Source organism: Mycobacterium sp. IDUB_36, from assembly GCF_055419225.1.
Genome location: NZ_JBVAXH010000001.1, coordinates 3,366,266 through 3,477,830 on the forward strand (window position 1 = coordinate 3,366,266; position 111,565 = coordinate 3,477,830).

The window sequence follows — 111,565 nt, forward strand, 5'->3', positions numbered from 1 at the left end:
CGTCGCCACCAGTTACCTTGCGGTCATTGCTCTTTGGCGCATCACTGGGCCGAGCCACTACACCGCGGGCACGGCTGACGCCGGTGCCGACTGTCCCGGCCATGGCCCGGCCGGCCATCCCGGTCAGGGCCATTTCGCTCAAGGCGCTTCCCGATGCGCCGGACAGTGATTCGCCGGCGACGGTTGCGGCCGGCAAGGCCGGCAAGGTCACGGCGGTCGGTTTGACCGCAGGGGTGGCGACAGTCCAACTCGGAGGCACCGACAGGCCGCCGACGGTGTTCGCCTCGCCGAGACCGGCCGACAGCCGGGGCGACGGCACCGTGCCGGCCGGCAAATTGAGCAGGGGTGCCGGGAACGGCTGCACCGGAGCGGGTCCGACGCTGGGCCATGGCTCCTGCCCGTTCCAGCCGCTCACGATCCGGTCGGTGTGTTGACCGGTCAGCGCGCCGATGACGTCGAAGGGAAGTGCGACCACACTGAGGGTGCCCAGCGGTATGTCGGCGGTGAATGTCGCGATGTTGGCCGGCACGTCCAAGAAGATCGCGATCAGGTCGCTGAGCGTGCCCAGCGGGTCGCCTGCGGCGGCGGGCGCGGCGGCGGCGCTGGACAGGGCGCTGGGGACGGCGGAGAACGCCTGTTGAACGGCGCTCTGGGCGTTGCCGGCAGCGGTTCCGGTGGCCTGGCCGACGGCGGCCGCCTGGTTGGCCGCCCCGCCGGGGTTGGTGTTCTGCTGAGGCGGGTTGAACGGCGTGAGCTGGGTGGCCGATGCCGACGATGCCGCGTAGCCGTACATCGCCGCGGCGTCCTGCGCCCACATCTCGCTGTACTGCGCCTCGTTGGCGGCGATCGCCTGGGTGTTGCGGCCGAACAGATTGGTGGCGATGAGGGTGGTCAGCAGGCTGCGGTTGGCCGCCACCATCGGCGGGGGCACGGTCGCCGAAAATGCAGCCTGGTAGGCCGCGGCCGCGGACTTGGCCTGTGCACCGGTCTCCTCGACCTGCGCGGCGGTGGCCCGCAGCCACGCCGCGTACGACGCGGCCGCCGCACTCATCGACGCCGAGGCCGGACCCAGCCACTGGCCGGCAGTCAGTCCGGACACCACGGACTGATACGAGTTGGCCGCGGAATGAAGTTCGCTGGCCAGCGTGTCCCAGGCTGCGGCGGCGGCCAGCATCGGTCCCGCTCCCGCGCCGGCGTACATGCGGGCGGAGTTGACTTCCGGTGGGTAATTCGCGAAATCCATTGCTCGCCGACCCCTCTAATTCACCGCGGTCGAGCCGGCCCAGCACCCAGCTGTCACCGTCGGGTGAATGGTGGCACGTGCGGCGACCGTTGTCGCTTGCGTTCCCGGCGCGTCGTCAGCCGGCGTCGAAATTGTGGTGGCTCTCGAGGTGCATCCGTCCGCGCCGATGGCCGCGTCGCTGGACGCGGTCAGGCGCCGGCGACATTCCGGCTCAGCGCTCCCCGAAAGCATGGCCTTCCTTTCCGACAACGGTCGAGCCTTTCGGACAATGGTCGAGCAAACCGCGTGATATCTGGCGCCGAGTGGTGAACACCACATCCACCAGCGCGCTATCTTGGCCGGTAGACAAGTCATTATCGGATTTTGACCGGCGATACACAATTCGTCGTCGCCGCGTACCGACTAGGCGCGCCAGCAATCAACGATATCTATCAGGTTTATCCTTTGTATTTCTCAGGTTCACCGAGTTGTCGACGTCTGTTTTTGCGCTCCCACGTGCGCGCCAGGGCCTGATACTAAGCGGTCAGCGGCATAGTCTCGCGGCGGGAGCTGCCTCTCCAGCGAGTTGCCAGCTTTCCGTCAGGATGTTGTACGGAATGTTTGCTCGGGCGGGCGCTCAGCCGGTCCGGGCCCGACGGCCGGCGCTGATGTCCGCCGGGGTTTCGGGTGCTGCGGCGACGTCGTCGGTGGGCTCCTCGGCGGCCACCGCGTGCCGTGGCGGCAGTCCTTTGCGCAGAGTGGCCACCAGATCTCGGTAAGGGCCGACCAGGTAGACGGTGTCGCCGTCGCGCAGCTGGTTCTCGTGACGGGGGTGCAGGTCGATGGGGGAGTCCTGCCGGCAGATCGCGATCACCCGCGTCCTGGGTGACAGGTCGCCCATCGGCAGCCCGTCGAGCTCGCTGCCCTCGGCCACCAGCATCGCGCCGACCATGAACGAGCTCTGGCCGATCGAGAAGGTGCCCAGCACCTCCACGCCCATCGCGGCGCCGATGAACCACGGTGCGGCCAGCGCCACCGAGGAGCGGACGTTCTCGAAGCCGAACCGCTGCGCGACCGCCAAACCCAGGGCCCGGTCGTACACCCGCAGCACGACCGACACCTCCGCGCGCCGGTTGATCTCCGGCATCACCCGGGGGCCGAGCATTTCGGCCAGCACGATGCCGGTCTCGATGTTGATCATGTCGTCGCGGGTCAGCACCGCTACCGCTCGCGCCCTGTCGACTCGCGCCGCGTTCAACGTCTGGACCAGAGTCGCGTCGCCGAAAATCACCGGCACGTCCAGCGCCCGCGCCGCCGACAGGAACCGGTTGTCCTCGTTGATCTCGATCACCGCGACGTCGTGGCCCGCTTCGACCAGGTCGGCGATCACCCTCATCCCGAGGGCGCTGAGCCCGACGACGATGACGTGGTTGCGCAGGTGGCGCATCCGGGGTCGCGCCGAGGCGAAGACGAAACGACGGGACAGCAGCACGTCGGCGATGAACGCCACCAGCAGGGCGATGGTGGTGGCTCCGCCGAACATCAACATCGCGGCGAACATGCGCAGCCAGGTTTCCTGATGGGCGAAGCTGAAGTCCCCGTAGCCCGTCGTCGTGATCGTCTCGATGGTGAAGTACAGCGCGTCGACCCAGGACATCCGCGGGTGCTGATAGTTGAAGCGCAGCAACAACATCGAGATGACGACGAGGGTCAAGGCGGCCGCCAGAGCGGGGTAGAAGGCCGGGTTGAAGTCGTTAACGACGGTGCGGACGGCGTCAAGTGCCCGTCGCACTCCCAGCCGCTGTGACCGTGTCCGCACCGGACGTCGTATCTTGAGGCCGCGCTCGGCGGACTCGTCGGCCGTACCGATCATCACCGCGCGGTCGCCGGCAAGCACCCGCTGGTTGCGGGTCGGGCACACTTCGATCTCGCCCGGGGTCGACGAGTTCTCGCCGTGGATGATCGCAACTGGAGCCAGGTCCCCGTAGATCTCGCGCAGGGTGGCGGCCCGCGGCGCTTCGCTGCCCGAGACCAGGAACTGGGTCCCGGCCGCCTCGAACGGGTGGGTTCGGCGGGCCAGGCAGGCTTCGACGACCGATCCGGCGGTCAGTTCGGCGACGTCCAAGATTGCCCCTGGGCCGTTGTCGGCGGCCACAGCCGCCCGCAGCACGTCGTTCGCCAGCCTGGCCACAACGCGTACGGATGGGTTGGACCTCCTTGCCAGCAAGGCGATTTCGAGATTGGCCGCGTCGTCCTCACCCGCGCACACGACGGCGAGCGCATCGGCGATCTCGGCATTCTCCAGCTTTTCGCAGACCGGGGTGAGGTCGTCGTTGCCCAGCCGGACGACGGGCACGCCGGCGCTCTCCAGCTCCTCGATGATGGTGGTGGCCAGCGCATCGTCACCGCTGACGATGATGTGATGCTGCATGTTTTCGTCCGCCACTCTGCACGGGTGCATACCGGCTTTGCTATCGCCGTTCTTGAAACAGGTTACACCACGGGTTTACGTGTCCCGGCCACTACGCGGGATTTTGCTGGCATCGGCCCGGGTCGCCGGCTGACGGCGTAAGCCGCTCTGGTGCAACGGCTTTCAGACCTCGAAGCGATATCCCATTCCCGCCTCGGTCAGCAGGTGGGCCGGGTGTGAGGGGTCGTCTTCGAGCTTGCGGCGCAATTGCGCGAGAAACACACGGAGATAATGGGTTTCCGTCGCGTACTTGGGTCCCCACACCTCGCGGAGCAACTCTTCGCGGCCGACCAGCTTGCCGCGGTTACGCACCAGCATCTCCAGCATGCCCCACTCGGTGGGGGTGAGATGGACTTCGGCACCGTTCTTGATGACCTTCTTGGCCGAGAGGTCGACGAGAAACGACCTGGTCTCGACCACCGGATTGTCCGCCCCGGTGGCCACCGCCGCCCGCCGCACCGCGGCGCGCAGCCGGGCCAGCAGCTCGTCCATCCCGAACGGCTTGGTCATGTAGTCGTCGGCGCCGGCGTCGAGCGCCTCGACCTTGTCGGAAGAATCGGTGCGCGCCGACAGCACGATCACCGGGGCGCTCAGCCAGCCGCGCAGGCCGCCCAGCACCTCGATGCCCGACATGTCCGGCATACCCAGATCCAGGATCACCACCTGGGGCGGATGCTCGGCAGCGACGGTCAGTGCCCGCGATCCGGTCGGCGCGGTCAGCACCTCGTAGCCGCGGACCGACAGGTTGATCCGAAGCGCCCGCAGCAGCTGAGGATCGTCGTCCACCACCAGTACTCGCGTCATCAGGACTGCTGCCCCCGCAGCGGTGCGGCCAGATCCACCAGGATGGTCAGCCCCCCGCCCGGTGTGTCGCTGGCGGTGACGGTGCCGTCCATTGCCTCGACGAATCCCTTGGCCACCGACAGGCCGAGCCCGAGTCCGGTCGTGGTGTCGAAATCGCCGAGTCGCTGGAACGGCTGGAACATCTGCTCGGCGGCACCCTTGGACACCCCGGGACCGTCGTCGACGACGTTGATCAGCACCCGTGGTCCGACCTGACCGGCGTTGACCCGCACGATGCTGCCGGGCGCGTAGCGCAGCGCGTTGTCGATCACGTTGGACAGCACCCGTTCCAGCAGGCCGGCGTCACCCATCGCCACCGTCCCGCCGACCTCGACCTTGACCCGGTCGATGCTGGCGCGGCCGTAGATCGTGCTGCGCCCGCCGATGCCGACCAGTGCCCGCTGCACCACCTCCTCGAGGTAGACCTCGGTCAGCTCGGGTCGCACCACGCCGGCCGCCAGTCGGGACGAGTCGAGCAGGTTGGCCACCAGCAGGGTCAGCTGATCGACCGACTCCTCGACGGTGGCCAGCAATTCACCGGTGTCTTCCGGCGAGAACCAGACGTCCTCGGCGCGCAGACTGGACGCCGCCGCCTTGGCCGCGGTCAGCGGGGTCCGCAGGTCATGGCCGAGTGCCGACAGCAGCAGCCGGCGCAGCTCGTCGGCCTCGGCCAGCGACTTGACCTTTCCGGCCTCCTCGGCGAGCTCGCCCCGCTTGACCAGTCCGGCCGCCTGCGTCGCCACCACCGACAGCACCCGGCGGTCGCGGCCGGTCAGCCCCCGCCCGGTCATCAACATCCAGAACTCCTCGTCGCCGACCTTGACCGCGGTGTCGGCGGAATCGACCGTCACGCACGACTCGGTGCCGATTCCGGCGACCGGGACCAGCCGACCGTCCACCTCGCGGACCAGGCAGACCGATCGCTGCGAGTAGGCCTCGCGAACCCGCTCGAGCAGTGCGTTGAGGTCGGCCCCGCGCAGCACCGATGCCGCGAACAGCGACAGCAGCTCGGCCTCCTGGCTGGCGCGCCGGGCTTCCCGGGCGCGGCTGGCCGCGGCGTCCACCAGCACCGCGATCGCCATCGCGACCCCGAGGAGCAGGACAACGGTCAAAATATTGCTTTTGCTGGTGACCGCGAAGGAGTACCGCGGCTCGGTATGGAAGTAGTCCAGCAGTACGCCCGAAAGCACCCCGGCCAGCAGCGCGGGCGATACGCCGCCGAACAGCGCGACACCGACGATTCCGGCGAAGAACAGGGCGGACTTCCCGCCGATGTCCAGGGTCGGATCCAGCCGCGTGGTGACCGCCAGGATCGCCAGCGGCAGCACAATGGCCGCCAGCCAGGACATCACCTGGCGGGCGCGCGGCGAGATCGCCGACATCGCGAGACCGCGATTGGCCGCCTCGTGGCTGACCATGTGGACGTCGATCTTGCCGGAGTTCTTGATGGTGGTCGCGCCGATGCCCTCGCTGAACACGCTGGCCCACCGCGAACGTCGCGAGCTGCCCAGCACCAACTGGGTGGCGTTGGTCTCGCGGGCGAAATCGAGGAGCGCGCCGGAAACGTCGTCGCCGACAACGACGTGCACGGTGGCCCCGATGCTGCCGGCCAGCTCGCGCACCTTGCTCATCTCCCGTGGCGACACCGCCGACAGCCCGTCACCGCGGACGACGTGCACCACCATCAGTTGCGCGCTGGATTTGGACGCGATGCGAGATGCCCTGCGCACCAACGTTTCCGACTCGGGTCCGCCCGTCACCGCGACGACCACCCGCTCGCGGGCTTCCCAGGTGTCAGTGATCTTCTTGTCGGCGCGGTATTTCGCCAGCGCGGAGTCGACCTGGTCGGCCAGCCACAGCAGCGCGATCTCGCGCAGTGCGGTCAGGTTGCCGGCGCGGAAGTAATTGGTCAGCGCGGCGTCGATCCGCTCGGAAGGGTAGACGTTTCCGTGAGCCAGCCTGCGCCGCAATGCTTCCGGGGTGATGTCGACCAGCTCGATCTGGGCCGCTTTCCGGACGATCTCATCCGGCACGGTCTCCCGCTGCTCGACACCGGTGATTTGCGCGACGACGTCGTTGAGGCTCTCCAGGTGCTGGACGTTGAGGGTGGAGATCACCGTGATGCCCGCGTCCAGCAGCGCTTCGATGTCCTCCCAGCGCTTTTGGTGAGTGCTGCCCGGAATGTTGCTGTGGGCGTACTCATCGACGAGTGCGACTTCCGGTTTGCGGGCCAGCACGGCGTCGATGTCGAGCTCGGGAAAGGTGCTGCCACGGTAGGAGATGTAATGCGGCGGGATGACTTCGATGCCTTCGAGGAGTTCGCCGACCTTCTTCCGGCCGTGCGTCTCGACGACGGCGGCCACGACATCGGTCCCGCGTTCGAGCCGTCGGTGCGCCTCGCCGAGCATGGCGCACGTCTTGCCGACACCGGGCGCCGCGCCGAGGTAGATGCGCAGCTCACCGCGTCGCTGCGAATGCACACGGTGAGCCAGCGGATCGTCGTAGGTCACCGGCTCGTTGGTAGAGGTCACCTCGCCATCATCCCTCGGCAGGGTCAGGACCTCGCGGGTGACTGACGATCGAGTTCGAGGTTGACCGCCAGGACGTTGACCACCGGTTCGCCGACGAACCCGAGCAAACGGCCATGCTGGTTGTGCCGCACGGCGTCGCGCACCTGCCCGACACTCACGCCACGCGCCCGGGCCACCCGGGCCACCTGCAACTCGGCGTAGGCGGGGGAGATGTCGGGATCCAGTCCGCTGGCGCTTGCGGTGACCGCATCGGCCGGCACCTCCGGTTGTTCGGGTGCCGACCCGCGGATCGGGACGAGCCGGCCGGCTGAATAGTCGCGGCCGTTTTGCGCGCACTGAACCACGACGCCCCGGTAGAGACGCTGGAACACCGCGGTCGGCGGGCTCCCGGGCTTAGAGCACGGCTCGTTGACACTCACCACCGTGACGGGATGGACGACGTCTCCGGTTCGATCGCGCGGGCCGATCACCGAGAGCACCGCGCCGACTCCGCCACCGGTGCAGAACGGCCGTGCGCCATCGACCTTCTCGAGGTGGCCGATCGCCAGACTGCGCGAGCAGACCTGGGTCAGCAGGCTGGGCTTGAAGCCGGCGCCGGATGGGTCCGCCGGAGTGTCGACGATGCTCTCCGGGCCCAGATTGCTGCCGCCCGATGCGGTGGGGTCGTAGCCCGCGCCGGCAGCCGAGGGTCGGCTCTGGAAGTACCGGGGCAGCGGGTTGCCGTTCGCGTCGGTGAACGACTGCCCGATCAGCTTGCTACCCACGGCCTTTCCGTTGCTGGTGAGGATCGAGCCGTCCGCCTTGTGTTGCAGGCCGGGAAGCTGCGCGATGCCCCAGACGACCAGCGGGTAGGCGACGCCGGTGATCACTGTCAACGCCAACAGCGCGCGCAACGCCGCCCAGTGCTGCCGAAGCACGTTCGAGAGGTTCATGTCAGCCCATCCCTGGAATGAATTGCACGCCGAGGTCGATCAGTTTGATGCCGACGAATGGGGCGACCACGCCGCCGAGACCGTAGATGTAGAGGTTGCGGCTCAACAGTTTCGATGCGCTGCTCGGCGTGTACTGGACGCCGCGCAGCGCCAGCGGGATCAGCGCGACGATGATGATCGCGTTGAAGATCACCGCGGACAGAATCGCCGACTGCGGGCTGTGCAGCCGCATGATGTTGATCGAGGCCAGCCCGGGGAACAGTGAGACGAACAAAGCCGGGATGATCGCGAAGTACTTGGCGATGTCGTTGGCGATCGAGAACGTGCTCAAGGCGCCGCGGGTGATCAGCAATTGCTTGCCGATCTCGACAATCTCGATCAGTTTGGTGGGATCGGAGTCCAGATCGACCATGTTGCCGGCCTCTTTGGCCGCGCTGGTGCCGCTGTTCATCGCGACCCCGACATCGGCCTGCGCCAAGGCCGGCGCATCGTTCGTGCCGTCGCCGGTCATGGCGACCAGCCGGCCGCCTTGCTGCTCGCGCTTGATCAACGCCAACTTGTCTTCGGGGGTGGCCTCGGCGAGGAAGTCGTCGACCCCGGCCTCGTCGGCAATTGCCTTGGCCGTCAGCGGGTTGTCGCCGGTGATCATCACCGTCCGGATGCCCATTTTGCGCATCTCGTCGAAACGGGCGCGCATGCCGTGCTTGACGATGTCCTTGAGGTGGATGACGCCCAGTACCTGCGCCGACCTGCCGTCGGGGCCGTCGCCGACCACGCCCACCACCAACGGCGTACCGCCGGCCGCGGAGATTCCGTCGACCACATCGCCCAGAGCGGCCGGGATGTCGCCGCCCTGCTCGCGAATCCAGTTGACCACGGAATTGGCGGCGCCCTTGCGTAGCTGTCGGCCGTCGAGGTCAACGCCGGACATCCGGGTCGTCGCGGTGAACTCGATCCACTGCGCGTGGCTGAGTTCACCCGGCGGGCGTTCCCGCAACCCGTGAGCTTCCTTGGCGTACACCACGATCGAGCGGCCTTCCGGTGTTTCGTCGGCCAGGCTGGACAGCTGGGCGGCGTCCGCCAATTCCTCCGCGGTGACACCGCCGACCGGGATGAACTCCGAAGCCTCGCGGTTGCCGAGGGTGATCGTGCCGGTCTTGTCCAGTAGCAGGGTGTCCACGTCGCCGGCGGCCTCGACCGCGCGGCCCGACATCGCCAGCACGTTGCGCTGAATCAGCCGGTCCATGCCGGCGATGCCGATCGCGGACAGCAGGGCGCCGATCGTGGTCGGGATCAGGCACACCAGCAGCGCCACCAGCACGACCCCGTTGACGCCGTTGTTGGTCAGCGCGGCGGTGTCGGCCACCCCTGGATTGTTGGTCTTGGAGTAGATCGCCAGCGGCTGCAGGGTCACCACCGCGAAGAGGAAGATGATGGTGAGCGCGGCCAGCAGGATGTTCAACGCGATCTCGTTCGGCGTCTTCTGCCGGTTGGCGCCCTCGACGAGAGCGATCATCCGGTCGATGAAGCTCTTCCCCGGTTCCTGGGTGATCTTGACGACGATCCGGTCGGACAGCACAGTGGTTCCGCCGGTGACCGCGGACCGGTCGCCGCCGGACTCGCGGATCACCGGCGCCGACTCACCGGTGATCGCCGATTCGTTCACCGAGGCAATGCCTTCGACGATCTCGCCGTCGCCCGGGATGGTCTCACCGGTCTCGACGACCACGATGTCGCCGCGCTGTAGTTCCGGCGCGCGGACGTCCTCTTCGGTCCCGGGCTTGCCGGGTGCCCAGCCGGTGAGCCGCCGGGCGATGGTGTCGGCCTTCGATTTCCGCAACGTGTCGGCCTGGGCCTTGCCCCGACCTTCGGCGACCGCCTCGGCCAGGTTGCCGAAAAGCACTGTCAGCCAGAGCCAGAACACGATCAGCCAACCAAACCAAGACTGGTTGCGGATGGTCAGCACACTCGACCAGACGGCGCCGACCTCGACGATCAACATGACCGGGTTGCGCCACAACGTGCGCGGGTCGAATTTGCGTACCGCGTCCGGCAGGGCTTTGAACAACAAGCCGAGGTCGATCAGGCCGCCTCGGACCGGTGTCGAGCCGCTGTGCTGCGGGCGCGGCGCCCGGGTGGAGCTCGGCTTCAGGGCCGTTGAGCTGGTCATGTCAGTGGATTCCTTCGGCGAGGGGTCCGAGTGCCAGTGCCGGCAGGAAGGTCAAGGCGCACAGCACAACTGTCACCGCGGCGACCAGGCCGACGAACTGAGGCCGGTGGGTGGGTAGGGTGCCCGGCGATTCGGGGGTATGACCCTGACGGGCCAGCGAACCGGCCAGCGCCAAGACCAGAATCATCGGGAGGAATCTGGCCAGCAGCATCGCCAAACCGAGTGCGGTGTTGTACCAGGTGGTGTTGGCCGACAACCCGGCGAAGGCCGAGCCGTTGTTGTTGGACGCCGAGGTGAACGCATAAAGCACCTCCGAAAGACCGTGCGCGCCAGGGTTGTTCATGCCCGCCCGAGGCCCCGGAAGTGCCATCGCGATGCCGGTCCCGAACAGCACCAGCAACTCGGTCACCGGGAAATAGCTTGCTGCCAGCTTCATTTCGCGCGGACGAATCTTCTTGCCCAGGTATTCCGGGGTGCGGCCCACCATCAGGCCCGCGACGAACACGGTGAGGATGGCCATGATCAGCATCCCGTACAGGCCCGAACCGACACCGCCGGGTGCGACCTCGCCGATCTGCATGTTCAGTAACTGGATCAGGCCACCCAGGCTGGTGTACGAGTCGTGCGCGGAGTCGACGGCCCCGGTCGAGGTCAGCGTGGTCGCATCGGCGAACACGGCAGAATTCGCAACGCCGAACCGTTGCTCCACGCCCTCCATCGCCGTACCGACCGCGGTAGGCACCGTCCCGTGGTGGCTGAGCTGGAACAACTCGATCGAAGCCAGGCTGAAGGTCGCTAGCACACCCATGACCGCGACGATCGCGTAACCCTGCTTGGTGTTGTCCACCATCCGGCCGAAGGTGCGGGGGAGCGAAAAGCTGATCGCCAGCATCAGGAAGATCTCGACCCAGTTGCTGAACCTGGTCGGGTTCTCGAACGGGTGCGCGGAGTTCGCGTTGTAGAAGCCGCCGCCGTTGGTGCCGAGTTCCTTGATCGCTTCCTGGCTGGCCACCGGCCCCCCGGTGATGGTCTGCGGGGTGCCATTCAGCGTGGTGACTACTTGATCGTGCAGGTGGAAGTTCTGAATCGCGCCACCCGCGATCAGCACGATCGCGCCGATGAGCGCGATCGGCAGGAGGATGCGCACCGTTCCCCGGACCAGGTCGACCCAGAAGTTGCCGATCTCGGGCGTCCTGCTGCGGGCGAACCCACGTACCAGCGCGATCGCCACGGCGATTCCCGCTGCGGCAGAGACGAAGTTCTGCACGGCCAGTCCCGCCATCTGCACCAGATGACCCTGCGTGGACTCGCCCGAGTAGGCCTGCCAGTTGGTGTTGGTCACGAAGCTGACAGCGGTGTTCCAGGCCAGCGACGGCGTCATCGGGGTCGCCGCATCATGCAGGTGCAGTGGCAGCTTGCCCTGGATCAACTGGAAGAAGAACAGGAACAGCACGCTGACCGCTGAAAACGCCAACAAGCTCCGTGCGTAGGCATACCACGGTTGTTCGGCCTCCGGGTCGGCGCCGATGATGCGGTAGACCACCTTCTCGATGCGCCAGTCGCGGGTCGAGGTGTAGACGCGGTACATGTAGTCACCGAGTGGCACGTGCACCGCGACCAGTGCCAGCACCAGCAAGGCGATACCCGCGGTCGACGTGCTCACCTAGAACCTCTCCGGGAAGAACAACGCCACCACCATGTAAACGGTCAGCGCCGCAGCCAGGCCGAGACCGACGATGTTGTCGTAACTCATTGGCGCCACTCCTCAGCATCGCTGCGCTCTGCCTTGTCGCCGGCGCGACTCATCGGCGCCCGCTCCTCAGCCCTGGCGCCGCTCACGCGCGCCACGTCCTTGTCGTCGGCGCGACTCATAGCTTTTCGACCAGCTTCTGTGCCCAGCCGAGGATCGCGAACACAGCCAGCGTCAGCAAGACGTAGGCAACCACGGACATCGCTTCTCCGTTCGTACAAGCCGGTCGGGTCGATCGGTGATCGAGGCTTCGCCCTGGCATGCAAATTTAGTCCCGAGGATCAGGTCTGGAAAGAAGTTAAGCGCCATTGCTGGGTAAAGCGCCGTCGCTAACGCTTTCTTTACAGTGTGTCGCGCAATTTAGGTTTGCCGAAGGCGACGATTCATCGCCTGGGCAGCGCTGAGCGCGATATTCAGCTTTGCTGGGAGCGCTGTGATGCGCGCTACTTGGCGAGTGGCAGCCGCACCCGGAATGTGGTTCGGCCGCGGGCCGATTCGGCTTCGACCGACCCGTTGTGCGCTTTGACGATCGAGTCGACAATCGCCAGGCCGAGCCCGTTTCCGCCGCCTTCCTGCGGAGCATCCTTGGCGCGGACGAACCGATCGAACAGGTGGGGCAGCAACTCAGGGTCGATGTCGGGCCCGTCGTCGGCCACCGTCAACTCGGCGTACGAGCCGTCGGCGCCGTTGCGATGACACGTGATCGCCGCCGTCACGGTGACTCCGGCCGGTGTGTGCACCCAGCCGTTGGTCAGCAGATTGCTCACCAACTGATGCAGCCGGTCGGAGTCGCCGCTCACCCAGACCGGGTCGTCGGGCAGGTCCTTGGTCCAGTTGTGGTTTGGCGCTGCCACTGCCGCATCGTTGAACGCATCGAGCACGATGTCGGTCAGGTCGACGTCTTCGGTGCGCAGATCGTCGCCCTCACCCAGTCGCGACAGCAACAGCAGCTCGTCGACGAGCGACGTCATCCGCCGGGCCTCCGACTCGATCCGGGCCAGCGCGTACTCCGTGGTCGGAGGCAGCGCCGCGCTGTCCTGACGGGTGAGCTCCGAATAACCCTGGATCGCCGCCAACGGCGTCCGCAGTTCGTGGCTGGCGTCGGTGATGAATTGCCGCATGCGACGGTCGGATTCGGTGCGGTGGGCCAGCGCACTGTCGACGTTGTCCAGCAACCGGTTCAAGGTGTGCCCGACAATGCCCACCTCGTTGTTCGGGTCGGTGTCGTCCGGGGTGACTCTGGTGGTGATGCGGTGGTCGTCACCGGTCAAGGGCGCGACGGCGACCTCGGCCGCGGTGACCGCGACCCGGCGAAGTGGCCGCAATGCGTAGCCGACCATCAGCGCGGTCAACCCAGCGGTCACCAGCAGCGCTGCGACCGAAAGGATTGTGGCACTGATGATTCGACCGTTGATGGTCTTGTTCACCAGTTCCAGGGAAACGCCGACCACGAGGATTTCACCGGCGTCGGTCCTCTGACTGCTGACTCGGTAGGGTCCCAGCCCGCCGAGCTTGGCCGTGCGAATCTCACCGTCGTGCCAGGTCTGGCCTTTGATGGCTGCGACGACATCGGGTGCGGCCGGCCTCGGTTCGTCCTCGAAGAAGACCACCGACCCCAGCACATTTCCGTCGCGGATCACGGCGATGACGTTGCCGGGGTTCTGCTCGGTGAACCTGAGCATCGCGTGCTCGATGCCGCGGTGCTGGCTGATCTCACCGGAGCGGTATCGGCCGAACGAATGGCTCAGCGTGTCAAGCGATTCAGAGACCTCTGTGTCGTTCATCGCGTTGACGTAGGACCCCAGGCTGACGACCGAGATGACGCCGACCACCAACATCACGACGGTGACCACCGCCGAGACGCCCAGGACCAACTGTTGACGTAGCGTGCGCGGCCGCCACCACGGAGTCGTTGCGGCTCCGGTCATTTGGCTACTACCTCGGTGTTATGCCGGCGCGCGGAGCATGTACCCGACACCTCGAACGGTGTGGATCATCGGCTCTTTGCCGGCGTCGATCTTCTTCCTCAGGTAGGAAATGTACAGATCGACGATGCTGGTCCGACCGGCGAAGTCGTAGTTCCAGACGCGGTCCAGGATTTCGGTGCGGGTCAGCGCCCGGCGCGGGTTGCGCATCAGGAAACGCAGCAGCTCGAACTCGGTGGAGGAAAGCGAGATCGGAGTGCCCGCCCGGTGAACTTCGTGGCTCGCGCCATCGAGGGTGAGGTCACCGATCGTCAGGCTCTCCTCGGCGGGAGGAGCGAGGTGATTGGAACGTCGCAGCAGGCCCCGGAGCCGGGCAACCAGCTCCTCGAGACTGAACGGCTTGGTCATGTAGTCGTCGGCGCCCGCCGTCAGCCCGGTCACCCGGTCCATCACCGAATCCCGTGCCGTCAGGAACAGGGTGGGCGTGTAGGGACCGGTTTGGCGCACCCGCTGCAGGATCTCCAGCCCGTCGATATCGGGAAGCATGATGTCGAGGACCAGGACGTCGGGTTCAACGTCGTCGAACTTGCTGACGGCTTCGCGGCCGTTGTGGGCGACCTCGACTGTCCATCCCTCGTAATGCAAGGCCATCTTGACTAGATTGGTCAGCGCCGGCTCGTCGTCCACCAGGAGCACCCGGATCGGTGATCCGTCGTCACGGCTGATCCGGGGAAGCTGACCGAGGATTGCCTGACGTGGACGTTGTTCTCGCGTGGTGGTTGCCGACATGACTGCCATGCTTACTGATTCTCCCCGCCGCACACCCCGTTGTCACGAAGCTCATACGGATCTCAAATGTCCCCGAAACCGAGCTGACCTGCGCCGACGGCGATCTCCGCCGGGCCGATCCGGGTTGGACGGCGGTCGGGCCCGACACGATCGTCCGGGCCCGGTGGTGAAAATGGTTGTGGCCCGCACACCTTCGGTGTGCGGGCCACGGGGAACTGCTTTGCTGTCAGGCCCAGCTGCCGCCAACGGCGGCGTCGGTGCTCGACATGTTGTTGCCGGCTGTTTGCACCTTCTGGCCGTGGCTGTTGGCCTGCTCGTAGATCACCTGGAAGTTGCGACCCAACGAGGTGATGAACTCCTGGCAGGCCACCGAACCCGAGCCACCCCAGAAGTCACCGGCAGCCAGCACATCGCGAACGATGGCCTGGTGCTCGGCCTCCAGAGAAGCGGCCTGAGCGCGGATCAGCGCGCCGTGGGCATCCACGTCGCCGAACTGGTAATTGATCGACATAATTGTTCTCCCAAACCTTTTCGAGTGATGACCGGCTAGCTGGACAGGATCTGCTGAGAAGCCTGCTCTTGGCTCTCGTAGTTGTTGGCATCGCGGATCAGACCGTCACGCACCCCGTGCAGCATGTTCACGATGTTGCGGAAGGCCGTGTTCATCTGGCCCATGGTGTCGTAGGAGGTGGCCTGAGCCATACCGCTCCAGCTGGCCCCGGCGATGTTCTGGCTCGAGGCCCACATCTTGCGGGCTTCGTCCTCGACGGTCTGGGCGTGGACGTCGAAACGGCCTGCCATGGCGCGCATCTCGTGCGGGTCGGTCATAAAACGTGTGGGCATGATTTTCTCCTTTTGATCCGGAATATCTGGTACAAGGCGGCGGCGTCGCCGTCCTGCGGGTTCTTAGATGAGCACCTTCGGCATGACCTTGGGCTTGACGCCGTAGCGCGGTCCCATGCCCATTCCGCCCTTGCCGCCCGCGGATGCCATGCCGGGCATGATGCCCGGCGCTCCACCGGTGCCGGTCGCGCTCGCGTCGGCGGCCGCGGTCCAGCCGCTGCCGGACAGCACACTCTCGTTGGCGGCGAGGGTGACGGGCGCATTGCCGGCCCAGCTCGTCGGCACCGACATCCCGCCGACGGAGCCCGCCGTGCCCATTCCGGCCAGCGTTGCGCCGCCCAGTCCGGACGACGAACCTGCCAGCGTGGTGCCAAAGCCCAATCCAGCGCCCAGCGGGGTGACATCGCCGATCGTGACACCGAAGGGAGCACCGGCCATGAAGTGGTTCAAGGTACCCAGCGCTGTTCCCATCGTCGCGAGGCACCAGGAGTTCGTCACGTTGAAGGTGTTGAAGGTGTTGGCGAAGAACGGGATTCCCGCCGTGCCCTGGAGTGCGGTGATCAGGTCACCGATGGTCGCGGCAGGGGCGGCAGCGGCGGGGGTTGCTGCCGCAGAGGCGGCGTTCTGCAGACCGCTGAGCACACCGTTGGTCCCGGCGTTGGCCGTATTGCTGCCGACGGCGTTGCTCACCGCGGAGTCCTGAGCTGCCGAGCCGGCGAGATTGACGGACTGCGGCGGGTCGGTCAGCGGGGTCAGCTGAGAGGTGGTCGCCCCGGCGGCGGCATACCCGGCCATCGCCATGGCGTCCTGGGCCCAGAACTCGCCGTACATGGCCTCGTTGGCGGCGATCGCCGGCGTGTTCTGCCCGAGGATGTTGGTCGCCACCAGGATCGCGAGCTGCGCCCGGTTGGCGAAGACGACCGGGGGCGGGATCGATGCCGAGAAAGCCGCCTCGTAAGCCGCTGCTGACGCGTTGGCCTTCGCGGCGGCTTCCTGCAACTGCACCGACGTGGTCTGCAGCCACTCGATGTTCTGCTGCGCGGCGGCCGCCATCGCGGTGGACGACGGGCCCTGCCATTCCGAGCCGATGAGCTGCGAGATCACCGATTCGTAGGCGGTTGCGTTGGTGCTCAGCTCCGAGCTCAGGCCGGCGAAGGATGCGGCGGCGGCCATCAGCGGGCCCGCGCCGGCACCCGAGTAGATCAGCGTGGAGTTGACTTCCGGCGGTCGCGCTGCGAAATCAAAAGCCATTTCGTGGGTCCTGTCTATGAAGAGTTATGAGTGTGAAGGGTGTTGAGGCCGAACGACGTTGGCGGCAGCTGGTGGCTACGTGACGGTCGGCTTGGGGATCAGCGGCATGACCTTGGGTTTGACGCCGTAGCGCGGGGCGCCGAAGCTCGAGCCGCCGCGGCCTCCATTCGCGACCGCCGGCATGCCGGCGATTCCGGTCGGCGAGCCGCCCGCGGTGGGCGCCCCGGTGCCGAATGTCTGCGACGCCAGCGTGACAGGCGCACCGCTCGACGGGATGCCGGCGCCACCAGTCCAGCCCGGAGGCACCGAGAGACCGCTGATCGACGACCCTCCGCCGGCCGCGGCCAGCACCGGCGCCGCGCCCATGCCGCCCGCGCCGGCGATGCCGGCTGCGGGGGCAACGTCTCCGGCGAGCGCCGTACCCAAGCCGCCGATGTCGGCGCCCGCGGTTGCCGGGCCCGCCAGCGCGGTGAGAAGTCCACCACCGCCGAGGGAGATGAAGACCGACATGGCCGATGCGTAGTTACCGACGTTGATGTTGGCCAGGTTGGCGATGTTGCTGCTCAGCGTCCCGAAGAGTGGGTCGTTGAGCATGAAGCTGTTGAAGCTGTTGATCCCGTTGACCAGATCGTCGAACGCGTCAGCGGGCTGCGCGGCCGCAGACGTCGCGTTGCCCGCGCCGTTCGACAGCGCGTTGGCCGCCGCGCCGGCCTGGTTGGCCGACTCGGTTTCCTGATACGAACCCGACGTCTGACCCAGCAGCTGGTTGAACTGCTGCTGAATCGCCTGGGCCTGGGCGCTCACGGTCTGGTAGAGCTGACCGTAGGTCGAGAACACCCCTGCCTGCAGGATCGACACCTCGTCGGCGGCGGCGGGAAGGACGTCAGTGGTCGAGGTGGCCGCGCCGGTGCTCTCTGCGGCGAACGAGTTGAAGATCCCCTCAAGCTGCTGCGCGGCCGCTGAGATCGCGGCAGGCTGCGTATTCACGAAGGCCATGTATGTCTCCTGGTTTGAAAAGCCGACCCGGGAGTGGGTCGGCCACGGTGATCAAAGCGTGGGTGTAGGTCGGGCTTCGCTGGCGTCCACGGCACTACCTTGGCCGAGCCGCGCCCCCCTTGCCCAGCGGGTTAATGGCTTTTTAACAAGGAGGCTTAATTTTTAACAAGAACCAGACACCGTCCTGCGGCAACAGCCACGCGACGGAATCTGGCGTTAACACGCTAAATTCGTCGCTGGCCCCCATAGCCCAATTGGCAGAGGCAGCGGACTTAAAATCCGTCCAGTGTCGGTTCGAGTCCGACTGGGGGCACCGCCGAGCGCCCTGGGCGCGGACGCCCGTCTGCCTCGCTTCTGCGGTGTTCAGGTCTAATACATATGTGTCTCACAATAATTAGCTCGGCGGTAGCGCAAAGCCAAGAATTTTGACGAAATCTTTACGACGTCGGTGAACGATTCAGCGGAGCCATATAGTTCTGCGGTGGTCGATCCTCATCCCGCCGCCCAGCGCCACGAGTCCGGTGCAAATGCGCCCACGGTGTTCATTGCCACTCCGATGTACGGCGGCACCGCGACCGGAACGTACACCTGGTCGCTCGCGCAGACTCCGGTCATCTTCTTGCGCAGCGGGATCGGCTTGCTGTACCAGTATCGGACCCGGGACGCGCTGATCGCGAATTCGAGAAATCATCTGGCGACGCAGTTTCTCCAGACCGAGGCCACTCACCTGATGTGGATCGACGCCGACATCGGTTTCCACGGCCTCGACATCGTCAGCATGTTGCTGGCGGATCAGGACATCGTCTGCGGCTTGTATCCGAAGAAGGCCATCGACTGGAAGCGGGTGGCACGGGCCGTCCATGATGGCGTGCCGTCCGAAGAACTCCACCGGCACGTCGGCACCTTCGTGGTCAAACCGCTCAGTGGCGATCATGAAGACGCGGTGGCCAATGCCGACGGCTTGGTCGAAGTCATGGCCGGCGGAACGGGATTCATGCTGGTCAAGCGTGCGGTTTTCGAGGCGCTGCACGACCACGTGCCGTCCTACGAGATCGGCGGGGCGACTGTCCGCGAGTTCTACGCGACGGATATCGAGCCCGAAACCCGTCAACTGATCGGCGAGGACTATTACTTCTGCCTGCTGGCGCGCAGGCACGGTTTCAAGGTGTTCGCAGCGCCCTGGGTCCGGTTGACCCACACCGGACCCTACGAGTTCGACAGCGAACTACAACCGAACTGGCTGACCAACCCAGGCATATGAGAGCTACTGCGGGCCGATGATCTCGCGATGGCCGAAAATGTATGTCCCCGTATGGGTCAACCGGACCCAGGGCGCCGCATAGATTTTGAAGCCCCGGTTGCGGGCCAGTTTGCAGAAGTGGTAATCCTCTGAAAGCAGGCTGTTGCCCGAGTCGGAGTCGATACTGACGGCGTAGAACTCCTTCAACTGGATTCCCGGAGTCGAGCCGTCCACATAGGACGCCGTATCCTGGGCCAGGGCCTCGAACACCGCACGCTTGATCAGCATGAACCCTGTTCCGGCATTGGCGATTTCGACAAGCCCCTCCGCGGTCACCCGATCCGGCGACCGGTCGATCAAGTTCAGTACCAGTGATCGCTCGTGTTCACGCAGACGCTCCGGCGGCACACCTTCTCCCGCGGCCTTGGCCACCGCCCGCCAGTGAATCTCTTTCTTGGGGTAGATGCCGCACACGATGTCCTTGTCGGCCCGGACCATCTTGATGATGTCGAGTGGATCGAAGCCGATGTCGGCGTCGATCCACATCAGATGCGTCGCCGGTGAGTTGAGGAACTGGAAGGTCAGGTAGTTCCTCGCGCGCGTCACGAGGCTGTCGTTGCTCGCGCAGCTGAAGTCCAGGCCCACACCGTGTTTGAAGAAGACGGCCGGGGTGTGGACGAGCGACATGGTGTAGGTGGCCGCGGCCATCCCGCCGTACATCGGCGTGGCGATGAACACCCGCGGGCCGGCGGCGACGGGTCCGAGGTCGAGACCCTGAGGATCGTCAGATGTCACGTCGACACCTCCTGACGGTCGGGATCGAGCGCCATCGCGAAGAAGTCGACACGCCACAGCATCTGGAACAACCGAATCGCGAAGGCCTCGAATGCGTCTGCGTCGGATGCGTCGGCTGCGCCGTGCTGCGACCTGACGGCGCCGATGATCTCGCGGATCGAGCGACGGCCGTCGACGTGTTGCACGAACGGCAATTGGACCGGGTTGAGGCCGATTCGTGAACCCGGCCAGTAGATGTCGGTGCCGGCCAGTCCGCAGCGATATCGGAACACCGGAACGTAGTCCAGGGCGGCCGCCGTCGAAAAGTCGATCTGATAACCGGCTTTCGGCCGCTGTGCATGGCATGCCATGAAGAAGTGGCTGCCGTTCAATGTCTGAAGTCGCTCCATGACCGACCAGATCTTGTTCTCGGGCAACGCATTCAAGGTCGGGTAGTAGCTTGCGGGCTGCCCGGCCGCATCCTGGGGATAGTACGGCGTCTTGTGGTACCACCCCTGAAATACCAGTCCTGCGGCGTCGACCAGTTCGATGCATTCGTCGACCGTGTAGCTTCGCGCCCGGCCGTGCAGAAATGTGTCCACCAACCCGGCATCGTCGTGCACATCGCCCGCCCGCCTGAGGTAGCTGTTGACCGGATGGTCTTCGGGCAGCGCGGCGAGGGTGTCCTTGACGACCTGAAGCGAGGCTTCGTCCTGGCCGAGACCCATGTCGCGAAACACCGACTCCAACAGTTCGACGCCGATTCGGCCGTGCTTGCCGTACAGCATCAGCGCCATGACACCATCCGGACGCAGGCGTCCCGCAAGGGATTTCAGGCCGACCAGCGGATCAGCCATGTGATGCAAGACGCCGGTCGACACCACCAGGTCGAAATCTCGCCCCAGCGTCGACAACTCCTCGATCGGGAGCAGATGCAGTCGCAGATTGTGCAGCCCGTGCCGGTCCTTCAGGAACTGCTGGTGATCCAGCGACGGCTGGCTGATGTCGACCGCCACCACGGTCGCGCCGGGGTTGTTGAAGGCGAAGACCGCCGCCTGATTGGTGCCGCATCCGGCGATCAGGATGTCCAGGTCCGGGCGGTAGTCCCGGTCCGGCCACAGCACCCGGTGGGCGTGCGCAGGGTCGAACCACTCCCAGTTCGTGGTGGTCCAAGCGGCGAGGTCGGCGATGGGGGGCGGATAACGCCACCGCTCGTACTGGCGGCTGACCACGTCGTCGCGTGCGTCGCCCACCTGGGGATTATCGACCACCCCCGGCGTACGGGCAACGCGACCACCTGCGGGCGTGTCGAACGGCTGTGATGTAGGACTCTTCTGCAAGAAAGGCTAAGAAACGGGCGACGATCGTCCGCCGCGGTCCAAGGTTCGTATCAGCTTCGCGCAGAGCCGGAACTGCCTGGCGAAATGGGTTGCTGTGTTTGCTCTCCGAGGTCGGATGCGCCGGTTCGTGTGTATTGCTTAAGGACGCCCTGAGTTAACCGAGTGACGCGGGCGACAATCGGTGAATTCGCGGGAACCATTGGCAATTGCAGCCACTAGAGTGGGTCGGAACCTGCGCCTGAGGCGCTGACGAGCAGGGATCTGAGAGCGCTGCCCGCGGGAACATCGAGTCGCGATTTGCGTTACCCGCCCAGACGCCGAACGTCCGCCCCGCGGACCGACAAGTAAGGCTGGTAGCACTGTGAGCGATGCAGCTCCTGAGTTGAACGAGGCCAAGGGATTTGCGGCGATCGGCGCGACCAACGCCGGCCGCGGTGCGGTCAGCGGCATCGCCGTCAGCTCCGACGGTGAGCGGCTGACGGTCACCCACTACGGCGACGACAGCGTGTCGCTGGTGGACACCGCCGACGGCGTCGCGGCGCTGACGGTCACCGACGTCGACGAACCGACCACCGTTGCCATGTTCGGCCATCGCGCCTATGTGAGCAGCGTGTCCGCCTCCCACGACGAGATCGTGGCCTTCGACACGAACTCCGAGCGCATCGTCGCGACCTATTCGGTGGCGTTCGGGACGACCGACCTTGCGGTGAGCCCGAACGGGCGTTACATCTACGCCGCACGGATCGGCGCGGATGGCGCCGGCGTCGCCGTCCTCGACACCGCCGCCGGCACGCAGCGGTTCGTTGCGATCGCGGCCGCCACCGTCGACTGCGTGCGGGTCAGCGCGGACGGGCGGCGGCTCTATGTCGCGGCCAACAGCGCCGCCACCGCAGCGCTCGTCACGATCGACACCGGTCGCCTCCGGGTGGTCGGTGCCGTCGAAATCGGCTCGCCCATCCGGGATATCGCGCTCAGCCCGGACGGTTCCATCGCTTACGTGGGCAGCTGCGGTCCGGACTTCGGCACCGTGCTGGACGTGGTGGACGTCAGGGACCCACGCAACTCGGCGATCAACGCGACATACAAGATCGGCGACGCCGCGGGTGCACTCGCGCAGCTCAGGATCAGCCGCCAGGGTGAGCGGGCCTACCTGGTCGGCGATCAGCAGGTGACCGTCTGGTCGACCGTGACCCAGGACGTGCTCGGCAGTATCACCGTCGGCGACCAGCCGTCATGCGTGGTCGAGAGCCCGGACGGCACGCGGCTGTACGTCGCCGACTACGCCGGCACGGTCACCGAACTGACCATCGCCGCTACCGCGGCCGGAGCGCTGACGTCGGACGACGATGTCACTGCCGCGCACGGTTGGGCCTTCGCCGACCTGCTGATGCTCGAGCCGACACCGGTTTAGCCGCCGCATCGCCGCATGGCGATTCATCCGGCGTGCAATGATCGGCCACGAGGGCCGGTTGGTGGCGGGCCGACCCGGGTAGGTAGCCAAGCGGCGCAACCTGAGGCGGTCGATCGATGTACAGCACCATGCACAACTTTCCCCTGACGATCACCGCGATCCTGCGACACGCCACCAGCGTCCATGGGGCCCGCAAGGTATTCACCGCGACCGGTGACGGCTTCCGCGAGTGCAGCTATGCCGAGCTCGGTCAGCAGGCCGCCCAGTTGGCGAATGCGTTGCGGCACTTGGGTGTCGGCGGCGACGAGCGGGTGGCCACCTTCATGTGGAACAACGCCGAACACCTGACGGCCTACACGGCGGTGCCGTCGATGGGGGCGGTGCTGCACACCCTGAACATCCGGTTGTTCCCCGAGCAGATCGTCTACGTGGCCAACGAGGCCGAAGACCAGGTGGTGCTGGTCGACGTGTCGCTGGTCAAGCTGCTGGCGCCGATCCTCGGAGAGCTCGAGACGGTGCACACCGTGCTCGCGGTCGGCGAAGGCGACATCTCCGCGCTCGAAGGATCGGGCAAGACCGTGTTGCGCTACGCCGACGTCGTCGACAACCAGCCGACCGAATTCGACTGGCCGGACGTCGACGAAAACTCAGCGGCCGCAATGTGTTACACCAGCGGCACGACCGGCAACCCGAAAGGTGTCGTCTACAGCCACCGCTCGAGTTATCTGCACACGATGGCGATCTGCACCAGCAACGGCATCGGCGTCGGCTCCAGCGACTCAGTGCTGCCGATCGTGCCGATGTTCCACGCCAACGCGTGGGGCCTGCCCTACGGAGCGCTGATGGCCGGGGCCGACCTGGTGCTGCCCGACCGGCACCTGGACGCCAAGTCGCTGGTCGACATGATCGAGACGCGACGACCCACGATCGCCGGCGCCGTGCCGACCATCTGGAACGACGTCATGCACTACCTCGAGAAGAACCCCGATCGTGATGTGTCCTCGCTGCGCATCGTGCCCAGCGGCGGTTCGGCGGTGCCGGTGTCGATGATGCGTGCCTTCGAGGAGCGCCACGGCGTTCAAATCCGCCAGCTCTGGGGCATGACGGAGACGTCGCCGACAGCCACCATGGCCTGGCCGCCACCGGGCACCCCCGACGAGCAGCACTGGCAGTTTCGCGCGACCCAGGGCCAGCCGCTGTGCGGAGTGGAGGCCCGGATCGTCGACGACGACGGCCACGTGCTGCCCAACGACAACGAGGCGGTGGGCGAGGTGGAGGTCCGCGGCCCGTGGATCACCACCTCGTATTACAAAGGCCACGACGAGTCCAAGTTCGACAACGGCTGGCTGCGGACCGGCGATGTCGGGCGTCTCGACCAACACAGCTTCATCACCCTGACCGACCGCGCCAAAGACGTGATCAAGTCTGGTGGGGAATGGATTTCGTCGGTCGACCTGGAGAACGCGTTGGTCGGCCACCCCGATGTGGTCGAGGCGGCCGTGGTGGCGGTTCCCGACGAGCGTTGGCAGGAACGGCCGCTGGCCGTGATCGTCGCCGGTGAAGGTGCGGGCGTGAGCGCCGAGGACCTACGGAAGTTCCTGTCCGACAAGGTTGCTCGTTGGTGGCTGCCGGAGCGATGGACGTTCGTCGACGAGATTCCGCGCACCAGTGTCGGCAAGTACGACAAGAAGACGATCCGATCCCGCTATGCCGAGGACGTCTACCAGGTCAGCGAAGCGCGAGACTGAGGGGAGAGTCATGAGCCTGCGGGTCGTGCAATGGGCAACGGGGTCGGTTGGCGTCGCCGCGATCAGGGGCATTCTCGAACACCCCGACCTGGAGCTCGCCGGCTGCTGGGTTCACTCGGAAGCCAAGAGCGGCAAGGACGTCGGTGAGATCGTCGAATGGTCGCCGCTCGGGGTGACCGCGACCAACGACGTCGAGGAGATTCTCGCCCTGGATGCCGACGCGGTGATCTATGCGCCGCTGCTGCCCAACGTCGACGAGGTCGTGGCGTTGTTGCGGTCCGGCAAGAACGTCATCACCCCGGTCGGCTGGTTCTACCCGGGCGACAAGGAAGCCGCTGCGCTGGAGGAAGCCGCCACAGCCGGCAACGTCACCCTGCACGGCGCCGGCATCGGCCCGGGCGCGGCGACCGAGTTGTTCCCGCTCCTGCTCTCGGTGATGTCCACCGGCGTGAATTTCGTTCGCGCCGAGGAGTATTCCGACCTGCGAACCTACGCTGCGCCGGATGTGCTGCGCTACGTGATGGGCTTCGGTGGCGAACCGGACAAGGCGTTGACCGGGCCCATGCAGAAAATCCTCGACGGTGGGTTCTTCCAGTCGGTTCGGTTGTGCGTGGACAAGATCGGCTTCGCCGCCGACCCGCAGATCCGGACCTCGCAGGAGGTGGCGGTGGCGACCGGCCCGATCGACTCACCGATCGGCGTGATCGAGAAAGGTCAGGTGGCCGGCCGCCGTTTCCATTGGGAGGCGCTGGTCGGTGACACCGCCGTTGTGCGGATCACGGTCAACTGGTTGATGGGGGAGGAAAACCTGGACCCGCCCTGGTCTTTCGGGCCGGGTGGCGAGCGCTACGAAATCGAGGTCCGCGGACACCCGGACACCTTTGTCACGATCAAGGGCTGGCAGCCGGAGAGCGTGGCCGCGGGGCTGAAAAGCAATCCCGGGGTGGTCGCGACGGCGGCGCACTGCGTCAACGCCGTCCCGGCGACGTGCGCGGCCGCCCCCGGTATCCAGACGTTCTTCGACCTGCCCCTGATCACCGGTCGCGCGGCCCCCGGGCTGGCACGGTAACCTGCTCACCGATGTGTCGACTCTTCGGGCTCCACGCCGGGACCAACGTCGTGACCGCGACCTTCTGGCTGTTGGATGCCCCGGACAATCTTGCCGAGCAGAGCAGGCGCAACCCGGACGGCAGTGGGCTCGGGGTCTTCGACCGCCACGGCAGTCCGCAGGTGTACAAGCAGCCGATCGCGGCGTGGCAGGATGCCGAATTCGCCACTGAGGCACACGATCTGACCGGAACCACCTTCATCGCCCACGTCCGCTACGCGACCACCGGGTCACACGACGCGGTCAACACCCACCCGTTCCTGCAAGACGGCCGCATCTTTGCACACAACGGCATCCTGCAAGGTCTCGACGTACTCGACGCACGGCTGCGCGAAGTGGGCACCGCCGATCTGGTGAAGGGACAGACCGACTCCGAGCGGGTGTTCGCGTTGATCACCGCGTCGATCCGTGCGCGCGACGGCGACGTGACGGCCGGACTGGTCGACGCGATGCGCTGGCTGGCCGACAACGTGCCGATCTACGCGGTCAACATTCTGCTCAGCACCGCCACCGATCTGTGGGCGCTGCGCTACCCGGAGTCGCACGAGCTGTATGTCTCGGATCGTCGCACCCTGGCCGGCCAGCATCGATTCCATTTGCGCACCAACCGGATTCGGGCCGACTCCCACACTTTGCACCAGCGGCCCTCGGTGGTGTTCGCCACCGAGCCGATGGACGATGCCGGGCGCTGGCGCCTACTCGAACCGGGCGAGCTGGTCCACGTCGATTCCACCCTGCAGGTCACCAGAGATCTGGTGTTGCCGGAGCCGCCGCGACATCTGCTGAGCATCGAGGAGCTGAGTCCCGCGGCCCGGGCGTCACTGCACCCGGCGGCCCGATGACCACTCGAGCGCTGGTCTTGGGCGGCGGTGGAGTTGCCGGGATCGCTTGGGAGACCGGGATTCTGCTCGGTATCGCCGACGAACATCCGGCCGCCGCGCGGGCGCTGCTGGAATCGGCTGTGCTGTTGGGCACTTCGGCCGGCTCGGCGGTCGTCGCTCAGATCAGCAGCGGCGAGGACCTGACTGAACTGTTCGAGCGGCAGATCGGCGAGGCGTCGCCCGAACTCGATCCCGGTGTCGAGATCGACGATATCGCCGAGCTTTTCCTGGCCGTCGTATCGGATCCGGACGCCACTTTGATGGAGCGGCGGCGGCGGATCGGCGCGGTGGCGCTGGCCGCCAAGACGGTGGCCGAGCCGGTTCGGCGCGAGGTGATCGCGCAGCGGTTACCCCGCCACGACTGGCCCGAGCAGGGCTTGTGGATCACCGCCGTCGACATCGACACCGGTGAATTGGTGGTGTTCGATCGCGATTCCGGGGTGGACCTCGTCGATGCGGTCGCGGCCAGTTGCGCGGTGCCGGGCGCCTGGCCGCCGGTGACGATCGGCGACCGGCGCTTCATGGACGGCGGCATCGGCAGCACGATCAACCTGCACTTGGTCGAAGAGTGCTCCACAGCAGTCGTTCTGGTGCCGGCAGGTGTGTCCACACCGTCGGCGTTCGGCGCCGGGGCGGCCTCCGAGCTCGTCGAATTTCGCGGCGAGGTGCTCGGCCTGTTCGCCGACGAGGAGTCGATTGCCGCGTTCGGGCCGAATCCGCTGGACCCGCGCTGCCGCCCGGCGTGCGCGCAGGCCGGCCGCGTCCAGGGCCGGCGCGAAGCGGCAGCGGTGGCGAAGTTTCTGGGGATCAGGTGACGCGGCGGTGCAGATCGACGGTGTCCAGCGCCGCCGACGCCAGCTCCTGTCCGACCTCGATCACCTCGGCGGCGCGGTGGAATTCGAGGCTCCGGCATGCCGAGCGCGGCACCTCGATCAGCAGATCCGGCGGGTAGGCCGCCAGCGTGTGGCGGGCCAACGCCGCTTGAGCGATGTCGATGGTCCGGTTCATCACCTCGAAGCTGCCCAGCTTGGGCACCTCGGGTTCGACGGAAAAGTCCGTGGTCGTCCCGTCGGCCTCGTCGGAGTCGTCCGGGCCGGAGGCGCCGAACCGGCTCAGCACCGATCGCGCGGTGGGCGAGTCGAACAGGGCTGAGGTGCTGCTCAGCACGCGGTTGAGCCATTCACCCGACGACCGCGGCTCGGGCTCGGGCTCGTCACCGGTCTCGCTGCCCGACAGGCTGACCGCAATGGTCAGATCGGCGTTGACGGCCGCGATCGGCGCCATCGGCAGCGGATCGAGGATCCCGCCGTCGGCCAGCAACCGCCCGCCGACGACGTACGGCGAGATGACTCCCGGAATCGCGATGGAAGCCCGGATCGCCTCGTCGACCGGCCCGCGCTGCAACCACACCGACTTGCCGGCCAATAGATCGGTGGCCACCGCGGTGTAGGGAATCGGCAACTCTTCGATCTTGACGGCGCCGAGGACGTCGCGAACCGCGTCGAGAATCTTCTCGGCACGCAGCACACCGGCCGCCGTCAGCGTCGGATCGAGCAGCCGAAGGATGGCGCGTTGCGTCAAAGACCTTGCCCAGTCGGCGAATTCGTCCAACTTGTCGGCCGCCTGCAACCCGCCGACGAGTGCGCCCATCGAGGAACCGGCCACCCCGACGATCTGGTAGCCACGTTCATGCAGCTCGTGGATCACCCCGATGTGGGCGTATCCGCGGGCCCCGCCGCTGCCGAGCGCGAGCGCGACCCGGGGTTGGGGCGCGTCGAGTAGCCCCGGTCCCGGCTCGGCCGTGATGTCTGGGTCGGTCATTGCTCCATCTTCGCCTGCCCGGCCCGGGTTTCATCAATCGTGATTCGAATTGCGGCGTGGGCCCGTGTGCGCCTCAGCCGCATTCGTTGTCGGCGGCTGCGCGGGCCGCGACGATCACCCCGGCCTGCCGTGCCAGCGGCAGTGCGGCCCAGGCGATGTTCCAGGTGCCCGGCCCGACCGTGCCGGGTGTCTGAACGGCCGCCAGGTACCGCTCGGCGAGTGTGCTGTGATCGCCCGGGTGGCCCTGCATCCACACCGTCGCCGCATGACACGCCTGGTAGTACTCCTCTTCGGTGGAGTGCGCGGGCACGTCGATCTTGGTCGTGACTCCCGCGGGATTGGTCGCGATGGCGCCAGGCGCGGCGGGTGGCCGCGCCGCGACGCTCGACGGAGTCGCGGCGCCCGGGGTGGGTTTCGGCTCGCTGGACGAGCATCCGCCGGCGGCCCACGCAACGCCCAGGAGTGCGGCCGCGCCCCACGTCAGGGGAACAGTTGGGCACCGCCGCATCAGCTCAATCTATGCAACACTGGCGGCCGTGACGCAGCGAACGCGGAATTGGGAGTGTTGTCGGCCCTCCTAGCCGCCGCCCCTCAATACGCCCGTTCGCTCTGGAGTCTTCCTGCATGCTTTCCGCACACGTCGCACCCGCGCCCGTCCTGCCCCGGCCATCGCGGCTGCGATCGGTCCCCGGCCCGACCCGGCTGCGCCTGGCCGACCTACTGCACCTCACCGATCGGACCGCTGACGACGTGCTCAGCGGCCGCTACGACCACGTTGTCCCGCCGGGCGGAGTGCCTACCGACGACCGCTGGTTCGCCCGACTGCACGGCGACGACGAGGTCGACGTCTGGCTGATCAGCTGGGTGCCGGGGCATCGCACCGAGCTGCACGACCACGGCGGATCGCTGGGCGCCGTCACCTTGCTGTCCGGATCACTGGACGAATTCCGTTGGGATGGAGAGCAATTGCGCTGCCGGCGACTCCAGGCCGGTGATCAGGCCGCCTTCCCGCTGGGCTGGGTGCACGACGTGGTGTGGGCGCCGACCGGTCCACGCGCCTCGGTGGCGGCCCTGTCCGGCCCGCAGGAACCCTCGTTGAGTGTGCACGCCTATTCACCGCCGCTGACCGTGATGTCCTACTACGAGGTGACCGACGAACATCGTTTGCGGCGCAAGCGAACCGAGTTGACCGATCAGCCGGAGAAGTCGTGAGCCGAATCGACCACGTGCTCGAGTCGGCGCGGACGCGGTTGCGCCGCCTGACCGCCGACGAGGTCCCCGCGGCGCTGCGGCGCGGCGCGCTGCTCGTCGACATCAGGCCGCAGGCTCAGCGCTCGCGTGAGGGTGAAGTGCCCGAGGGCCTGCATCCGCTGGTCATCGAGCGGAACGTGCTGGAGTGGCGCTGCGATCCCACCAGCGACGCCCGACTGCCCGAAGCCGTCGGCGACGACGTCGAGTGGGTGGTGTTGTGCTCGGAGGGATACACCTCGAGCCTGGCCGCCGCGGCGCTGCAGGAGCTCGGACTGCACCGCGCGACCGACGTGGTCGGCGGCTACCACGCGTTGGCCGCCGCCGGAGTGCTCGGTTCGGCTTGACCTCCCGGCTCAGCCGCCCCCTCCGCCGGCGTCACCGCTGACCCACCAGTCGTTCGAGTCGTTGGGGTTGTAGTACTCCCCGTGCGGTGGGGGCGGAGTCGGGTCGTTCGGTGGATCCGCCGGGGCCGGCTGCACGCTGTGCGTCACCCCAGGGGCGGCCGCCGCGCACGCGGGCAGGCTCACCGCGCAGACCGGCAGGGCGGTCAGCGCCCCAGCCGCCACGATCTTGGCAAATGTCCAGGTCATCGACCACTCCCTCCGCGGGATCCCGAGTAAGGGGGATACTGCCACCAGTCCGTCTAGCGGCGTAGCGGGTGGCGCAGACTCTCCGCACACTCACAGCGCCCGTTCACCCGGCGTTAGCCATCGCTGGCGTGCAAGAGCGGCCGCAGCCGCCTGGTTTTGTCCGGAGTCCATCCCGGCGGCTGCAATACCGCCGCCCACCCGTCCGCGACATCGCCGACGTAGTCGTGCCCGTGCCCGTCCGGAACATCCTGCGCGACCGCCATATCGGCCGAGATCTGCAGGAACGTCACCACCGGGATCCACGCGGTCTCGGGAAGGACGTCGTAGCCGCGCTTTTCGCGAAACCAGTCCGGCTCACTGAACAACAGGCCGGGGTGCCACCACGCAATCGGGTCGGACGCATGTTGCAGATACACCACTCGTGGCGTATCCCATTGCGGGGCAGGACGATTCAGGTCGCCGGGGCGTGCTACGAAGCGGACGTTGCGGCCGCGGTCGTAGATCGGCAACCATTCCGGGGAGCCACGGTCGCGCGTCGCGGTCAGGTCGGTCCAGATGGTGTTCTTGAACGTCGGCCCGGAGAACAGCGCGCCGTCGGTACGGGCCAGCACGTTGTTCAGGCTCAAAAACGGCGCCTCGCCGCCGAACGAGCCCAAGCTCTCGCCGAACACCACCAGCTTGGGCCGCTGCGCCTCCGGCAATCGGTGCACCAACCGGTCGACGGCCTCGAACAGCGCCTGCCCGGCGTGCCGGGCGTTCTCCTTGTCCACCAGGAACGACAGCCAACTCGGCAGGAAGGAGTACTGCATGCTGACGACCGCGCTGTTGCCGTTGTACATGTACTCCAGCGCGTCGGCTTCGGCCTCGTTGATCCAACCTGTGCCGGTGGTGGTACCGACCGCGATCACCGCTCGCTGTAAACCGCCCGCCCGCTGCAACTCTCGCGCGGCCAGCTCCGCCGCGGCGGTGATGCCGTCGGCGGAGTTCAGTCCCGCGTAGGCCCGGATCGGTTCGGTCGCGGGCGCGCGGTTGAAGGCCGTGAGCTGCTGCACGCTGGGACCGCCCCGGATGAAGATGCGGCCCTGGTGGCCCAGCGACTCCCAGGACACCAGCGACTGCGGGCCGCCGGACCGCAGTGGTGTCCGCGGCGCGGCGGTGTCGGGATCGAGCTCGTCGTTGACCGCGGCGAAGGTGTTGTTCATGGTCCGCATCGCAAACTTCACCACCACGCCGTTGAGCAGCGCGATGGTCAGCACGATCAGCAACGACACCACGATCACCGCCGAAACCCGCGGTGGCGCAAAGCGATCCAGCCGCAGGTCCAGGAAGTGGATCAGCCGGCGGATCAGCTGGCCGGCTTCGACGATGCCGAACAGCACGACCAACGACAACACCGTCGTCAACGGATAGTCCATCCGGGCGAGGTGTTTGACGCCCATCAGGTCGCGCACCCGGTCCTGCCAGACGTGGAACCACACCACCATCGCGACCATGCCGACTACGCCGACGGCGATCAGGACGCGCCAGGCGAGCCGCGGCGCGGGCGGGCTGCTGTCCCGCGACCGCATGAAGCGGACCAGCCACACCGCGAACACCCCGATCGCGTATCCGGTCGCACCGGCGATGCCACTGACCAGACTCTGGAACAGCGGTCCCCGCGGCAGCAGCGACGGCGTCATCGAGAACCAGACGAACGCCAGTCCGACCGCGGTACCGGTGAAGGTGTAGTGCCGCACCCACCAGGCGTCGCGGCGCGGCGGCCCCGACCCGCTCACCGACGTCCTCAGCGGTGGGTGAAGTTCGGCGACCGCTTCTCGATGAACGCGGCCATGCCCTCGGACTGGTCGTCGGTGGCGAACGCCGAATGGAACAGCCGCCGTTCGTAGAGCAGGCCCTCGGCGAGCGTGGACTCGAAGGCTCGGTTCACCGCTTCCTTGGCCATCCGCGAGGCCGACCGCGACATCTGCGAGACCGTGGTGGCGACGGCCTTGGCCTCGGTGAGCAGATCGGCCGCGGGCACCACCCGCGACACCAGGCCGCTGCGCTCGGCCTCCTCGGCGTTCATGTTGCGACCGGTCAGGATGAGGTCCATCGCCTTGGCCTTGCCAACGGCGCGGGTCAGCCGCTGCGAACCACCCATGCCGGGCAGCACACCCAGCTTGATCTCCGGCTGGCCGAACTTGGCGGTGTCGGCGGCGATCAAGACGTCACACATCATCGCGAGCTCACAGCCGCCTCCGAGGGCGTATCCGGCCACCGCGGCGATGGTCGGCGTGCGCACCGCGGCGAGCTTGGCCCACGGTGCGAAGAAGTCGGCGTCGAACACCTCCGAGAACGTCTTGCTCGACATCTCCTTGATGTCGGCGCCGGCGGCGAAAGCTTTCTCCGAGCCGGTGATGATGATCGCGCCGATGCCCGGGTCGCTGTCGAATTCTGCAGCCGCGGAGGTGACTTCGTCCATCACCTGGCTGTTCAGTGCGTTCAGCGCCTTCGGCCGGTTGAGGGTGATCGTGCCGACTCGGTCGTCCCGCTCGACCAGGATCGTCTCGTAGGTGGTCATCGCTGCCTTTCTAGAACGTCAGTTCGTCGTCGACGGGTGCGAAGTAAGCCTCCACGTCCGCCGCGGTCACGTCCGCCAGCGAGGCCGGCGACCATTTCGGATTACGGTCCTTGTCGACCAGCTGCGCGCGGATGCCCTCGACCAGGTCGTGAGAACGCAGCGACGCCGACGACACCCGATAGTCCTGAGCGAGAACAGCTTCCAGCGTGTCGAGTTTTTTCGCGCGCTGCACCGCCGCCAGTGTCACCGACAACGCGATGGGGGAGCGGGAGGCGATCAGGTCGGCGGCGTCGTTGGCCGCGGCGGCACTATGGCCGCGCAACGCGGCGACGATGTCGGCCACGGTCTCGCCGGTGAAGCATTCGTCGATCCAATCACGTTGTGCGACAAGATTACTGGGTGGCGGTTCGACAGCGTGGGTGGCGATCGCCTGCTCGACGCCGTCGTCGGCGATGGACTGGGTCAACGCGTCGAGTTTGTCGTGCGGCACGAAGTGGTCGGCGAAACCCAGCGCGATGGCGTCGGCTCCGGAGAACGGAGCGCCGGTCAGGGCGGCGTGCAGCCCCAGCGACCCGGGCGCGCGGGAAAGCAGATAGGCCCCACCGACGTCGGGGATGAAGCCGATGCCGACCTCGGGCATCGCCACCTTCGACGTGTCGGTCACCACCCGGGTGTTGGCGTGCGCGCCGACGCCGACGCCGCCACCCATCACGATCCCGTCCATCAGCGACACGTACGTCTTCGGGAAGCTGCCGATCTGTGCGTTGACCAGATACTCGTCGTGCCAAAACTTCCGCGCCTCGGCGCCGTCGGCGCGTGCGCTGTGATAGATCGCCACCACGTCGCCGCCGGCGCACAGCCCGCGCTCACCGGCCCCGGCGAGCACCACGGCGCTGACGTCGGAGTCCTGCGCCCACTGCGTCAGGGCCGCGCCCAACCCGTCCACCATGTTCTGGTTCAGCGAGTTGATCGCCTTGGGGCGGTTGAGCGTCAGAAAGCCGATGCCGTTGTCGACACGGCGCAGAATGTCGTCGGATTCGTCCTTCACGCGCGCAGTCTCCCTCGATGAATATTCTTTGAATCTCTGGTCGAGTCGCTGGTCGGGGCCTGACAGGCAATCTAGATCGTTACCCCGCCGGGGATGCCCGCGGGTAAGGTTTATTGCGAGTGGTCCCGCGGGGAACCTGGCAGGGCTACGGTTCGTTGATCGGATATTCGAACAGTTCTCAATCCACAGCTCACGAGAGGAACCGACGGTGCGGGAGACCAGTAACCCGGTATTTCGCTCGCTGCCCAAGCAGCGTGGCGGATACGCGCAGTTCGGGAGCGGCGTCGCGGGCGCCGCGACCCAGTCAGTTCACCAGGCTGACCCCTATGCTCCGTACGCCGACCAGCGGTCCGGTGTTTCGCGCCCGCTGACCATCGACGACGTTGTCACCAAGACCGGGATCACCCTGGCGGTGCTGTCGGCCGTCGCGGTTGTCTCGTACTTCATGGTCCAGGCCAACCAGGCGCTGGCCACCCCGTTCACCTTCGTCGGGGCCTTCGGCGGCCTGGCGATGGTGATGATCGCGACGTTCGCCCGCAAGCAGGACAACCCCGCGATCGTGCTGACCTACGCGGCGCTGGAGGGCCTGTTCCTCGGAGCGATCTCGTTCCTGCTGGCCAACTTCTCGGTGTCGAGCACCAGCGCCGGCGCCATGATCGGCCAGGCCATCATGGGCACGCTCGGTGTGTTCGTCGGCATGCTCGTGGTCTACAAGACCGGCGCCATCCGGGTGACACCCAAGTTCACCCGGATGATGGTGGCAGCCATGTTCGGTGTGCTGGCCCTGATGCTGGGCAACCTGGTGCTGGGCATGTTCGGCGTCGGCCACGGCGAAGGCCTGGGCCTGCGCAGCGGCGGCCCGCTGGCGATCATCTTCTCGCTGGTCTGCATCGGCCTCGCGGCGTTCAGCTTCCTGATCGACTTCGACGCCGCCGACCAGATGATCCGCGCCGGCGCGCCGGAGAAGGCCGCGTGGGGAATCGCGCTGGGCCTGACCGTCACGTTGGTCTGGCTCTACATCGAGATCCTGCGGCTGCTCAGCTACCTGCAGAACGATTAGCTGTAGACAGCAAAAAAGCCGGCACGCAAGCGTGCCGGCTTTTTTGATGGGCAGGTGCGCGCAGGGTCAGCGCGCCGACCTCAGTTGAGCCGCTCGATGATCAGCGCCATGCCCTGACCGCCGCCGACGCACATGGTTTCCAGGCCGTACGTCTTGTCGTAGGTCTGCAGGTTGTTCAGCAGCGTGGTGGTGATCCGGGCACCGGTCATGCCGAACGGGTGGCCCAGGGCGATGGCGCCACCGGACACGTTCAGCTTGTCCTCGTCGATGCCCAGTTCGCGCGCCGAGCCCAGCACCTGCACGGCGAAGGCCTCGTTGATCTCGAACAGGTCGATGTCCTTGACCGACAGGCCGGCCCGCTGCAGTGCCTGCTTGCTCGCCTCGATCGGACCCAGGCCCATGATCTCGGGCGACAGACCGCTGACGCCGGTGGCCACGATGCGGGCCAGCGGCGTGAGGCCGAGCTCCTTGGCCTTGGTGTCGCTGGTGATCACGACAGCTGCGGCGCCGTCGTTCAGCGGGCAGGCGTTGCCTGCGGTGACGGTGCCGTTGGGCCGGAACACCGGCTTGAGCTGGCTGATCTTCTCGTAGGTGGTGCCGGCGCGCGGCCCGTCATCAGCACTGACCGTGCTGCCATCGGGCAGCGTGACCGGGGTGATCTCGCGTTCGAAGAAGCCGCTCTTGATGGCCTCCTCGGCGCGGTTCTGGCTGCGCACGCCCCAGTGGTCCTGGTCTTCGCGGCTGACGCCGGTCAGCAGTGCGACGTTCTCCGCCGTCTGCCCCATCGCGATGTAGACGTCCGGGATGTTGCCGTCGCTGCGGGGGTCGTGCCATTCGTCGGCGCCGGCGGACGCGGCGACCGAACGCTCCTGCGCCTCGTCGAACAGTGCGTTCTTGGTGTCCGGCCACGAGTCGGCACTGCCCTTGACGAAGCGCGAGACGGTCTCCACACCCGCCGAGATGAACGCGTCGCCCTCGCCGGCCTTGATCGCGTGGAACGCCATCCGGGTGGTCTGCAGCGACGACGAGCAGTAGCGGTTGACCGTGGTGCCGGGCAGGAAGTCGTAGCCGAGCTCGACGGCGACCGCCCGGGCCAGGTTGTAACCGGCCTCACCGGCGGGCTGGCCGCAACCCAGGATCAGGTCGTCGATCTGGTGGGGGTTCAGGCCCGGCACCTTGTCCAGCGCGGCGCGCACCATCTGCGCCGCCAGGTCGTCGGGTCGCACGTTGACCAGCGACCCCTTCATCGCGCGACCGATCGGCGAGCGAGCAGTTGAGACAATGACGGCTTCCGGCATGAGGGCTCCATTTTCTGGGGTGTGGTCCGGCCCCGAATGGGGTGTGGTCTGGCCCCGAATTTAGTCCCACGACGATGCGGGCCGTTCAACGGCCTAGCCGGAGGTGGTCGCCACGATCGGCGCCGGCACCCCGGTGGTGGGCCGCCGCCACAGCCGGGAGAACAACCGCAGCATCGAGTAGCCCGGTCCGGCCTCGGTCGCCGTCGACGACGGCAACGCGGGCAACGGCTGGCCGGCGAAGTCACCGAGCGCATGGCACAACGCCGGCAGCAGCTGGCTGGCGGCCAACGCGTAACCGGCGGCCGACGGGTGGAACTGGTCGTCGGACAGCATCAGATGCGCGGAATGCTTGAACTCGTCGTTGATCAGCGACGCCAGCGGCACCGGCACGCCCCCGGCCGAACGCACCGCGCCGGATTGGGCGCGGGCGAGTCGTAGCCCGAGGGTGCGCACAGTCCAGCGCAGCGGCTGTGGAATCGCTTTGACCACACCGAAATCGGGGCAGGTCGCCACGACGACCTCGGCGCCGCTGGCACGCAGGCGTCGCACCGCCGCGCCGAGGCGTCGCGCGGAAGCACCGATGCCGTTCAACCGGGTGACGTCGTTGGCGCCGATCAGGATCACCGCGGCGTCCGGCGGCGGGCCGGCCACGAACATCGCGTCGACCTGTCCGGACAAGCCTTTGGACGTGGCACCGACAATCGCCTTGGTACTCAACCGGATTCGTTTGCCGCTCTGTTCGGCCAGCCCGCGGGCGATCAGCACCCCGGGCACCTCCTCGGCGGTGCGGCAGCCGTACCCGGTCGCGGTCGAGTCGCCGAAGATCATCAGGTGCAGGTCGAAGTCCATGCCGCGCTGCCAGCGCTGCACCGGACCACCGCCCGCGGTGTAGAGGCCGTCGGCGCGGGGCGGCACATCCCACGACTTCGGGATCAGGGTGCGCGCCTTCGCGGCCTGCCCGATCAGCAGGTTTCGCGCCCCCACATAGGCGGTGCCGGTCGATGCCAGCGCGCCCGCTGCGGCCAGCGCGACCATCGAACCCCGCGGTGCGCGTCGTACCACGCCGTCCAGTTTAAGTGCCCATCAACCGGCCGTCCGGCAGCCCTGCTCTTGCGCCATCACGGGTCGGGGCAATCTTGATATCGAATCAGACTCTTTGATTGTTCGAACTAATTAAAGTGTCAAGCTAAGTAATCGGGGTTGGCTCAGCGCCTGGATACCTCGTCGACATGCACTACAACGGCGTAGGAGTGTTGAGCATGACCGCACCGAGCAAGGTTTCAGGTTCGCCCCGGACCGCTCTTCGCGCCCGTGACGTGTTGCGGGCCCGCAGGTTTCCCGTCAAAGACGGCACGCCCGTCGAGGTCATCGAAAGCGGACCCAGCCTGCCCGGCATGGTGGCCGCGTTGGCCTGCCGGCTGACGATCCGCCCCGCTCTGGGCGTGGTCAGCTACATCCCGCACGTCCCGTTCCCGTTCGGCGTGCTCGACTTCGCCTGTCGGGCGCTTCTTCCCGGGCCGGGCACCGTGCGAACCACCGTCGACCTACCGCACTGCAACGCGCAGCTGGTGCGCGCGCCGGGCGTGCTGCCGGCCGACGGCAAGCGACGGGTGGTGCTGTACCTGCATGGCGGTGCCTTCCTGACGTGCGGGGTCAACTCGCACGGCCGAATCGTCAACGCGCTGTCCAAGTTCGCCGACGCCCCGGTGCTGGTGGTCAACTACCGGCTCATCCCGAAGCACTCCGTCGGCCAGGCGCTGGACGACTGCCACGACGCCTACCGCTGGCTGCGGCTGCGCGGCTTCGCACCGGACCAGATCGTGGTGGCCGGCGACTCCGCGGGCGGATACCTGGCGCTGGCCCTGGCGCAGCGCCTTCAGCAGGCCCACGAGGAGCCGGCCGCCCTGGTCGCGATCTCGCCGCTGCTGCAGCTGGCCAAGGAGCCCAAGCAGGCGCACCCGAACATCAAGACCGATGCGATGTTCCCCGCCAAGGCATTTGACGCGCTGTTCACCCTGGTCGCCAAAGCGGCCCGCAAGCGTGTCGTCGACGGTCAACCCGAGTCGCTCTACGAGCCGCTGGACCATGTCGAGTCGGGACTGCCCCGCACGCTGATCCACGTGTCGGGGTCGGAGGTGCTGCTGAACGACGCCCGACTCGCCGCCCAGGCGCTGGCGGCGGCCGGTGTCCCGACCGAGGTGCGGGTCTGGCCCGGGCAGATTCACGACTTCCAACTCGGCGCCCCGATCATTCCCGAGGCCACGCGCTCGCTGCGGCAGATCGGCGAGTACATCCGCGATGCCACCGGTTAGGTGAGGTCGTCCCGCACCTGAGACCATCTACCCATGCGTATCGCGCAACACATCAGCGAGCTGATCGGTAACACTCCGTTGGTTCAGCTGAACTCGGTCGTCTCGCCGGGGTCGGGCCGGGTGGTGGCCAAGGTGGAATACCTCAACCCCGGTCTGAGCAGTAAAGACCGCATCGCGGTGAAGATGATCGACGCCGCCGAGGCCAGTGGCGAACTCAAGCCGGGCGGCACCATCGTCGAGCCGACATCGGGAAACACCGGGGTCGGCCTGGCGCTCGTCGCCCAGAACCGGGGCTACCGTTGCGTTTTCGTCTGCCCCGACAAGGTCAGCGAGGACAAGCGGAACGCGCTGCGGGCCTACGGCGCCGAGGTGGTGGTGTGCCCGACCGCCGTTCCACCCGAGCACCCGGACAGCTACTACAACGTCTCCGACCGATTGGTCGACGAGATCGACGGCGCCTGGAAGCCCGATCAGTACTCCAACCCGCAGGGGCCGGCCAGCCACTACGAGACCACCGGGCCGGAGATCTGGGCCGACACCGACGGCCAGATCACCCATTTCGTCGCCGGGATCGGAACCGGCGGCACCATCACCGGAGCCGGCCGCTACCTCAAGGACGCCTCCGGCGGGAAGGTGCGCGTGATCGGCGCCGACCCGGAGGGCTCGGTGTACTCCGGCGGCACCGGACGGCCGTATCTGGTCGAGGGCGTCGGCGAGGACTTCTGGCCGAAGGCCTACGACCCCACCGTCGCCGACGAGATCATCGCGGTGTCGGATTTCGACTCGTTCAACATGACCAGGCGGCTGGCCCGCGAGGAGGCGCTGCTGGTCGGTGGCTCGTGCGGGATGGCCGTCGTGGCGGCGCTCAAGGTGGCCGAGCAGGCCGGACCCGACGCGCTGGTGGTCGTCCTGCTGCCGGACGGTGGCCGCGGCTACATGTCGAAGATCTTCAACGACGCCTGGATGTCGTCGTACGGATTCCTGCGGACCAGGCTGGACGGCTCGCTGGAGCCGACGGTCGGCGACGTACTGCGCGGCAAATCGGGTCACCTGCCCGATTTGGTGCACACCCATCCGTCGGAAACCGTGCGTGACGCGATCAGCATCCTGCGCGAGTACGGGGTGTCGCAGATGCCCGTCGTGGGCGCCGAACCGCCGGTGATGGCCGGCGAGGTGGCCGGCAGCGTCTCTGAGCGCGAACTGCTGTCGGCCGTCTTCGAGGGCCGGGCCAGTCTGGCCGACGCCGTCGGGTCGCACATGAGCCCACCGCTGCCGATCATCGGCGCCGGTGAACAGCTCAGCGCGCTGGCCGAGACACTGCGGGATCTGGACGCCGTCATGGTCGTCGAGGAAGGTAAGCCGGTCGGCGTCATCACCCGATACGACCTGCTGGGCTTCCTGTCCACCGGATCAGTACGCAAGTAGCCGAACCGCCTGCGGGCCAAGCACCCACTCGCACACAGAAAGCTGCCGATGACCGAACAAACACCGTCGTCCCCCCCGCCGCCCCCGCCGCCCCCGCCGCCGGGGGGAGGTAACTACCCGCCCCCGCCGCCGCCGTCGGGGGGATACGTACCACCGCCGCCCGGACCGGTCCTGCGGGGTCTGACGCGCGAGGAGTTCACCCCCTGGCTGACCCGGGTCGCGGCCTACGTCATCGACCACCTGCCACTGGCGCTGATCCTGGGCGTGGGCTGGCTGGTGCTGGAGAACTCCATCGACAGTGCGTGTCTGACCAACCTCACGATGACCTCGGTGGAGCAGATCTGCTCGGTCGGATACTCGACGGTTGGACTCACCGTGATGTGGATAGCAGTGCTGGCGGCGGTGGGCTACTTCGTCTGGAACCTCGGCTACCGGCAGGGCACCACCGGATCCAGCATCGGTAAGTCGCTGTTGGGATTCCGGGTCGTCAGCGAGAAGACCGGGGAGCCAATCGGGTTCGGCTTGTCGGTGCTGCGCGAGTTCGCCCATGCCGTCGACGCGGCCATCTTCTACGTCGGGTACCTGTTTCCGCTCTGGGATGCCAAGCGGCAGACGCTGGCCGACAAGATGTTGGCCACGGTGTGCCTGCCGCGCGACCGGACGGCCGATACGGCGGGGCCAGCTCACTAGGCTGGTCGTCGATGAGCGACCACGAACTCTTCGCAAAAGCGGGACAGGCCACCAGGGCCATCCACGCCGGTTACCGTCCCGACCCGGCGACCGGTGCGGTGAACGCGCCGATCTACGCCAGCAGCACGTTCGCCCAAGACGGCGTCGGCGGTCTGCGCGGCGGATTCGAGTACGCCCGCACCGGCAATCCGACCCGCAAGGCGCTGGAAACCGCGCTGGCCGCCGTCGAGGACGGCACCTTCGGCCGCGCGTTCAGCTCCGGGATGGCGGCCAGCGACTGCGTGTTGCGCGCGGTGCTGCGCCCCGGCGATCACGTGGTGATACCCGACGACGCGTACGGCGGGACGTTCCGGCTGATCGACAAGGTCTTCACGCAGTGGGGTGTGCACCACACCCCGGTCGCGCTGTCCGATCTCGACGCGGTGCGGGCGGCGGTCACACCGCAGACCCGGCTGATCTGGGTCGAGACGCCCACCAACCCGCTGCTGTCGATCGCCGATATCGCCGGGATCGCCCAGATCGGCGCCGATACCGGTGCAAAAGTGTTGGTGGACAACACTTTCGCCTCACCTGCGTTGCAGCAGCCGTTGACCCTCGGCGCTGACATCGTGTTGCACTCCACCACGAAATACATCGGCGGACACTCCGACGTGGTCGGCGGCGCGCTGGTCACCAGCGACGAGGAGCTGGACGCCGCGTTCGGATTCCTGCAGAACGGCGCCGGTGCGGTGCCGGGGCCGTTCGACGCCTACCTGACTCTGCGCGGCCTCAAGACGCTGGTGCTACGGATGCAGCGGCACAGTGAAAACGCCGCTGCGGTAGCGCATTTCCTCGCCGAGCACCCGTCGGTGGACGTGGTGCTGTACCCGGGGCTGCCGGATCATCCCGGACATCAGGTCGCCGCGCGGCAGATGCACGGGTTCGGCGGCATGGTGTCGGTGCGGATGCGCGGCGGGCGCGCCGCCGCCCAGACACTGTGCGCCAACACCCGGGTGTTCATCCTTGCCGAGTCGCTCGGCGGGGTGGAGTCGTTGATCGAGCACCCCGGGGCGATGACGCACGCGTCGACGGCCGGTTCGCAGTTGGAAGTTCCCGACGACCTGGTGCGGCTGTCGGTCGGCATCGAGGACATCGCCGACCTGATCGCCGACCTGGAGCAGGCGCTCGGCTAACGTCCCGCGGGCGCCGCTAGGAGTGGTACGGCTCCGCGCTGACCAGCGTCACCTTGACGGTGTTGCCGTTGGGCACGGTGTAGCTGCGGGTCTCGCCTTCTTTGGCGTCGATCAGCGCGCCGCCCAGCGGTGAGGCGGGCGAGTAGACCTCGAGCTTGCCGTCGTGCACGGCCTGCTCCCGGGTGCCGATCAGGAATGTCTCGGTGTCGGACTTGTCGCCGTCGTAGTACACCTTGACCACCGATCCGGGCAGTGCGACGCCCGACTGCTTCGGGGCTTCGCCGACCTTCGCGTTGTTCAGCAGGTCCTGCAGCTGGCGAATCCGCGCCTCCTGCTGGCCCTGCTCTTCGCGCGCGGCGTGGTAGCCGCCGTTCTCACGCAGGTCGCCTTCCTCGCGGCGGTCGTTGATCTCCGCTGCGATGACCGGACGGTTCGCGATCAACTGATCGAGCTCGGCCTTCAGTCGGTCGTGTGACTCCTGGGTCAACCAGGTCACCTGGGTGTCCGTCATCTCGTCGTGCTCCTTGTTGTGTCAAACGGGCGGATGTCCGCCTCTGCAGGCTGTCGGTCGTACTGCCGGGCGGTGGCACCGCGTGTACTGCCGACCCCAGTAGTCGGGTGTACCCCCTGCGCGGCGCATCTGGCCGCTAATGCAGCAATACACGGTCCCAGCCGGAACCGTGCATCGGACCAGCTTACCACCGTGACGGAGCCAGACGACGGCATTTCCGCAGTTCGGCCTTCGTCAGCGAGTTTGCCGGGGCGGCGATGTCTAGGGCGCGCGCAGGTAGCCGGGCACATCGGTGCCGCAGCCGTAGACGTCGCCGACGACGGCCGGCTTGCTGGACTTCAGCACCGTCGTCACCTGGACCGTTGCCCGAGGTGACGGCGGGACCAGCACCTCGCGCCGGCCGGTCTCGCTGCCGTCTTTCGCGCGGACCCGGACGATGCAATCGACCGGGCGGGACGGGTCTTTTCGCGTCACGCTGATCGTTACTGACACGGTCTGGCTGTCGATCAGCCGATAGCCGGCCAGCGTCCCCTCGACGTCGCTGCGGCCGAGCCGCAGATAGCCGATGGCGGCGACGACGACTCCGACCACCGCGACCACGATGGCGAGCTGGGAGGCACGACGCTGTGACGGGCGCAGCGAGCGGCCGCGGCCGTACCGGGTATGCGGTGTCGACGAGGAGGAGTCGGTCATGATGTGTGGCGGTCGGTGCCGGGGGCCCGGCCACGGGAGCGGGCTGGGGACCCGGAATCCGGGATGGAACTATTAGGCCTGGAACTATAGGCGCAGACGACAGCAGCACACAGTCAGGGAGCACGTGAGCGAACTGCGGTTGATGGCGGTTCACGCCCACCCGGACGACGAGTCCAGTAAGGGCGCAGCCACCCTTGCCCGCTACGCGGACGAGGGACACCGGGTGTTGGTGGTGACCCTGACCGGCGGAGAGCGCGGCGACATCCTCAACCCGGCGATGGACCTGCCGGAGGTGCACGGGCGAATCGCGGACGTCCGTCGCGACGAGATGGCCAAGGCCGCCGAGATCCTGGGCGTCGAGCACACCTGGCTGGGCTTCGTCGACTCCGGTCTGCCACAGGGAGATCCGCTGCCGCCGCTGCCGGCGGATTGCTTCGCGCTGGTCCCGCTGGAGGTGTCCACCGAGGCCCTGGTCCGGGTGGTGCGCGAGTTCCGCCCGCACGTGATGACCACCTACGACGAGAACGGCGGCTACCCGCACCCCGATCACATTCGCTGCCACCAGGTTTCGGTGGCCGCTTACGAGGCGGCCGGGGATTACCGCCGCTTCCCGGACGCCGGCCCGGTGTGGTCGGTCGCCAAGCTGTACTACAACCACGGGTTCCTCCGTCAGCGCATGCAGCGGCTACAGGACGAGTTCGCCAAGCGCGGGCAGACCGGGCCGTTCGAGAAGTGGCTCAAGCACTGGGATCCCGCGCACGACGTGCACGCCGACCGGGTGACCACGCGCGTCGAGTGCTCGGCGTACTTCTCGCAGCGCGACGACGCGCTGCGGGCGCACGCCACCCAGATCGATCCGCAGGGCGACTTCTTCGCCGCGCCGATCTCCTGGCAGCAGGAGCTGTGGCCGACCGAGGAGTTCGAGCTGGCCCGCTCGCGCGTGCCGGTGCGGCTGCCGGAGACAGACCTGTTCGCCGGAATCGAGGACGAGTTGTGACGCACCTCTACCTGGCCGGCTGGGCGTTGCTGGCTGATCAGGGCCCGCGCAACAGCGGGCCCGACTTCGGCAAGGCCAGCCCGTTCGGCCTGCTGCTCGTGGTGCTGCTGCTGATCGCGGTGGTGTTTCTGGTGCGCTCGATGAACCGCCACCTGAAGAAGCTGCCGGAATCGTTCGACCCACAGCATCCCGAGCCGGATCAGGCCGTCGACGACGGCACCATCGACCAGCCACCGCATGAGCCGCCGCACCATGAGTCCGGGGGCTAACCAGCTCGCCGGGGCAGCCAGTCCCTACCTTCGCCAGCACGCCGACAACCCGGTGCACTGGCAGCAGTGGTCGCCGGCCGCACTGGCCTGGGCGGCGGAGCGCGACGTGCCGATCCTGCTCTCGATCGGGTACGCCGCGTGCCATTGGTGCCACGTGATGGCCCACGAATCCTTCGACGACGCCGACGTGGCTGCCGCGATGAACGCCGGGTTCGTCTGCGTGAAAGTGGACCGCGAGGAGCGCCCCGACATCGACGCGGTCTACATGAACGCCACCGTGGCGCTGACCGGGCAGGGCGGGTGGCCGATGACCTGCTTCCTGACGCCCGACGGCCGGCCATTCTTCTGCGGCACCTACTACCCCAAAGCTGCTTTTCTGCAATTACTTTCAGCGGTGTCGACGACGTGGAAAGACCGTCGGGCCGATGTCGAGCAGACCTCCGATCAGATCGCGACCGAGCTGCGGTCGATGTCGGGTTCGTTCGGCGGCGGGCCGGCCGTCGAACCCGATCTGTGCGACCACGCGGTCGCCGCGGTGCTGCGCGACGAGGACACCGCGCGCGGTGGATTCGGTGGCGCACCGAAGTTCCCGCCGTCGGCGTTGCTGGAGGCGTTGCTGCGGCACTGGGAGCGCACCGGATCACCACCGGCGCTGGCTGCCGTTCAGCGCGCCGGGACCGCGATGGCCCGCGGCGGCATCTACGACCAGTTGGCCGGTGGTTTCGCCCGCTACAGCGTCGACAATGACTGGGTGGTACCGCATTTCGAAAAAATGCTGTACGACAACGCGTTGCTGTTGCGCGCCTACGCGCACTGGGCCCGTCGAACCGGTGACCCGCTGGCCCGTCGCGTCACCGCCGAGACCGCCCACTTCCTGCTCGACGAGTTGCGTGACGGCTCCCTGTTCACCTCGTCACTGGACGCCGACGCCGACGGCCGCGAGGGGTCGACCTACGTGTGGACGCCCAAGCAGCTTGCCGAAACCCTGGGCGAGCGCGACGGGCAGTGGGCCGCTTCGGTTTTCGCCGTGACGTCGACCGGCACCTTCGAAGACGGCGCATCGGTCCTGCAACGGCCGGCCGACGCGGCTGATCCGGCCCGCTTCGAGCGGGTGCGGTCGGCGTTGCTGGCCGCCCGGCGGGGTCGGCCGCAGCCGGGCCGCGACGACAAGATCGTCACCGGCTGGAACGGGCTGGCGGTCACCGCGCTGGCCGAGGCCAGTGTGGCGCTGGCCGCGCCCGAATTGGCCGACGCCGCAGCCGATTGCGCGTCGGCACTGACCGCGCTGCATCTGGTGGACGGACGGCTGCGTCGGGCCAGCCTGGGTGGCGTGGTGGGCGAGAGCGCCGCGATCCTGGAGGACCACGCGATGCTGGCCACCGGGCTGCTCGCGCTGTATCAGCTCAGCGGCCGGGTTCGATGGTTGTCCACCGCCACCGACCTACTCGATATTGCCTTGGCGCACTTCGCCGATCACGACAACCCGGGCCGCTGGTTCGACAGCGCCGACGACGGCGAGCGACTGCTGCTTCGACCCGCCGACCCGTACGACGGCGCCACACCGTCGGGCGCATCATCGATCGCCGAGGCCCTGCTGACCGCGGCCCACCTCAGCGATGCCGAGCGCTACCGCCAGGCGGTAACCGATGCGCTGCAGGCACATTCGCCGCTACTGGCCCGCGCGCCCCGTTCGGCCGGCCACTGGCTGGCGGTCGCCGAGGCAGCCGTTCGCGGGCCGCTGCAGATCGCGGTGGCCTGCGCCGGCCCGGACTCGCCGCTGCTGACCGATGCCCGCCGGCTGGCCCCCGGCGGTGCGATCGTCGTCGGCGGCGCAGTGGATTTTTCGGAGCTGCTCGCCGGCCGCGACCGGGTCGCCGGGGCCGATGCCGCTTACGTGTGCCGCGGCCAGGTCTGCGATCTACCGGTCACCAGCGCCGAAGCACTGGCTGCGTCGCTCGCCCGGTGACGATGCGGTCGGTGGTGTTCTGGTGCGCTCGATGAACCGGCACCTGAAGAAGCTGCGGAATCGTTTGACTCGCAGCACGAGTCCGGCTGAGCCGCGCTGACCACAGAGCCGTGTCGGAGCAGCTGCCTAAACTCGGCAGCGTGTCGCCGTTCCCCGCCTCCCGCTCGGAAATCCTCGATCGAATATCGCGCATCGACGCCGCCACCTATGCCCGGCAGCGCAACTTCACCGACGGCGGAACGGAGATCTCGCCCTTCCTTACGCGCGGGTTGGTCACGCTGCCCGAGGTGCGCGACCTGATCCTCTCCCGGCACTCACCTAGTGCGGCGTATAAGTTCGTCTTCGAGTTGGCCTGGCGCGAGTATTGGCAGCGGGAATGGACATTCCTCGGCGATTCCATCTTCAGCGACCTCAAGCGACCTCAGCACCCAGTCAGCTCGCGTCGCATCCCGCGGGCAGTGCTTGACGCCGACACCGGAATCGAGGCCCTCGATGACGCCGTGCGAAATCTCTACGCGACCGGGTACATGCACAACCACGAGCGCATGTGGTTGGCCGGTCTGATCTGCAACATCGGTCGTACGCACTGGTGGCAACCCAGTCGGTGGCTGTACTACCACCTGCTCGACGGTGATCCGGCGAGCAACATGCTGTCGTGGCAGTGGGTGGCCGGCACCAACAGCCACAAGAAGTATGTGCCCGCCCAGACGAACGTCAACAAGTACTCGCCGCGCAAGCAACACGGAACTTTCATCGACCACGGCTACGGCGCGCTGGCCGATATGGCCGTACCCGATCGGCTCGGTGAACGCGCCGACCTCGAACTGAGCTGGCTGCCGCCGGCATCCGGCGGCAGGCCGTCGATCGATCCGTCCAAGCCGACGCTGCTCTATCACCCGTTCTGGCTGAATGCGAGCTGGCGCGAACACGAAGATGCCAACCGCCTCGTCGTGTTCGAGCCCAGCTGGTTCGCACGGTTCCCCGTCGCCCCGCACGTGACGGAGTACCTCGTGCGCTGTGCGCGGGAAATCCCCGGCGCGCACATCGTCGTCGCCGATTTCGACGATCTGCAGCTCGGCGACCGCCTCGCATTCATGCGCCATCCCTCGGTCTCGCACTGGCGCGGAATCGGCGACGAGATGCCACGGATGTTCCCCCGGGTCCCGGAGAAGTCCTACAGCTCGTTCACAAGTTTCTGGAAACAGTGTCAAAAAACGCTCAGCCGGTAAGCCGGCCTCAGACCGGATGATGAGCCGGTGACACTACGGGCCATCGAATCCCGCCCGGTAACGTGCCTTCCATGCCAAGCGCGGAACAGATCACCGAAGTCGTCAACCGCTACATCAGCCTGGTCAACAGCGGCACCGCGGACGATCTTGTCGAGTTGTACGCCGACGACGCCACCGTCGAGGATCCGGTCGGCGGTGAGGTGCACATCGGGCGCCACGCCATCCACGGCTTCTACTCGGCGATGGAGGCGGTGCAGCGGCAGTGCGAGTTGGTCACGCTGCGGGTGGCCGGTCACGAGGCGGCATTCCATTTCAAGCTCACCATCACCGCGGGCGACAGCCGGATGGTGATCGAGCCGATCGACGTGATGGTGTTCGACGGCGAAGGCAAGATCGCGGCGATGAAGGCCTACTGGTCGCCGGAGAGCGTCACGCAGCTCTAGCGCGCCTCCGCTCTAGCGCGCCAGCGGTACGTCGACGTTGAACACCGCGAACCAGATCGCGATGTAGTGGCAGATCGCGGCCACCGCGGTGCAGGCGTGGAAGAACTCGTGATAGCCGAACGTGTGCGGCCACGGATCCGGCCAGTGCATCGCGTACATGATGCCGCCGATGCTGTAGAGCGCACCGCCGACGGCCAGCAACACCATCGCGGCCACTCCGGCGTTGTGCAGGATCACCGCGATGTAGAACGCCGAGACCCAGCCGAGGGCCAGGTAGAGCGGCACGCCAACCCACCTCGGCGCGGCCGGCCAGCACAGCTTGAGCAGCACCCCGGCCAGCGCGCCGCCCCAGACCATCCACAGCACCAGCTCGCCGGAGTCGTGCGGCATGGCCAGTAACGCGAACGGTGTGTAGGTGCCGGCGATCAGCACGAAGATCATCGAGTGGTCGAGCCGCTTCATCCACATGCGGGCCTGCGGCGACTTCCAGGTGACCCGGTGGTAGACCGCGCTGGTGGTGAACATGCCGACGACGGCGACGGTGTAGATGAACGTCGCCAGACCCGCCTTGAGGCCTTCCATCGGCCACGACACCGCGATCAGCGAGGCGCCGGCGAACAGCGCGATGACCGCCGACACCAAGTGAATCCAGCCCCGCGCCCGGGGCTTGACCAACGCCTGCGCGGTGTCCTTGACACCCTCGGCGATGTGTTCGGCGACGTCTCCCACGCCGTGCGGAGTGTCCGTGTCGTGAGCCGTGGTGGCCACGTCGGTCTCGCGACTCAATCGCCCTCCATGAGTTGCGGCAGATCGCCGATGAGCATTGTGGCCCACAGTAATCTGGTTCCCTGTGGAGATCATCCCGCCGCGCGTCAAGGAACCGTTGTATCGGCTCTACGAGCTGCGGCTGCGGCAGGGACTGGCGGCGTCGAAGTCGGCGCTGCCGCGTCACATCGCGGTGCTGTGCGACGGTAACCGGCGCTGGGCGCGCGACGCCGGCTACGAGGATGTCTCCTACGGCTACCGGATGGGCGCGGCCAAGATCGCCGAGATGCTGCGGTGGTGCCAGGATGCCGGCATCGAAATGGCCACGGTGTATCTGCTGTCCACCGAGAACCTGCGTCGTGACCCGGCCGAACTCGCCGCGCTGATCGAGATCATCACCGACGTGGTGGAGGAGATCTGCGCCCCGGTCAACGGCTGGAGCGTGCGGACGGTCGGCGACCTGGAGCTGATCGGCGAGGAGCCCGCCCGTCGGCTGCGCGACGCCGTCAACGGCACCGAGGGCACCGCCGCCACCGGCAACGCCAGCTTCCACGTCAACGTCGCGGTCGGATACGGCGGCCGACAGGAGATCGCCGAGGCGGTGCGCGGACTGCTCGGCAAGGCGCTGGCCGACGGTGCCAGCGGCGAGGAGCTCATCGAAGCCGTCACCGTCGATGCGATCTCCGAGAACCTGTACACCTCCGGCCAGCCCGATCCCGACCTGGTGATCCGAACCTCGGGGGAGCAGCGGTTGTCCGGCTTTCTGCTGTGGCAGAGCGCCTATTCGGAGATGTGGTTCGCCGAGGCGCACTGGCCCGCGTTCCGCCGGGTCGACTTCCTGCGCGCGCTGCGCGATTACAGCTTGCGACACCGCCGCTACGGCGCCTGAGGCATGTAAGACTGAGGGCATGGCTGCGCTCTCAGCTTTCGTGTTCTCGCTGAGTTGGTGGCTGGGGCTGTATCTGCTGGCCCGCAATCCGCGCAAGCCGGTACTGGTGTTCTCCGCGGTGGGACTGTGCAGCTTCGCGATGGCGGTGGCGCTGGATGCCGTGCGCCTGGTGACGCACTCCGCGTTTCTCGGCCACGTGGAGATCTATCTGGTCGCCGTGCCCGGGGTCGCCTGGTTCGCGGTTCTCGTCGAGTTGGCCCGCCCGGGGGACAGCGGCCGGGGACGCTCCGTCGAGGTGCTCGCGGTCGGTGTCGTCGCGGCCCTGACGCTGGCGGGAGCGGCGGTAGCCGGCACCGTCGCGGGTCCGCTGCGGGTCGGTCATGTGCTGATGTGCCTGGTGATTTCGGTGTCCACGCTGTACGCGATGGTCGCCGCCCTGGTGCGCCGCACGCAGACGATCCCGGTCGTCGGGCTGATCGTCACCGCGACGATGTTCTTCGCGTTGGCCAACGCGATCCTGATCATTCCGCTGGGTGTGGTGCCGAGTTGGCTGGCGCTGGCGTCGACGGGCTGTGACGTCTTCTGCCTGGGTGTGGCGGTGGCGCTGTGGGACGCCTTCGACGAGGGTCAGGCGCTGCGGGCGGACATGCTGCGCTCGTTCACCGGCACCGGCATGGTGGTCGCGCTGATCGGCGGCCAGATGCTGGTCGCGATCGAGTTGACCCGCGGACAGCGCGGCGCGCAGATCGCGCTGACCGTGCTGCTGTTCACCAGCCTGGCGATCGCGGCGTCGGTGCAGGTGCTCGCCGATCCACTAGCCGGCCTGCTCGACCGGATGGTGTTCTCGCGGGCCCCGTTGCTGCGGGCGGATCGAGAGACGTTGCGCCGCACCCAGTCCGCGTTGCCGTTGCGGCTGGCCGATCCGCTGGACGGCTTCGACGACGACAGCTTCGCGCGGCTGACCCGTCGAGCACTGGGGCACTACGGCGACCTGTCCAAGCTGGTGGCCAACCCGCTGACCGCGCTGCCCGCCATCGATGAGCGACTGGCCGCCCGCGGCGCCCCGGATCAGCCGCTGGAGCGCGCCATCGAACTCAAGGCGCTGCTGGCCGACCGGATCGCGGCGCTCAAGCCGCGCGACAGCGGTGACTTCGGCACCAGTGAGCAATGGCGCCACTACAACTCGTTGTATTTCCCGTACGTCGTCGGGGTGCGCGCCTACGCCCAGAACGCCACCGCGGCGGGCCTGGACCCGACCGCCCGGCAAGCGTGGCAGTGGCTCGTCACCGACGTGCCGCAACGCTCGCTGCACAACTGGCAGAACGCCGCCGCGAAGCTGATCGCCGCCGATCTTCGCGGCCGGGTGATGGTCCCCAGCGAGTAGCGGACCCGGGGTGGTCGCCCGCTCAACCCGGGGCGAGGCGCGCGATCCGGCCGCTCGGGTCTGCTTAGACCGGCTAGGCACGGAATACGTGGTCGGAATCACACCGTTGACCTGCGCATGGCAGTGCCTGGCAGTGCCACGTGTCGATCTGGCAGTCGCCGATCGGCAGGCTCAGAGGTGTTCGATCCCATAGCTGCAAGGAGTTCCGACATGACCGCTGTTACTCCACTGGCCGCCAGGCCATTCGACGACTCGACCGACTCCCTGTTGCGCTTCGGCATGCGGCTCGACGCGACTCTGAGCGGAGCGGTCGGCTTGTTCATCGCGCTGATGGCGGACTCGATTTCGTCGGTGACCGGTCTGACCTCGGTCGCCGAGTTCATCGGGGGCGCCCTGCTGGTGTTCTGCGGCCTCGCTGTGTACGGGCTCGCCGCGGTCCCCGACCTGCGTCGGGTCGGGATCGCCGTCATCGTCGGCAACATCGTCCTGACGGTCGCGGCGCTGGCCGTGCTCGCCACCGGCGTGCTGCCGCTGACCGAGACCGGCGTGGCCGCCACCGTGGTCGGCAGCGGTTACTTCGCGCTGATGGGCTACCTGCAATACCTCGGAGTGCGCCGCCTCCCAACGGCGTAGCTCCCGTCCCGCCGGTGCGGGGCGCCGCTGTCAGAGGTTGCGGCGAGCGTCCCCGCATCGGCCTGTTGGGATGAAGTCAGTCCGCGGCCAGTTTGACGATTCGGGCGTTCATCGAGTCGGCGACGTAGACGTTGCCGGCGGGATCGACCGCAACCCCGTCCGGCCAGGACAGCCCCGCCAACGGCAGCGCGACTTGGCTGGTCGATCCCGTGCGCAGGGCCAGCACCCGCCGGTTGTTGTGGTCGGCGACGTAGACGCTGCCGTCGTTGCCCACCGCGACACCGGTCGGCTGGTTCAACCCAGTGAACGGCAGGTCGGTCTGACTTCCACCGGCGAGCTTCACCACGCGGTCACCGTGGGTCTGGGTGTCGCTGACGAAGACGCTCCCGGCGCCGTCGACCGCCACGCCCTGGACGATGTCCACTCCGGTCAGCGGCAGCACGGTCTGGCTGGTCGATCCCGCAGCGAGTTCGACGACCTGATGCAGTCGGCGGTCGGCCACGTACACGTTGCCCGCGCCGTCCACCGTCAGGGCCCGCGGGTCGACCAGTCCGGTGAACGGCAGCTCGGTCTGGGCGGCGTCGGGCGCCAGCTTCAGAACTTTCCCGGCGCCGGGATAGCCGGAGGTGAAATAGCTGACGTAGACGCTGCCGGCGGTGTCGACGGCCACGCCGGTGAGGTTCTGCAGTCCGGTGAACGGCAGCTCGGTCTGGGTGCCCGATCCGGCGGCGAGCTTCAGCACCCGGCGGTGTCCGGCGTCGGTGACGTAGACGTCGCCGCTCGCGCTGACCGCGACGCCGTTCGGGTCCTTCAGGCCGCTGAACGGCAGGTCCAGCTGTCGGGTGGCCGAAGCGGATCCCGGCGGGCCGAGCGTGGCGAGCACCAGGGCCGCCACGGTCACTGCGATCTGGCGTGGCCTCACAACTTGCGCAGCCGCAGCCGGTTGATCGAATGGTCGGCGTCCTTGCGCAGCACCAGGGTGGCTCGCGGCCGGGTGGGCAGGATGTTCTCGATCAGGTTGGGCCGGTTGATCGATCGCCAGATGTCGCGCGCGGCGATGTCGGCCTGCTGGTCGGTGAGCCCCGCGTAGTGATGGAAGTGCGACGCCGGGTTGGCGAACGCCGTCGAACGCATGGCCAGGAACCGCGAGATGTACCAGCCTTCGATGTCCTCGATCCGCGCGTCGACGTAAAGCGAGAAGTCGAACAGATCCGAGACCATCAGCGTCGGCCCGGTCTGCAACACGTTGAGGCCTTCGAGTATCAGGATGTCGGGGTGGCGCACCACCTGCTTGGCGTCCGGCACCCGGTCGTAGTGCAGGTGCGAATACACCGGGGCGCACACGTAGTCCGATCCCGACTTCACCGACGTCACGAACCGCATCAACGCACGCCGGTCGTAGCTCTCCGGGAAGCCCTTGCGATGCATCAGGTTTCGGCGATTCAGCTCGGAGTTGGGATACAGGAATCCGTCGGTGGTGACCAGGTCGACCCGCGGATGGTGATCCCAGCGGGCCAGCAGCGCCTGCAGCACGCGGGCCGTGGTCGACTTGCCGACCGCGACGCTGCCGGCCACCCCGATGATGAACGGCACCGGCCGGTCCGGGTTCTGCTGCGGCTCGCCGAGGAACTCGGCGGTGGCCGAGAACAACCCCTGCCGGGCCGCGACCTGCAGATGCAGCAGTCGGGCGAGCGGCAGGTAGACCTCTTCGACCTCGCGCAGGTTGACCTGTTCGCCGATACCGCGCAGGCCGACGATTTCCTCTTCGGTCAGCGGCTGCGGCGTCGACATGCGGAGCGCGCGCCATTGACTTCGATCGAACTCCACATAGGGGCTCGGCTCGCTGGCCCGCGGCATGAGAGCCAGTCTTGCAGCCCCACGCGTGCCGTGGGCGGGTGGGGCGACCGGAAAGCCGAGACCGGTGGGCGCGCGCGACGACGTTGCCGCCGCGAAGCGGCGGAGCAGAAGTCAGGCAAATAGACTCGGCAGGCGTGGACCCTGACGCGCTGATCCGCGAGTACCTGCTCCTCGGTTTGCGTTTCGACCGGATCGAGCCGGGCTACGTCGACGCCTTCACCGGTGACCCGGCGCTGCGCCAGGCGGTGGCCGGCGAGCCTGCCCCCGACCCGGCCGAGCTGGCCCGTCAAGCCGCCCGGTTGATCGCGGCGTTACCGGATGTGCCGCGCCACAACGGATTCGACTCGCAACGCGCGGAGTACGTGGGCGCCCACCTGCGTGCGCTGGAATGCGCGGCCCGCAAGTTCGCCGGTGCCGACATCGGCTTCGTCGACGAAGTCCACGCCTACTTCGACGTCCGCATCGGCAAGGGCGATACCGAGTCCTACCGGCAGGCGCATGCCCGCCTCGACGAGGCGCTGGGCGGCACCGGCCCTTTGGCCGACCGAATGGAGGCACATCGCGTCGGCGAAGAGATCCCGCCGGACCGTTTGGCGGCAAGCATCGATGCGTTCTCCAGCGCGCTGCGCGACCGGGTTCGCGCCGAATATCCGCTGCCCGACACCGAAACCGTCGACTACCAGGTGGTCACCGACAAGCCGTGGTCAGGCTTCAACTACTACCTGGGCGACTACCGCTCGACGGTGGCCGTCAACGCCGACCTCAAACAGCTGATGTCCAACCTGCCGCGGCTGGTGGCCCACGAGTCCTACCCGGGCCACCACACCGAGCACTGCCGCAAAGAGGCGGGTCTGGTGCACCGCCGGGGCCAGGCCGAGCAGACCATCTTTCTGGTCAACACCCCGCAATGCCTGATGGCCGAGGGCCTGGCCGACCTGGCGTTGTACGCCGCGATCGGTCCGGGCTGGGGGAGTTGGGCGACCGAGATCTACGCCGACCTCGGTCTGCGTTTCGACGGCGAGCGTGCCGAAGCGGTGTCCGAGGCCTCCGCGGCCCTGGCCGGGGTACGTCAGGACGCGGCCCTGATGCTGCACGACGAGCATCGCGACGCCGACGAGGTCGCCGAGTTCCTGCGGCGCTGGCTGCTGGTCAACGACACCCGGGCCCGGCAGATGCTGCGCTTCCTGTCCTCGCCACTGTGGCGGGCGTACACCAGCACCTACGTCGAGGGGTACCGGCTGCTGCGCGGCTGGTTGGACGACCGGCCCGCCGACGCAAGCCTTGTCGAACGGTTCGGCCGCTTGCTCGACGAGCCGTTCGTGCCGTCGACGATGCCCGCTTAGACTGGCGGGCGTGACTGCCGCACCCGACGCCCGCACCGCCTCCGCCATCATGTCGGCCCCGTTGACCGAGGTCGATCCCGACATCGCCGAACTGCTCGGCAAAGAGCTCGGTCGCCAACGCGACACGCTCGAGATGATCGCCTCGGAGAACTTCGTGCCGCGCGCGGTGCTGCAGGCCCAGGGCAGCGTGCTGACCAACAAGTACGCCGAGGGTCTGCCCGGCCGCCGCTACTACGGCGGCTGCGAATTCGTCGACGAGGTGGAGAACATCGCCCGCGACCGGGCCAAGGCGCTGTTCGGCGCCGACTTCGCCAACGTCCAGCCGCACTCCGGTGCGCAGGCCAACGCCGCGGTGCTGCACGCGCTGATGAAGCCGGGCGAGCGGCTGCTGGGCCTCGACCTGGCCAACGGCGGTCACTTGACGCACGGCATGAAGCTGAACTTCTCCGGCAAGCTCTACGAGAACGCTTTCTACGGCGTGGACGACACCACGCATCTCATCGACATGGACAAGCTGCGCGCCCAGGCGCTGGAGTTCCGGCCGAAGGTGATCGTCGCGGGCTGGTCGGCCTACCCGCGCGTGCTGGACTTCGCCGCGTTCAGGTCGATCGCCGACGAGGTCGACGCCAAGTTGTGGGTGGACATGGCGCACTTCGCCGGTCTGGTCGCCGCCGGACTGCACCCCTCGCCGGTGCCCGACTCCGACATCGTGTCCAACACGGTGCACAAGACGCTGGGCGGCCCGCGGTCCGGAATGATCATGGGCAAGCAGGAATACGCCAAGTCGATCAACTCCGCGGTGTTCCCCGGCCAGCAGGGCGGACCGCTGATGCACGTGATCGCCGCCAAGGCCGTCGCGCTGAAGATCGCCGGCACCCCGGAGTTCGTCGAGCGTCAACAGCGAACGCTGACCGGCGCCCGGATCATCGCCGACCGGCTGCTGGAGCCCGACGTGGCCAAGGCCGGCGTCTCGGTGGTCAGCGGCGGCACCGACGTCCACCTGGTGCTGGTCGACCTGCGTGATTCGCCGCTGGACGGCCAGGCCGCCGAGGACCTGCTGCACGACGCCGGCATCACCGTCAACCGCAACGCGGTGCCCAACGACCCGCGGCCGCCGATGGTCACGTCCGGGCTCCGGATCGGCACGCCGGCCCTGGCTACCCGCGGCTTCGGCGACGCCGAGTTCACCGAGGTCGCCGACATCATCGCCACCGCCCTGGCCGCCGGCACCGCCGCCGACGTGCCGGGACTCCGTGATCGCGTCACCCGCTTGGCCAGGGCGTTTCCGCTGTACGACGGCCTCGAGGACTGGTCACTCGCCTGACCGGTTGACGGTGCAGCACGCCGCTGCGCGGCCCGAAGATCGGCGGCAATTCGCCCAGCGTGGCAGATTTCTTGATATCTGTGTACGCGGGTTATAGTTACTTTCATGGCAGTCAAACCTGTTGCTGATGCGTTGATGATCGAGCTCGAGCCGGTGGTCGGGGAGAACCTCGATCGTCATCTCGGTACCGAGAAAATCTGGTTCGCGCACGACTTCGTGCCGTTCGAGCAGGGCCAGAACTTCGCTTTCCTCGGCGGCCGGGACTGGGATGCCTCGCAGGTGACGCTGCCCAAACCCATCACCGACGCGTGCGAGATCCTGCTGATCGACAAAGACAACGTGGCCGGCTATCACCGCGAGTTCGTCGAGCACTTCATCCTCGAAGACATGTGGGGTCAGTGGATCGGCCGCTGGACCGCCGAGGAGCATCTGCACGCGATCGCGCTGCGCGAGTACTTCGTCGTGACCCGCGAGATCGATCCGGTCGCCAACGAGAACGTCCGCTTCGAGCACGTCTCGGTGAAGGGGTACCGCGCCGACCATTTCTCCAAGACCGAGACGCTGGTCTTCATGGCCTTCTTCGAGGGCGCGCGCGCGGTGTTCTGCAACAACCTGGCGGCGCAGATCGAGGAGCCGGTGCTCGCCGGTCTGATCACCCACATCGCCCGCGACGAAGTGCGGCACGAGGAGTTCTTCGGCAACCTCGTCGCGCACCTGCTGACCTACCGCCGCGACGAGACCATTGCCGCGATCGCTGCGCGCGCCGCTGAGATCGACGTCGTCGGCGCCGACATCGACGCCTACGCCGACAAGGTGCGAATCGTCGCCGAGGCAGGCATTTTCGGCCCGGACCAACTCCGCCGGCTCATCTCCGACCGCATCACCGACTGGGGTGTGGCCGACGAACCCGCACTGCGCCAGTTCGTCATCAGTTAGTCACATCGCTACGTCGGCGCGCCTCCGCGGCGCGGATGCGCAGACGCGGGTACCGTCGCTTTCGATGGCTAGCGACATGCTCTGCTATCCGGGCGGCGCCTCTCGACTCAACCTCGGAAGGACCGCCGGCCCCGGTCCTTGCGCCGCGGCCCCCGCCGAATCGTCCGTGCGGGCCGCACGGGCATCCAGCCCGGTGAGAAAGCCTCGTGCGCATGGGTGGCTGTGGGGCCACCACCTGCATCAGGCAGTGAACCGGGCGATGAGCTCGAGGAGCGCTCGTGACTGATTCGCCGGCGGTTTCGCAGGACTCCATCAGGACTTACGTGCTCGACACGTCGGTTCTGCTGTCCGATCCCTGGGCCTGCTCCCGCTTCGCCGAACACGAAGTGGTGGTTCCGCTGGTGGTGATCAGTGAGCTGGAGGCCAAACGCCACCACCACGAGCTGGGCTGGTTCGCCCGCCAGGCCCTGCGGCTGTTCGACGACCTGCGCATCGAGCACGGACGACTCGACCAGCCCATTCCGGTTGGCACACAAGGCGGTACGCTGCACGTCGAGCTCAACCACAGCGACCCTTCGGTGCTGCCCGCCGGATTCCGCACCGACACCAACGACTCCCGCATCCTGTGCTGCGCGGCCAACCTCGCCGCAGAGGGTAAGCGAGTCACGTTGGTCAGCAAGGACATTCCGCTGCGCGTCAAGGCCGGCGCGGTCGGTCTGCCCGCCGACGAGTACCACGCCCAGGACGTCGTGGTGTCCGGCTGGACGGGTATGACCGAGATGGAGACCAGCGCCGACGACATCGACGCGCTGTTCGCCGACGGCGAGGTCGACCTGGAAGAGGCACGAGACCTGCCGTGCCACACCGGTATTCGGTTGCTCGCCGGAAGTTCGCATGCCCTCGGCCGGGTGAACGCCCACAAGAAGGTCCAGCTGGTTCGCGGCGACCGTGAGGTGTTCGGCCTGCGTGGCCGCTCCGCCGAACAGCGGGTGGCCCTCGACCTGCTGCTCGACGAGTCGGTCGGCATCGTCTCGCTCGGCGGCAAAGCCGGCACCGGCAAGTCGGCGTTGGCGCTGTGCGCGGGCCTGGAGGCCGTGTTGGAGCGCCGCACCCAGCGCAAGGTCGTGGTGTTCCGGCCGCTGTACGCGGTCGGCGGCCAGGAGCTCGGCTATCTGCCCGGCAGCGAGAGCGAGAAGATGGGCCCGTGGGCCCAGGCCGTCTTCGACACGCTCGAAGGGCTGGCCAGCCCCGCGGTGCTCGAGGAGGTGCTGTCCCGCGGCATGCTCGAGGTGCTGCCGCTGACCCACATCCGCGGTCGCTCGCTGCACGACTCATTCGTGATCGTCGACGAGGCACAGTCGCTGGAGCGCAACGTGCTGCTGACCGTGCTGTCGCGACTCGGTGCCGGATCGCGGGTGGTGCTCACCCACGACGTCGCGCAGCGTGACAACCTCCGGGTCGGCCGGCACGACGGCGTCGCGGCGGTGGTCGAAAAGCTCAAGGGCCACCCGTTGTTCGCTCACATCACGCTGCTGCGCAGCGAGCGGTCGCCGATCGCCGCGCTGGTCACCGAGATGCTGGAAGAGATCAGCGGCGGCCCGGTGTAAATCGGGGCCACAACCCCGCGCGGGTAGGCTTCGCCCGTGCCGAAACGACCCGACAGCCAGAAGTGGCGGTACCTGCGTACCGTTGCCGGCGTCGCGGCCGCCGCCGTCATCGTGGCAGTCGGAGCCTTCACCGGACACGTCCGGTTCGCCCACGCCAACGACGAGGTGGACTGCGCTCAGGTCAAGTGTGTGGCGCTCACCTTCGACGACGGCCCGACGCCGTTCACCGACCGGCTGCTGGGCATCCTGAAGGCCAACAACGCCAAGGCGACGTTCTTCGAGATCGGCAACAAGGTCGCGGCCAATCCGGCGGGCGCCAAACGGGTGGTCGAGGCCGGCATGGAACTCGGCAGCCACACCTGGGAACACCCCAACATGACGACGCTGCCGCCCGCCGACGTGCCGAGTCAGTTCTCCCGCGCCACCGACGCCATCGTCGCGGCGACCGGGGTGACGCCGAAGCTGTGGCGCCCGCCGGGCGGGTTGACCAACGCGGCGGTCAACGAGCAGGCCGCGAAGGCCGGCCAGGCGGCGATCCTGTGGGACGTCATCCCGTTCGACTGGATCAACGACTCCAACACCGGCGCCAGTAGATTTCTGCTGTTCACCCAGATCAAGCCGGGCTCGGTGGTGCTGATGCACGACACCTACTCCAGCACCGTCGACCTCGTGGAGCAGTTCATCCCGGTGCTCAAGGCCAACAACTATCACCTGGTGACGGTCAGTCAGCTGCTCGGATCGCGGGCACCGGGCAGCGTCTACGGTTCGCGGGAGAACGGGCCGCCGGCCAATGCGCTGCACGACATTCCGGCGTCGGAGATCCCGTCGCTGCCGAACACGCCGTCGCCGCGGCCGATGCCGAACTTCCCGATCACCGATGTGGCCGGCCAGAATTCGGGCGGACCCAACAACGGCAGTTAGCCGCTGTACCGAGGCCCGGCGTCACTGTCCGGGGAGATCGCCCGCCGCGGCCAGAGCCAACAATTCACCGCGACCGATCTGGGTGACCAGGCTGGCGCTGTCGAAGTAGATGCGTTCGCATGCGATCCGCTCACCGTGGAAGAAGAACACCGCGATGATCGGCACCCGGAACGCCTTACCGGTCGGCGGCATCCCGTAGAACTCGCCGAGATTGGTTCCCAGCAAATCGAATTCAGTGATCACGGTGTCATCGGTGACGTGGAACCGCACGTTGTCGTGCCGCTGGTCGGGGAACGCCGTCCGGGTGGTCAGGTAGTAGTTCATCACCTCGTCGTCGCCGTCGAAAACCTGACCGGTGGCCATGATCTCGTAGCGGGGGTGCCCGTCGAACGTGGCCAGGGTCCGATCGAACTCCTTGGTCACCTCGGTGTTCATGTGCTCTTCGATGAGCGCGAGGCGGCGCCGGCGGAGTCCGTCGTCGAGCATGGCTACTCCTCGGTGACCTTGGCCATCGCAAGCACGTCGAGACGGCGGTCGAGTTCTTCCTCGGACAGTTTGTCACCGATCAGCCCGCGGTCGATGACGGTTTGCCGAATCGTCTTGCGCTCCTTGAGCGCTTGCTTGGCCACCGCGGCGGCCTCCTCGTAGCCGATCGCCGAGTTCAATGGCGTGACGATCGACGGGGACGACTCGGCCAACTCGCGCAGGTGTTCCTCGTTGGCTTTCAGGCCGACGATGCAGCGCTCGGCGAACAGCGTCGAGACGTTGGTCAGCAGCTTGAACGATTCGAGGATGTTGCGGGCCATCATCGGGATGTAGACGTTCAACTCGAACGAGCCGGACAGCCCGCCAACCGCGACGGCGGCGTCGTTGCCGATCACCTGCGCGGCCACCTGCGTAACCGCTTCGGGCAGAACGGGATTGACCTTGCCCGGCATGATCGAGCTACCCGGTTGCAGATCCGGCAACTGGATCTCGGCCAGGCCGGTCAACGGACCGGAGCCCATCCAGCGCACGTCGTTGGCGATCTTGGTCAGCGACACCGCGATGGTACGCAGCGCGCCGGACGCCTCGACCAGCCCGTCGCGGGCGGCCTGAGCCTCGAAAGAGTTTGACGCGGTCCGCAATTCGTCCAGGCCGGTCTGAGTGACGAGCACCTGCACCACCTTGGCGCCGAATCCGTCGGGGGCGTTCAGGCCGGTGCCGACGGCGGTGCCGCCGATCGCCAGCTCGCCCAGCCGGGGCAGCGTTGCGCGCACCCGCTCGATGCCGGCCTCGATCTGGCGGGCGTAGCCGGAGAACTCCTGGCCCAGCGTCACCGGGACCGCGTCCATCAGGTGGGTGCGGCCGGACTTGACCACGGTGTGCCATTCGCGGGCCTTGCCGGCCAACGCGTCGTGCAGTACCTGCAGTGCCGGAACGAGGTGGCGCACAGCGGCTTCGGTGGCCGCGATGTGGGTGGCGGTCGGGAAGGTGTCGTTGGACGACTGCGACATGTTCACGTCGTCGTTGGGGTGCACGGTCACGCCGTTGGCACCGGCGATGCTGGCGATCACCTCGTTGGTGTTCATGTTGGAACTGGTGCCCGAGCCGGTCTGGAACACGTCGATCGGGAACTGGTCGTCGTGCTTGCCGTCGGCGATCTCGGCTGCGGCCGCGATGATCGCGTCGGCCTTGTCGGCGTCCAGCAGCCCGAGATCCTTGTTGACCTGGGCGCAGGCGCCCTTCAGCAGGCCGAGGGCGCGGATCTGGGTGCGCTCCAGGCCGCGGCCGGAGATCGGGAAGTTCTCTACCGCACGCTGAGTCTGGGCCCGCCACAACGCTTGTGCGGGCACCCGGACCTCGCCCATGGTGTCGTGCTCGATGCGGTACTCGGTGTCGTCTGCCACAGGGGCGCTCCTCGTTGAGTGATGGTCAGGGGAGGGGATACGCGGCGCTGCTGTCGCCGGTGAAGTCGATCGCGGAGTATTCGTTGAGCTTGGCCAGCCGGTGGAAGCCCTCCACCATCCGCAGCGTGCCGGACTTGGACCGCATCACGATCGACTGGGTGGTGCAGCCGCCCGGCTCGTAGCGCACGCCCTTGAGCAAGTCGCCGTCGGTGACGCCGGTGGCACAGAAGAAGACGTTCTCGCCCGCCACCAGATCGCGCACGGTCAGCACCGCGTCGAGGTCGTAGCCGGCGTCGAGCGCCTTGCGTCGTTCGGCGTCGTCTTTCGGCGCCAGTTTCGCCTGCAGCTCGCCGCCCATGCACCGGATCGCCGCGGCCGCGATGATGCCTTCGGGGGTACCGCCGATTCCGGCCAGCATGTCGGTGCCCGAGCCGGGACGGCAGGCTGAGATCGCGCCCGCCACGTCACCGTCGGTGATCAGCCGGATCCGCGCGCCGGTGGCGCGGGCGTCCTTGATCAGCTGATCGTGCCGCGGCCGGTCCAGGATGCAGACCGTCATGTCCGGCACCGACAGGCCCTTGACCTTGGCCACCGCGCGGATGTTCTCGGCGATCGGCGCGGTGATGTCGAGAACGTGGGCGGCGTCCGGGCCGACGGCGATCTTGTTCATGTAGAACACCGCCGACGGGTCGAACATCGCGCCCCGGTCGGCGACGGCGAGCACCGAGATGGCGTTGGGCATGCCCTTGCTCATCAGCGTGGTGCCGTCCACCGGGTCGACCGCGAAGTCGCATTCCGGGCCGTCGCCGTTGCCGACCTGCTCGCCGTTGTAGAGCATCGGCGCTTCGTCTTTCTCGCCCTCGCCGATTACCACGACGCCGCGCATCGACACCGAGTTCACCAGCTGGCGAATGGCATCGACGGCCGCACCGTCGCCACCCTCCTTGTCGCCGCGGCCCACCCAGCGGCCGGCGGCCATGGCGCCGGCCTCGGTGACCCGGACGAGTTCGAGGGCAAGGTTGCGGTCCGGGGCTTCACGGCGGCTCTCGCCCACCGTTCGCGACGACGAGCCGCCTTCGGGCGGCGAGGAGGCAACGGCGCGATCACTCATGACTGCCGATTGTCCCAGAGGCAGCTTCCCGCTCGGGAGCTGGGATACTCGTGCTGTGACCTCAGAGCCCGAGCCATCGGCCAAACCGGCAAAGCCCCGGTTGCTGCAGGACGGCCGGGACATGTTCTGGTCGATCGCCCCCCTCGTCGTCGCCTGCATCGTCCTGGCCGGGGTGGCCGGGATGTGTTCGTTCTCCCCGCGCGGGATCAACCGCGGTCCGGTCCCCGGCTACAACGCCGCCGGCGCCCTGAATGCCGACGCCCAGGCGCTCGGCTTCCCGGTCCGGCTGCCGCAGCTACCGCCGGGCTGGCAGGCCAACTCGGGCGGGCGCGGCGGCATCTCCGACGGCCGCACCGACCCCACGAACGGTCAGAAGCTGCGCGCGGTCACCTCGACCATCGGCTACATCAGCCCGGGCGGAATGTATCTGAGCCTGACCCAGAGCAACGCCGACGAGGACAAGCTGGTCGGCGCGATCCATCCGTCGATGTTCCCCAACGGGACCGTCGACGTGAACGGCACCCGCTGGATCACCTATCAGGGTGACGGAGTCGAACCGGTGTGGACCACGCGGTTGGACAGCCCCGCCGGTCCGGCCCAGGTCGGCATCAGCGGTGCCGGCAGTCCCGACGAGTTTCGTACGCTGGCGGCGGCCACCCAGTCGCAGCCACCTCTGCCGGCACATCGACAGGAGAAGCATCCATGAGCGCACCCGTTGCCGACCTCACCGGCTGGACGGCGGAGCCGTTCACCGGCGGCGGCTACACCCACGACGTCTATCGCCGTGGCGACGGACCCGGCGTGGTGCTGATCCCCGAGATCCCGGGCATCCACCCGGGTGTGCTGGGTCTGGGAAACCATCTGGTGGACAACGGTTTCACCGTCGCGATCCCGTCGCTGTTCGGCGAGCCGGGTCGCGACAAGGAGCCCGCCTACGTCGCCGCGACCATCGCGCGCGCCTGTGTGGCACGGGAATTCGCGGCGCTGGCGACCAACAAGCAACGGCCGGTGGCGGTGTTCCTGCGGGCGCTGGCCCGCGACCTGAACAAGGCGACGCCGGGTAAGGGCGTCGGGGTGATCGGGGAATGCTTCACCGGCGGCTTCGCGCTGGCCGCCGCGGTCGACGACAGCGTGCTCGCGCCGGTGCTCAGCCAGCCGTCGGTGCCGTTCCCGCTGACGCCGCGCCAGCGGCGCGACGCCGGGGTGAGCGATCTGGAGTTGAACGCGTTCAAGGACCGCGCCCAGAACGAGGGACTGTGCGCGATCGGGCTGAGGTTCAGTGAGGACAGGTTGTCGCCGGGCGAGCGGTTCACCACGCTCAAGGACCGGCTCGGCGACGCCTTCGAGGTGATCGAGATCAACTCCAAATCCGGCAACGAGCACGGGTTCTCGCGACTGGCGCACTCAGTGCTGACCGACGAGGTGCGTGAGGTCGACGGGCAGCCGGCCTACGAGGCGCGCAAGCGGGTCGTCAAATTCCTCAACGAGCGGCTGCGTTAGCCGCCTGGCGCTTGCGCTGGTCGGTGATGAATCGAATCGACATGCGCTGCAACAGATTCGGTGCCAGTCGAGCGAACACCCAGGACGCGTAGGCCTGCCGGGGCTTGACCAGCAGCGCCTTGTTGCGGGTGATCGCCCGCAACGTGTCGCGGGCCAGTGCGTCGGCGCTGTAAGCGTTCTTCATGCCCTGCCCGCGCAGGTAGTAGTCGCGGCCGACGAAGCCGCCGATCGCACCCTTGTCCAAGATCGGTGTCTCGACGGCTCCCGGGCACACCGCCAGCACGCCGACGCCGCGCGGAACGGCTTCCGAGCGCAGGGCAAGCGACAGCCCGACGATCGCGTGCTTGGTGGTCACGTAACTGGTGATCTGACCGGCCGCGGCCAGCCCGGCCATCGACGCGGTGTTGACGATGTGACCGTCGCCCTGCCGCAGCATCACCGGGTAGGCAGCGGTCACCCCGTGCACGACGCCGCGGATGTTGACGTCGATGATCGCGTTCCACTGCTCCAGCGTCAGCAGTTCGGTGTCACCGCCCCAGGCGATTCCGGCGTTGTTGAACATCAGGTCGAGGCGCCCGGCGCGGGCGACCACGTCGTCGACGACGGCCTGGACCGCGGCCGGGTCGGTGACATCGAGAGTGGCGGATGTCGCCGATCCCGGTCCCGGCAGCCCCTCTGCGGTGCGGGCCGCGGCCGCGCCGTCGACGTCGGTGCAGACCACATCCGCGCCCGCGGCGACCAGCGCCCGGCACAGTGCCGCGCCGATACCCGACCCTGCGCCGGTGACAATCGCCTGCCTACCGGTGAAGTCTGTGAAAGTCATTGCGCCGCAAGCTTCATGATGTGACTCATCAGGTCCGGGTAGCGCTTCATGTGGGCGCCGCCATTGATGTCGAGCACCTCACCGGTCAGCCACGGCGCTTTGCACAGGAACAACACGGCCTCGGCGATGTCCTCCGGTGTGCCGGCCCGGCCCAGCGGGGTGTTCTCGACGTATTCGTCGACGACACCCGGGATCAGGGTGGCCGGTTCGGTGAGCGGGGTGTGGACGAATCCGGGCGCAACGGCGTTTACCCGAATGCCCTGCGGGGCCAGCTCGAGCGCGGCGACCTGGGTCAGCATCGACAGGCCGGCCTTGGCCGCGCAGTAGGCGCTCATCGCCGCTGCGGGCTGGCGTCCGTTCAGCGAGCTGATGGACACCAGTGCACCACCCTCGCGCAGCTGCGGGGCGGCGTGCTTGATCACCAGGAACGCTCCGTTGAGGCAGACGTCGACGACCCCGCGGAAGTCTTCGGCGGCCAGTTCGGTGATCAGCCCGAGCGCGCTGTAGCCCGCGGTGTTGACCACGATGTCGAGCGCACCGGCGCCCGCGAACAGTGCCCGCACCGAGTCCTCGTCGGTGACCTCGACGGTCGCGACACTGTGCGGATCGCCGAGTTCGGTTGCGACGCAACGCGCTCCGTCGGCATTGCGGTCGGCGACGATCACCCGGCAACCGTCGGCGGCCAGCGCGTGCGCAACTGCCCTGCCGATGCCCGAGGCGCCGCCGACGACGACGGCACTGCGATCGGTCATAGGTGAGACCCCCACTTGGCGTCGACGGCGCCCCACGGGTCGGCGTAGCGGCCGGGGCGGCGGCGATATGGCGAGCGGCGTTTGAGCACCGCGTGGGTCAGCGGGGCGATCACCCGTGCCGGATGACGCCGCCAGCCCATCCGCGCGGCAGTCTCGGCGAGCAATTGAGGCCACGAAATCCGCTGGTAATCCAGAACTTTCGCCGAGTGCGCGGTGTCCATCCAATCGGTGGCGAACCAGTCGCCGTCGCTGTCCGGGTCGCCCTTGCGGCCACTGGGTATGCCGCCGACCAGGCCCATCGCGGCCGCGATCGACGGGGCGATGTCACCCTGCACCAAGCGGTGCGACTCGTCGCCGCCGATCAGCAGCGTCTCGCCGACGACCGGCGCGGTGGTCGCCGCGATGAAGGCACGCGCGACGTCACGCACGTCGACGGTCTGGATACGGCCGTCGATCGGCAGCGACGCCTCGAAGTAGATGGTGTCCAGATCGAGGTCGAATCCCGGGTCGGAGGTGAGCACGCCACCCAGTCGCAATATCACCCACTCCAAAGCCGACCCCCGCACCAGGGTCTCGGCCTCGGCCTTGTGGCTGCCATAGATGTCCGATGGCCGCAGCGGGGTTTCGGCGGTGAGCAGGTCGCTGATGCGGTGCGGATTGCGGGGGCCGTACGCCGCGATGCTCGAGGCCTGCACGAACCGCGGAGGGTGGGGCAGCGCGGCGGCCGCGTCGAGCAGCAGTCGCGTCGCGTCCACGTTCACCCGACGGGCCAGCTCCGGTCGGGCGTAGCAGACCGGCGGGATGATCGCGGCGAGGTGGATGATCGCCGTCGGTGAAACCGCCTGCAACAGTTGGGAAACCGCGTCGGGGTCGGTGAGATCGGCCCAGCGCACCTCGGTCGAGGGCATCGCTTCGGCCGCCTTGCGGTTGGCGGGCACGTCGAGGTCGGTGGCGATCACATGGGGGCCTTCGACCATCAGCTGCCGCACGGTCTCCGAGCCGACGAGGCCGAACGCACCAGTGACCAGAATCCGCTTAGCATCGTCGCCGGCGCGCATGGCGCATTACGCTACACGCCGACTCGGAACAGCTCGGCTATTCCGCGACCGCGGGTGCGACGACGGCCACCGGCGCGGGCTTTGCCGTGGCCTTCATCTGGTCGAACATTGCGGTGTAGTACGGCAGGCACTCGACCATCGCCTGCTCGGTGGTGAACAACGGCCGGTAGCCGAGATCGCGGGTGGCCTTGGCCACCGAGAAGTAGTTGTCCAGATACAGCCGCTCGACGGCCAGCGGCTCCAATGGCGGATGGGGGAGCCCGAACCGGAAATGCAGCCGCTGCCAACCCAGCATCGCGGCGCGCACCGCGGCACCCGAGATACGCAGGCGCGGCAGCCGCTGCCCGCACGCCGCCACTACCGGACGGGCGAACTCGAACATGTTGATGGGCTCGGCGTCGTTGATGAAGTAGGCCTGGCCCGGGGCCGTCCCGCCCGGCACCAGGTGCTGAGCGGCCAGGATGAATCCGTGAATCAGGTTGTGCACGTAGGAGTTATCCAAACGCGCCGACTTACGGCCGACCAGCACTTTGACGTGCCCGGCCAGCACGCTTTCGAACACCTTGCGGAACATCGTCTGGTCGCCGCGGCCCCAGATGCCGCTCGGGCGGATCGCGCAGGTCAGCATTCCGTCAATGCCGTTCTGGGACAGCACGAATCGCTCGGCGACCACCTTGGTCTCGGTGTAGAGGTCGGCGAAGCGGTCGGTGTAGGGCAGTGTCTCGTCGCCGCCCGCGATGCGCTTGCCGCCCATCACCACGCTGTTGGACGACGTGTAGACGAATCTCGAGACCCCGGCGGCCGCTGCGGCGTGCACGAGGTTCTCGGTGCCCTCGACGTTGACGGCGAAGCTGCGCTGCCGGTACTCGTCGGTCACCGAGGCGCCGCCCATCAACTCGATCAGCGCGGCGGTGTGGAACACGGTGTCGATCCCGGCCACCGCGGCGGCGACGACGTCACGGTCGCAGATGTCGCCCTGCAGCACGTCCAGGCCGGGCCGGGCCGGCAGCGGCGACGGCGCCCGATCGAAGGACCGCACCTGATAGCCCTGGTCCAGCAGGGTGGTCACCAGGTTCGCGCCGACGAATCCCGAGCCGCCGGTGACCAGTACCCGACCCAGTTGAGCGGTCGGCGTGGTGGTGGTGTCTTCAGCCATGCCGACGAGGATAACTGAAACGTGTTCCAGTTTCGAACAAACGCCGGAGAAATACCTCCGCGCTCACGAATCCTGCGGGTCGCCTGCGGCCAATGTATCGGCCACCCGCTTACGTGCCCCAGCTAAGTGCTCCTCGCAGCGTTTAGCCAGCTGTTCGCCTCTTTCCCAGAGCTGCAGCGACGCATCGAGGTCCAGCCCACCCTGCTCGAGCAACCGCACAACCTCGACCAGTTCGTCGCGGCATTCGTCGTATCCGAGCTGACTAATAGGCGTCACTTCGTCACCTGCCATCGACCGACCCCTCACTCGTCGCCGCGATCGCGCCATCGCCGACCCGCACCCGCAGCCGGCTCCCCGCGGGAGCGTCGTCGACAGTGCGCAGCACCGCCGCCGAACCGTCGGCGCCGATCGTCTGCACCACGGCGTAGCCCCGCGCCAGGGTGGCCGCTGGTCCGAGTGTCGCAAGCCGGGCCGACAGGTGACCGATCCGTTCGGCCTGGACATCGATCACGCGGTTGATGTCTCGGCGGACCGCGGACCGGGCCCGGTGGATCTCGTCGGCGCGCATCGTCAGCGCCGCCAGCGGCTCGGCCAGCACCGGCCGACTGCGCAACTGGGCGAGCACCCGCTCCTCGCGGCCCACCCAGTTGCGCAACGCCTGCGCGCTGCGCCGGCGCAGATCGTCGAGCAAGTGCTGCTCGGCGACCGTGTCGGGGACGATCCGCTTGGCGGCGTCGGTCGGGGTGGCGGCGCGCAGATCGGCGACCAGGTCGCACAGCGGGTTGTCCGGCTCGTGGCCCACCGCGCTCACCACCGGCGTACGACACGCGGCAATGGCTCGGCACAGCGTCTCGTCGGAGAACGGCAACAGGTCCTCGACGCTGCCGCCGCCGCGGGCCAGCACGATGACGTCCACCGACGGGTCAGAGTCCAAGTCGCGCAACGCCTTGACGATCTGCGACACCGCCGTCGGCCCCTGCACTGCGGTGTTGCGGACGGCGAACTGCACCGCCGGCCAGCGGGTGGCGGCGACGGTGGTCACGTCGTGTTCGGCCGCACTGGCCCGGCCGGTGATCAAGCCGATCATGTTGGGCAGGAATGGAATCGGGCGCTTGAGTCGCGGATCGAACAACCCCTCGGCGGCCAGCAGCTGACGCAGTCGCTCGATCCGGGCCAACAGCTCACCGATGCCGACCGCGCGTATCGCGCTGAGCCGCAACGTGAGAGTGCCCCGGCCGGTGAAGAAGTTCGGTTTCCCGCAGACCACGACCTGCACGCCCTCGACGAGTTTGACCGGGGCGCTGTCCACCAGGCTGCGCGGCGCGGTCACGCTCAGCGACATGTCGGCCGCGGGATCGCGCAACACCATGAAGACGGTTCGGGCACCCGGCCGGATGCTGATCTGGGTGAGTTGACCCTCAACCCAGACCACGCCCAGCTTGTCGATCCAGGCGGCGATCCGCGTCGCCACCGCGCGAACCGGAAAGGGATTGTCGGCCGAGTTGGCCGACCGATCAGCCCGGGCCGCCGCGGGGTTGCCGGTCACTTCGCCGTCGCGCGCGTGATCCTGTTGGCAAGCAGCGTCTGGAACGGGGCGCGGCCTTTGGTGGCCTCCTCGTATGCCAGCAGGGTTTCGAGCTCGGTGACATCGAGTGTTTGCAGCCTGGCCCGCAGCTGAGCCAGGGTCAGCTGCTCGTAATCCAGTTCCTCGACCACCTCGGGCGCGGAGACAGATTTCTTCGTCGGCGTGGCGGCTGACCGCGCCCAGGCGTCGCCCGCGCCCGATTCCGGGGAGGAGTACAGCGCGAACCGCCCCTCGGCGCGCGATTCGACGCCGGACGGCTCGTCGTCATCGTCGTCGGACACGTCCTCGTCGAACGTCGCCCACTCCGGCTGCTCGTCCTTGGGCGGGAAGATCTGTTCCAGGGTGGCGTCGCCCTTGATCACCAGTTCGGCGACGTTCTGCTGGAAGCGCATCACGACGTGCGCGGCCGTGCTGGCCAGCGTCATCGGATACATCAGGATGGTTTTCGGGAGGCGAATCGTCTCCTCGACGGCCATCGTCGCGGCCCCGACCAGCAGCCGAACCCCATACGGTGCAGTACCCATGCCGTCAAGCCTGCCTTAACCGGCGGACAACTCCAAGCTGAGCGCGCGAGTTGGCCAGCCCCAGCCGCCGGAAAGTACCCTGGTCGCATGCCACCAACTGTGAACATGGGCATTCCGGGCGCGACCGCTTCGGTGGCCGAGTCGGTCACCGGCAAGCGGGTGCTGCTGGCCGAGCCGCGTGGATACTGCGCCGGCGTCGACCGGGCCGTCGAGACCGTCGAGCGCGCGCTGGAGAAGCACGGTGCGCCGGTCTACGTGCGGCACGAGATCGTGCACAACGTCCACGTCGTCGAGACCCTCGCCAAGGCCGGTGCGATCTTCGTCGACGAGACCGACGAGGTCCCCGAGGGTTCCATCGTGGTCTTCTCCGCCCACGGCGTGGCGCCGACCGTGCACACCACCGCCGCCGAGCGCCAACTGAAGGTCATCGACGCGACGTGCCCGCTGGTCACCAAGGTGCACAACGAGGCCAAGCGCTTCGCCCGCGCCGACTACGACATCCTGCTGATCGGCCACGAGGGCCACGAGGAGGTCGTCGGGACCGCCGGCGAGGCCCCTGACCACGTGCAGCTGGTCGACGGGCCCGGCGCCGTCGACGCTGTGACGGTGCGCGACGAGGACAAGGTCATCTGGTTGTCGCAGACCACCTTGTCGGTCGACGAGACGATGGAGACCGTGCAGCGGCTGCGGGTCCGCTTCCCGAAGCTGCAGGATCCGCCCAGCGACGACATCTGCTACGCGACACAGAACCGTCAGGTCGCGGTCAAGGCGATGGCGCCGGAATGCGATCTGGTGATCGTCGTCGGTTCGCGCAACTCGTCGAACTCGGTGCGGTTGGTCGAAGTCGCGCTGGGCGCCGGCGCCGGCGCGTCATATCTGGTCGACTACGCCGAGGACATCGATCCGGCGTGGCTGCAAGGCGTCACCACGGTGGGCGTCACATCCGGCGCCTCGGTGCCCGAGGTACTGGTGCGCGGCGTGCTGGAGCGGTTGGCCGAGCACGGCTACGACGTGGTGCAGCCGGTGAGCACGGCCAACGAGACGCTGGTGTTCGCCCTGCCGCGGGAAATCAGGCCGGCCCGCAACGCGTAAGCGCCCGAACTACTGGTCGTCGAAATCCCAGGCGGCCGACGGTTTGCGCGGTCGGCGCGGGCGTTCGTTGCCCGGCTCGTCACCGGCGGACGGCCGGTACCTGACCTGTGAGATCGGGTGATGGGTCGAGCCGGCCCCGTTCGACGAGGGCCGACGCCGCGGCCGCGGAGCCGGCGCGTCAAACGGCTCGGCCGGCTCGTACGCGTCGAACCGGCTGCTGCTGCGACTGGTTGATCGGGCCCGGCGTGCGGCCGGGTCGCGCCGGACTTCCCGGGACGGACGACCACGCTGCTCGGGGTCGCGCGGCTGCCGGCTGGTTCGGCGCGGGGGCTCACTGGCATCGAATTCGCCGGCCGGGCGGCGTCGCCGGGGCCGGTCTCGGGTCGGCTCGTCGTCGTCGATCGGGGGACGACGACGGGTAGGCGTCGACCCGGCCGGACGCCGCCCGTTCCTGCGCTCCGCGGTCGGGCGGGCGGACCGCTCCACCGCGTGCTCCCGGCGCGGGCGCGGCCGGGTGGGCCGGTCCGGTGTCTCTTCGGTCGCCGAGTCGCGGTCGAACAGGGCGGCCAGCTTTGCGATCACACCGACGCGGCCGCTGTCGGCGCTGTCGCCGTCCTCGGAAGCTTCGGTGGCGTCGGCCTCGCTGGAGTCGAACCTGCCCAGCAGCCAACGGATCAGACCGATCAACAGGACGCCCGCCGAGGTGAGCAACATCAACGGGAAACGCTCGATCAGCGGGTAACCGCAGTTGATCACCAGGTCCTTGACGCCGGTGAACTTGGCGCCGTGGAACAGGAAGTAAGCGCCGGGAACGGCGACGAACAGGATGAGCGGGGGCTGGATGACGGCGGTGAAGACACCGGCCTGCTCGACGGCCAGCACCGCGGCCACGCACCCGAGCACATACAGCCCGGCGAAGACGATGGTGAGGTCTTTTCCGGAGCCCGCGTCGAACGCGAAGCCGACCGCGACTCCGGTGACCGCGATGACGATTGCGGCCCACCACGGCACGCCGTGAATACCGGGGACGATCGAGCGGTGATCCGCCGCCACCGCCGACCGGGGCCGCTGTTCTGACACATGTCGACCGTACCGGCTGGACGTCGAAAGACGCGTAACGACCTCGTTAGCAATACCTGGGCGCGCCACTCCTACACTTGATTCTCTGTGAGCCTCAGCCTCGGAATCGTGGGTCTGCCGAATGTCGGCAAATCGACCCTGTTCAACGCGCTGACCAGAAACAACGTGGTCGCCGCCAACTACCCATTCGCGACCATCGAGCCGAACGAAGGCGTGGTGCCGCTGCCCGACCCGCGGCTGGCGACGCTGTCCGAGATGTTCGACTCGGAGAAGATCGTGCCGGCGCCGGTGACGTTCGTCGACATCGCCGGAATCGTCAAAGGCGCCTCGGAGGGCGCCGGTCTGGGTAACAAATTCCTGGCCAACATCCGCGAGTGCGACGCCATCTGTCAGGTGGTGCGGGTGTTCGCCGACGACGACGTGGTGCACGTCGACGGCAAGGTCGACCCGAGCGCCGACATCGAGGTGATCGAAACCGAGCTGATCCTGGCCGACCTGCAGACGCTGGAGAAGGCCGTCCCGCGGCTGGAGAAGGAAGCCCGCAACAACAAGGAGCGCAAGCCGGTGCTCGACGCGGCCGTCGCCGCCGAGGCGGTGCTGGACTCGGGGAAGACGTTGTTCGGGGCCGGGGTCGACGCGTCGCTGCTGCGCGAGCTGAACCTGATGACCACCAAGCCGTTTCTCTACGTGTTCAACGCCGACGAGTCGGTGCTGACCGACGAGGCCCGCAAGTCCGAGCTCCGCGCACTGGTCGCGCCGGCCGACGCGGTCTTCTTGGACGCCAAGATCGAATCCGAGCTGATCGAGCTGGACGAAGAGTCGGCCGCCGAGCTGCTGGAGTCCATCGGTCAGACCGAGCGTGGCCTGGATGCGTTGGCGCGGGCCGGTTTTCACACGCTGAAGCTGCAGACCTATCTGACCGCCGGGCCAAAAGAGTCGCGGGCGTGGACAATTCACCAAGGCGACACCGCGCCGAAGGCGGCCGGGGTGATTCACACCGACTTCGAGAAGGGCTTCATCAAAGCCGAAATCGTGTCGTACGACGATCTTGTTTCCGCCGGTTCGATGGCGTCGGCCAAATCAGCCGGCAAAGTGCGCATGGAGGGCAAGGACTACGTGATGGCCGACGGCGACGTGGTCGAGTTCCGCTTCAACGTCTGAGGTCGACGTGCGCGACGATTGCTAGCGTGGCGGTTGGTGAGGCGAGTCCGAGCTCCGGGACCAGGGACTGGCGCGCAGCTAGCAGATGATGTCCAATCTTCACGTCGGGCTTGAGAGCCGACGGGGACGTGGTCGAATTCCGTCTACTAGCAAGCAGTGACGATAGGGGTTCTTACCGATCCCCTCCCCACTTTGGGAGGGCGGGTAATCGCGAATGACCTAGCCCCATCGAGTTTCGTTGCAACGCCTCAAGGCGAAGAGGGCGAGCCAGTAGGGTCTGCGCCATGATCGCATCGGCGGTGTCTGCGCTCGCCCAGCGCCTCAACCGGAACCGTCGGCGAATCGGCCGTCCGTTCGACCCGCGTACCCAGTTGACGCCTCCCGGCGGTCTGCGGTCGAGTTGGGTGCACTACGGCGTGATGGTGCCGGATCTTCCCGAGCCGCATCGAACGTTCGGGGTGATGTCGATCATCGGGACGCCCGGAATCGCGATCTTCTCGAACGATCACGCGATTGTCACCAGCGCGAGCGACACCGCTTACATGGTGTCGGCCACCGCTGCCATGCGCGGCGAGGGTTTGCACACCTATTCGATCGCCCGGGACTGCGAAATTCGCCCAGACGGCAGCCTCGTTCGCTTCGGAGACGATCTGACCATCGAGGGCACTTATCCGGACTTCCGCCTTCGTCGGTTCCACCATGACGTCTTGGTGGACCTCGACATCCGGGCAACGGACAAGGTCACGTACTTCGTCGACCTCCCCGGCGGTCTGTACACGCACTGGAGCCTCCTGTGTCGGTACGACGGAGCCGTCGGCGGCCGTCCAGTAGCTGGGTTGTGCACGCTCGAATACGCCAGCGGCGTGGGGCTTCACTCGATCCCGGTTCCCGGCACCCCCAATCTGCCGGTGCCGTTCTTTACCTACCACGTGCTGAACATCGACGAGCGCACACAGGTTTTGACGTCAAAGGTGTTGGGTGCAGGCGGCATTGAACTGATTTACGCGACGTGGGTTCGCGGCCTGGACGACTACGGGAGCGAGTTGCTCGATACCAGATTCGACGTCGAGGAATACGAGCCGGAGCCGCGAACCACGCCGAGCGGGCACGAAATGCGACTGCCAGCCACGCTGACGTGGTCGGCCTATCTCGGTGGGGCCGAGGTCATCAGCATCACCGGACGATGCCACGGGGATTGGGTGTATGGGCTGGGAGCCGGATTCGTAGGCAGCTACGACTACGCGGGAAGCTTTCGAGGCAAAGCGATCGAGGGTATTGCTTACATCGAATACATCGACCTCCGGTAGAAGGTGGCCGGCGACGGCGACGTGGCGGAACCCCGGTTCAACGTGTAGCTCGAAAGCGAGGACCCCGGCGAATTTGCGACCTTGGGTTCTAAACTCGGCCGATGGCGCCGGCGGACACGATTCAAGGGATACCGCGCGTTGAGTTGCGGAATCGCGGGCCGTGGCGACGACGAATGTGGTGGTGGCTGGGTGGGCCCATCATCACCAGCAAGGCTGCGTTGGCTTTCACCCGGAGGGTCACGGTGCCCATCGAGGCATCGGTGATCAAAGCGTCCCGTGGACGGTTGAAGCTGAGCGTGAATCTGCCGATGGTGGTGTTGACGTCGGTGGGTGCTCGCAGCGGCGAACGCCGAGAGGTTCCGCTCACCTATTTCACTGACGGTGATGACGTGATCCTGATTGCGTCGAATTACGGTGGTGCGAAGCATCCGTCGTGGTTTCACAATCTGCGGGCTCACCCCGAATGTGAGTTGTACATCGGACCTCGGGGCGGCTCGTTCGTGGCTGAAGAGGCTGTCGGAGCCGACCGCGACCAACTGTACGAGCTTGCCGTTGACCGGCTCAACCACGTGTTCGCGTTGCACGACAAGCGAAGCGGCGAAGCGCGGACGATCCCAGTTATGCGGCTGAGCCCTGGAAAGAAGACTGACTAGGAGTCGACGTGACCGTGATGGCCGACGGCGACGTGGTCGAGTTCCGCTTCAACGTCTGAGGTCGACGTGCGCGACGATTGCTAGCGTTGCGGCTTGTGATCGTATGGCTCAACGGCACCCACGGTGTAGGGAAGACGACGACGAGTGCGCTTCTGCAGCCACTGATCCCGGACTCCCGGGTGTTCGACGCCGAGAAAGTCGGCCAGACGCTGATGGACATCCAGCCGGGTCTGCCCGAGACTGACAATTTCCAGCACTGGCCCCCGTGGCGGCCACTTGTCGTCGAGACCGCTCGTCACGTACTCGACTACACCGGGGGCACGTTGGTGATGCCGATGACCGTGCTGGTCGAGCAGTACTGGCTCGAGATCAGCTCCGGCCTCGCGCTCTACGGAGTCCCGTTGCGGCACTTCGTCCTTCATGCCGATGACGAGACCCTGCGCGAGCGCATCGACAGCGATACCCTTCTCGGCTCCTCGGCGTTCCGTCACGCGCATCTGGATGCATACGCGGAAGCGGCCCGCACCTGGCTGCACGCGGAGGCCGACGTCGTCGACACCACGCACCTCACTCCCACCGAGTGCGCCGAGCAGATATGTCGGCGACTGTGACCGGCGAGGACGAGTTGACACCCCAGGTCGTGCTCAGCGGGGTTCTCCTCTGCGCCAGTGATGACGAGGTGGCCGTTGTCCAACGACATTTGCCGCGACACATCGACCTGACGCGTGCCGAGCCGGGATGTATCTCATTCGAGGTTCACCAGACCGACGACGACTACGTCTGGCAGGTCGACGAGCGATTTCTCGACAGATCGGCTTTCGATGCGCATCGTGCCCGCGTTGCCGATAGCGAATGGGGCAGGGTCACTGCCGGAATCGAACGCCGATACTCGATCCGTTGACCATCGCTCGACGCGCCCTGCACGCCGATCGAGCTGCAACAAGGCCTAATTTCGGGTCAACGCAGCAAATAACCGAACACGCGCCGAGCCTCGTTTCCGATGATTTTCAACCCAGCGGATACCTACGGTTTCCGGCCGATAATTCCATTGATCGGTCGTGCAGTCCAAAATCTCGGATCTCAGGTCTGATTCGATAGCCGGTGAAAGGGTGTTATTCATCGTTTGCCCAGGTGGCGAACGTTATTCCATGAACGAAAAATGCTTCTGCCAGCATCGATTCGCTATTCAAAAAAGTCCGCGAGTTTAATTTCAATTCGCTTTACTCGCACAAAACTTAAGCGATAACTTAACCCCACCTGAGAATTTTATCGGCATCCGCGGGGGTGTGTCGGGCAGGCAGCAGCAGCCGTGCAGTTCGACGCGGCGACACACCATCAGTGTTCTTGAAACCGAGGGGGACCGATGAAGAAAATGATTCTGGGCGCAGCTTTATGCGGCGCGGGTATTGCATTGGCCGCGCCGGCAAACGCCGACAATGGCACCGACTGGTGGACCGCCTTGACCGGCGACTGGTGGTCCGGATCGACCTCTGGCGCTGCCGACACCACCACGAATTGGCTGGGCGACTGGAGCAGCGCCTTCAGTTGGCTGTTCGGTACGCCCAGCGTGGAGGACGGTGCCGGCGCACTGCTGGACGATCCCGACTTCCTGGAGGGATCAACGCACGCTCTCATCCTGGGCGCCACCGGGGTTCCGACACCGAATGCCGCCTACATCAGCGCCGCAATGAACCTCTACCTCTTCCCGAATGGATACGACGGCGATACCGCGACGACCATTGCGTTGACCACCCCGCAGACCACTGACTACGAGACCAGTGTGGCGGAAGGCCAGCAGATCCTCATCAATGCGATCATGGCCGACTACGAAGCCGGCAATATGGGATGCGACGCGTCCGGCGTGTGCTCCGACCCGCTGACCATTTTTACCTACTCACAGAGCGCCGCCATCGCCGCACTCGCCCAGGAGCAGCTGTCCGATGACGGAATCCCCAGCGACGCTTTGCGTTTCGTCATGCTCGGGGCCAACCCGCTCGGTGTTCCCACCGACCTGTTCCCGACCGAGATCTACAACATCGACGGGGACGCGTGGGCGGATCCCGGCTCGCTCGGTACGTCGTGGCAGGACATCTTCTTGGGCATGCAACTCCACGAGGCTTACCTCGGTCTGTCGGCGGAACAAATCGCCTCGGCCACAACGACAGTCGACGGGATGACGACCATCAACGAGATTCCGACGCTCACCATGACCGAGCTGTGGGAGGCATTGCTCAACGCCTACCCCGCAGGGGTCTAGGAACTGGGTCGCAGCGCCCGCAGGCCGCGCAGCGTCCGTTCGATCAGTTCACGTCGGTCGTCGAGCGGCATGGCGTCGCCGAGCGGGGAATGCACTCGCAGATACCCTTGCGCCGCAAGGTCATCGACGAGATATCGGGTCGCGCCGAGCGGCAGCGACAGCGTGGAGGCGATCTCGGCGACCGACGGGTTCTGCGCGCACGACGTCAGGATCTGGCCGCGCACATCGTTTTTCCGCCAGCGCGGCGGCCCCGATGCGGTGTCGAGAGCCTCGATCGGCGCGTCGAGTGCCAGGTCGACACCGGAATCGATCCGGCCCGTCGGCAGCGTGAAGGGTCGCACCAGGCTCGGCCCTTCCGCGCTGTCCGGTTCGTCGAGCCAGCCGCTGTCGCGCGGTGGCCGCTGCGTCTGGTGGCGCCGTAGGAACTGCAAGGCCTCGTCGGCGTGCACCGACGCCCGCACCTCGTTGGAGATCACCTTCAGCACCGTGCGGTCGGTGTCGATGACGAATGTGACTCGCCTGACCGGCAGTAGTCGGGCGAGCACGCCACGACGGCGCTTGTGCCGGCCGCGCCCACCCTGCCGCGCGAGGACGGACCTACGCAACCGCGCGAGCCTGCCGCGACGCACCCCGAACAGCTCCGACACCACACTGTCGGCGTCGGAGAGCAGCGGATAGTCGAACGAACGCTGCCGGGCGAAGTGGGCCTGCCGGTCGACGGTGTCGGTGCTGATGCCGACCCGCTGCGCGCCCACCCGGGTGAATTCGTCGCTCAGATTGCGGAAATGACAGGCCTGAGCGGTACAGATGGGCGAGGACGCCAACGGGAAGAAGAACAGCGCAACCGGTCCACCGGAGAGCAGCGCGGACAGGGTCCGAGGCCGACCGGTGTGGTCGTAGAGGGTGAAGTCAGGCGCCCGATCGCCCGCGATCATCGGCAAAGACTAACGCGGGAAGCCCGGAGCGAAGCCCGAATTCTCGGTCTAGGGGTGGGTGTCGATGCGGCAATTCCTGAAGGTTTCGGGGTCGCAGTAGACGCCCGGCGGTGTACCGGGCCTGGGTGGCGGGTTGTCACCGTCCCAGATGAGACTCGAGACGTTGCCCATCCCTGGCCACAGGAAGTAGTAGGTGTGGCAGACGTTCCAGTCCCACATCAGCGGATCGGTGACGTGATTGCCGGTTACCGGCCGCGGTTCTTCGCCGGGACACCAGTGGTGGGCCGGACCCCAACCGTTGTCGTCCGTGGGAGCCGGAAGACCTGGCCGCGCCTGCGCGCTGACTCCGCCGGGACCGAAGCATCCCAGTCCGCCTGACACCAGCGCCGCGGCAGTCACACTCATGACGATTCGACGTATGTTCATTGCTCGACCTTTCCTGGCAACGATGATGAAACGATCGTGAGGCATGCCGTGGTGTCGCGGACGAGAACTGCAAAATCGTGGTGCAATCGCCTCACATTCGGATTGGCCCTCAGAATGTGAGCCCGTTATCAATAGCCTTTGCGCGCAACGAGAATGCGGTTGAGGAACGTGTGTTGGCGAAAGTCACTGCGCGTCAGCGAATACGCACAACCCGGGCCGGCCGCGCGCGAATGTCGGTGGCCTTCCTTAGGATCGGCGCGAGATGAAGATCACCTACCTGTTTCTTCCGGTCTACTTCGGACTTTTCGCGGGCCTCGTCGGGCGCAGCGTCGAGGTGGGCCTGGCCGGTGCGGGCGTGGGTTTGCTTCTGGCCGTGCTGTTGTCGGCAGAACGCCGACGGACCGGCGACGGCATGACGGCGATCGACGCGATGAGCGGAACCGACTTCGAGGACTACGTCGCGAGCCGCCTGCAGCGGGCCGGCTGGCGGGTCACCTTCACCGCGGCCAGTGGCGACTACGGGGTCGACCTGATAGCCCGGCGCGAGGACAGGTCGGTCGCGGTGCAGTGCAAGCGGCTGAGCAAGCCGGTGGGCGTCGCGGCCGTCCAGCAGGTGGTCTCCGGCGCCCGTCACCACGACTGCGCGAAAAGCATCGTGATCAGCAACCAGGAATTCACCGACGCCGCCAAAAAGTTGGCCTTCACCCACAATTGCCAGCTGATCGGCCGGCGCGCGCTGCAGGGCTGGGTACCACCCCCCGCCAGACGTACGGTTTAGCGCCTGAGCCGAGCAGGCCTAGGGCACACTCTGGGGGTGGCGATCATGAAGCACGCGGCGGCGGGCCTGCTGCTGGGCGCGGCGCTGGCCATGCTGTCCGGCGGCAACGCGCAGGCCGCCCCGAGCTATCACTGGTGCCCCGGGCAGGCCTGGGATCCGGGCTGGGGCAGCATCTACGACTGGGACTGGAACCGCTGCCACGACTGGCAACGCTCGCCGGGCCGGGGCGGTCCGATGGGCAACGGGCCGTGGGGTGTTCCACCGGTATGGGCACCCGCCCAGCCCTCGCCGCCACCGTGGGCCCCGGGCGCCCAGGTGATGTGGAACATGACCGCCCGAGCATGGGGATTCTGGAACAACGCCGTCTGGACTCCGATCTGAGCTGCTTGTCGTAGGCCGCGCCTAACATCGTCGCCATGAAATTCGTATCGACCCGGCTCATCACCGCCAACGTCCCGCGGCTGGTCACGTTCTACGAAAAGGTGTCCGGCGCGGCCGCCGTCTGGGGTAACGAGCTTTTCGCCGAGATTCCTACGCCGATCGGGACTTTGGCCATCGGCAGCGAGAAGACCGTCCCGTTGTTCGGAGCGGGGTCGGCCGAGCCGGCAGCCAACCGGAGCGCGATCATCGAGTTCCTGGTCGACGACGTGGATGCCGAGTACGAGCGACTGCGGGCAGACGTGGGGGAGATCGTGACGGCGCCGACGACGATGCCGTGGGGTAACCGCGCGCTGCTATTCCGTGACCCTGACGGCAATCTCGTCAACCTCTTCACCCCGGTCACCGACGACGCGCGGGCCAAGTTCGGGGTGTGAGAGCGCCGGGCCGACCCAGCGGCGCAGATAGGCGCGAAGCTCCGCCGACGGCGATCAGTCGGCGACGACGGCGATCTCACTGCCCAGTCGATAGGGAGCGATCAGCGGCAGGTCGTCGCCGCTCCAGAATCGGCCGGGGTCAAACCAATTCGTGCGCTTCTCGGTCTCGATCAGGCCCATCTCCTCGTAGGTGACCGCAACCGTCTCGGCGCAGTAGGCGGATTCGAAGCCGCCCTGTCGCTGTTCGGCCCGGCGCCGTCGCGTCGATTCGCGAACCTTCGCGTCGATCCAGGGAAGTCCCCGCACCCAGTCGTATCTGGTCGGAAGCTGACCGCGTAACCACCGCAGGGTGAGCCGGGTCGTCGACGGAAACGGCGTGCCGTCCATTCGGGCGATGACACGCAGCAACCGGTTCTCCTGATCACGGTCGACTTCGGGGGTCATCTGCCGAAACCAGCAGCGTTGCCCGTAGCGGGTCAGCCATCGTTCGACGGCTTCGCGTGCGTCGTTGAGCTGCACGCCACGGTGGTTGGTCGCGGTCCAGACGTCGGTCAGCTTGTCGCCGAGTTCGGCGTGCCACATCAGCGGCGGCAGATCCTCGATCGCGACCGTCATCCCGACGTGGTTGACGGGGCTGTTCGACATCGTCTGGATTGCCCGGTCGGGTCCGGAATGCCCGCGGAACAGCCAGATGTCGCCGGTCCTGGTGTGCTCCAGGGCTTGACTCAGGCTCACGGTGTGCGTTTCCACCACCGCACCTTATGCACATACGGTTCCCGCCGGGACGCGCTCGCGAATAACCTGTTGCGATGCGCACCGTCTGGAAGCTGCTGGGGTTGGCCGGGGTCGTCGGGGTCGCGGCCGGTGGAGTGCTGGTTGCCCGCGACCAACGCCGTCGGCGGGCCTACACGCCCAACGAAATCCGTGATCGGCTGCAGCAGCGCCTCGCCGAAGCCGGCGACGACTAGAAGTCGGTGAAGACTAGGCGGCGGCGACGGCGTAGAGCCGATGGGTGCCGGCGAACCCTTTCAGCTCGGTGTCGCGGCCGCCGTCGAATTCGAGGTCCGCGCAATCGCTGAGCGCGTCGCGCACGGTGTCGCTCACCAGCACCTCGCCGCCACAGGCCTCGGCGGCCACCCGCGCCGCCATGGCGACATTGCGGCCGAACAGGTCGTCGCCGCGTCGCACCGACCGGCCGACATGGACGCCGATCCGAACCCGTATTCCGTTGCGCCGCTTGCGCTGTGCGTCCCGGTGTAGTGCATCCTGCATGTCGATGCCGCAGCGCACGGCCTGCTCGGCTCGGGAGAAGGCGATCATGAAGCCGTCGCCCTGGCTTTTCACCACGTGCCCCGAATGCGACTTGACCAACTTGCGGACCTGCTTGTCGTGCTCGCCGATCAGCCGCACCCAGGCGCGGTCGCCCACCCGTTCGTTGAGCGCGGTGGACTCCTCGATGTCGGAGAACAGAATCGCGACCGTGCCGTCTTGCGTCACGCGGGCCAGATCGGGGCGCTCGACCTCGGCCCAGTCGGCGAGGTCTTCGATCGAGCTACGTACCGCTGCTCCGAACCCCTCCTTGCGCACCAGGTTCGCGGTCTGCCAGACCGTCTTGACCGCTTTGGACCCGAAGGTCAGCAGGTCGGGTGGACGCTGCAGTTCCTCGATCAGTGCCTTGCTGCGGGACAGCTGGCGCCAGAGAATGCCGATGGCCACCGCCTCGGCAGCGGCAGTTCCCGCCAACACGTAGAGCACGAGATGCAGCACATCACCCACGGTGCACTATTCAACACGTCCCGTCGGCCACCAGGTCGGGCTTTGCCCGTCGGCCGAGGCGGCGGACCGTGCTCTGTACTGTTCGGCGGATGGTTGCCGCGTTCGAGCCCCGCGATCCCGATTTCGAGCGACGCGTGCGGGACAGCTTCGCCCGCCAGGGCCTGATGACCACCTTCGGAGCCGAACTCGTCCGGGTGCAGCCGGGGACCGTGGAGATCGAGGTACCTTTTTCGCCGAAGCTCACCCAGCAGGACGACTTCTTCCACGCCGGTGTCGGTATCGCCGTTCTCGACAGTGCCTGCGGCTACGCCGCGCTCACGCTGATGGCACCGGGAACGCGCGTGCTGACCGTGGAACTCAAGGTCAACCTTCTCGCTCCAGCCGTCGGCGACTCGCTCAGGGCATGTGGCGAAGTGATACGGCCGGGTCGAAATCTCACCGTGTGCCGCGGCGATGCCTACGCCGAAGTCGGTGACGGTCGCAAGCATGTGGCGACCATCCTTGCCACCATGACGGGCATCGCCGAGCCCGGCTAGTGCACTCACTGCGCTCGGTAGACCTGGTGCATTTCGAACCGAGAAGCGAAAGGTCAACTGGGCGTGTATATTCCGCGAATTATTCAGCGCAGGTGTTTGGCCGGCCGGGTTAACGGCTACGCAGATCGATCTCCGGTTGTCGGGCCGATCGGCAGTGTTTAGGGTTGTAGCTGGCCACGGCGGGAGCCGAGTCGAAATCTCGTGGAGGTCCGTATTGGCCGAACCCGGCGCGAATGCCTCGGATTTGCTGGTGATTTTCGGAATCACCGGCGATCTCGCGCGCAAGATGACGTTCCAGGCCCTCTACCGACTCGAGCGCCGGGAACTGCTGCAGTGCCCGATTCTCGGTGTCGCCAGCGACGACATCGGCGTCGACGAGCTGATCAAGCGGGCCCGCGCGGCGGTTCACGGCGCCGGCGAGGACATCGACGAGACGGTGTTCGAGCGCTTCGCCAAGCGGCTGTCCTACCTGTCCGGCGACGTCACCTCCTCGGCGCTCTACGAGGCACTGGCCCACCAGATCGGCCCGGACCGCCATTGCACGTTCTACCTGGAGATGCCGCCCTCGCTGTTCGCGCCCATCGTGGAGAACCTGGCCGCGGCGCAACTGCTGACCCATTCGCGGGTCGCGGTGGAGAAGCCGTTCGGCCATGACCTGAAATCCGCGGGCGAGCTCAACGCGCGCCTGCGCGCGGTGCTCGACGAGGACCAGATCTTCCGGGTCGACCACTTCCTCGGCAAGGAGCCGGTCGTCGAGCTGGAGTATCTGCGGTTCGGCAACCTGGCCCTGGCCGAGATCTGGAACCGCACCAGCATCTCCGAAATCCAGATCACCATGGCCGAGGATTTCGGCGTTGAAGACCGGGGCAGCTTCTACGACGGGGTCGGTGCTCTGCGTGACGTCGTGCAGAACCACTTGTTGCAGGTGCTCGCCGGCGTGGCGATGGAGCCGCCCGTCGGCCCGGCCGCCGACGACCTCAACGACAAGAAGGCCGACGTCCTGCGGGCGATACCGGAGATCGACCCGGAGCGCACGGTCCGCGGCCAATATCGGGGCTATCGCGACATCGACGGAGTGGCGCAGGATTCCGAGACCGAGACGTTCGTCGCGCTGCGGGTCGAGATCGACAACTGGCGCTGGGCCGGGGTGCCGATCTTCCTGCGGGCCGGCAAGGCGCTGACCGAGCGGGTCACCGAGGTGCGACTGTTCACCCACCGCGTCCCCTCGTTGGCCTTCCTGCCGGATCGCCGCCGGGCCCAGTCGAACCAGATCGTGCTGCGCATCGACCCCGATCCGGGGTTGCGGCTGCAGCTCACCGCGCTCGAGGGAGACCGCTGGCGCGACCTGCATCTCGACTCGTCGTTCATGGCTGACCTCGGCCAGCCGCTGCTGCCCTACGAGCGGTTACTCCATGGGGCGCTGACGGGTGATCATCAACTGTTCGCCCGCGAAGACGGCATCGAGGAGACGTGGCGGATCGTGCAGCCGCTGCTGGACCGCCCGGGGCCGGTCCATACCTACGAACCCGGTTCGTGGGGACCGGACGCGGCACGCGATCTGGTACGAGGACATCGCGGCTGGCAACAGCCGTGGCTAGCCGGTAACCACCACTAAGGAGAGAACGACGCCATGCAGCTGGGAATGATCGGCCTGGGCCGAATGGGCGGCAACATCATCCGCCGAGTGGTGGATGCCGGACACGAGGGTGTGGTGTACGACCACGATTCGGACGTCGTGAAGGCGTTCGAAGGCGTCGATAACATCACGGGTGCGTCATCGCTGGCTGATCTGGCCGAAAAGCTCAGTGCGCCAAGGGTTGTCTGGGTGATGGTGCCCGCCGGGACGATCACCTCCGGGGTGATCGACGAACTGGCGAAGACGCTGGACGAGGGCGACATCGTCATCGACGGCGGCAACTCCTACTACCGCGACGATCTCAAGCATGCAAAGACGCTGTCCGAGAAGGGAATTCACCTCATCGACTGCGGAACAAGCGGCGGTGTGTGGGGCCGGGAGCGCGGGTACTGCCTGATGATCGGCGGCGACGACTACGCCTTCGAGCATGCCGAGCCGCTGTTCTCGGTCATCGCGCCGGGCGTCGACGCGGCGCCGCGTACCCCCGGCCGGGAAGGCGACGTGGCCCAGCCCGAGAAGGGTTATCTGCATTGCGGGCCGACCGGCGCCGGGCACTTCGTGAAGATGGTGCACAACGGTATCGAGTACGGGATGATGGCCAGCCTCGCCGAGGGACTGAACATCCTGCGCAACGCCGACATCGGCAAGCGCATCATCGAAGCCGGCGACGCGGAAACCGCACCGCTGTCGAATCCCGAGGCCTATCAATACGAATTCGACATCGCCGAGGTCGCCGAGGTGTGGCGCCGGGGCAGCGTGGTCGGGTCGTGGCTGCTGGATCTGACCGCAATCGCGCTGAACGAGTCGCCGGAACTCAAGGAGTTCTCCGGGCGGGTGTCCGACTCCGGCGAGGGTCGCTGGACGGCCATCGCCGCGATCGACGAAGGCGTACCCGCTCCGGTGCTGACGACAGCCCTGCAGTCCCGTTTCGCCTCGCGCAGCCTCGATGACTTCGCCAACAAGGCGCTGTCGGCGATGCGCAAGCAATTCGGCGGTCACGCCGAGAAACCGGGCGTGGGCGGCTAGTTCGCCGCGTGGATCTAGCGCGTCGCGAAGGTCACCACGACATCGCTGAACGCGTCGTTGTCGTCGCCTGCTGCGGTGTGGCCGGCGCCGGACAACTCGACGAACTCCGCGTTGGGCACGGTGTCGAGGAAGTGCTTCACGCCCTCGGGGCTCACCACGTCGGAGAGCTTGCCGCGGATCAGCAGCACCGGAATCTTCAGGTCGGCCGCGGCGTGCTCGAAGCTCTCGGTGCGCAGCTCCGGGTCGTCGCCCGGTTTGGTCATGAACGCCGGATCCCAATGCCAGTACCAGCGCCCGTCCCGCAGCCGCAGGTTCTTCTTCAGCCCTTCCGGGCTGCGCGGCCGAGTTCGGTGTGGCAGGTAGTCCGCGACGGCATCGGCGGCCTCGTCGAGGGTGGCGAACCCGTGCAGCCCGCTGAACATGAAATCGCGGATGCGTGCGCTGCCGTTCTTCTCGAACCGCGGCACGACGTCGACGAGGATCAGCCGCGTCACCCGTTCGGGTCCGGCGCGGTCCGCGACGAGAATGCCGGTCAGCCCGCCCATGCTGGCGCCGATCAGGATCACCGGCCGGGCGATGGCGTCGAGAACGGCCATGACGTCGGCGGTCAGCGTCTCGATGTCGTAGTCGGCGTCAGGGGAGCGGTCGCTGTCACCGTGGCCGCGGGTGTCGAGCGCGACCACGTGAAAGCCGTGGTCGGCCAGGACCTGTCCGGTGTTCTTCCAGGAGTGCCGGTTCTGGCCGCCGCCGTGCAGCATGAGGACGCTCGGTCGATCGGCGGCGGCGTCGGAGCCGCGGCCCCACTCGTCCGCGACCAGGGTGAGGCCCTGTATCCCGGAGAACTCGACAGTCTTGGGCGTGTTGCGCACGGCGGTCACGGGCGGTCCTCTCGGTCGATCGCACTCCGACGTTACTCAGATGAGTTTCGGTGTTCGCCGGGGTCTACCACTTCAGACACTCACGACGACGCATAGGAGAAGCCCGTGCCCGCGATCACGCCCTCGCTGTGGTTCGACAACAATCTGGAAGAAGCCGTGGAGTTTTATGCCTCGGTGTTCCCGAACTCGCACTTCGAGCAGGCAAACCGCAGCACCGAGGCGGGTCCCGGCGAGCCCGGTTCGCTGCTGTCGGCCACGTTCGTGCTGGACGGCACCCGATTCGTCGGGATCAACGGCGGTCCGCACTTCTCGTTCACCGAGGCGGTGTCCTTCACGATCAACTGCAAGGACCAGGACGAGGTCGACTACTACTGGGACCGGCTGACCGACGGTGGCGAGGAATCGCAGTGCGGCTGGTGCAAAGACCGGTTCGGCCTCAGCTGGCAGGTGGTGCCCGAGCGGCTCTATGAGCTGGTCAGCCACCCGGATCCGGCGCGCGCGACCGCCGCTACCCAAGCCATGTACGGGATGCGCAAGATCGTCGTCGCCGATCTCGAGAAAGCCGCGGCGTCGGTCTGAGTTCCACACCACGACGTGCGGTGAGTGTGAACCACGTACGTTGGAAAACATGCCCGACGATGCGCCGGCGAACGTCGCGACCCCGAATCGTGCGACCGACGCGCCGCCGACCGGTTCCAGCGCGCGGGTAACCCTCGACAAGATCGGGGAGCGTTGGCTGGTTGATCGCCGACGGGGAAGGTTCAGGTGATGTCCAAACACCGCTGGGTCGACGTCAAAGCTCAGGCTGTGGAGCTGAAGGCCCTGACGTGGGGGCCTCCTGACGGTCCGATTGCCTTGTGCCTACACGGTTTTCCTGACACCGCGTACGGCTGGCGCAATGTCGCGCCGCGGCTGGCCGAAGCCGGCTGGCGGGTGGTGGCGCCGTTCATGCGCGGCTACGCGCCGTCGTCGATACCCACCGACGGCAGCTATCACATCGGCGCGCTGATGGATGACGCGCTACAGGTGCGCGCGGCGATCGGCGGCACCGAGCATGACGTGGTGATCGGCCACGACTGGGGAGCGATCACCGCCAGCGGGTTGGCCGCGATTCCGGACAGCCCCTTCGCCAAGGCCGTCATCATGTCGGTGCCGCCGGCGGCGGCATTTCGGGGCGGGGTCCCCGACACCGCTCGGCTGCTGACTCAGATCCCGCCGCAGCTGCTGCGCAGTTGGTACATCATGTATTTCCAGTTGCCTTGGCTGCCTGAGCGTTCCGCGCCCTGGGTGCTGCCGCGGCTGTGGAAAAGGTGGTCGCCGGCTACGACGCCAAGGCGGATCTTCGTCACGTCGACGCTGCGATCGGGACACCGGAGAGCTGGCGCGCCGCGCTCGGTCCCTACCGGGCGACGGTTCGTAACACCCGTCCACCGGCGCAGTACCGCGATCTGCACCGGCATTGGACGTCGAGGCCGAAACTGCCGAGCCTGTACCTGCACGGCCGTGACGACGGTTGCATGACATCGACGTTCGCGCGCTGGGTTCCCAACGCGCTGCCCGCCGACAGCGACCTGACCATCGTCGACAGTGCCGGGCACTTCCTACAGCTCGACGAGCCCGACAAGGTCGCCGACTTGGTGTTGGGTTTCATCGGGTCTGCGAAATAACGGCCTTTCGGGTCGCAATCCGCCTCGATCGGTGCCACGCTAAGCCATGGTCGTCCACTCGTCCGTCGCACTTGCCGCTGCCTGCGCTGCGGTTCTACTCGCGGGAGCCGTTGCCCACGCCGACCCGCAGGACGACGAGTTTCTGAAGCTGCTCGCGAGAGACGGCATCACCGCCGGGCCCCCGGACCAGCTGATTGCGTTGGCCCACGAGCGGTGCGACAACGAGAATCTCTCTCGGTCAAATACATTCACGCTTCGACTCGGCGCGTGGCCCAGTCCCTTCAGCACCGCGATGCTGCAGCTTTCGGCCAAGCTGGAGGGTCAGGGTTTGAGTGGTCCGCAGGTGAGGCCGTTCTTGCTCGACGCCATCAGCGTGTACTGCCCGGGCGCACACAGCTAGGGCGCTTCATCGTCGTCGTCGCGTAGCAGCTTTTCCGGGTGGTGAAAGCTGTTGGTGCGGGGTTGGCCGTGGTCGAGGTGTGGTGGTGGGATCCATTCGGTGTGGCCGCGAGCGTTGTTGCGGGTGGTCCAGCCTTTTTCGGTCAGGTCGTGGTTGAGGGCCGCAGGTCAGCGTCAGCCCGTCGACGTCGGTGACGGGGTTGGTGCGGTAGGGGTCGTTGTGGTGGACCTCGCAGAGGTAGGCGGGGATGGTGCAGCCGGGGTGGGTGCAGCCACGATCGCGGGCGTGCAACACGATTCGCTGGGCGGGTGAGGCCAGACGGCGGGTGTGATACAGCGCTAAGGCTTTGCCGTGGTCGAAGATGGCCAGGTAGTGATGGGCGTGGGAGCCCAGCCGGATCACATCGGCCATCGGCAGCAGCGTCCCGCCGCCAGTCAGCGCCCTGCCGACGCCGCTCTCCAACTCCTGCAGGGTGGTGGTGACGATGATCGAGGTGGGTAGGCCGTGGTGTTGACCCAACTCACCCGATGCCAGCAGTGCGCGGCAGGCCGCAAGGAGGGCGTCGTGGTGGCGCTGGCCCGCGGTGCGGGTGTCGCCCTGGATGGCGTCCTGCGACGGGGTACCACCGACACAGGGGTGTTCGTCGTCAGGGTTGCACATCCCGGGCGCGGCGAGCTTCGCGAAAACAGCGTCGAGGGTGGCGCGGGCTTGGGGGGTGAGCCACCCGCTGACCGGTGACATGCCGTCGATGTCCTGTTTGCCGATGCTCAGGCCGCGGCGCCGCGCGCGGTCGACGTCGGTGAAGTCACCGTCGGGGTTCAGACAATCCATCAACGTGTCCGCCAGCTTCGCGAGCTCGTCGGGGCGGTGTTCGAGGCTCAGCCGGGCCAGCTGCGCCTCAGCCTTCGCCCGGGTGTCGATGTCGACGACGTCGGGCAGCCGGTGGAAGAAGCTGCGGATCACCGCCACATGGCCCGGGCCCAGCTCGCCGTTGCGTTGTGCGGCCGCGGTCGCTGCCAGCACCGGCGCCAACGGTTCACCGTTGAACGCCCGCCGCTCACCCAGATCGGCCGCCTCATGGATCCGCCGCGACGCCTCGGCCCGGCTGATCCGCAAACGGTTGGCCAGCACCGCCGCCGGCTTGCCGCCCAACACAGCCGGGTCCTCACCGACCAGCTCCGTGACCAACCCATGCTCGATCGCCGGCTGTAGGCGGCGGAACCCTTCGAAGCGCTCCAGCACCCGGAGCCGCTCGGGGGTGGTCAACGCGTCGAAGCTCAGGTCCAGAGCACGTTTGTAGGCGGCGTCGAGCGCGTCGAGAACCTCGACGACCTCCTCACGACTACTCGAACGCATGTGCGAATACTATCTCCGGGGACCGACATCGGCACCCCGCCAAACCCTCAGCTGTGGATAGAAGCGCAACTGTGGATCACTAGGATGCTCGGATGCCGAACCGGATGACTGCGATCGACGCGCAGTTCTACTGGATGTCGGCCAAGATCCCCAGCGATGAGTTTCTACTCTACGTATTCGACGGTATGCCAACCGATTTCGGGCGGATCATCGGCGAGTTCTGCGACCGCGCCAACGCCAGCCGCGCCCTGACGGTCCGGGTCGAAGACGGATCGCCGTTGACCTACCCGTGCTGGGTGCCGGCCACCGTCGAGGCCGACCGGGTCGTGCGCCACCAACTCGACGACGACAGCTGGCAAGGCTGCCTGGACGCCATCGGCGGGCTCTTCGATGATCAGCTCGACATTCGGCAGGCGCCGTGGCGGATGCACCTGTTCGCACCGGTGCACGGTGTCGCGGGCAGCTCCGGGCCGGCCACGGTCGCGGTCATGCAGTTCGCGCACGCGCTGTCGGACGGTCCGCGAGCATTGGCGATGGCCGCGTGGCTGTTCGGCCGCGACACTCCGGTACCCGACGTGGTACCCGAGTCCCCAGGGTTCCTGCCCTGGCTGGCTTTTGACGCGGCGCGCGCCCATCGCAAGTTGGTCAGCGACACCGACGCAGGGCTGCTGCCCCCCGCGATCGGACCACAGCCGGCGTTGCAGACCAACATCCACCCGACGGGCGCACGCCCCATGCGCATGCTGGTCCGGCACCGGTCGCAGCTGAACGGACCTACGGCCACCGTCGCGGTACTGGCCGCCGTGTCCGGGGCGCTGGCCGGCCAGCTGGGCGAGGCGGCCTCGTCGCTGGCGGCCGAGGTGACAATGGCCAAACCCGGTGTGCCTCATGCTCACAACCACTTTGCCAACGCTACGATCGGGCTCTATCCGCATCTGGATCGACAGTCTCGCGTCGAAAAGATCGCCACGGATCTGACCAATGCCCGCCTTCGCTCGGAGCATCCCGCATTTCGGGCGGCGGACCGTGCCTTCGCCGCGACGCCCGCTCCGCTGCTGCGCTGGGGTGTCAGCCTTTTCGATCCGGAGGTCCAGCCGGCGCAGGTCGCCGGAAACACCGTCGTGTCAAGCATTTATCGCGTACCGACCGACCTGACGTTCGGAGATGCTTCGGTGCTGCTGACCGGAGTGTTCCCGGGCCTCTCGTCGGTGATCGGCCTGACTCATGGCGTCTGGGGTGCCGGCGACACCGTGACCGTCAGCGTGCAGGCGGCCGAGTCCGCGATCGGCGACATCGACGACTATGTCTCCCGGCTGGACGCCGAACTGTAATCGCTTACCCGTCTTCGGCTCCGCGGGTCAGACCCGCGGCCAGGATCAATTCTTCGTGCAGTTCGAACCAGACGGTGTGATACGAATCGATCAGCGGACGTGACAGCCACATCGTCTCCCCGGCGCGCACCCGGTCCAGCGCCGCCTGCAGCTTCGCGGCGTAGCGGCTCAGTCGCGGAAACTCGGCGGCGGCCGCCTTCACCAGAGGCATCACCCGTTGATGCGCCTCGTCGAGGCGGGCCAACACGGCCGCGTCGTAATCGGCGTCCTCATGGGTGTTCGGCTCACCGTCCTTGAGTTGCCAGTCAGTGACCAGCGCTTTGAATTCGGCATTCACGGAACGGAATTGACGATATACATCCGCCACAGCGGCGGCGTCGGCCGACGACCGCTCCGCATCCAGCAGTTCCGTAAGCCGCGTTCGACCGGCGGCGCTCAACCGCAACATCGGGCCGTCGACCACCAGGCCCGAAGCGACCAGCTCGTCGACGTCCGCACCCAGGTCGTCGCGGCGAACCCGGCCTTTCAGCCGGATCGTTTGCAGCACAACCAGTTCAGGCCCATTCTCGTCACCGGTACTCACGGCGAAACCCGGATGGCGGCCAGCATCGCCAGCAGCGGACTGGTGGACACCACGTCGTGGTGTCCGCTGGCCAGTGCGGTGCGTACGGCTGCCTCGGAGTGCCGTTCCAGCCGCGGATAATCACCGGCGGAGTGCGCCCGCAGCGGGCTGATTCGCCGTGCGATGTCGGCCAATTCGCGAAGCTCGGGGGTGGTGTCCTCTGACCAGGCTGACAGTTCCAGGCTTCCGGAACGGACCTCACCCGCGTTGCCGTCGACGGTGACGAGCTTGCCGGCCAGCGACTCGGCGACCCCGCGACCGCAGCCCACGACGGCGACGCGGCCCAGTTCACGGCTCACGACGGCGGCGTGGCTGGTGGCGCCCCCGGTCTCGGTGACGATGCCGCGCGCCACCAGCATGCCGTGGATGTCGTCCGGGCTGGTGTGGCTGCGGACCAGGATGACGTCCTCACCGCGGTCGGCGGCGTCGATGGCCGCGTCCACGTCGGCGTAGGCCCACCCCGACGCGACACCGGGGCCGGCCGCCAGGCCGGTGGCCAAAAGTTCTGCGGTCAAACGAGTCTCAGGTTGCAGCGACGGCTGCAGCAGAGTCTCGACGTACGACGGTTTCACCCGTCGCAGCGTCTCGGTTTCGTCGATCAGCCCGTCGTTCAACAGTTGCAGCGCCAGGCGAACCGCGGCTTGAGCCGACCTCTTCGCGGCCCGGGTCTGCAGCAGCCACAGTGTGCCGTCCTCGACGGTGAACTCGATCTCCTGCACGTCGCCCGTCAGTCGCTCCAGGGACTCCGCGGCGCAGACCAATTCGTCGTAGACGGACGGTTGCTGGTCGCGCAGAACGGTGATCGGCTCGACGTCCACAGTGCCCGACACCACGTCGTCACCCTGGCCGCCGGGCACCCACTCGCCGAACGCCGCGGCGGCTCCGGTCATCGGATTGCGCGAAAATATCACTCCCGCACCGGACTTGTTGTTCAAGTTGCCGAACGCCATCGCCTGCACCACCACTGCGGTGCCACCGTGGTCGTCGAACCCATGGTGCGAGCGGTAGGCGTGGGCCCGCGGTGAATCCCACGAGGCGAACACCGCCTCCACCGCAGCGCGCAACTGGTCGTACGGGTCGTCCGGCACCTCACCGGTCACGATGCGCACAAAGGACTCGGTGAACCGCCGCCGCGAGTCGCGCGCGAAGTCAGCTGAACCCTCTGCGGTCAAAGCCTTTTCGACATCATCGTTGAATCCGAGATCGAGCAGCGTGTCCATCATGCCGGGCATCGAGATCGCTGCTCCGGAGCGCACGCTGACCAGCAGCGGGCGGGTTCCGCGACCGAATGTCCGCGAGGTTGCGGCTTCCAGGGTGCGCATCCCGTCGAGCACGTCGTCCCAGATCGCGTCGATGGTCGCCGTCGACTCGGCGCGATAGCGGGCGCCGACATCGGCGGTGATGCAGAAAGCGGGCAACACCGGAAGGCCGTTGCGGCGCATCATGGCGATGCCGTGCCCCTTGTGACCCAGAATCTCGGGCGGAGCCGAGGCGGCCCCGTCCAGCAGGATCACCGGCTGTGTTGACATGGATGCGTTCAGGCTCGACCGCGCAGCAGACCGAACCCGGCGCCGGTGCCGAGACCGCGGCGCAGGGTGAGGTGAATCCAGAGCAGAACTGCGATCTTGATGAGAACTCCTTGTTGCGGGTGCGGCTGGCAGGATACCTCTGCTTATCCCGTGCCTACCCGATGATCTAGCGTGGCGTCTATGAATGATGCCTACAGCGTCGGGTTACTGATCCTGCGGCTGGTGCTGGGCTTGACGATGGCCGCTCACGGCTACAACAAGTTCTTCGGCGGCGGACGGATCCCCGGAACCGCGGGCTGGTTCGAGAGCATCGGAATGAAGTACGGCACATTCCAGGCCGTCGTCGCCGCGAGCACCGAGATCAGTGCCGGGCTGGGCCTCGCCGCGGGCCTGCTCACGCCGATCCCCGCCGCCGGCTTCGTTGCGCTGATGCTGGTCGCCGCCTGGACCGTGCATCGCCACAACGGCTTCTTCATCGTCAAGGAGGGCTGGGAGTACAACCTGATCCTGGCCGTCGCCGCAGTGATCGTCGCGACCCTCGGCGCCGGACGGTACAGCCTCGACTGGCTGATCTTCGGCCACAACTTCCACGACGGCTGGCACGGTCTGTTCGGGTCGCTGCTGCTGGGCATCGGCGGCGCGCTGGGTCAGCTGGCGCTGTTCTACCGGCCGCCGGTCAAGTCCGCCCAGTAGCCGGGGACCCGATAGCCGGCGAGTAGGGCAGGCCGGTGCCGGTGTTCTCGTCGACGGCGACCCGCCCGCCGAAGTAAGGGAACGCGCGCTGGGCGCAGGCCGAGCGGCTGCAGATCTTGCAGCCCGCGCCGATCGGGACGGCGGTGCTCGAGTCGTCAAGGGCGACGCCGGTGGAGTAGACCAATTTGTCGGCGTGCGCCAGGTCGCAACCCAGACCGATCGCGAAGCTCGTGTGTTGCCCCAGATAGCCCTGGCCCTCGGGCGCGGTGGTTTTCGCCAGCCAGAAGTACGACCTGCCGTCGGGCATCTGCGCGACCTGGGTGATGATCCGCCCCGGTTGCGCGAAAGCGTCGTGCACCACCCACAACGGGCAGCTGCCACCGACCCGGCTGAAGTGAAAGGCGGTGGCGGACTGACGTTTCGAGATATTGCCGGCCCTGTCGGTGCGGACGAAGATGAACGGCACGCCCCGGAGCTGCGGCCGCTGCAACGTGGAGAGCCGGTGGCAGATCGTCTCGAAGCCGACCTCGAAGCGACGCGCAAGCAGGTCGATGTCGTAGCGTAATTCTGCTGCGGCACGGTGGAATTCGCGGTAGGGAAGCAGGAATGCGCCGGCGAAGTAGTTGGCCAGGCCGATCCGGGCGACGCCGCGGGATTCGGCGGTGAGCTGGTCGTCGGTGTCGACGATGGCCGACAGCAGCTCCGGCTGGCTGATCAGCGCCAGCTGGGTGGCGATCTGAAATGCGCGTTGACCGGGCAGCAGCCATCGTGCGACGCGCAACACCCGGGTGTCGGCGTCGTAGGAACGTTTGGTGTGAGCGCCGAGGTCGGCGTCGATCACCACTCGCACGCCGAACAAGTCATTCATCAGGGCCGTCAGTTGGCCGTCCAGGCCGCCCAACTCCATCGCGTTCTCGGCGAACATCCGCTCCGCCGCCTCGTCGAGGTCGCCGATGTAGTTGTTCCGGTCGTAGAAGAAGTCCCGGACCTCCTCGAACGGCATCGGGCGCTCGGCGGGCGACGGCGACTCCGTGCTGGCGTGCGAGCGGTAGGCCTCCAACTCTTCGGTCGCGTCGCGCAGCCGCCGGTGCATGGCCACCAGGTTGCGGCCCACCTCCGGCATTCTCGCCACCAGCTCCTCGATGAGCGACGAGTTGACCGCATCGTCGGGTGCGGTGTCGGTGAACACATCGGAGAGGTCGGCCACCAGTCGGGCGTCGGCGTCGGAGGAGAAGTAGTTCGCGGGCAGGCCGAACCGCTCGGTCAGAGCCAGCAGCACCGGGACGGTGATCGGCCGCTGATCGTTCTCCAGCTGGTTGACGTAGCTGGTGGACAGATTCAGCGCCCGGGCCAACGCGGCCTGGCTGAGGGCGCGCTCGTTGCGCAACCGCCGCAGGCGGGCACCCGCCCAGGCGCCCGACGATGTCTTCGTCACGCGTCAGGAGTGTACTCGGCGCCCGCGTCCGCAACGTTTGCAATGTGCGCCGAATCAGGACGCAAAATTACGCATGTACAGGTACTTTCCGAAGCCTGCGACGTTGCATAGTGTGCGAACCATGTTGATCCACGAGGTGCGGACCCACCGCAGCGCGGACGATTTTCCCGTCACCGAGCACCTGGCCTACAAGATCGCCCAGGTCGCCGCCGATCCCGTTCGGGTGGCGCCGGAGACCGAGGCGATGGTGATCAACCGGATCATCGACAACGCCGCGGTGAGCGCCGCCGCGGTGGTTCGACGGCCGGTCACCACGGCCCGGCAGCAGGCTCTGTCGCACCGGGCCCGCTCCGGCGCCACCGTCTTCGGCGTCGACGGCAGCTATTCCGCCGAGTGGGCGGCCTGGGCCAATGGCGTCGCGGTGCGTGAGCTCGACTACCACGACACCTTCCTCGCGGCCGAGTACTCCCACCCCGGCGACAACATCCCGCCGCTGATCGCGGTCGCCCAGCAACTCGGCGTCCGCGGCAGCGACCTGATCCGCGGTCTGGCCACCGCCTACGAAATCCAGGTCGACCTGGTCAAGGGGATCTGCCTGCACAAGCACAAGATCGACCACGTCGCCCACCTCGGCCCCTCGGTCGCGGCCGGACTGGGCACCATGCTGCGACTCGACGTCGAGACCATCTATCAGGCGATCGGTCAGGCGTTGCACCTGACCACCGCGACCCGGCAATCCCGTAAGGGCGCCATCTCCAGTTGGAAGGCGTTCGCGCCGGCGCTGGCCGGCAAGGTCGCCATCGAGGCCGTCGACCGCGCGATGCGCGGAGAAGGTGCGCCCGCGCCGATCTGGGAGGGCGAGGACGGCGTGATCGCCTGGCTGCTCTCCGGTCCCGGGCACACCTACCACGTTCCACTGCCCGCGCCGGGTGAGCCCAAGCGGGCGATCCTGGACACCTACACCAAGGAACATTCCGCCGAATACCAGAGCCAGGCGCCGATCGATCTGGCCCGCCGGCTGCGGGGCCGCATCGGCGATCTCGACCAGATCGCGACGATCGTGCTGCACACCAGCCACCACACGCATTACGTGATCGGCACCGGCTCCGGTGACCCGCAGAAGTTCGACCCGGACGCCTCCCGGGAGACATTGGACCACTCGCTGCCCTACATCTTTGCTGTCGCTCTGCAGGACGGCAGCTGGGATCACGAGTTCTCGTACGCCCCGGAGCGCGCGCACCGGTCGGACACGGTTGCGTTGTGGCACAGGATCTCCACGGTCGAGGACCCGGAATGGACCCGCCGCTACCACTCGAACAACCCGGCTGAGAAGGCTTTTGGCGCCCGGGCGGAGGTGACGCTCAAGAGCGGCGAAGTGATCACCGACGAGCTCGCCGTTGCCGACGCACACCCGTTGGGCGCGCGGCCGTTCGAGCGTGCGCAATATATCGCCAAGTTCTCGCAATTGGCCGACGGGGTGGTGGATTCCGCTGAGCAGCAACGGTTCCTGCACGCCGTGCAGGACGTCAGCGCGCTCAAGGGCGGCGACCTGGTGGCGCTCAATGTGCGGGTGCTTCCCGAGGTGCTGGACAAGGCGCCGACGATTCCGTCCGGAATCTTCCGGTGACCGGCTTGCTCGGTGCGCCGTCCAGCGCCGTCGACAAGCGCGCGGCGTTTCGGGCCGGGCTGAACTCGGGCCGGCTGCAACGGTTCCCGGGCGCGTTCTCACCGCTGGTCGCCAAGCTCATCGCCGAGATCGGGTTCGAAGGCGTCTACGTCTCGGGCGCGATGCTGTCGGCCGACCTGGGCCTGCCCGACATCGGTCTGACCACGCTGACCGAGGTCGCCGGCCGGGGCGGGCAGATCGCGGCGGCCACCGACCTGCCTACGCTGATCGACGCGGACACCGGCTTCGGCGAGCCGATGAGCGCCGCGCGTACGATCACACAGCTCGAGAACGCCGGTGTGGCGGGCTGCCACCTCGAGGACCAGGTCAACCCAAAGCGTTGCGGCCACCTCGACGGCAAAGCCGTTGTCCCGACGGCAGATATGGTCAAGCGCCTCCGCGCCGCGGTGACCGCCCGCCGCGACCCGAACTTCGTCATCTGCGCCCGCACCGACGCCGCCGGCCTCGAAGGTATCGACGCCGCCGTCGAGCGTACGAAGGCCTACGCCGGCGCGGGTGCGGACCTGATCTTTATCGAGGCGCTGACCGGCCCCGCCGACTTCGAGAAATTCCGTGCCGCCGTGGATGTTCCGTTGCTGGCCAACATGACCGAGTTCGGCAAGTCGGAGCTGCTGACCACCACTCAGCTGACCGACATCGGCTACAACGTGGTGATCTATCCGGTCACCACGTTGCGGCTGGCCATGTTCGCTGTCGAACACGGTCTACGCGACATCGATTCCAGGGGAACGCAAGCCGCACTTCTCGATCAGATGCAGACCCGTGACCGGCTCTATGAGCTGCTGCGTTACGCCGACTACAACCAATTCGACGACGAGATCTACGGCGTCGGGGCGAAAGGATTCCGCCGATGAGCGCACCGGTGGCCGAGAAGAAGATCTACAAGGGACTGGCCGGCGTGGTCGTCGACACCACCGCGATCTCCAAGGTGGTGCCGGAGACCAATTCGCTGACCTATCGCGGTTACCCGGTGCAGGATCTGGCCGCGCACGCGAGCTTCGAGGAAGTCGCCTACCTGCTGTGGCACGGCGAACTGCCCGACGACGGCCAGTTGGCGCTGTTCAACCAGCGCGAGCGGGCCAGTCGGCGCATCGACCGGTCACTGCAGTCACTGCTGGCCAAGCTGCCCGACACCTGCCACCCGATGGACGTGGTCCGCACTGCGATCAGCTACCTCGGCGCCGAGGACCCCGACGAGGACGACAGCGCCGAGTCGGCCAACTACGCCAAGTCACTGCGCATGTTCGCGGTGCTTCCGACGATCGTCGCGTTCGACATCCGGCGCCGGCGGGGCTTGGATCCGGTAGCGCCGCACAGCCATCTCAGCTACTCCGAGAATTTCCTGTCCATGTGCTTCGGCGAGGTACCCGAGCGAACCGTCGTCTCAGCATTCGAGCAGTCGATGATCCTGTATGCGGAGCACAGTTTCAACGCGTCAACCTTCGCCGCCCGGGTGGTGACGTCCACCCAGTCGGACATCTACAGCGCGGTGACGGCCGCCATCGGCGCCCTCAAAGGCTCGCTGCACGGAGGGGCGAACGAGGCGGTCATGCGCGACATGATCGAGATCGGAACGTCCGACAAGGCAGCGGAATGGCTGCACGGCAAGCTCTCCCGTAAAGACAAGGTGATGGGTTTCGGGCATCGCGTCTACAAGAACGGCGACTCGCGGGTACCCACGATGAAGGACGCGCTCATCCGCGTTGCCGACGCCCGGGACGGACGTCGCTGGCTGGACATCTACCGGATTCTGGAGCGGGAGATGTTCGCCGCGACCGGTATCAAGCCCAATCTCGATTTCCCGACCGGGCCGGCCTACTACCTGATGGGCTTCGACATCCCCAGCTTCACATCGCTTTTCGTGATGAGCCGCATCGTCGGGTGGACCGCGCACATCATCGAGCAGGCGGGATCCAATGCGCTGATCCGACCGCTGTCCGAGTACTCGGGCCTGCCTCAACGCAGCTTCGACAGGCGCGTGGCACCCCGTTGACAGTGACTGCCAGTCGGTCATACTGTGCCAGGCGTGACCAATCCGCCGAAGTTGCGTGTCATCCAGTGGGCCACCGGAGGGGTCGGTAAGGCCGCTGTCGAATGCGTGCTTAATCATCCGCAACTCGAGTTGGCCGGCTGCTGGGTACACAGCGCCGACAAGAACGGCCGCGACGTCGGCGACATCCTTGGCCTCGGATCACTCGGTGTCACAGCGACTTCGAGCCGGGACGAGGCGCTGGCCATCGACGCAGATTGCGTGGTGTACAGCCCGCTGATACCCAACGACGACGAAGTCGTGGCGATCCTGCGATCCGGTAAGAACATCGTGACTCCGGTCGGCTGGGTGTATCCCGATCCGGGCAACCCGCGTCACCGTGCGGTCGCTGATGCCGCAGTGCAGGCCGGGGTGACGCTGCACGGTTCCGGTATCCACCCGGGCGGCATCACCGAACGCTTCCCGCTGATGATCTCGTCGCTGTCTTCGGCCGTCACACACGTCCGCGCGGAGGAGTTCTCCGACATCCGCACCTACAACGCACCCGACGTGGTGCGCCACATCATGGGTTTCGGTGGCACGCCGCAGGAGGCGATCGAAGGGCCGATGGCCGGCCTGCTGGAGGCCGGTTTCAAACAATCGGTGCGAATGATCGCCGACCACATGGGCTTTCGGATCGACGCCAACATCAAGACCATCCAGGACGTGGCGGTGGCCGCCGCTGAGATCGACTATGCGCCGTTCCCGATCACGAAGGGGAGCGTTGCCGCGCGCCGGTTCCGCTGGCAGGCCCTGGTCGACGGTGAACCGGTGATCACCGCCGCGGTCAACTGGCTGATGGGCGAGGACGACCTCGACCCGGCGTGGGACTTCGGCGGGCGCGGCGAACGCTTCGAGGTCGAGATCACCGGCGACCCGACCGTCAATCTCACCTTCAAGGGTCTGCAGCCCGAGACGATCGCCGAAGGGCTGGTGAAGAATCCGGGCGTCGTGGTCACCGCCAATCATTGCGTCAACGCGATTCCCGACGTCTGCGCGGCCGGTCCCGGCATCAAGACCTATCTCGACTTGCCGCTTTTCGCCGGCCGGCCCGCGGCCCGGCTCACATCGGCATGAGCTACACCCACGCCGACTCGATGCGCGGGCACGTGGCGATCGTCACCGGCGCGGCGCAGGGAGTCGGAAAGGGTATCGCCACAGCGCTTCTCGAGCGCGGAGCTTCGGTGCTGCTGGCCGACATCCAGGGCGACAAGCTGGCCGCCACCACCGCAGAGCTGCGCGCGCTCGGGCCTGTCGAGTCGGTGGTCGCCGATCTTCGCGACCCGGACAGCGCACAGCGGATCGTCACCGCGGCCGTCGATGCGTTCGGCGTGGTGCACGGTCTGGTCAACAATGCGATCGCCACCAACGAGCCCAAGGCGTTCGTCGACATCACCACCGAGGACATCGCCGTCGGCCACGAGGTCGGGCCGCGGGCCAGTTTCCTGCTGATGCAGGCCGTGCACCCGCTGATGGTCACCGCCGGTGGCGGGTCGATCGTCAACCTCGGCTCGGGAACCGGCACCGGCGGCGAACCGAAGTGGGGTGGCTACGCAGCCGCCAAGGAGGCCATTCGCGGCCTGTCGAAAGTCGCTGCGCTGGAATGGGGTCGGGACAACATCCGGGTCAACGTGGTCTGCCCGTTTGTCGAATCCGACGGCATCAGATTCTGGCGGGAGTTTGCCCCGGACGACTATGTGAAGGCGGTCAAACGGGTACCGATGAAGCGGATCGGCGACGTCCGGGACGATGCGGGTGCATTGGTGGCGTTTCTGCTGAGCAGCGACGCGACGTTCGTCACCGGTCAGACCATCCACGTCGACGGCGGGATCGGATGCTTCCGATGACCCTCCCGCAACGACCAGAGTCGCTGCGCGACCGGCAGCGCGCGCAGATCCGGGCCGACATCCGCCGGGCCGCGTTCCGGTTGTTCGTCGAGCGCGGCTACGACGCGGTGACGACCGAAGAAATCGCCTCGGCCGCCGGGGTTTCGCCGCGCACTTTCTTCCGGTACGTGCCGACGAAGGAAGAATTGCTGCTGGCGCCCGTCCGCCATGGCGGCACCGCGATTGTCGGCCTTCTCGAAGAGCGACCCGACACCGAACCGCCCGACATCGCGTTGATCAACGCGATCATCATCCGGACCCGGTCGTTCGGCGTGGCCGACACCGAAGAGTGGCGGGCGGCATTGTTGGTCGCACCCGACCTGCTCGGCAAGCTGACCGTGCACCTGCCTGCCGACCGGGACCGGGTGACCAAGCTGGTCGCCACCCGGATGCGGGCGAATGCCGATACCGACATCCGACCGGCGCTGTTGGTTCAACTTGCTTTTGCTGCGGCGGATTTCGCATTTCAGCAATGGGTCCGACAATCGGCCAGGAAGCCGCGCGCGCTGGACCGGTATGTCACCGAAGCACTCGAAGCGATCAAGAGCACGCACTGGGAGAGGAAGCGGATCTGATGAGAAGCAAGGCGCATTCGCTGGCGCTGGTCGCAATCGCGTACGTCGTCGCCATTGCGGTGGGGGCGGCCTGGCTGGCGTGGGGTCCACACACCGGCCGGCTGGTGCTCGACACGTTGGTCGCGGACCTGCTGGCCACCCTGGTGATCTTTGTCTTCAGCCGGTCGTATGGAAACTCGAGCTTCTACGACGCCTACTGGAGCGTGATTCCCCCTGTGCTGCTGTTCTATTGGTGGAGCCAGTCGGGGTTGCAGCAGCTGCGATGCTGGCTGATCGCGGTGGTGGTGATGCTGTGGGCGATCCGCCTGACCGCGAACTGGTTGTACGCATTTCCCGGTCTGCACCATGAGGACTGGCGTTATCCGATGTTCCGGGAGAAGGCCGGACGGTGGGAATTCGTGGTCGACCTGGTGACGATCCACCTCATCCCCACGCTGTTGGTCTTCGCCGGCATGCTGCCGGCGTATGCCGCGGTGAGCTGGCCTCGCGGCGACATCGGCTGGTTGACCGATGTGGCGTTCGTGGTGGGGCTGGGCGCCGTGGCGCTCGAGCTGGCCGCCGATGCGCAGATGCACCGCTTTGTCCGCGACAAGGCCGAAGGGCAGGCGATGGACCGCGGATTGTGGTCGTGGTCACGGCACCCGAACTACTTCGGCGAGTTCAGCTTCTGGGTGTCGTTGGCGCTGTTCGGGGTGGCTGTTTCACCATCGGACGCCTGGTGGCTGTGTCTCGGGGCGCTGGGAATGCTGGGCATGTTCCTCGGCGGCAGCATCCCGATGATGGAGACCCGCAGCCTCGAGCGGAGGCCAGAATATCAACAGGTGATCGACCGGGTCTCGCGGTTCGTGCCGTGGCCGCCACGGACGCCGGGCCGGGCCTAACAGGCGGCCGGGTGCGTTTCGCAGTACGGCGTCGTCCCGGGGAACTTGTAGCGGTGGCCGGCGACCCAGCGGTACACCGCTTCCTGCAGGATGCGGACACCGGGAATTCGATAGAGCACCAACGGGATTCGCGTACCGACGGCCGCTGAGAGCGCGGCGTTGGCGGCCTCTGCGCCGGAGTAGACGGCGCCGGAGGAATCCAGCCAGCGAACCGAGTCCAACAGGCTTGCCGGCGCGATCCCCAGACGTTCCGCGGTGCCGGGGCGCTGCAGTGGCTCGGTCTTCATGTCGCCGGTCCGGTCGAACCTCAGCAGTAGATCCTTGGAGCGCGTGCACATTCCGCATGCCCCGTCGAAGAACAGCGTGCCGGTCGGGTAACTCATCGGTGCGCCCTCTTCTTGTCATTCACTCGCGATAATGCCAGCGTACCGGCGATCGCGAAGACGAGGCCGGTGCCGATCTCGGCGACCGCGCTGACCCAGGAGAACCACGTCACGTTGATCCTCGGCCCGGACACGAAGCTGTCCTGGTAGTCCGGAAAGAAGCTCGGCAGCAGGTGCGCGTAGATGAACAGGATCGCGCTGCCGAAGCCGACCGCCATCGCCGTTTCCGGGGCCCGGCGCCGGCCTGTGGTCGCCATGACGACCGCGACCACCACGAACATGCCCTGGATCATGCCGCCCACCATGATCGCGTGCGGGGATGCGGCCATGCCCCGGCGCAGATGATCGACGACGTGGACGCCCCACCCGACTACGAAAAGCAGTGCCGCCCAACGCAGATTTCGCTGAGCGGACGTGGATGGCTGCGGAAGTTGCATGGTCATCGTGGATCACCGTCCTTACGCCTGACATCTAGTTGTACTACTACGCAGCGTAGTAATCAAGAGGTTTGCGGCGGGCTTTTGACGGAACGGAAACCATCTAGCTAGAACACGTTCTAGTCTTGCCGCCATGGGATTTCTCAAGCAGGAAACTCCGCAGCTCGACTTCGAGGAATGGAGCAAGGGCACCCGCGCCGAGAAGATCGTCCCGATGGCCCGCCACTGGGCCGAGGTCGGCTTCGGCACCCCGGTACTGCTGCATCTGTTCTACGTGGTCAAAATCGTGCTCTACATCCTGGCGGCCTGGCTGTTGGCGCTGACCACGACCGGTATCGACGGGTTCACGGACGTCGCGCACTGGTACGCCGAGCCGATCGTGTTCGAGAAGGTCGTCCTTTTCACGATGCTGTTCGAGGTGGTCGGCCTCGGATGCGGATTCGGCCCGTTGAACAACCGGTTCTTTCCGCCGATGGGTTCGATTCTCTACTGGCTGCGCCCCGGCACCATCCGGTTGCCACCGTGGCCCGGACGGGTTCCGTTGACGAAGGGCGATAGTCGCGCGCCCGTCGACGCACTGTTGTACGCGGCGCTGCTGGCGCTGCTCGTGATCGCGGTGTTCTCCGACGGCACCGGCCCGCGGCCAGCCCTCGGTACGACGATCGGAGTGCTGCCGGCCTGGCAGATCTGGTCCGTGCTGGGAGTGCTGGCGGTGCTCGGGCTACGGGACAAAGTGATATTCCTGGCGGCTCGCGGTGAGGTGTACGCCTCGTTCACGGCGACGTTCCTGTTCGCCGGTTACGGCGTGGACATGATCCTGGGCGCCAAGCTGGTGTGCCTGGTGATCTGGCTCGGTGCCGCGACATCGAAGCTGAACAAGCACTTCCCGTTCGTCATCTCCACGATGATGAGCAACAATCCGGTCTTCCGGCCCCGGTTCATCAAACGCAAGTTCTTCGAACACTTTCCGGACGACCTGCGACCCGGCCGGGCATCCCGGTGGCTCGCGCACTTCAGCACGGCCATCGAGGGATTGGTGCCGTTGGTGCTGTTCTTCAGCCACGGGGGCTGGTGGGGTGCGATCGCCGCGTTCGTCATGCTGTGCTTCCACTTCGGCATCCTGTCGTCGATCCCGATGGGCGTCCCGTTGGAGTGGAACGTCTTCATGATGTTCAGCGTGCTCGCGCTCTTCGTCGGACACCCTTCGGTCGGGTTGCGCGACCTGACGACGCCGTTGCCGCTGTTGCTGTTCGCTGTGGTCGCCGGAACCGTGGTGACCGGAAACCTGTTGCCGCGCAAAGTATCCTTTCTGCCCGGCATGCGCTACTACGCAGGAAACTGGGACACCACGTTGTGGTGCATCAAGCCGTCGGCAGAGGCAAAGATCGCCGCGGGCGTCGTTGCGATCGCCAGCATGCCGGCTGCCCAGCTGGAGAAGTTCTACGGCAGCAAGGAGGCCGCGCAGATCCCGATGTACATGGGATATGCCTTCCGCGCCTTCAACACTCACGGCCGGGCACTGTTCACGTTGGCGCACCGCGTGATGGCCGGCCAGAACGAGGACGACTACGTCCTCACCGATGGTGAGCGCGTCACCAGCACCGCCATCGGGTGGAACTTCGGCGACGGGCATTTCAGCAACGAGCAGTTGGTCGCGGCGCTGCAGCGACGATGCCACTTCGAGCCGGGGGAGGTACGCGTGGTGATGCTGGACGCTCAACCGATTCACCGGCAGACCCAGCAGTACCGTCTGGTGGACGCGGCAACCGGCGAATTCGAGCGGGGCTACGTCATGGTGGCCGACATGGTGACTCGGCAACCCTGGGCGGACGACGTGCCGGTGCACGTTGCCGAGGCCCACCGCGACTGATTGCTGACTTCGCCGCACCGACCGCCGTCGGGTCCGACGCCGTCTTGCAACTTTGTGTTTCATCAGCAATTGATGTGTGTAACCGATGTGCCTCGTCAGCGCTGTCCAGTGCGGACGCCGGCAACGTCTAGCTAATTAGGTTTCCGATTCAAACGCGAGATCGTCGCGTCCGCGTTCCGTGTTTGCCGACGCGGTCGAAACTGGTCGATTGTCCTGATTCACAGCGAACTCGCAGTTCAGCGATCTAGAGATTTATTGGGCACGTGCCTTGTTTCTTATCCTACTCCCAGGTAATGTCCCCGCTCGCCAATGTGGCATGCGCCACAATCAATTTTCAGCAAAAGGAGATGCCGTGCAGCTGGTGAGTTTTACCGGTAACCACGGGGGGAACATCGAAGCGCGTTCACCGGGTTCAGCCACCCGGATGCGCGCATGTGCGGCCGGCGCGTTCGCGCTGGTCGGTGCGGGACTGATCGCCGTCAACCCGGTCGCCTCGACCATCGGGACCGGCGCTGTTCATCGCGACGTGCACTTGGTCAGCGTCGACGCGATCGCCGATCTCGCGGCCGCGACCGATCCGCTGACCGAGTGGTCGAGTGTCTTCACGGAGGCGGCCGCCAACCTTGAGGCGATCGGCACCGAGATCCAGGCCGACCCGTTGCCGGTGCTGTCCGAAGTGATCGCCAACCAGTTGGCGTTCGGCCAGACGATCGGCACCAACCTGTCGGATCTGGCCACCGGGCTGAACACCTTGTTCACCGACGAATTGCCCGGGCAGTTCCAGGATCTGATCACCGGGATCGATGCCGGCGACATCAGCGCGTCCGTCAACAACTTCACCGAGGGCCTGCTGATCGACCTGCTTCCCGGCGCCGGATCGCTGGTGAACATCTCTGAGATTCCGGGCGAGATCGCGCAGAATCTGGCCAACGTGTTGACCAATGACCTGTCGAACGTCGTCCTGACGGGGTTGCTGTCCCCGACGGCGGCGCTACTGGGCACCACACAGGCTTTCGCCGACAGTGCGCAATCGATCGTCGACGCCTTCGACGCCGGACAGACCGACGCGGCCTTCACCGACCTGCTGAACATTCCGGCGGTACTCACCGGCGCCTTCCTCAATGGCTACGACGCCACTGACACGTTGGGCATTTCCTACGCCGGCATCCTCTCGACGCTCGAAACCGGCATCAGCCCAGGCCTTCTCGACGAACTCCTGGTCCAGCTGCCGCAGGAGATCGCCCAGACGCTGGCCGGCGACGGGACGCCAGCCACGCTGGCGGCCGACTGGAGCGCGCTGCTGGCCGAATTCGGGCCCAACCTGGCGGCCGACGCCCTGTCAGGCCTGTAGCCGACGAAGGCCGGGCGTGACGACGCACCTCACGCCCGGCCTTCGTTACCAGGTTCTCTCGACTACCCGCCGTCAGGCGTTGGCGCGGACCTTCTTGGTCGCCTCGACCAGGTTGGCCAACGACGCGTTCACCTCCTCGGAATTGCGGGTCTTGAGGCCGCAGTCCGGGTTGACCCAAAGCCGCTCAGCCGGAATCGCTTTCAGCGCTTCGTGCAGCGACTTGGTGATCTCGTCGGTGCTCGGCACCCGCGGCGAGTGGATGTCGTAGACACCCGGTCCGACGCTGTTGGAGAAGCCGATCGAGTTCAGGTCGTCGAGCACCTCCATGTGCGAGCGTGCCGCCTCGATCGAGGTGACGTCGGCGTCCAGGTCGGCGATCGCGCCGATCACCTCACCGAACTCCGAATAGCACAGGTGCGTGTGGATCTGGGTGGAGTCCTCCACCCCCGATGTCGCCAGCCGGAACGCGCCGACGGCCCACTCCAGGTAGGCCGGCTTGTCGGAGTTGCGCAGCGGCAACAACTCTCGCAGCGCCGGTTCGTCGACCTGGATCACCGCGATGCCGGCAGTCTGCAGATCCACCGTCTCGTCGCGGATGGCCAGCGCCACCTGGTCGGCGGTGTCGGCCAGCGGTTGGTCGTCGCGGACGAACGACCAGGCCAGGATCGTCACTGGACCGGTGAGCATGCCCTTCACCGGCTTGTCGGTCAGCGACTGGGCGTACTTGGCCCACTCCACCGTCATCGGCTGCTGGCGGGTGACATCGCCGTAGAGGATCGGCGGGCGCACGCACCGGCTTCCGTAGGACTGCACCCAGCCGAGTCGGGTGGCGAAGAAGCCGTCCAGTTGTTCGGCGAAGTACTGCACCATGTCGTTGCGCTCCGGTTCGCCGTGTACCAGCACGTCCAGGCCGAGCGACTCCTGCAGCTTGATCACGTCGGCGATCTCGGACTGCATCCGGCGGGTGTACTCCGACTCGTCGATCTCGCCGGCGACCAGTGCGGCACGGGCCTTGCGGATCTCTACGGTCTGCGGGAAGGACCCGATCGTCGTCGTCGGCAACGCCGGCAGGTGCAGCCGCTCGGTCTGTGCCTCGCGGCGCTCAGCAGCCGGGCCGCGTTCCGTGCCACCGGTTTTCGCGATCGACTCGAGGCGCTCGCGCACCTTGCTGTTGTTCAGCCGCGGGTCCTTCTCACGTGACGCGACCGCGGCATTCGACTCGGCGACTTCGTCGGCCACCGCGTCGCGGCCGTCCTTGAGCGCCTTCGCCAACGTGGCGACCTCGTGCACCTTCTCCGCGCCGAACGCCAGCCAGCTGCGCAGCGCGTCGTCCAGATCGGTCTCGGGCTCCAGCGAGTAGGGCACGTGCAACGTCGAGCACGATGTCGAAACAGCAAGCGAGCCAACCGAACCCAGTAAGCTCGCCAGGGTGCCCAGCGCCGCCTGCAGGTCGGTCCGCCAGATGTTGCGGCCGTCGACGATGCCGGCCACCAGCGTCTTGTCGCCCAACTGAGGCACCGAGGCCAACGCGGTGTCGGCGCCGTAGACCAGGTCGACACCGATCGCCTCGACAGGTGTGCGGGCCAGGGCGGCCAATGTGTCGCCGGGGTTGCCGAAGTAGGTCGCGACGTGGATAGCCGGCCGGTTGTCCAACGCCCCCAGCGTGGAGTACGCGCGCTCGGCGAGCGTGGCGGCATCGGGGGAGATGTCGGTCACCAGTGCGGGCTCGTCGAGTTGTACCCACTGCACATCCTGGTCGGCAAGCTGTCCGAGCAGGTCCTCGTAGAGCGGAACCAACTCGTCGAGCCGCTCGATCGGGGCGCCCGCACGGTCGACGGCCTTGCTCAGCAACAGGAAGGTGATCGGGCCGATGATGACCGGACGGGCCGGAATGCCTTGTTCGCGAGCCTCTTTGAGCTCGCTCAGGACCTTCTCCGGGTGCAGCGAGAACTCGGTGTTGGGACCGATCTCCGGGACGATGTAGTGGTAGTTGGTGTCGAACCACTTGGTCATCTCCAGCGGTGCGATATCCCCGGTGCCACGAGCCGCTGCGAAGTAGCGATCCAATTCGTCGGAGACGCCCTCTACGCGCGGCGGCAGGGCGCCCAGCAGCACGGCGGTGTCGAGCATCTGGTCGTAGTAGGAGAACGTGTTGACCGGCACCGAGTCGAGTCCGGCGTCGACCAGCTGCGACCAGGTGTCGCGGCGGATGGTGGCGGCGACCTGTTCGAGCTCCGATCGGCTGGTGTTGCCTTTCCAGTAGCTTTCGGTGGCGCGCTTGAGTTCTCGCTTCGGCCCGATGCGCGGCGAGCCGGTCACGGTGGCGGTGAAGGGTGTTGCGGTCACGGTTGTCGTCCTTCAAATTGACGGGGTGGTCACCGCCAACGGACGCACAACCGGTCCGGCGCAGTGCACAGCACTGCAACCATTACGGCCAGACGCCCATTCCACGAGGCGGTGAGCCGCCAGGCGCGGCGCGCCCGGCACAGTCGGCAGGTCTTCGGACTCACAGGCATGCACCGGCTGGTGCTCCTACTGGCCGTCGCTTCCCGGTTTGGTGACCAGTGCTATTGACGACGTTCGTTCCTGCATACCGCTGCGGGACAGTCCCGGACTCGCACCGGGTTCCCTCTTACGAAGCACATCTAACATGCCTCGCTCGGTGCCGCACCCGTCACAAAAAACGATGGGACCGGCAGACCGACTGCGAGGTGAAGATTACCTGATCGACGGTGCCGGGCCGGTGTGCTCGACGTCCCGCCCTCAGTGATCGCCGCTGCCGCCCAGCGCTTCGGCGATGGGTAGGTCGCCGTTGTTGAAGTCGATGGTGCGGCGGATCGTCGACGGATCGGCCAACGCTGCGGCCGCCACCGAAGCGACGTCCTCCCGGGAGACCTCTGCCTTGTCGGCCGCTCCCGCGCCCACCGCGATCCGTCCGGTCCCGGGGTCCGACGTCAGGCGGCCCGGGCCCAGCACGGTCCAATCCAGTTCGCCGGCACGCAGATGGGCGTCCGCGGCCGCCTTCGCCTCGGCGTACGCGAAGAACGAGTCGTCCTCCGCGACACCGTGATCGGGCCCGGCGCCGAAGTAGGACACCATCACGAACCGCCGCACGCCGGCCTGGGCGGCGGCATCGGTCACCCTGATCGCGGCGTCGCGGTCGACGGCGTAGGTGCGGGCCGGGTCGCCGCCACCGGCGCCGGCGGAGAACACCACCGCGTCCTGACCTTTCACCACGTCTGCGAGGGCATCGGTGTCCAAGTGCTCGATATCCGCGACGACCGGGTGGGCACCGGCGGCGGTGATGTCGTCGGCGTGATCGGAATTACGGATGGTCGACGTCACCTCGTCTCCGCGGTCGGTGAGGATGCGGGCCAGATGCAGGGCGACCTTGCCGTGGCCGCCGACGATGAGGATGCGGGACATGTCTTCCAAAGTACGGAGTCCGACGCTACTTACCAGTAAGGGACCCCGGCGACGACCCAACTAAGCGGTTGGTCAACAATCGATCCAAGTCCGCGCGACGACGATGCAGGCCGCAGGTCTGAGGAGGAGTCGGGCAAATGAGCCGGAGTGTCAAAGGAGATAGCCATGGCTGAAGCCGTCATCGTCGAGGCAGTTCGTTCACCAGTCGGCAAGCGGAACGGCGGCCTGTCCGGCGTCCACGCCGCCGACCTGTCCGCACAGGTTCTCAACGGCCTGGTGCAGAAGGCCGGCATCGATCCCGGCCTGGTCGACGACGTGATCTGGGGCTGCGTCATGCAGGCCGGTGAGCAGGCGATGGACATCGGCCGTACTGCGCTGTTGGCCGCGGGGTGGCCGGAGACCGTGCCCGGCGTGACCGTGGACCGGCAGTGTGGCTCCAGCCAGCAGTCGATCCACTTCGCCGCGGCCGGCGTGATCGCCGGACACTACGACGTCGTCGTCGCCGGTGGTGTCGAGTCGATGTCGCGCACCCCGATGGGCGCCTCACTCGCCAACGGCGGCAACCCGTTCTCGCCGGGCTTCAAGGCCCGCTACGACCGGACCCCCAACCAGGGCATCGGCGCCGAGATGATCGCCGAGCAGTGGGGCTTCGATCGGACCACGGTCGACCAGTTCTCGCTGGGGTCGCACGAAAAGGCGGCTGCGGCACAGGATTCCGGTGCGTTCGACGACCAGATCGTCGGGATCAAAGACCAGGACGGTAACGCCGTACTCAAGGACGAGGGCATCCGTCGCGGCACCCCGATCGAGAAGATGGCTCAGCTGAAGCCGGCCTTCAAGGAAGACGGCGTGATCCACGCCGGTAACTCCAGCCAGATCTCCGACGGTTCGGCGGCGCTGCTTATCATGACGGCGGAGAGGGCAAAAGACCTGGGGCTCAACCCGATTGCCAAGGTGCACACCGCCGTGTTGGCCGGTGCCGACCCGGTGATCATGCTGACCGCGCCGATCCCGGCCACCCAGAAGGCACTCAAGCGGTCCGGTCTGTCGCTCGACGACATCGGCGTGTTCGAGGTCAACGAGGCCTTCGCGCCGGTGCCGCTGGCCTGGCTGAAGGACATCGGTGCCGACGAGAAGAAGCTCAACCCCAACGGCGGCGCGATCGCGCTGGGCCACCCGCTCGGCGGATCCGGCGCCCGGATCATGACCACCATGCTTTACCACATGCGGGACAAGGGAATTCGCTACGGGCTGCAGACCATGTGTGAGGGTGGCGGTCAGGCCAACGCCACCATCGTGGAGCTGCTGTGACCGACACCGCCGCAGTGCTCACCGAGCGCCGCGACGATGTCCTCGTCATCACCATCAACCGGCCGGAGGCGCGTAACTGCGTCAACGGTGCCGTCAGCATCGGCGTCGGTGACGCGCTCGAGCAGGCGCAGCACGACCCCGAGATCCGTGCGGTGGTGATCACCGGGGCAGGTGACAAATCCTTCTGTGCCGGAGCGGATCTCAAGGCCATCTCGCGCCGCGAGAACCTGTATCACCCCGACCACGGTGAATGGGGTTTCGCCGGTTACGTCCACCACTTCATCGACAAGCCGACGATCGCCGCGGTCAACGGCACAGCGCTGGGCGGCGGCACCGAGCTGGCCCTGGCCAGTGATCTGGTGGTGGCCGAAGAGCGTGCGCAGTTCGGGTTGCCGGAAGTCAAGGTGGGCCTGCTCGCCGGCGCGGGTGGCGTGTTCCGCATCGCCCAGCAGCTGCCCCGCAAGGTCGGCATGCAGATGCTGCTGACCGGCGAGCCGATCGGCGCCCGTGAGGCCGCCGACTGGGGGTTGATCAACGAGGTCGTTCCAGATGGCACGGTGCTGGAAGCCGCACTGGCGCTTGCCAAGCGGATCACCGTCAACGCGCCGCTGTCCGTGCAGGCCAGCAAGCGGATCGCCTGCGGTGCCGATGACGACGGTGTCATTCCGGACGAAGAGCCGAGCTGGGCGCGCACCACCCGTGAATTCGGAACGCTGTTGCGCAC

General features: G+C 67.0%; 111 protein-coding genes, 1 tRNA gene, 2 pseudogenes and 1 riboswitch (2 of these 115 cut by a window edge). Of the genes and pseudogenes, 60 read left to right on the top strand and 54 right to left on the bottom strand.

Features of this window, described 5'->3' with window-relative positions:
* The 15 genes from ACZYW1_RS16740 to ACZYW1_RS16810 all read right to left on the bottom strand — a co-directional run.
* On the bottom strand, positions 1–1,243 hold the 5' portion of the coding sequence (locus tag ACZYW1_RS16740) for a PPE family protein, SVP subgroup (protein ID WP_463787303.1). 140 nt of this gene lie to the left of the window's left edge; only the first 1,243 of its 1,383 coding nucleotides appear in the window; it begins with the start codon at positions 1,241–1,243; its stop codon lies off the left edge, out of view.
* A gap of 616 nt (positions 1,244–1,859) precedes the next feature.
* Positions 1,860–3,653: an NAD-binding protein gene (locus tag ACZYW1_RS16745; RefSeq protein WP_463787304.1), complete on the bottom strand. Its 1,794-nt coding sequence runs from the start codon at positions 3,651–3,653 to the stop codon at positions 1,860–1,862.
* Between the two features lie 162 nt (positions 3,654–3,815).
* Positions 3,816–4,496, bottom strand: a complete 681-nt coding sequence (locus ACZYW1_RS16750) for a response regulator (protein WP_463787305.1) — start codon at positions 4,494–4,496, stop codon at positions 3,816–3,818.
* Positions 4,496–7,045, bottom strand: coding sequence for a DUF4118 domain-containing protein (locus tag ACZYW1_RS16755; RefSeq protein WP_463787862.1), 2,550 nt, complete (start codon positions 7,043–7,045; stop codon positions 4,496–4,498). The genes ACZYW1_RS16750 and ACZYW1_RS16755 overlap by 1 nt, the downstream gene beginning before the upstream one ends.
* A 44-nt stretch (positions 7,046–7,089) precedes the next feature.
* The gene (locus ACZYW1_RS16760) at positions 7,090–7,998 is read right to left on the bottom strand and encodes a potassium-transporting ATPase subunit C (protein ID WP_463787307.1); all 909 of its coding nucleotides are present in this window, start codon (positions 7,996–7,998) and stop codon (positions 7,090–7,092) included.
* Position 7,999: 1 nt separating this feature from the next.
* Positions 8,000–10,168: a potassium-transporting ATPase subunit KdpB gene (kdpB, locus tag ACZYW1_RS16765; protein ID WP_463787308.1), complete on the bottom strand. Its 2,169-nt coding sequence runs from the start codon at positions 10,166–10,168 to the stop codon at positions 8,000–8,002.
* 1 nt (position 10,169) lies between these two features.
* The gene (gene kdpA, locus ACZYW1_RS16770) at positions 10,170–11,831 is read right to left on the bottom strand and encodes a potassium-transporting ATPase subunit KdpA (RefSeq protein ID WP_463787309.1); all 1,662 of its coding nucleotides are present in this window, start codon (positions 11,829–11,831) and stop codon (positions 10,170–10,172) included.
* Positions 11,832–11,921 (bottom strand): K(+)-transporting ATPase subunit F, encoded by a 90-nt coding sequence (kdpF, locus tag ACZYW1_RS16775; protein ID WP_463787310.1) that lies wholly within the window; start codon positions 11,919–11,921, stop codon positions 11,832–11,834.
* The gene (locus tag ACZYW1_RS16780; protein ID WP_463787311.1) at positions 11,918–12,040 is read right to left on the bottom strand and encodes a hypothetical protein; all 123 of its coding nucleotides are present in this window, start codon (positions 12,038–12,040) and stop codon (positions 11,918–11,920) included. The genes kdpF and ACZYW1_RS16780 overlap by 4 nt, the downstream gene beginning before the upstream one ends.
* Before the next feature lie 321 nt (positions 12,041–12,361).
* A complete protein-coding gene (locus ACZYW1_RS16785) occupies positions 12,362–13,846 on the bottom strand; it encodes a sensor histidine kinase (protein WP_463787312.1) in 1,485 nt (494 codons plus the stop codon).
* An 18-nt stretch (positions 13,847–13,864) separates the two neighbouring features.
* Positions 13,865–14,632 (bottom strand): response regulator transcription factor, encoded by a 768-nt coding sequence (locus ACZYW1_RS16790; RefSeq protein WP_463787313.1) that lies wholly within the window; start codon positions 14,630–14,632, stop codon positions 13,865–13,867.
* 226 nt (positions 14,633–14,858) lie between these two features.
* Positions 14,859–15,143 carry a WXG100 family type VII secretion target gene (locus ACZYW1_RS16795; RefSeq protein WP_463782736.1) on the bottom strand — a complete coding sequence of 95 codons (285 nt, stop codon included), beginning with the start codon at positions 15,141–15,143 and terminating at the stop codon, positions 14,859–14,861.
* Positions 15,144–15,178: 35 nt separating this feature from the next.
* Positions 15,179–15,475 (bottom strand): WXG100 family type VII secretion target, encoded by a 297-nt coding sequence (locus tag ACZYW1_RS16800; protein ID WP_292990482.1) that lies wholly within the window; start codon positions 15,473–15,475, stop codon positions 15,179–15,181.
* A 63-nt stretch (positions 15,476–15,538) separates the two neighbouring features.
* Complete coding sequence (locus tag ACZYW1_RS16805; protein ID WP_463787314.1) at positions 15,539–16,726, bottom strand: PPE family protein; 1,188 nt, start codon at positions 16,724–16,726, stop codon at positions 15,539–15,541.
* A 75-nt stretch (positions 16,727–16,801) separates the two neighbouring features.
* A complete protein-coding gene (locus ACZYW1_RS16810) occupies positions 16,802–17,722 on the bottom strand; it encodes a PPE family protein, SVP subgroup (RefSeq protein ID WP_463787315.1) in 921 nt (306 codons plus the stop codon).
* 239 nt (positions 17,723–17,961) lie between these two features.
* On the opposite strand from ACZYW1_RS16810, the gene ACZYW1_RS16815 reads away from it, so the two are divergent.
* Positions 17,962–18,035 (top strand) — tRNA-Leu (locus ACZYW1_RS16815).
* 168 nt (positions 18,036–18,203) lie between these two features.
* Positions 18,204–18,983: a glycosyltransferase family 2 protein gene (locus ACZYW1_RS16820; protein WP_463787317.1), complete on the top strand. Its 780-nt coding sequence runs from the start codon at positions 18,204–18,206 to the stop codon at positions 18,981–18,983.
* Positions 18,984–18,986: 3 nt separating this feature from the next.
* On the opposite strand, the gene ACZYW1_RS16825 is transcribed toward ACZYW1_RS16820, so the two are convergent.
* Positions 18,987–19,757 carry a hypothetical protein gene (locus ACZYW1_RS16825; RefSeq protein WP_463787318.1) on the bottom strand — a complete coding sequence of 257 codons (771 nt, stop codon included), beginning with the start codon at positions 19,755–19,757 and terminating at the stop codon, positions 18,987–18,989.
* Positions 19,754–20,989: a class I SAM-dependent methyltransferase gene (locus tag ACZYW1_RS16830; protein ID WP_463787319.1), complete on the bottom strand. Its 1,236-nt coding sequence runs from the start codon at positions 20,987–20,989 to the stop codon at positions 19,754–19,756. The genes ACZYW1_RS16825 and ACZYW1_RS16830 overlap by 4 nt, the downstream gene beginning before the upstream one ends.
* Before the next feature lie 448 nt (positions 20,990–21,437).
* Between ACZYW1_RS16830 and ACZYW1_RS16835 the strand changes: the two genes are divergently transcribed.
* From ACZYW1_RS16835 to ACZYW1_RS16855, 5 genes are all read left to right on the top strand, one after another.
* Positions 21,438–22,487 (top strand): WD40 repeat domain-containing protein, encoded by a 1,050-nt coding sequence (locus ACZYW1_RS16835; protein ID WP_463787320.1) that lies wholly within the window; start codon positions 21,438–21,440, stop codon positions 22,485–22,487.
* 116 nt (positions 22,488–22,603) lie between these two features.
* Positions 22,604–24,235: a long-chain fatty acid--CoA ligase gene (locus ACZYW1_RS16840; protein ID WP_463787321.1), complete on the top strand. Its 1,632-nt coding sequence runs from the start codon at positions 22,604–22,606 to the stop codon at positions 24,233–24,235.
* Positions 24,236–24,245: 10 nt separating this feature from the next.
* Complete coding sequence (locus ACZYW1_RS16845) at positions 24,246–25,304, top strand: NAD(P)H-dependent amine dehydrogenase family protein (RefSeq protein WP_463787322.1); 1,059 nt, start codon at positions 24,246–24,248, stop codon at positions 25,302–25,304.
* A gap of 11 nt (positions 25,305–25,315) precedes the next feature.
* Positions 25,316–26,185, top strand: a complete 870-nt coding sequence (locus ACZYW1_RS16850) for a class II glutamine amidotransferase (RefSeq protein WP_463787323.1) — start codon at positions 25,316–25,318, stop codon at positions 26,183–26,185.
* Positions 26,182–27,039: a patatin-like phospholipase family protein gene (locus ACZYW1_RS16855; protein WP_463787325.1), complete on the top strand. Its 858-nt coding sequence runs from the start codon at positions 26,182–26,184 to the stop codon at positions 27,037–27,039. Before ACZYW1_RS16850 ends, ACZYW1_RS16855 begins: the two co-directional genes overlap by 4 nt.
* Here the strand turns inward: ACZYW1_RS16855 and ACZYW1_RS16860 are convergent.
* Together ACZYW1_RS16860 and lpqV are read right to left on the bottom strand one after the other, a co-directional pair.
* Entirely contained in the window at positions 27,032–28,045 is a 1,014-nt protein-coding gene (locus ACZYW1_RS16860) for a patatin-like phospholipase family protein (RefSeq protein WP_463787326.1), read from the bottom strand. The two genes, ACZYW1_RS16855 and ACZYW1_RS16860, sit on opposite strands and share 8 nt — an antisense overlap.
* A gap of 73 nt (positions 28,046–28,118) precedes the next feature.
* Positions 28,119–28,553: a lipoprotein LpqV gene (gene lpqV, locus ACZYW1_RS16865; RefSeq protein WP_463787328.1), complete on the bottom strand. Its 435-nt coding sequence runs from the start codon at positions 28,551–28,553 to the stop codon at positions 28,119–28,121.
* Between the two features lie 116 nt (positions 28,554–28,669).
* On the opposite strand from lpqV, the gene ACZYW1_RS16870 reads away from it, so the two are divergent.
* Both ACZYW1_RS16870 and ACZYW1_RS16875 read left to right on the top strand, forming a co-directional pair.
* Entirely contained in the window at positions 28,670–29,257 is a 588-nt protein-coding gene (locus tag ACZYW1_RS16870) for a cysteine dioxygenase (protein ID WP_463787329.1), read from the top strand.
* Positions 29,254–29,640, top strand: a complete 387-nt coding sequence (locus ACZYW1_RS16875) for a rhodanese-like domain-containing protein (RefSeq protein ID WP_463787330.1) — start codon at positions 29,254–29,256, stop codon at positions 29,638–29,640. The genes ACZYW1_RS16870 and ACZYW1_RS16875 overlap by 4 nt, the downstream gene beginning before the upstream one ends.
* A 9-nt stretch (positions 29,641–29,649) precedes the next feature.
* On the opposite strand, the gene ACZYW1_RS16880 is transcribed toward ACZYW1_RS16875, so the two are convergent.
* From ACZYW1_RS16880 to ACZYW1_RS16895, 4 genes are all read right to left on the bottom strand, one after another.
* Positions 29,650–29,886 carry a hypothetical protein gene (locus ACZYW1_RS16880; protein ID WP_463787331.1) on the bottom strand — a complete coding sequence of 79 codons (237 nt, stop codon included), beginning with the start codon at positions 29,884–29,886 and terminating at the stop codon, positions 29,650–29,652.
* Between the two features lie 113 nt (positions 29,887–29,999).
* Entirely contained in the window at positions 30,000–31,673 is a 1,674-nt protein-coding gene (locus ACZYW1_RS16885; protein WP_463787863.1) for an alpha/beta hydrolase, read from the bottom strand.
* A complete protein-coding gene (locus ACZYW1_RS16890) occupies positions 31,670–32,446 on the bottom strand; it encodes an enoyl-CoA hydratase (protein ID WP_463787332.1) in 777 nt (258 codons plus the stop codon). Before ACZYW1_RS16890 ends, ACZYW1_RS16885 begins: the two co-directional genes overlap by 4 nt.
* Before the next feature lie 10 nt (positions 32,447–32,456).
* Positions 32,457–33,494, bottom strand: coding sequence for an enoyl-CoA hydratase/isomerase family protein (locus ACZYW1_RS16895; RefSeq protein WP_463787333.1), 1,038 nt, complete (start codon positions 33,492–33,494; stop codon positions 32,457–32,459).
* A 208-nt stretch (positions 33,495–33,702) separates the two neighbouring features.
* Here ACZYW1_RS16895 and ACZYW1_RS16900 point away from each other — a divergent pair, with 208 nt between their 5' ends.
* Positions 33,703–34,554: a Bax inhibitor-1/YccA family protein gene (locus ACZYW1_RS16900; RefSeq protein WP_463787334.1), complete on the top strand. Its 852-nt coding sequence runs from the start codon at positions 33,703–33,705 to the stop codon at positions 34,552–34,554.
* A gap of 80 nt (positions 34,555–34,634) precedes the next feature.
* Here the strand turns inward: ACZYW1_RS16900 and ACZYW1_RS16905 are convergent, their stop codons facing one another.
* Positions 34,635–35,852, bottom strand: a complete 1,218-nt coding sequence (locus tag ACZYW1_RS16905) for an acetyl-CoA C-acetyltransferase (protein ID WP_463787335.1) — start codon at positions 35,850–35,852, stop codon at positions 34,635–34,637.
* A gap of 93 nt (positions 35,853–35,945) precedes the next feature.
* Positions 35,946–36,887, bottom strand: a complete 942-nt coding sequence (locus ACZYW1_RS16910) for an SGNH/GDSL hydrolase family protein (protein WP_463787864.1) — start codon at positions 36,885–36,887, stop codon at positions 35,946–35,948.
* Between the two features lie 224 nt (positions 36,888–37,111).
* On the opposite strand from ACZYW1_RS16910, the gene ACZYW1_RS16915 reads away from it, so the two are divergent.
* Genes ACZYW1_RS16915 through ACZYW1_RS16930 form a run of 4 tightly spaced genes read left to right on the top strand, consistent with a single transcriptional unit; the run spans position 37,112 to position 41,451 of the window.
* Positions 37,112–38,164 carry an alpha/beta hydrolase gene (locus ACZYW1_RS16915; RefSeq protein ID WP_463787336.1) on the top strand — a complete coding sequence of 351 codons (1,053 nt, stop codon included), beginning with the start codon at positions 37,112–37,114 and terminating at the stop codon, positions 38,162–38,164.
* Between the two features lie 33 nt (positions 38,165–38,197).
* The gene (locus ACZYW1_RS16920; protein WP_463787337.1) at positions 38,198–39,589 is read left to right on the top strand and encodes a cystathionine beta-synthase; all 1,392 of its coding nucleotides are present in this window, start codon (positions 38,198–38,200) and stop codon (positions 39,587–39,589) included.
* A gap of 48 nt (positions 39,590–39,637) precedes the next feature.
* On the top strand, positions 39,638–40,279 hold the full coding sequence (locus ACZYW1_RS16925; RefSeq protein ID WP_463787338.1) for an RDD family protein: 642 nt from the start codon (positions 39,638–39,640) through the stop codon (positions 40,277–40,279).
* Between the two features lie 11 nt (positions 40,280–40,290).
* Positions 40,291–41,451: a cystathionine gamma-synthase gene (locus ACZYW1_RS16930; protein WP_463787339.1), complete on the top strand. Its 1,161-nt coding sequence runs from the start codon at positions 40,291–40,293 to the stop codon at positions 41,449–41,451.
* Positions 41,452–41,467: 16 nt separating this feature from the next.
* On the opposite strand, the gene greA is transcribed toward ACZYW1_RS16930, so the two are convergent.
* Both greA and ACZYW1_RS16940 read right to left on the bottom strand, forming a co-directional pair.
* Positions 41,468–41,962: a transcription elongation factor GreA gene (gene greA, locus ACZYW1_RS16935; protein ID WP_285190814.1), complete on the bottom strand. Its 495-nt coding sequence runs from the start codon at positions 41,960–41,962 to the stop codon at positions 41,468–41,470.
* Positions 41,963–42,223: 261 nt separating this feature from the next.
* Entirely contained in the window at positions 42,224–42,655 is a 432-nt protein-coding gene (locus tag ACZYW1_RS16940) for a DUF4307 domain-containing protein (protein ID WP_463787340.1), read from the bottom strand.
* Positions 42,656–42,779: 124 nt separating this feature from the next.
* Here ACZYW1_RS16940 and mca point away from each other — a divergent pair, with 124 nt between their 5' ends.
* The 5 genes from mca to ACZYW1_RS16965 all read left to right on the top strand — a co-directional run bounded on the left by mca (position 42,780) and on the right by ACZYW1_RS16965 (position 47,559).
* Positions 42,780–43,652, top strand: coding sequence for a mycothiol conjugate amidase Mca (mca, locus tag ACZYW1_RS16945; RefSeq protein ID WP_463787341.1), 873 nt, complete (start codon positions 42,780–42,782; stop codon positions 43,650–43,652).
* Positions 43,649–43,921: a hypothetical protein gene (locus ACZYW1_RS16950; RefSeq protein ID WP_463787342.1), complete on the top strand. Its 273-nt coding sequence runs from the start codon at positions 43,649–43,651 to the stop codon at positions 43,919–43,921. Before mca ends, ACZYW1_RS16950 begins: the two co-directional genes overlap by 4 nt.
* On the top strand, positions 43,905–45,887 hold the full coding sequence (locus ACZYW1_RS16955; protein WP_463787865.1) for a thioredoxin domain-containing protein: 1,983 nt from the start codon (positions 43,905–43,907) through the stop codon (positions 45,885–45,887). Before ACZYW1_RS16950 ends, ACZYW1_RS16955 begins: the two co-directional genes overlap by 17 nt.
* A gap of 140 nt (positions 45,888–46,027) precedes the next feature.
* Positions 46,028–47,116, top strand: a complete 1,089-nt coding sequence (locus tag ACZYW1_RS16960; protein ID WP_463787343.1) for an FAD-binding domain-containing protein — start codon at positions 46,028–46,030, stop codon at positions 47,114–47,116.
* Positions 47,117–47,187: 71 nt separating this feature from the next.
* Positions 47,188–47,559: a nuclear transport factor 2 family protein gene (locus tag ACZYW1_RS16965; RefSeq protein WP_463787344.1), complete on the top strand. Its 372-nt coding sequence runs from the start codon at positions 47,188–47,190 to the stop codon at positions 47,557–47,559.
* Between the two features lie 12 nt (positions 47,560–47,571).
* On the opposite strand, the gene trhA is transcribed toward ACZYW1_RS16965, so the two are convergent.
* Positions 47,572–48,345, bottom strand: a complete 774-nt coding sequence (trhA, locus tag ACZYW1_RS16970; RefSeq protein ID WP_463787345.1) for a PAQR family membrane homeostasis protein TrhA — start codon at positions 48,343–48,345, stop codon at positions 47,572–47,574.
* A gap of 64 nt (positions 48,346–48,409) precedes the next feature.
* Between trhA and ACZYW1_RS16975 the strand changes: the two genes are divergently transcribed.
* The 3 genes from ACZYW1_RS16975 (at position 48,410) to ACZYW1_RS16985 (ending at position 51,230) form a co-directional block, all read left to right on the top strand.
* Positions 48,410–49,213 (top strand): (2Z,6E)-farnesyl diphosphate synthase, encoded by an 804-nt coding sequence (locus tag ACZYW1_RS16975; protein WP_463787346.1) that lies wholly within the window; start codon positions 48,410–48,412, stop codon positions 49,211–49,213.
* 19 nt (positions 49,214–49,232) lie between these two features.
* Positions 49,233–50,597, top strand: a complete 1,365-nt coding sequence (locus ACZYW1_RS16980; RefSeq protein WP_463787347.1) for a hypothetical protein — start codon at positions 49,233–49,235, stop codon at positions 50,595–50,597.
* 210 nt (positions 50,598–50,807) lie between these two features.
* Entirely contained in the window at positions 50,808–51,230 is a 423-nt protein-coding gene (locus ACZYW1_RS16985) for a hypothetical protein (RefSeq protein WP_463787348.1), read from the top strand.
* Between the two features lie 76 nt (positions 51,231–51,306).
* Here ACZYW1_RS16985 and ACZYW1_RS16990 read toward each other — a convergent pair whose 3' ends face one another.
* Together ACZYW1_RS16990 and coaA are read right to left on the bottom strand one after the other, a co-directional pair.
* Positions 51,307–52,131 carry an NHL repeat-containing protein gene (locus ACZYW1_RS16990; protein ID WP_463787349.1) on the bottom strand — a complete coding sequence of 275 codons (825 nt, stop codon included), beginning with the start codon at positions 52,129–52,131 and terminating at the stop codon, positions 51,307–51,309.
* Between the two features lie 17 nt (positions 52,132–52,148).
* Positions 52,149–53,087, bottom strand: a complete 939-nt coding sequence (coaA, locus tag ACZYW1_RS16995; protein WP_463787350.1) for a type I pantothenate kinase — start codon at positions 53,085–53,087, stop codon at positions 52,149–52,151.
* Positions 53,088–53,221: 134 nt separating this feature from the next.
* On the opposite strand from coaA, the gene ACZYW1_RS17000 reads away from it, so the two are divergent.
* From ACZYW1_RS17000 to ACZYW1_RS17020, 5 genes are all read left to right on the top strand, one after another.
* Positions 53,222–54,430: a DUF885 domain-containing protein gene (locus ACZYW1_RS17000; RefSeq protein ID WP_463787351.1), complete on the top strand. Its 1,209-nt coding sequence runs from the start codon at positions 53,222–53,224 to the stop codon at positions 54,428–54,430.
* 49 nt (positions 54,431–54,479) lie between these two features.
* Positions 54,480–55,754: a serine hydroxymethyltransferase gene (gene glyA, locus ACZYW1_RS17005; RefSeq protein ID WP_463787866.1), complete on the top strand. Its 1,275-nt coding sequence runs from the start codon at positions 54,480–54,482 to the stop codon at positions 55,752–55,754.
* Positions 55,755–55,859: 105 nt separating this feature from the next.
* The gene (locus ACZYW1_RS17010; RefSeq protein WP_463787352.1) at positions 55,860–56,690 is read left to right on the top strand and encodes an acyl-ACP desaturase; all 831 of its coding nucleotides are present in this window, start codon (positions 55,860–55,862) and stop codon (positions 56,688–56,690) included.
* A 311-nt stretch (positions 56,691–57,001) separates the two neighbouring features.
* On the top strand, positions 57,002–58,297 hold the full coding sequence (locus ACZYW1_RS17015; protein WP_463787867.1) for a PhoH family protein: 1,296 nt from the start codon (positions 57,002–57,004) through the stop codon (positions 58,295–58,297).
* Between the two features lie 36 nt (positions 58,298–58,333).
* On the top strand, positions 58,334–59,218 hold the full coding sequence (locus tag ACZYW1_RS17020; RefSeq protein WP_463787353.1) for a polysaccharide deacetylase family protein: 885 nt from the start codon (positions 58,334–58,336) through the stop codon (positions 59,216–59,218).
* Positions 59,219–59,239: 21 nt separating this feature from the next.
* On the opposite strand, the gene ACZYW1_RS17025 is transcribed toward ACZYW1_RS17020, so the two are convergent.
* Genes ACZYW1_RS17025 through glpX form a run of 3 tightly spaced genes read right to left on the bottom strand, consistent with a single transcriptional unit; the run spans position 59,240 to position 62,218 of the window.
* Positions 59,240–59,704 carry an ester cyclase gene (locus ACZYW1_RS17025; protein WP_463787355.1) on the bottom strand — a complete coding sequence of 155 codons (465 nt, stop codon included), beginning with the start codon at positions 59,702–59,704 and terminating at the stop codon, positions 59,240–59,242.
* A 2-nt stretch (positions 59,705–59,706) separates the two neighbouring features.
* The gene (locus ACZYW1_RS17030; RefSeq protein WP_463787356.1) at positions 59,707–61,107 is read right to left on the bottom strand and encodes a class II fumarate hydratase; all 1,401 of its coding nucleotides are present in this window, start codon (positions 61,105–61,107) and stop codon (positions 59,707–59,709) included.
* A 25-nt stretch (positions 61,108–61,132) separates the two neighbouring features.
* Entirely contained in the window at positions 61,133–62,218 is a 1,086-nt protein-coding gene (gene glpX, locus ACZYW1_RS17035) for a class II fructose-bisphosphatase (RefSeq protein ID WP_463787357.1), read from the bottom strand.
* A 55-nt stretch (positions 62,219–62,273) separates the two neighbouring features.
* Here glpX and ACZYW1_RS17040 point away from each other — a divergent pair, with 55 nt between their 5' ends.
* Together ACZYW1_RS17040 and ACZYW1_RS17045 are read left to right on the top strand one after the other, a co-directional pair.
* Positions 62,274–62,924 carry a DUF4245 domain-containing protein gene (locus tag ACZYW1_RS17040; RefSeq protein ID WP_463787358.1) on the top strand — a complete coding sequence of 217 codons (651 nt, stop codon included), beginning with the start codon at positions 62,274–62,276 and terminating at the stop codon, positions 62,922–62,924.
* Positions 62,921–63,718: a dienelactone hydrolase family protein gene (locus ACZYW1_RS17045; RefSeq protein WP_463787359.1), complete on the top strand. Its 798-nt coding sequence runs from the start codon at positions 62,921–62,923 to the stop codon at positions 63,716–63,718. Before ACZYW1_RS17040 ends, ACZYW1_RS17045 begins: the two co-directional genes overlap by 4 nt.
* On the opposite strand, the gene ACZYW1_RS17050 is transcribed toward ACZYW1_RS17045, so the two are convergent.
* The 7 genes from ACZYW1_RS17050 to ACZYW1_RS17080 all read right to left on the bottom strand — a co-directional run bounded on the left by ACZYW1_RS17050 (position 63,699) and on the right by ACZYW1_RS17080 (position 69,616).
* Entirely contained in the window at positions 63,699–64,541 is an 843-nt protein-coding gene (locus ACZYW1_RS17050; RefSeq protein WP_463787360.1) for an SDR family NAD(P)-dependent oxidoreductase, read from the bottom strand. The genes ACZYW1_RS17045 and ACZYW1_RS17050 overlap by 20 nt on opposite strands.
* The gene (locus ACZYW1_RS17055) at positions 64,538–65,293 is read right to left on the bottom strand and encodes an SDR family NAD(P)-dependent oxidoreductase (protein ID WP_463787361.1); all 756 of its coding nucleotides are present in this window, start codon (positions 65,291–65,293) and stop codon (positions 64,538–64,540) included. The genes ACZYW1_RS17050 and ACZYW1_RS17055 overlap by 4 nt, the downstream gene beginning before the upstream one ends.
* Positions 65,290–66,351, bottom strand: a complete 1,062-nt coding sequence (locus ACZYW1_RS17060; RefSeq protein WP_463787362.1) for an NAD-dependent epimerase/dehydratase family protein — start codon at positions 66,349–66,351, stop codon at positions 65,290–65,292. The genes ACZYW1_RS17055 and ACZYW1_RS17060 overlap by 4 nt, the downstream gene beginning before the upstream one ends.
* A 37-nt stretch (positions 66,352–66,388) precedes the next feature.
* Positions 66,389–67,507, bottom strand: a complete 1,119-nt coding sequence (locus ACZYW1_RS17065) for a 3-beta-hydroxysteroid dehydrogenase (protein ID WP_463787363.1) — start codon at positions 67,505–67,507, stop codon at positions 66,389–66,391.
* Positions 67,508–67,570: 63 nt separating this feature from the next.
* The gene (locus ACZYW1_RS17070) at positions 67,571–67,798 is read right to left on the bottom strand and encodes an exodeoxyribonuclease VII small subunit (RefSeq protein WP_463787365.1); all 228 of its coding nucleotides are present in this window, start codon (positions 67,796–67,798) and stop codon (positions 67,571–67,573) included.
* Entirely contained in the window at positions 67,788–69,053 is a 1,266-nt protein-coding gene (gene xseA, locus ACZYW1_RS17075; RefSeq protein ID WP_463787366.1) for an exodeoxyribonuclease VII large subunit, read from the bottom strand. Before xseA ends, ACZYW1_RS17070 begins: the two co-directional genes overlap by 11 nt.
* Positions 69,050–69,616 carry a lipid droplet-associated protein gene (locus tag ACZYW1_RS17080; protein WP_463787367.1) on the bottom strand — a complete coding sequence of 189 codons (567 nt, stop codon included), beginning with the start codon at positions 69,614–69,616 and terminating at the stop codon, positions 69,050–69,052. Before ACZYW1_RS17080 ends, xseA begins: the two co-directional genes overlap by 4 nt.
* 87 nt (positions 69,617–69,703) lie before the next feature.
* On the opposite strand from ACZYW1_RS17080, the gene ACZYW1_RS17085 reads away from it, so the two are divergent.
* A complete protein-coding gene (locus ACZYW1_RS17085; protein WP_463787368.1) occupies positions 69,704–70,708 on the top strand; it encodes a 4-hydroxy-3-methylbut-2-enyl diphosphate reductase in 1,005 nt (334 codons plus the stop codon).
* A 9-nt stretch (positions 70,709–70,717) separates the two neighbouring features.
* Here ACZYW1_RS17085 and ACZYW1_RS17090 read toward each other — a convergent pair whose 3' ends face one another.
* A complete protein-coding gene (locus ACZYW1_RS17090; protein WP_463787369.1) occupies positions 70,718–71,788 on the bottom strand; it encodes a DUF6542 domain-containing protein in 1,071 nt (356 codons plus the stop codon).
* Between the two features lie 87 nt (positions 71,789–71,875).
* On the opposite strand from ACZYW1_RS17090, the gene ychF reads away from it, so the two are divergent.
* From ychF to ACZYW1_RS17120, 6 genes are all read left to right on the top strand, one after another.
* Positions 71,876–72,949 (top strand): redox-regulated ATPase YchF, encoded by a 1,074-nt coding sequence (gene ychF / locus ACZYW1_RS17095; protein WP_463787370.1) that lies wholly within the window; start codon positions 71,876–71,878, stop codon positions 72,947–72,949.
* A 284-nt stretch (positions 72,950–73,233) separates the two neighbouring features.
* Positions 73,234–74,256, top strand: a complete 1,023-nt coding sequence (locus ACZYW1_RS17100; protein ID WP_463787371.1) for a DUF6670 family protein — start codon at positions 73,234–73,236, stop codon at positions 74,254–74,256.
* Between the two features lie 101 nt (positions 74,257–74,357).
* Positions 74,358–74,909: a nitroreductase/quinone reductase family protein gene (locus ACZYW1_RS17105; RefSeq protein WP_463787372.1), complete on the top strand. Its 552-nt coding sequence runs from the start codon at positions 74,358–74,360 to the stop codon at positions 74,907–74,909.
* Positions 74,910–75,004: 95 nt separating this feature from the next.
* Complete coding sequence (locus ACZYW1_RS17110) at positions 75,005–75,520, top strand: ATP-binding protein (protein WP_463787373.1); 516 nt, start codon at positions 75,005–75,007, stop codon at positions 75,518–75,520.
* Positions 75,505–75,810: a putative quinol monooxygenase gene (locus ACZYW1_RS17115; protein ID WP_463787375.1), complete on the top strand. Its 306-nt coding sequence runs from the start codon at positions 75,505–75,507 to the stop codon at positions 75,808–75,810. The genes ACZYW1_RS17110 and ACZYW1_RS17115 overlap by 16 nt, the downstream gene beginning before the upstream one ends.
* Before the next feature lie 462 nt (positions 75,811–76,272).
* Positions 76,273–77,166: a PE-PPE domain-containing protein gene (locus ACZYW1_RS17120; RefSeq protein ID WP_463787376.1), complete on the top strand. Its 894-nt coding sequence runs from the start codon at positions 76,273–76,275 to the stop codon at positions 77,164–77,166.
* Here ACZYW1_RS17120 and ACZYW1_RS17125 read toward each other — a convergent pair.
* A complete protein-coding gene (locus tag ACZYW1_RS17125; RefSeq protein ID WP_463787377.1) occupies positions 77,163–78,101 on the bottom strand; it encodes a redoxin domain-containing protein in 939 nt (312 codons plus the stop codon). The two genes, ACZYW1_RS17120 and ACZYW1_RS17125, sit on opposite strands and share 4 nt — an antisense overlap.
* 48 nt (positions 78,102–78,149) lie before the next feature.
* Positions 78,150–78,527, bottom strand: coding sequence for a hypothetical protein (locus ACZYW1_RS17130; protein ID WP_463787378.1), 378 nt, complete (start codon positions 78,525–78,527; stop codon positions 78,150–78,152).
* Positions 78,528–78,789: 262 nt separating this feature from the next.
* Between ACZYW1_RS17130 and ACZYW1_RS17135 the strand changes: the two genes are divergently transcribed.
* Genes ACZYW1_RS17135 through ACZYW1_RS17145 form a run of 3 tightly spaced genes read left to right on the top strand, consistent with a single transcriptional unit; the run spans position 78,790 to position 80,120 of the window.
* Positions 78,790–79,305 carry a restriction endonuclease gene (locus ACZYW1_RS17135; protein ID WP_463787379.1) on the top strand — a complete coding sequence of 172 codons (516 nt, stop codon included), beginning with the start codon at positions 78,790–78,792 and terminating at the stop codon, positions 79,303–79,305.
* A gap of 45 nt (positions 79,306–79,350) precedes the next feature.
* The gene (locus tag ACZYW1_RS17140; RefSeq protein ID WP_463787868.1) at positions 79,351–79,686 is read left to right on the top strand and encodes a hypothetical protein; all 336 of its coding nucleotides are present in this window, start codon (positions 79,351–79,353) and stop codon (positions 79,684–79,686) included.
* 35 nt (positions 79,687–79,721) lie between these two features.
* Entirely contained in the window at positions 79,722–80,120 is a 399-nt protein-coding gene (locus ACZYW1_RS17145) for a VOC family protein (RefSeq protein WP_463787380.1), read from the top strand.
* Positions 80,121–80,174: 54 nt separating this feature from the next.
* On the opposite strand, the gene ACZYW1_RS17150 is transcribed toward ACZYW1_RS17145, so the two are convergent.
* Entirely contained in the window at positions 80,175–80,855 is a 681-nt protein-coding gene (locus ACZYW1_RS17150; protein ID WP_463787869.1) for a guanylate cyclase, read from the bottom strand.
* A 74-nt stretch (positions 80,856–80,929) separates the two neighbouring features.
* On the opposite strand from ACZYW1_RS17150, the gene ACZYW1_RS17155 reads away from it, so the two are divergent.
* Positions 80,930–81,088: a hypothetical protein gene (locus ACZYW1_RS17155; RefSeq protein ID WP_463787381.1), complete on the top strand. Its 159-nt coding sequence runs from the start codon at positions 80,930–80,932 to the stop codon at positions 81,086–81,088.
* A 13-nt stretch (positions 81,089–81,101) separates the two neighbouring features.
* Here the strand turns inward: ACZYW1_RS17155 and ACZYW1_RS17160 are convergent, their stop codons facing one another.
* Positions 81,102–81,896, bottom strand: coding sequence for an adenylate/guanylate cyclase domain-containing protein (locus ACZYW1_RS17160; RefSeq protein WP_463787382.1), 795 nt, complete (start codon positions 81,894–81,896; stop codon positions 81,102–81,104).
* Positions 81,897–81,985: 89 nt separating this feature from the next.
* On the opposite strand from ACZYW1_RS17160, the gene ACZYW1_RS17165 reads away from it, so the two are divergent.
* From ACZYW1_RS17165 to gnd, 3 genes are all read left to right on the top strand, one after another.
* Complete coding sequence (locus ACZYW1_RS17165; RefSeq protein ID WP_463787383.1) at positions 81,986–82,432, top strand: PaaI family thioesterase; 447 nt, start codon at positions 81,986–81,988, stop codon at positions 82,430–82,432.
* A 214-nt stretch (positions 82,433–82,646) separates the two neighbouring features.
* Positions 82,647–84,047, top strand: a complete 1,401-nt coding sequence (locus ACZYW1_RS17170) for a glucose-6-phosphate dehydrogenase (RefSeq protein ID WP_463787384.1) — start codon at positions 82,647–82,649, stop codon at positions 84,045–84,047.
* Between the two features lie 15 nt (positions 84,048–84,062).
* On the top strand, positions 84,063–85,094 hold the full coding sequence (gnd, locus tag ACZYW1_RS17175) for a phosphogluconate dehydrogenase (NAD(+)-dependent, decarboxylating) (RefSeq protein WP_463787385.1): 1,032 nt from the start codon (positions 84,063–84,065) through the stop codon (positions 85,092–85,094).
* Positions 85,095–85,108: 14 nt separating this feature from the next.
* Here the strand turns inward: gnd and ACZYW1_RS17180 are convergent, their stop codons facing one another.
* Entirely contained in the window at positions 85,109–85,972 is an 864-nt protein-coding gene (locus ACZYW1_RS17180; protein WP_463787386.1) for an alpha/beta fold hydrolase, read from the bottom strand.
* 105 nt (positions 85,973–86,077) lie between these two features.
* On the opposite strand from ACZYW1_RS17180, the gene ACZYW1_RS17185 reads away from it, so the two are divergent.
* The 3 genes and pseudogenes from ACZYW1_RS17185 to ACZYW1_RS17195 all read left to right on the top strand — a co-directional run bounded on the left by ACZYW1_RS17185 (position 86,078) and on the right by ACZYW1_RS17195 (position 88,039).
* On the top strand, positions 86,078–86,551 hold the full coding sequence (locus ACZYW1_RS17185; protein WP_463787387.1) for a VOC family protein: 474 nt from the start codon (positions 86,078–86,080) through the stop codon (positions 86,549–86,551).
* A 189-nt stretch (positions 86,552–86,740) separates the two neighbouring features.
* Positions 86,741–87,639 (top strand): annotated as a pseudogene (locus ACZYW1_RS17190) (alpha/beta fold hydrolase).
* 46 nt (positions 87,640–87,685) lie between these two features.
* Entirely contained in the window at positions 87,686–88,039 is a 354-nt protein-coding gene (locus ACZYW1_RS17195; RefSeq protein WP_463787388.1) for a DUF732 domain-containing protein, read from the top strand.
* Here the strand turns inward: ACZYW1_RS17195 and ACZYW1_RS17200 are convergent.
* Positions 88,036–89,395: pseudogene (locus ACZYW1_RS17200) on the bottom strand (HNH endonuclease signature motif containing protein). The gene ACZYW1_RS17195 and the pseudogene ACZYW1_RS17200 overlap by 4 nt on opposite strands.
* A gap of 92 nt (positions 89,396–89,487) precedes the next feature.
* Between ACZYW1_RS17200 and ACZYW1_RS17205 the strand changes: the two are divergent.
* A complete protein-coding gene (locus ACZYW1_RS17205) occupies positions 89,488–90,726 on the top strand; it encodes a DUF1298 domain-containing protein (protein WP_463787389.1) in 1,239 nt (412 codons plus the stop codon).
* Between the two features lie 4 nt (positions 90,727–90,730).
* Here ACZYW1_RS17205 and ACZYW1_RS17210 read toward each other — a convergent pair whose 3' ends face one another.
* Both ACZYW1_RS17210 and ACZYW1_RS17215 read right to left on the bottom strand, forming a co-directional pair.
* On the bottom strand, positions 90,731–91,309 hold the full coding sequence (locus ACZYW1_RS17210) for a MarR family transcriptional regulator (protein WP_463787390.1): 579 nt from the start codon (positions 91,307–91,309) through the stop codon (positions 90,731–90,733).
* Positions 91,306–92,862: a pyruvate, phosphate dikinase gene (locus ACZYW1_RS17215; protein ID WP_463787870.1), complete on the bottom strand. Its 1,557-nt coding sequence runs from the start codon at positions 92,860–92,862 to the stop codon at positions 91,306–91,308. The genes ACZYW1_RS17210 and ACZYW1_RS17215 overlap by 4 nt, the downstream gene beginning before the upstream one ends.
* A 17-nt stretch (positions 92,863–92,879) precedes the next feature.
* On the opposite strand from ACZYW1_RS17215, the gene ACZYW1_RS17220 reads away from it, so the two are divergent.
* Positions 92,880–93,047 (top strand): hypothetical protein, encoded by a 168-nt coding sequence (locus ACZYW1_RS17220; RefSeq protein WP_463787391.1) that lies wholly within the window; start codon positions 92,880–92,882, stop codon positions 93,045–93,047.
* A 10-nt stretch (positions 93,048–93,057) separates the two neighbouring features.
* A complete protein-coding gene (locus tag ACZYW1_RS17225; protein WP_463787393.1) occupies positions 93,058–93,570 on the top strand; it encodes a DoxX family protein in 513 nt (170 codons plus the stop codon).
* Here the strand turns inward: ACZYW1_RS17225 and ACZYW1_RS17230 are convergent.
* Positions 93,554–95,005 carry a short-chain fatty acyl-CoA regulator family protein gene (locus tag ACZYW1_RS17230; RefSeq protein ID WP_463787394.1) on the bottom strand — a complete coding sequence of 484 codons (1,452 nt, stop codon included), beginning with the start codon at positions 95,003–95,005 and terminating at the stop codon, positions 93,554–93,556. The two genes, ACZYW1_RS17225 and ACZYW1_RS17230, sit on opposite strands and share 17 nt — an antisense overlap.
* Positions 95,006–95,126: 121 nt before the next feature.
* Between ACZYW1_RS17230 and prpD the strand changes: the two genes are divergently transcribed.
* The 7 genes from prpD to ACZYW1_RS17265 are packed head-to-tail and all read left to right on the top strand — an operon-like array spanning position 95,127 to position 102,063.
* Positions 95,127–96,632 (top strand): 2-methylcitrate dehydratase PrpD, encoded by a 1,506-nt coding sequence (gene prpD / locus ACZYW1_RS17235; protein WP_463787395.1) that lies wholly within the window; start codon positions 95,127–95,129, stop codon positions 96,630–96,632.
* Complete coding sequence (prpB, locus tag ACZYW1_RS17240) at positions 96,629–97,546, top strand: methylisocitrate lyase (RefSeq protein ID WP_463787397.1); 918 nt, start codon at positions 96,629–96,631, stop codon at positions 97,544–97,546. Before prpD ends, prpB begins: the two co-directional genes overlap by 4 nt.
* Positions 97,543–98,685: a bifunctional 2-methylcitrate synthase/citrate synthase gene (locus tag ACZYW1_RS17245; protein ID WP_463787398.1), complete on the top strand. Its 1,143-nt coding sequence runs from the start codon at positions 97,543–97,545 to the stop codon at positions 98,683–98,685. The genes prpB and ACZYW1_RS17245 overlap by 4 nt, the downstream gene beginning before the upstream one ends.
* Positions 98,686–98,718: 33 nt before the next feature.
* Positions 98,719–99,798, top strand: coding sequence for an NAD(P)H-dependent amine dehydrogenase family protein (locus ACZYW1_RS17250; protein WP_463787399.1), 1,080 nt, complete (start codon positions 98,719–98,721; stop codon positions 99,796–99,798).
* Complete coding sequence (locus ACZYW1_RS17255) at positions 99,795–100,568, top strand: SDR family NAD(P)-dependent oxidoreductase (RefSeq protein WP_463787400.1); 774 nt, start codon at positions 99,795–99,797, stop codon at positions 100,566–100,568. Before ACZYW1_RS17250 ends, ACZYW1_RS17255 begins: the two co-directional genes overlap by 4 nt.
* Complete coding sequence (locus ACZYW1_RS17260; RefSeq protein ID WP_463787401.1) at positions 100,565–101,182, top strand: TetR family transcriptional regulator; 618 nt, start codon at positions 100,565–100,567, stop codon at positions 101,180–101,182. Before ACZYW1_RS17255 ends, ACZYW1_RS17260 begins: the two co-directional genes overlap by 4 nt.
* Positions 101,182–102,063, top strand: coding sequence for a DUF1295 domain-containing protein (locus tag ACZYW1_RS17265; protein ID WP_463787402.1), 882 nt, complete (start codon positions 101,182–101,184; stop codon positions 102,061–102,063). Before ACZYW1_RS17260 ends, ACZYW1_RS17265 begins: the two co-directional genes overlap by 1 nt.
* On the opposite strand, the gene ACZYW1_RS17270 is transcribed toward ACZYW1_RS17265, so the two are convergent.
* On the bottom strand, positions 102,060–102,446 hold the full coding sequence (locus tag ACZYW1_RS17270; RefSeq protein ID WP_463787403.1) for a thiol-disulfide oxidoreductase DCC family protein: 387 nt from the start codon (positions 102,444–102,446) through the stop codon (positions 102,060–102,062). The two genes, ACZYW1_RS17265 and ACZYW1_RS17270, sit on opposite strands and share 4 nt — an antisense overlap.
* The gene (locus ACZYW1_RS17275; RefSeq protein ID WP_463787404.1) at positions 102,443–102,889 is read right to left on the bottom strand and encodes a hypothetical protein; all 447 of its coding nucleotides are present in this window, start codon (positions 102,887–102,889) and stop codon (positions 102,443–102,445) included. Before ACZYW1_RS17275 ends, ACZYW1_RS17270 begins: the two co-directional genes overlap by 4 nt.
* A gap of 127 nt (positions 102,890–103,016) precedes the next feature.
* On the opposite strand from ACZYW1_RS17275, the gene ACZYW1_RS17280 reads away from it, so the two are divergent.
* Together ACZYW1_RS17280 and ACZYW1_RS17285 are read left to right on the top strand one after the other, a co-directional pair.
* Positions 103,017–104,753: a DUF3556 domain-containing protein gene (locus ACZYW1_RS17280; RefSeq protein ID WP_463787405.1), complete on the top strand. Its 1,737-nt coding sequence runs from the start codon at positions 103,017–103,019 to the stop codon at positions 104,751–104,753.
* 352 nt (positions 104,754–105,105) lie between these two features.
* Positions 105,106–106,104 carry a hypothetical protein gene (locus tag ACZYW1_RS17285; protein ID WP_463787407.1) on the top strand — a complete coding sequence of 333 codons (999 nt, stop codon included), beginning with the start codon at positions 105,106–105,108 and terminating at the stop codon, positions 106,102–106,104.
* A 72-nt stretch (positions 106,105–106,176) separates the two neighbouring features.
* On the opposite strand, the gene metE is transcribed toward ACZYW1_RS17285, so the two are convergent.
* Positions 106,177–108,450 carry a 5-methyltetrahydropteroyltriglutamate--homocysteine S-methyltransferase gene (gene metE / locus ACZYW1_RS17290; protein ID WP_463787409.1) on the bottom strand — a complete coding sequence of 758 codons (2,274 nt, stop codon included), beginning with the start codon at positions 108,448–108,450 and terminating at the stop codon, positions 106,177–106,179.
* 128 nt (positions 108,451–108,578) lie between these two features.
* Positions 108,579–108,789, bottom strand: a riboswitch (cobalamin riboswitch).
* A gap of 78 nt (positions 108,790–108,867) precedes the next feature.
* Positions 108,868–109,530 (bottom strand): SDR family oxidoreductase, encoded by a 663-nt coding sequence (locus ACZYW1_RS17295; protein WP_463787410.1) that lies wholly within the window; start codon positions 109,528–109,530, stop codon positions 108,868–108,870.
* A 165-nt stretch (positions 109,531–109,695) separates the two neighbouring features.
* Between ACZYW1_RS17295 and ACZYW1_RS17300 the strand changes: the two genes are divergently transcribed.
* Together ACZYW1_RS17300 and ACZYW1_RS17305 are read left to right on the top strand one after the other, a co-directional pair.
* Positions 109,696–110,841, top strand: a complete 1,146-nt coding sequence (locus tag ACZYW1_RS17300) for a thiolase family protein (protein WP_463787411.1) — start codon at positions 109,696–109,698, stop codon at positions 110,839–110,841.
* On the top strand, positions 110,838–111,565 hold the 5' portion of the coding sequence (locus ACZYW1_RS17305; RefSeq protein ID WP_463787412.1) for an enoyl-CoA hydratase-related protein. It continues 67 nt past the right edge of the window; the window shows 728 of its 795 coding nt (coding positions 1–728); it begins with the start codon at positions 110,838–110,840; its stop codon lies beyond the right edge, outside the window. Before ACZYW1_RS17300 ends, ACZYW1_RS17305 begins: the two co-directional genes overlap by 4 nt.

Bases quoted from the DNA above. Each gene is read 5' to 3' on its own strand.
- ACZYW1_RS17155 (WP_463787381.1), top strand. From the start codon at position 80,930: ATGCGCACCGTCTGGAAGCTGCTGGGGTTGGCCGGGGTCGTCGGGGTC.
- ACZYW1_RS17275 (WP_463787404.1), bottom strand. From the start codon at position 102,889: ATGACCATGCAACTTCCGCAGCCATCCACGTCCGCTCAGCGAAATCTG.
- ACZYW1_RS16880 (WP_463787331.1), bottom strand. From the start codon at position 29,886: ATGACCTGGACATTTGCCAAGATCGTGGCGGCTGGGGCGCTGACCGCC.
- ACZYW1_RS17165 (WP_463787383.1), top strand. From the start codon at position 81,986: ATGGTTGCCGCGTTCGAGCCCCGCGATCCCGATTTCGAGCGACGCGTG.
- ACZYW1_RS17260 (WP_463787401.1), top strand. From the start codon at position 100,565: ATGACCCTCCCGCAACGACCAGAGTCGCTGCGCGACCGGCAGCGCGCG.
- ACZYW1_RS16810 (WP_463787315.1), bottom strand. From the start codon at position 17,722: ATGGCCTTCGTGAATACGCAGCCTGCCGCGATCTCAGCGGCCGCGCAG.
- ACZYW1_RS17070 (WP_463787365.1), bottom strand. From the start codon at position 67,798: ATGGCAGGTGACGAAGTGACGCCTATTAGTCAGCTCGGATACGACGAA.
- ACZYW1_RS16905 (WP_463787335.1), bottom strand. From the start codon at position 35,852: ATGCCGGAAGCCGTCATTGTCTCAACTGCTCGCTCGCCGATCGGTCGC.
- ACZYW1_RS16760 (WP_463787307.1), bottom strand. From the start codon at position 7,998: ATGAACCTCTCGAACGTGCTTCGGCAGCACTGGGCGGCGTTGCGCGCG.
- ACZYW1_RS17120 (WP_463787376.1), top strand. From the start codon at position 76,273: ATGAAGAAAATGATTCTGGGCGCAGCTTTATGCGGCGCGGGTATTGCA.
- ACZYW1_RS17300 (WP_463787411.1), top strand. From the start codon at position 109,696: ATGGCTGAAGCCGTCATCGTCGAGGCAGTTCGTTCACCAGTCGGCAAG.
- lpqV (WP_463787328.1), bottom strand. From the start codon at position 28,553: ATGCGGCGGTGCCCAACTGTTCCCCTGACGTGGGGCGCGGCCGCACTC.
- glpX (WP_463787357.1), bottom strand. From the start codon at position 62,218: ATGAGTGATCGCGCCGTTGCCTCCTCGCCGCCCGAAGGCGGCTCGTCG.
- ACZYW1_RS17135 (WP_463787379.1), top strand. From the start codon at position 78,790: ATGAAGATCACCTACCTGTTTCTTCCGGTCTACTTCGGACTTTTCGCG.
- ACZYW1_RS17280 (WP_463787405.1), top strand. From the start codon at position 103,017: ATGGGATTTCTCAAGCAGGAAACTCCGCAGCTCGACTTCGAGGAATGG.
- ACZYW1_RS17045 (WP_463787359.1), top strand. From the start codon at position 62,921: ATGAGCGCACCCGTTGCCGACCTCACCGGCTGGACGGCGGAGCCGTTC.
- ACZYW1_RS17055 (WP_463787361.1), bottom strand. From the start codon at position 65,293: ATGACCGATCGCAGTGCCGTCGTCGTCGGCGGCGCCTCGGGCATCGGC.
- ACZYW1_RS17010 (WP_463787352.1), top strand. From the start codon at position 55,860: ATGGCAGTCAAACCTGTTGCTGATGCGTTGATGATCGAGCTCGAGCCG.
- ACZYW1_RS16955 (WP_463787865.1), top strand. From the start codon at position 43,905: ATGAGTCCGGGGGCTAACCAGCTCGCCGGGGCAGCCAGTCCCTACCTT.
- gnd (WP_463787385.1), top strand. From the start codon at position 84,063: ATGCAGCTGGGAATGATCGGCCTGGGCCGAATGGGCGGCAACATCATC.
- ACZYW1_RS16940 (WP_463787340.1), bottom strand. From the start codon at position 42,655: ATGACCGACTCCTCCTCGTCGACACCGCATACCCGGTACGGCCGCGGC.
- ACZYW1_RS16840 (WP_463787321.1), top strand. From the start codon at position 22,604: ATGTACAGCACCATGCACAACTTTCCCCTGACGATCACCGCGATCCTG.
- ACZYW1_RS16795 (WP_463782736.1), bottom strand. From the start codon at position 15,143: ATGTCGATCAATTACCAGTTCGGCGACGTGGATGCCCACGGCGCGCTG.
- ACZYW1_RS17125 (WP_463787377.1), bottom strand. From the start codon at position 78,101: ATGATCGCGGGCGATCGGGCGCCTGACTTCACCCTCTACGACCACACC.
- ACZYW1_RS17065 (WP_463787363.1), bottom strand. From the start codon at position 67,507: ATGGCTGAAGACACCACCACCACGCCGACCGCTCAACTGGGTCGGGTA.
- ACZYW1_RS16785 (WP_463787312.1), bottom strand. From the start codon at position 13,846: ATGACCGGAGCCGCAACGACTCCGTGGTGGCGGCCGCGCACGCTACGT.
- ACZYW1_RS16965 (WP_463787344.1), top strand. From the start codon at position 47,188: ATGCCAAGCGCGGAACAGATCACCGAAGTCGTCAACCGCTACATCAGC.
- ACZYW1_RS16910 (WP_463787864.1), bottom strand. From the start codon at position 36,887: ATGGTCGCGCTGGCCGCAGCGGGCGCGCTGGCATCGACCGGCACCGCC.
- ACZYW1_RS16985 (WP_463787348.1), top strand. From the start codon at position 50,808: ATGACCGCTGTTACTCCACTGGCCGCCAGGCCATTCGACGACTCGACC.
- ACZYW1_RS16860 (WP_463787326.1), bottom strand. From the start codon at position 28,045: ATGACCGACCCAGACATCACGGCCGAGCCGGGACCGGGGCTACTCGAC.
- ACZYW1_RS17080 (WP_463787367.1), bottom strand. From the start codon at position 69,616: ATGGGTACTGCACCGTATGGGGTTCGGCTGCTGGTCGGGGCCGCGACG.
- ACZYW1_RS16800 (WP_292990482.1), bottom strand. From the start codon at position 15,475: ATGCCCACACGTTTTATGACCGACCCGCACGAGATGCGCGCCATGGCA.
- ACZYW1_RS16870 (WP_463787329.1), top strand. From the start codon at position 28,670: ATGCTTTCCGCACACGTCGCACCCGCGCCCGTCCTGCCCCGGCCATCG.
- ACZYW1_RS17060 (WP_463787362.1), bottom strand. From the start codon at position 66,351: ATGCGCGCCGGCGACGATGCTAAGCGGATTCTGGTCACTGGTGCGTTC.
- glyA (WP_463787866.1), top strand. From the start codon at position 54,480: ATGTCGGCCCCGTTGACCGAGGTCGATCCCGACATCGCCGAACTGCTC.
- coaA (WP_463787350.1), bottom strand. From the start codon at position 53,087: ATGCCGCGGGCCAGCGAGCCGAGCCCCTATGTGGAGTTCGATCGAAGT.
- ACZYW1_RS16890 (WP_463787332.1), bottom strand. From the start codon at position 32,446: ATGACCACCTACGAGACGATCCTGGTCGAGCGGGACGACCGAGTCGGC.
- ACZYW1_RS17140 (WP_463787868.1), top strand. From the start codon at position 79,351: ATGAAGCACGCGGCGGCGGGCCTGCTGCTGGGCGCGGCGCTGGCCATG.
- ACZYW1_RS16750 (WP_463787305.1), bottom strand. From the start codon at position 4,496: ATGACGCGAGTACTGGTGGTGGACGACGATCCTCAGCTGCTGCGGGCG.
- ACZYW1_RS16780 (WP_463787311.1), bottom strand. From the start codon at position 12,040: ATGAGTCGCGCCGACGACAAGGACGTGGCGCGCGTGAGCGGCGCCAGG.
- ACZYW1_RS17025 (WP_463787355.1), bottom strand. From the start codon at position 59,704: ATGCTCGACGACGGACTCCGCCGGCGCCGCCTCGCGCTCATCGAAGAG.
- ACZYW1_RS17270 (WP_463787403.1), bottom strand. From the start codon at position 102,446: ATGAGTTACCCGACCGGCACGCTGTTCTTCGACGGGGCATGCGGAATG.
- ACZYW1_RS16915 (WP_463787336.1), top strand. From the start codon at position 37,112: ATGACCGCACCGAGCAAGGTTTCAGGTTCGCCCCGGACCGCTCTTCGC.
- ACZYW1_RS17220 (WP_463787391.1), top strand. From the start codon at position 92,880: ATGCGTTCAGGCTCGACCGCGCAGCAGACCGAACCCGGCGCCGGTGCC.
- ACZYW1_RS16855 (WP_463787325.1), top strand. From the start codon at position 26,182: ATGACCACTCGAGCGCTGGTCTTGGGCGGCGGTGGAGTTGCCGGGATC.
- ACZYW1_RS17130 (WP_463787378.1), bottom strand. From the start codon at position 78,527: ATGAACATACGTCGAATCGTCATGAGTGTGACTGCCGCGGCGCTGGTG.
- ACZYW1_RS17145 (WP_463787380.1), top strand. From the start codon at position 79,722: ATGAAATTCGTATCGACCCGGCTCATCACCGCCAACGTCCCGCGGCTG.
- kdpB (WP_463787308.1), bottom strand. From the start codon at position 10,168: ATGACCAGCTCAACGGCCCTGAAGCCGAGCTCCACCCGGGCGCCGCGC.
- ACZYW1_RS17100 (WP_463787371.1), top strand. From the start codon at position 73,234: ATGATCGCATCGGCGGTGTCTGCGCTCGCCCAGCGCCTCAACCGGAAC.
- ACZYW1_RS17085 (WP_463787368.1), top strand. From the start codon at position 69,704: ATGCCACCAACTGTGAACATGGGCATTCCGGGCGCGACCGCTTCGGTG.
- ACZYW1_RS16845 (WP_463787322.1), top strand. From the start codon at position 24,246: ATGAGCCTGCGGGTCGTGCAATGGGCAACGGGGTCGGTTGGCGTCGCC.
- kdpF (WP_463787310.1), bottom strand. From the start codon at position 11,921: ATGAGTTACGACAACATCGTCGGTCTCGGCCTGGCTGCGGCGCTGACC.
- ACZYW1_RS16790 (WP_463787313.1), bottom strand. From the start codon at position 14,632: ATGTCGGCAACCACCACGCGAGAACAACGTCCACGTCAGGCAATCCTC.
- ACZYW1_RS17195 (WP_463787388.1), top strand. From the start codon at position 87,686: ATGGTCGTCCACTCGTCCGTCGCACTTGCCGCTGCCTGCGCTGCGGTT.
- ACZYW1_RS16805 (WP_463787314.1), bottom strand. From the start codon at position 16,726: ATGGCTTTTGATTTCGCAGCGCGACCGCCGGAAGTCAACTCCACGCTG.
- ACZYW1_RS16850 (WP_463787323.1), top strand. From the start codon at position 25,316: ATGTGTCGACTCTTCGGGCTCCACGCCGGGACCAACGTCGTGACCGCG.
- ACZYW1_RS17265 (WP_463787402.1), top strand. From the start codon at position 101,182: ATGAGAAGCAAGGCGCATTCGCTGGCGCTGGTCGCAATCGCGTACGTC.
- ACZYW1_RS17225 (WP_463787393.1), top strand. From the start codon at position 93,058: ATGAATGATGCCTACAGCGTCGGGTTACTGATCCTGCGGCTGGTGCTG.
- prpD (WP_463787395.1), top strand. From the start codon at position 95,127: ATGTTGATCCACGAGGTGCGGACCCACCGCAGCGCGGACGATTTTCCC.
- ACZYW1_RS16745 (WP_463787304.1), bottom strand. From the start codon at position 3,653: ATGCAGCATCACATCATCGTCAGCGGTGACGATGCGCTGGCCACCACC.
- ACZYW1_RS16925 (WP_463787338.1), top strand. From the start codon at position 39,638: ATGACCGAACAAACACCGTCGTCCCCCCCGCCGCCCCCGCCGCCCCCG.
- ACZYW1_RS17115 (WP_463787375.1), top strand. From the start codon at position 75,505: ATGTCGGCGACTGTGACCGGCGAGGACGAGTTGACACCCCAGGTCGTG.
- greA (WP_285190814.1), bottom strand. From the start codon at position 41,962: ATGACGGACACCCAGGTGACCTGGTTGACCCAGGAGTCACACGACCGA.
- ACZYW1_RS17105 (WP_463787372.1), top strand. From the start codon at position 74,358: ATGGCGCCGGCGGACACGATTCAAGGGATACCGCGCGTTGAGTTGCGG.
- ACZYW1_RS16920 (WP_463787337.1), top strand. From the start codon at position 38,198: ATGCGTATCGCGCAACACATCAGCGAGCTGATCGGTAACACTCCGTTG.
- ACZYW1_RS16930 (WP_463787339.1), top strand. From the start codon at position 40,291: ATGAGCGACCACGAACTCTTCGCAAAAGCGGGACAGGCCACCAGGGCC.
- ACZYW1_RS17295 (WP_463787410.1), bottom strand. From the start codon at position 109,530: ATGTCCCGCATCCTCATCGTCGGCGGCCACGGCAAGGTCGCCCTGCAT.
- ACZYW1_RS16980 (WP_463787347.1), top strand. From the start codon at position 49,233: ATGGCTGCGCTCTCAGCTTTCGTGTTCTCGCTGAGTTGGTGGCTGGGG.
- ACZYW1_RS17245 (WP_463787398.1), top strand. From the start codon at position 97,543: ATGAGCGCACCGGTGGCCGAGAAGAAGATCTACAAGGGACTGGCCGGC.
- ACZYW1_RS17050 (WP_463787360.1), bottom strand. From the start codon at position 64,541: ATGACTTTCACAGACTTCACCGGTAGGCAGGCGATTGTCACCGGCGCA.
- ACZYW1_RS17205 (WP_463787389.1), top strand. From the start codon at position 89,488: ATGCCGAACCGGATGACTGCGATCGACGCGCAGTTCTACTGGATGTCG.
- ACZYW1_RS17255 (WP_463787400.1), top strand. From the start codon at position 99,795: ATGAGCTACACCCACGCCGACTCGATGCGCGGGCACGTGGCGATCGTC.